Raw genomic sequence first — 110,647 nt, 5'->3', positions numbered from 1 at the left:
GATGGTAGTGTGGGGCTTCCCCATGTGAGAGTAGGTCATCGTCAAGCTCCTATCCCAAACCCCCGATCATCGAAAGATGGTCGGGGGTTTGTCTTTGCGTCGCAGAAACTGGTCGGTACTTTTCTAGGCAACACCAACCTGCATCGTTATGATGCCTGCCTCTTTGCGAGGCGAGACTCGAATGCAAGACGTGTTGCAACTGCTGCGGGATGGCGAATTCCATTCCGGTGAGGTTCTGGGGCAGCTGCTGGGTGTGAGTCGCAGTGCTGTGTGGAAGCGCCTGCAGCATCTGGAAGGCGACCTTGGGCTCAGCCTCTACCGGGTGCGTGGGCGTGGCTATCGCCTGGCTTCGGCTCTGTCGCTGCTGGATGCGGAGCGCATCGCTGTCGGCGGCGCCGAGCTGGGCTGGGCGACCTTGGTCTATGAGTCGCTGGATTCGACCAATGCCGAGGCGCTGCGGCGGCTGGCTACGGGGCATCCTGCGCCGCTCTTGGTGCTGGCCGAGCGGCAGGAGAGTGGTCGCGGGCGGCGCGGGCGGGCCTGGATCAGTCCCTATGCGGAGAATCTGTATTACAGCCTGGGGCTGCGCATCGAGGGGGGCGCCTATCCGCTTGAGGGGCTCAGTCTGACCGTCGGCCTGGCGGTGTTGAGCGCGCTGCGAGAGCTGGGGTGTGCCGAGGCGGGGTTGAAGTGGCCGAATGACGTGTTGGTAGGTGGGCGCAAGTTGGCTGGCATCTTGTTGGAGCTGGCTGGCGACCCTGCCGATGCGTGCCAGGTGGTCATTGGTATTGGCGTCAACGTTAATATGCTGCCGGGGCGGGTGGAGATCGATCAGCCCTGGACTTCGCTGCGTGAGCACGCGGGGCAATTGATCGACCGCACCGAGCTTCTGCTGCGGCTGAGTCGGTGTCTGCGGCGCTATCTGGATATCCATGCGCAAGAAGGCTTTGCCGGGCTGCGTGAGGAGTGGGAGGCGGCTCATCTCTGGCAGGGAGCTGCGGTGACCCTCGCAATGGGCCCGCAGCATATCGATGGGCGGGTGCTGGGAGTCGATCGGCAGGGCGCGCTGCGCCTGGAGGTGGCCGGTGAAGAGCGGTCATTCAGTGGTGGTGAGCTGAGCCTGAGGTTGCGTAATGATTCTTGAGCTGGACTGTGGCAACAGCTTTATCAAGTGGCGCTTGCTGGCTGTGGATGGCCAGGCGGGTGTCGCCGGCGGGGTGGTTGGTTCCAGCGAGCAGTTGCTGGATGCGGTACGTGGGGTGCCTGGCGCGCTGCCCGGACACTGCCGCCTGGTGAGTGTGCGTAGCGATGAGGAAACCGATGCCCTGGTGGCGTCGATTGAGCAGGCTTTTGCGCTCAAGGTCTGCTGTGCCCGGCCGGCGCAACAGCTTGCCGGGGTGCGCAATGGCTATGAAGATTACGCGCGCCTGGGGTTGGATCGCTGGTTGGCTCTGGTGGGGGCCTACCGGTTGTCTGGCGGCGCTTGTCTGGTACTGGATCTGGGCACGGCAGTCACTTCCGACTTTGTCGCTGCCGATGGCGAGCATCTGGGTGGCTATATCTGTCCGGGGGTTCCGCTGATGCGCAACCAGCTGAGGACGCACACCCGGCGCATTCGTTATGACGATGCGGCCGCCGAAGAGGCGGCGCGCAGCCTGCTGCCTGGGCGCTCCACGGCCGAGGCGGTGGAGCGAGGCTGTTCGTTGATGTTGCGGGGCTTTGTGTCGACCCAGCTCGAGTTGGCGAATGAGTGCCTGGGTGAGGATTTCACCGTCTATCTCACGGGGGGCGACGCGCCCCTGGTGCGTGAACTGCTGCCGCAGGCGCACCTGGTTGCCGATCTGGTTTTTGTCGGGCTTGCGGCGGCCTGTCCTTTGTCTTGAGGTCTGTTATGCGCTGGTTGTTCCTGCTCCTGCTGGTACTCAACCTTTTCTATTACGTCTGGCACCAACAGCAGGCACCTCTGCGGGTCAAGGAAGTCGAGCCGATGTCCCTCTATCGTGGCGCGCAGCAGGATATTCGCCTGCTCAGCGAGGCCGATAGGCAGCAGCGGCGTGAGCCGGCTGTTGCGCCGGCCGCGGCTGCTACTGAAACCTGCCTGTTTCTCGGCAGCTTCCAGCAGGAAGGGGCTGCGCGCGAGGTCGAGCAGCGGCTGATGTCCCTGGATATTCAGGGGGAGGTTCGCGGTATCGATGCGGCGGCGGGCCTGGATTACTGGGTCTATCTGGCGCCACTGGCCTCCCGGCAGGCGTCATTGCGTCAGCTCAAGGAGCTGCAGGCGCGGAAGATTGACAGTTACATCATCACCCAGGGCGATCTGGCCAATGGTATTTCGCTGGGTATTTTTCCGCGCAGTGACTCTGCGCAGAGCGTCATGCAGCGTCTTATCGATGCCGGATACGAGCCGTTGTTGCGCGAATTGCCCCGGGCGCAGCGCAGTTACTGGGTGCGCATAGCCCCGCAGAGTCGGCGTTTGGCTGACGATTACCTGCTGCAGCAACTGGCTTCTGACTTCAAAGACTTACAACATCAATTAATGCCGTGCGAAGACGTTGCAATGCCGCGTTAGTTTGCATAGAATGGCGCCCGCTTTGCAGGGTAGCCCTTGCAAGGTTGCTGTCAGAAATTGCTAACCTCAAGTTTTTATTGAGAAATTGCTTGACAGTAGGGTGGCATGAGTTGAGAATGCCGCCTCGTTTTGGAGGGGTTCCCGAGCGGCCAAAGGGATCAGACTGTAAATCTGACGTCATCGACTTCGAAGGTTCGAATCCTTCCCCCTCCACCAGATTTAGCGTGAGCCGCAAGCTCCGCGGGCATAGTTCAGTGGTAGAACCTCAGCCTTCCAAGCTGATGATGCGGGTTCGATTCCCGCTGCCCGCTCCAGGTTTGCAGTTTATGCAATGTGTTTCGCTCATGTAGCTCAGTTGGTAGAGCACACCCTTGGTAAGGGTGAGGTCAGCGGTTCAAATCCGCTCATGAGCTCCACTTTAACAAAGGCAGATATGCAGATATCTGCCTTTGTTTTAATGGCAGCGTGACTCGGTCAATTCATTGATGGGAGACGGTCAAAATGGCTAAAGAAAAGTTTGAACGGAATAAACCACACGTCAACGTAGGGACCATTGGTCACGTTGATCACGGTAAAACCACTCTGACCGCTGCTCTGACCCGCGTTTGCTCCGAAGTATTCGGTTCGGCTCGTGTCGACTTCGACAAGATCGACAGCGCTCCGGAAGAAAAAGCTCGCGGTATCACCATCAACACCGCTCACGTTGAATACGATTCGGCCGTTCGCCACTACGCGCACGTTGACTGCCCTGGTCACGCCGACTACGTAAAAAACATGATCACCGGTGCTGCCCAGATGGACGGCGCGATCCTGGTTTGCTCCGCTGCTGACGGCCCGATGCCGCAGACCCGCGAGCACATCCTGCTGTCCCGTCAGGTAGGCGTTCCTTACATCGTCGTGTTCCTGAACAAGGCCGACATGGTTGACGACGCCGAGCTGCTGGAACTGGTCGAGATGGAAGTTCGCGACCTGCTGTCCACCTACGACTTCCCGGGTGACGACACTCCGATCATCATCGGCTCCGCGCTGATGGCTCTGAACGGTCAGGACGACAACGAAATGGGCACCAGCGCCGTCAAGAAGCTGGTTGAAACCCTGGACGTGTACATCCCTGAGCCGGTTCGTGCGATCGACAAGCCGTTCCTGATGCCGATCGAAGACGTATTCTCGATCTCCGGCCGCGGTACTGTAGTTACCGGTCGTGTAGAGCGCGGTATCGTCAAGATCCAGGAAGAAATCGAGATCGTTGGTCTGCGTGACACCACCAAGACCACCTGCACCGGCGTTGAAATGTTCCGCAAGCTGCTCGACGAAGGTCGTGCTGGCGAGAACTGCGGCGTACTGCTGCGCGGCACCAAGCGTGACGACGTGGAGCGTGGTCAGGTTCTGGCCAAGCCGGGCACCATCAAGCCGCACACCAAGTTCGAAGCTGAAGTGTACGTGCTGTCCAAGGAAGAAGGTGGTCGTCACACCCCGTTCTTCAAGGGCTACCGTCCGCAGTTCTACTTCCGTACCACCGACGTAACCGGTTCGTGCGAACTGCCGGAAGGCGTTGAAATGGTAATGCCGGGCGACAACGTGAAAATGGTTGTTACCCTGATCAAGCCGATCGCCATGGAAGACGGCCTGCGTTTCGCGATTCGCGAAGGCGGTCGTACCGTTGGCGCGGGTGTTGTTGCCAAGATCGTCGAGTAATCGGTTGATCTAGCCTTGTCGGGCCGGCATAATGGTCGGCCTGACTTCGTTTTAGGCCAGTAGCTCAATTGGCAGAGCGGCGGTCTCCAAAACCGCAGGTTGGGGGTTCGATTCCCTCCTGGCCTGCCAGATTCCTGAAATAAGCGGATCTGGCATTTCTTCTACAGGGTTGTTCTCATGAATGCCAAAGCTGAAGCTAAAGACTCGCGCTTTGACTCGCTGAAGTGGCTGGTTGTTGTCGCTCTGGTGGTCGCTGGCGTGGTCGGCAATCAGTATTTCTCGGCTGAGCCGCTCCTGTATCGTGTGCTGGTTCTGCTGGCGCTGGCTGCTGTGGCTGGTTTTGCCGCGCTGCAGACTGCCAAAGGGCAGGCCTTCTTCGGTCTTGCCAAAGAGGCGCGTACCGAAATCCGTAAAGTTGTGTGGCCAAGCCGTCAGGAAACCACGCAGACCACTCTGATCGTGGTGGCTGTGGTCCTGGTCATGGCGCTGGTTCTGTGGGGTCTGGATTCCCTGCTGGGCTGGCTTGTTTCGTTGATTGTCGGTTAAGGGTGTCCCGTGGCTAAGCGTTGGTACGTTGTGCATGCTTACTCGGGTTACGAGAAGCATGTCATGCGCTCGTTGATTGAGCGCGTCAAGCTGGCTGGCATGGAAGATGAGTTCGGCGAAATTCTGGTCCCTACCGAAGAAGTGGTAGAGATGCGTAATGGCCAGAAGCGCAAGAGCGAGCGCAAGTTCTTCCCCGGCTATGTTCTGGTTCAGATGGAAATGAACGAGGCGACTTGGCACTTGATCAAGGATACGCCGCGCGTCATGGGTTTCATCGGTGGTACTGCCGACAAGCCGGCGCCGATCACCGAGAAAGAAGCCGATGCGATTCTGCGTCGTGTTGCCGATAGCGGCGACAAGCCGAAGCCGAAGACGCTGTTCGAGCCGGGTGAAACCGTGCGCGTCATCGATGGTCCGTTCGCGGACTTCAACGGTGTGGTTGAAGAGGTTAACTACGAAAAGAGCCGGATCCACGTGGCCGTGCTTATTTTCGGTCGTTCCACTCCGGTGGAGCTGGAGTTCAGTCAGGTCGAGAAGGCATAACTGGACAATGCATCCCGTACCCCGCAGTCATGGACTGCGGGGTTTTTTCGTCATTGGGATAAACGTGTACGTCATTGGGGAGCCGCAAGGCGCTTGAACCCAAAATTGGAGTAGCTCATGGCTAAGAAGATTACCGCTTATATCAAGCTGCAAGTGAAGGCCGCCCAGGCCAACCCGTCGCCGCCCGTAGGCCCGGCTCTGGGTCAGCACGGCGTGAACATCATGGAATTCTGCAAGGCGTTCAACGCCCGTACCCAGGGCATGGAACCTGGTCTGCCGACTCCAGTGATCATCACTGTGTACAGCGACCGCAGCTTCACCTTTGAAACCAAAAGCACCCCGGCTTCGGTCCTGCTGAAGAAGGCCGCCGGCCTGACCAGCGGTTCCGCTCGTCCGAACACCGTCAAAGTTGGCACCGTTACCCGTGCTCAGCTGGAAGAGATCGCCAAGACCAAGAAGGCCGATCTGACTGCCGCTGACCTGGATGCGGCCGTGCGTACCATCGCCGGCTCCGCGCGTAGCATGGGCCTCAACGTGGAGGGTGTGTAATGGCTAAGCTGACCAAGCGCCAGAAGGCAATCGCTGAGAAAATCGAAGCCGGCAAGCAATACGGTTTCGAAGACGCCGCCAAGCTGTTGGCCGAACTGTCTGCCGTCAAGTTCACCGAGTCGTTCGATATCGCCATCAACCTGGGTGTTGATCCGCGTAAATCCGACCAGGTCGTGCGTGGCGCTACCGTACTGCCGAACGGCACCGGTAAGACCGTTCGCGTCGCCGTGTTCACCCAAGGTCCGGGCGCTGAAGCTGCCCTGGCTGCCGGTGCTGACAAGGTCGGCATGGACGAACTGGCTGCCGAGATGAAAGCCGGCGACCTGAACTACGACGTGGTCATCGCTTCCCCGGACGCCATGCGCGTTGTCGGTCAGCTGGGCCAGATCCTCGGTCCGCGCGGCCTGATGCCGAACCCGAAGGTCGGTACTGTGACTCCGGACGTGGCCACTGCCGTTAAGAACGCCAAGGCCGGTCAAGTACGTTTCCGTACCGACAAGAACGGCATCATCCACACCTCTGTTGGCAAGGTCGGCTTCGAAGCCGCTCACCTGAAGCAGAACGTGGAAGCCCTGCTGTCGGACCTCAAGCGTCTGAAGCCGTCCACCTCGAAAGGCATCTATGTCAAGCGCGTGACCCTGAGCACCACCATGGGTCCGGGTCTGGTCATCGACCAGGCTTCGCTCGAGGCGTAAGTCATGGCATGGGCCGGCGGAGCGATCCGCCGGCTTGAAAAAATTGGGGTCCCTGCCTGGCGGGGGCTATCCAAGACCGTAGGCGGCGCAAGCCTTAAACCACAAGCCTACGCAGATGGTGCTCCCGATTCGCCTAGCGAATCAGACACCAAAACGTCGCCCGGCTTCGGCCAGGCGAACAGGTAATCCAGGAGTAAACCCGTGGCAATTAAACTCGAAGACAAAAAGGCCATCGTCGCTGAAGTCAACGAGGCTGCCAAAGCCGGTCTTTCCGCTGTCGTGGCTGATGCCCGTGGCGTGACTGTCGGCGCTATGACCGGACTCCGTAAAGAGGCCCGCGAAGCTGGCGTATATGTACGTGTCGTACGTAACACCCTGCTGCGCCGCGCCGTTGAAGGCACTCAATATGACGTGCTCAACGACGTGTTCAAAGGCCCGACCCTGATCGCGTTCTCCAACGAACACCCGGGCGCTGCTGCTCGTCTGTTCAAGGAATTCGCCAAGGGTCAGGACAAGTTCGAGATCAAGGCAGCTGCGTTCGAGGGCAAGTTCCTCGCAGCCAATCAGATCGACGTACTGGCAACTCTGCCGACCTACGACGAAGCCATTTCGCAGCTGATGAGCGTGATTCAAGGCGCTACCAGCAAGCTGGCTCGTACTCTGGCGGCCGTTCGCGACCAGAAAGAAGCTGCTGCCGCCTAAGGCGTCGCACCGTTTTTCTCAAGCAAATTTGTTTAATTTGATGGCCGCGAAGGCTGTCCCCCAATACAGGAATTAGAGTCATGGCTCTGTCGAACGAAGACATCATCGAAGCAATCGGCCAGAAAACCGTTCTGGAAGTTGTTGAACTGATCAAGGCAATGGAAGAGAAGTTCGGCGTTACCGCCGCTGCTGCCACCGTTGCTGCTGCTGGCCCGGCTGCTGCCGTTGCTGAAGAGCAGACCGAGTTCAACATCATGCTGGTTGAAGCCGGCGAGAAGAAAGTGAACGTCATCAAAGTCGTTCGCGAACTGACCGGTCTGGGTCTGAAAGAAGCCAAAGCAGTAGTTGACGGCGCTCCGGCTGCCGTTAAAGAAGGCGTGTCGAAAGACGAAGCCGAAGCTGCCAAGAAGGCTCTGGAAGAAGCTGGCGCCAAAGTCGAGCTCAAGTAAGCGACGACCTTGCGTCAACAGCCCAAGCATTGCGCTTAAGGCTGGCGGCTGGTGGCTTTTGCCACCGGCCTTTTTCCGTTATGGGCGATGTGCGCAGGCCTTCGCCCTAACGTGAAAACCCGCTCGAGGGCGGTGCAAACCTAGGGTTTGCAAGATTTTCTGGCTGTTGCCGTCGGGAGCAGCCAAACAAGCAGGTGACCAAGCTGGGGAACGCTGATGGCTTACTCATACACTGAGAAAAAACGTATCCGCAAGGACTTTAGCAAGTTGCCGGACGTGATGGATGTGCCGTATCTCCTGGCCATCCAGTTGGATTCGTACCGCGAATTCCTGCAGGCGGGAGCGAGCAAGGAGCAGTTCCGCGACGTTGGCCTGCATGCGGCCTTCAAGTCCGTATTCCCGATTATCAGCTACTCCGGCAATGCTGCTCTGGAGTATGTCGGCTATCGCCTGGGCGAGCCGGCATTCGACGTCAAAGAGTGCGTGCTGCGTGGCGTGACCTTCGCAGTACCGCTGCGGGTCAAGGTCCGTCTGATCATTTTCGACAAAGAATCGTCGAACAAAGCGATCAAGGACATCAAAGAGCAAGAAGTCTACATGGGGGAAATCCCCCTGATGACCGAGAACGGTACCTTCATCATCAACGGTACCGAGCGCGTCATCGTTTCCCAGCTGCACCGCTCGCCGGGTGTGTTCTTCGACCACGACCGTGGCAAGACCCACAGCTCGGGCAAGCTGCTGTACTCGGCGCGCATCATTCCTTACCGCGGCTCCTGGCTGGACTTCGAGTTCGACCCGAAGGACTGCGTGTTCGTGCGTATCGACCGTCGTCGCAAGCTTCCGGCTTCCGTGCTGCTGCGCGCGCTGGGCTACAGCACCGAGGAAGTGCTGAATGCCTTCTACGCCACCAACGTGTTCCACGTGCAGGGCGAGTCGCTCAACCTGGAACTGGTGCCGCAGCGTCTGCGTGGTGAAATCGCCGCGTTCGACATCAAGGACGAGAAGGGTAAGGTCATCGTTGAGCAGGGCCGCCGCATCACCGCGCGCCACATCAACCAGATCGACAAGGCCGGCATCAAAGAGCTGGAAGTTCCGCTCGACTACGTGCTGGGCCGCACCACCGCCAAGGCCATCGTGCATCCGTCGACCGGCGAGATCGTTGCCGAGTGCAACACCGAGCTGACCGTCGACCTGCTGGCCAAGATCGTCAAGGCCCAGGTTGTCCGCATCGAGACCCTGTACACCAACGACATCGACTGCGGTCCGTTCATCTCCGACACCCTGAAGATCGACTCCACCAGCAACCAGCTGGAAGCCCTGGTCGAGATCTACCGCATGATGCGTCCTGGCGAGCCGCCAACCAAAGACGCCGCCGAGACCCTGTTCAACAACCTGTTCTTCAGCGCCGAGCGTTACGACTTGTCCGCCGTCGGCCGCATGAAGTTCAACCGTCGTATCGGTCGCACCGAGATCGAAGGTTCCGGCGTGCTGAGCAAGGAAGACATCGTCGAGGTCCTCAAGACCCTGGTCGATATCCGTAACGGCAAAGGCATCGTCGACGACATCGACCACCTGGGTAACCGCCGCGTACGTTGCGTCGGCGAAATGGCCGAGAACCAGTTCCGTGTTGGCCTGGTGCGCGTCGAGCGTGCGGTCAAGGAACGCCTGTCGATGGCCGAAAGCGAAGGCCTGATGCCGCAGGACCTGATCAACGCCAAGCCGGTTGCGGCGGCGGTGAAGGAGTTCTTCGGTTCCAGCCAGCTCTCGCAGTTCATGGACCAGAACAACCCGCTCTCCGAGATCACCCACAAGCGCCGCGTCTCCGCACTCGGCCCGGGCGGTCTGACCCGTGAGCGTGCCGGCTTCGAAGTCCGCGACGTACACCCGACCCACTACGGCCGCGTGTGCCCGATCGAGACCCCTGAAGGTCCGAACATCGGTCTGATCAACTCCCTGGCTGCGTATGCGCGCACCAACCAGTACGGCTTCCTGGAAAGCCCGTACCGTGTGGTCAAGGCCGGCCTGGTCACCGACGAAATCGTCTTCCTGTCCGCCATCGAAGAGGCCGATCACGTGATCGCCCAGGCTTCGGCGACCATGAACGACAAGGGCATGCTGACCGACGAACTGGTGGCCGTGCGTCACCTGAACGAATTCACCGTCAAGGCGCCGGAAGACGTCACCCTGATGGACGTGTCGCCGAAGCAGGTAGTTTCCGTTGCGGCCTCGCTGATTCCGTTCCTCGAGCACGACGACGCCAACCGTGCGTTGATGGGTTCCAACATGCAGCGTCAGGCTGTACCGACCCTGCGCGCCGACAAGCCGCTGGTAGGTACCGGCATGGAGCGCAACGTTGCCCGTGACTCCGGCGTCTGCGTCGTGGCCCGTCGTGGCGGTGTGATCGACTCGGTCGATGCCAGCCGTATCGTGGTTCGCGTCAACGATGACGAAGTCGAAACTGGCGAAGCCGGTGTCGACATCTACAACCTGACCAAATACACCCGCTCCAACCAGAACACCTGCATCAACCAGCGTCCGCTGGTGAGCAAGGGTGACAAGGTTTCGCGCAGCGACATCCTGGCCGACGGCCCGTCCACCGACATGGGTGAACTGGCGTTGGGTCAGAACATGCGCGTGGCGTTCATGCCGTGGAACGGCTTCAACTTCGAAGACTCCATCTGCCTGTCCGAGCGCGTGGTCCAGGAAGACCGCTTCACCACGATCCACATCCAGGAACTGACCTGCGTGGCCCGTGACACCAAGCTCGGCCCAGAGGAAATCACCGCGGACATCCCGAACGTCGGTGAAGCTGCGCTGAACAAGCTGGACGAAGCCGGTATCGTCTACGTCGGTGCCGAAGTCATGGCTGGCGACATCCTGGTCGGCAAGGTCACCCCGAAAGGCGAGACCCAGCTGACTCCGGAAGAGAAGCTGCTGCGTGCGATCTTCGGTGAGAAGGCGTCCGACGTGAAGGACACCTCCCTGCGCGTGCCGACCGGCACCAAGGGTACCGTCATCGACGTGCAGGTCTTCACCCGTGACGGCGTGGAGCGCGACTCGCGCGCCCTGTCCATCGAGAAGATGCAGCTGGACGAGATCCGCAAGGACCTCAACGAGGAGTTCCGCATCGTCGAAGGTGCCACCTTCGAGCGTCTGCGTTCCGCCCTGGTGGGTGCCAAGGCCGAAGGCGGCGCCGGTCTGAAGAAAGGCGCGGTCATCGACGACGCCTTCCTCGACGGCCTCGAGCGCGGTCAGTGGTTCAAGCTGCGCATGGCCGAAGATGCTCTCAACGAGCAGCTGGAAAAGGCCCAGGCCTACATCAGCGACCGTCGTCAGATGCTCGACGACAAGTTCGAAGACAAGAAGCGCAAGCTGCAGCAGGGCGACGACCTGGCGCCGGGCGTACTGAAGATCGTCAAGGTCTATCTGGCCATCAAGCGCCGCATCCAGCCGGGCGACAAGATGGCCGGTCGTCACGGTAACAAGGGTGTGGTCTCGGTGATCATGCCGGTCGAAGACATGCCGCACGATGCCAATGGCACCCCGGTAGACATCGTCCTCAACCCGCTGGGCGTACCGTCGCGTATGAACGTCGGGCAGATCCTCGAAACCCACCTGGGCCTCGCGGCCAAGGGCCTGGGCGAGAAGATCAACCGCATGCTCGAAGAGCAGCGCAAGGTCGCCGAGCTGCGCAAGTTCCTCCACGAGATCTACAACGAGATCGGTGGTCGTCAGGAGAACCTGAACGAGCTGTCCGATACCGAGATCCTCGACCTGGCGAAGAACCTGCGTGGCGGTGTGCCGATGGCCACCCCGGTGTTCGACGGTGCCAAGGAGAAAGAGATCAAGGCCATGCTCAAGCTGGCCGATCTGCCGGAAAGCGGCCAGATGCGCCTGACCGACGGCCGTACCGGTAACCAGTTCGAGCGTCCGACCACCGTCGGCTACATGTACATGCTCAAACTGAACCACCTGGTCGACGACAAGATGCACGCTCGTTCCACCGGTTCCTACAGCCTGGTTACCCAGCAGCCGCTGGGTGGTAAGGCGCAGTTCGGTGGTCAGCGCTTCGGTGAGATGGAGGTCTGGGCACTGGAAGCCTACGGCGCCGCCTACACCCTGCAGGAAATGCTGACCGTGAAGTCGGACGACGTGAACGGCCGGACCAAGATGTACAAGAACATCGTGGACGGCGATCACCGCATGGAGGCCGGCATGCCCGAGTCCTTCAACGTGTTGATCAAAGAGATCCGCTCGCTCGGTATCGACATCGAACTGGAAACCGAATAACACGCACCGCCTATGCGGCGCCCGGCCGAGGCCGGGTTGCCGCTGGTCCGTGAGGAGGAAAGGCCTTGAAAGACTTGCTGAATCTGTTGAAAAACCAGGGTCAGGTGGAAGAGTTCGATGCGATCCGTATCGGTCTGGCTTCGCCTGAGATGATCCGTTCCTGGTCTTTCGGTGAAGTGAAAAAGCCGGAAACCATCAACTACCGTACCTTCAAGCCTGAGCGCGATGGTCTGTTCTGCGCCAAGATCTTTGGCCCGGTCAAGGACTACGAGTGCCTGTGCGGTAAGTACAAGCGCCTCAAGCATCGTGGCGTGATCTGTGAGAAGTGCGGCGTGGAAGTCGCCCTGGCCAAGGTCCGTCGTGAGCGCATGGCGCACATCGAACTGGCTTCGCCGGTTGCCCACATCTGGTTCCTGAAGTCCCTGCCGAGCCGTATCGGCCTGCTGCTGGACATGACCCTGCGTGACATCGAGCGCGTGCTCTATTTCGAGAGCTACGTGGTGATCGATCCGGGCATGACCACCCTGGAAAAGGGCCAGCTGCTGAACGACGAGCAGTACTTCGAAGCCCTCGAAGAGTTCGGTGACGACTTCGACGCGCGCATGGGCGCCGAAGCGGTTCGCGAGCTGCTCAACGCGATCGACCTGGATCACGAGATCGGCCGCCTGCGTGAAGAGATTCCGCAGACCAACTCGGAAACCAAGATCAAGAAGCTGTCCAAGCGCCTGAAGCTGATGGAAGCCTTCAAGGACTCCGGCAACCATCCGGAGTGGATGGTCCTGACCGTTCTGCCGGTACTGCCGCCAGACCTGCGTCCGCTGGTGCCGCTGGATGGCGGCCGCTTTGCGACCTCCGATCTGAACGATCTGTACCGCCGGGTGATCAACCGTAACAACCGTCTGAAGCGCCTGCTCGATCTGTCGGCGCCGGACATCATCGTGCGCAACGAAAAGCGCATGCTGCAGGAAGCGGTCGACGCCCTGCTCGACAACGGCCGTCGCGGTCGCGCCATCACCGGCTCGAACAAGCGTCCGCTGAAGTCGCTGGCCGACATGATCAAGGGTAAGCAAGGTCGCTTCCGTCAGAACCTGCTCGGTAAGCGCGTGGACTACTCCGGTCGTTCCGTAATTACCGTGGGCCCGACCCTGCGCCTGCACCAGTGCGGTCTGCCGAAGAAGATGGCGCTCGAGCTGTTCAAGCCGTTCATTTTCGGCAAGCTGGAAATGCGTGGCATGGCGACCACCATCAAGGCCGCCAAGAAGATGGTCGAGCGCGAGCTGCCCGAGGTCTGGGACGTTCTCGCCGAAGTCATCCGCGAACACCCCGTGCTGCTCAACCGCGCACCGACCCTGCACCGTCTGGGCATCCAGGCGTTCGAGCCGGTCCTGATCGAAGGTAAAGCGATCCAGCTGCACCCGCTGGTCTGCGCCGCGTACAACGCCGACTTCGACGGTGACCAGATGGCCGTCCACGTCCCGCTGACGCTGGAAGCCCAGCTGGAAGCGCGTGCGCTGATGATGTCGACCAACAACATCCTGTCGCCCGCCAACGGCGAGCCGATCATCGTGCCGTCGCAGGACGTGGTACTGGGTCTGTACTACATGACCCGCGAAGCGATCAACGCCAAGGGCGAGGGCCGTGTGTTCGCCGACCTGCAGGAAGTCGACCGCGTGTTCCGCGCCGGCGAAGCGTCCCTGCATGCCCGCGTCAAGGTGCGCATCAACGAGACCGTCAACCAGAAAGACGGCAGCGTGGTGAAGAACACCCGTATCGTCGACACCACTGTTGGCCGTGCGCTGCTGTTCCAGGTGGTCCCGGCCGGCCTGTCGTACGACGTGGTCAACCAGCCGATGAAGAAGAAGGCGATCTCCAAGCTGATCAACCTGTGCTACCGCACGGTCGGTCTGAAGGACACCGTGATCTTCGCCGACCAGCTGATGTACACCGGTTTCGCCTACTCGACCATCTCCGGTGTGTCGATCGGCGTGAACGACTTCGTCATCCCGGATGAGAAGGCGCGCATCATCGACGCCGCCACCGAGGAAGTGAAGGAAATCGAATCGCAGTACGCCTCCGGCCTGGTCACCCAGGGCGAGAAGTACAACAAGGTGATCGACCTCTGGTCCAAGGCCAACGACGAAGTGTCCAAGGCGATGATGGCCAACCTCTCGAAAGAGTCGGTTGTCGATCGTGAGGGCAAGACCGTCGAGCAGGAGTCCTTCAACTCCATGTACATGATGGCCGACTCCGGTGCTCGTGGTAGCGCCGCGCAGATTCGCCAGCTGGCCGGTATGCGTGGTCTGATGGCCAAGCCGGACGGCTCCATCATCGAAACGCCGATCACCGCGAACTTCCGTGAAGGCCTGAACGTACTGCAGTACTTCATCTCCACCCACGGTGCGCGTAAAGGTCTGGCGGATACCGCACTGAAGACCGCGAACTCCGGTTACCTGACCCGTCGCCTGGTCGACGTGGCGCAGGATCTGGTGGTGACCGAAGTCGATTGCGGCACCGAACACGGCCTGCTGATGACTCCGCACATCGAAGGCGGTGACGTGGTCGAGCCGCTGGGCGAGCGCGTTCTGGGTCGAGTGATCGCCAAGGACGTGTTCAAGCCCGGCACCGACGAAGTCATCGTGCCGGCCGGTACCCTGGTCGACGAGCAGTGGGTCGAGTTCATCGAGCGCGCCAGCATCGACGAAGTGATCGTGCGTTCGCCGATCAGCTGTGAAACCCGCTACGGCATCTGCGCCAAGTGCTACGGTCGCGATCTGGCCCGTGGTCACCAGGTCAACATCGGTGAAGCGGTCGGCGTCATCGCCGCCCAGTCCATCGGTGAGCCGGGTACCCAGCTGACCATGCGTACGTTCCACATCGGTGGTGCGGCCAGCCGGACTTCAGCAGCCGACAGCGTCCAGGTGAAGAACGGCGGTGCGATCCGTCTGCACAACCTGAAGCACGTCGAGCGCGTGGACGGCAACCTGGTCGCGGTATCGCGTTCCGGCGAGCTGGCCGTGGCCGACGAGTTCGGTCGCGAGCGCGAGCGCTACAAGCTGCCGTACGGTGCCGTAATTTCCGTGAAGGAAGGTGACAAGGTCGAAGCTGGCGCCATCGTCGCCAAGTGGGACCCGCACACCCACCCGATCGTGACCGAGATGAAGGGTGTGGTTACCTTCGTCGGCATGGAAGAAGGCATCACCATCAAGCGCCAGACCGACGAACTGACCGGTCTGACCAACATCGAAGTGCTGGACCCGAAAGATCGTCCGGCCGCCGGCAAGGACATCCGTCCGGCGATCAAGATGGTCGACACCAATGGCAAGGAGCTGCTGCTGCCGGGTACAGACGTACCGGCCCAGTATTTCCTGCCGGCCAATGCCCTGGTCGGCGTGGCCGACGGCGCGCAGATCGCGGTCGGTGACGTTATCGCCCGTATCCCGCAGGAAACTTCGAAGACCCGCGACATCACCGGTGGTCTGCCGCGCGTTGCCGACCTGTTCGAAGCGCGTCGTCCGAAAGAAGCCTCGATCCTGGCGGAAATCAGCGGCACCATCGCCTTCGGCAAGGAGACCAAGGGCAAGCGCCGTCTGGTCATCACCCCGACCGACGGCAGCGATCCGTACGAGGAGCTGATTCCGAAGTGGCGTCACCTGAACGTCTTCGAAGGCGAACAAGTGAACCGCGGTGAAGTAATCTCCGACGGTCCGAGCGATCCGCACGACATCCTGCGTCTGCTGGGCGTCAGCGCGCTGGCCAAGTACATCGTCAACGAGATCCAGGACGTTTACCGCCTGCAGGGCGTGAAGATCAACGACAAGCACATCGAGACCATCCTGCGTCAGATGTTGCGTAAGGTTGAGATCACCGAATCCGGCGACTCCAGCTTCATCAAGGGCGACCAGATGGAACTGACCCACGTCCTGGGCGAGAACGAGCGTTTGGCTGCAGATGACAAGTTCATCTCCAAGTTCGACCGCGTGCTGCTGGGTATCACCAAGGCGTCGCTGTCCACCGAATCGTTCATCTCGGCGGCCTCCTTCCAGGAGACCACTCGCGTACTGACCGAGGCGGCGGTGACCGGCAAGCGTGACTACCTGCGCGGCCTGAAAGAAAACGTGGTCGTGGGTCGTCTGATCCCGGCCGGTACCGGTCTGGCCTATCACAGCGAGCGCAAGCGCAAGCGTGAAGCGGCTCAGCCGGTGCGAGTGAGCGCCAGTGAAGTGGAAGCTGCACTGACCGAAGCGCTGAACTCCGGCAATTGAGAGTGATGTCCCGAGCGACCTGTCGCGCGGGGCATTGCCTTGACTGGGGGCGTCAGTCTCTTTAGACTCATGCACCCCTAAATTTGGCAGGGCGTTGTGCTCTGCCATTTTGCTTTTGTTGTAATAAATAGCGTCGAAAGACAACAGTGGAGCTAGTAGATGGCAACTATCAACCAGCTGGTACGTCAGCCGCGCAAGCGTATCGTCGAGAAATCCGACGTTCCTGCGCTGCAGAACTGCCCGCAACGTCGTGGCGTGTGCACCCGCGTGTACACCACCACGCCGAAAAAACCGAACTCTGCACTGCGTAAGGTATGCCGTGTTCGCCTGACCAACGGTTTTGAAGTCACCTCCTACATCGGTGGTGAAGGTCACAACCTGCAAGAGCACAGCGTCGTGCTGATCCGTGGCGGTCGTGTAAAAGACCTTCCGGGTGTGCGCTACCACACTGTTCGCGGTTCGCTGGATACCACCGGCGTTAAAGACCGTAAGCAGGGTCGCTCGAAGTACGGTACCAAGCGTCCGAAGTAATTCGGTTCGCCATTTTTCTTTTTATTGAGTCGATAAGAGTAAGGTCGGGCGTAACCGGATGGTTATGGTCCCGGGCTAACCTGAAGACCGTTTGAGGGCTTATCATGCCAAGACGTCGTGTAGCAGCTAAGCGTGAGATTCTGGACGATCCGAAATACGGATCGCAAATCCTCGCCAAATTCATGAACCACGTGATGGAAAGCGGCAAGAAGGCAGTGGCCGAGCGCATCGTTTACGGTGCCCTGGAAACTGTCAAAGCGCGCAAGAATAGCGATCCCCTGGAGATCTTCGAGAAAGCTCTCGACGCCATCGCTCCGCTGGTCGAAGTGAAGTCCCGCCGTGTCGGCGGTGCGACTTACCAGGTTCCGGTCGAAGTTCGTCCGTCCCGTCGTAATGCCCTGGCCATGCGTTGGCTGGTGGATTACGCGCGCAAGCGTGGCGAAAAATCCATGGCTCTGCGCCTTGCTGGCGAGCTGCTGGATGCTGCAGAAGGCAAAGGTGCTGCAGTGAAGAAGCGTGAAGACGTGCACCGTATGGCTGAAGCCAACAAAGCCTTCTCGCATTACCGCTTCTAATTTCGGCGCTTCTAAATTTGCGAGGGCTTTATGGCTCGTACTACCCCGATTAACCGCTACCGTAACATTGGTATCTGCGCGCACGTTGATGCGGGCAAGACCACCACTACCGAGCGGATCCTGTTCTACACAGGTCTCAGCCACAAGATGGGTGAGGTGCATGACGGCGCTGCCACTACCGACTGGATGGTTCAGGAGCAGGAGCGTGGTATTACCATTACCTCTGCTGCCGTAACCACCTTCTGGAAAGGTTCGCGTGGTCAGTATGACAACTACCGCGTAAACGTCATCGACACCCCCGGCCACGTTGACTTCACCATTGAAGTAGAGCGTTCTCTGCGTGTGCTCGACGGCGCTGTCGTGGTGTTCTGTGGTACTTCCGGCGTTGAGCCGCAGTCCGAAACCGTATGGCGCCAAGCCAACAAGTACGGTGTTCCGCGTGTTGTCTACGTGAACAAGATGGACCGTGCGGGCGCTGACTTCCTGCGTGTGGTCGGTCAGATCAAGAACCGCCTGGGTCATACCCCGGTTCCGGTTCAGCTGGCTATCGGCTCCGAAGAGAACTTCGAAGGTCAGATCGATCTGATCAAGATGAAGGCCATCTACTGGAACGATGACGACAAGGGTACTACCTACCGTGAGGAGGAGATCCCTGCTGCGCTTCAGGACCTGGCTGACGAGTGGCGTTCGAACATGGTTGAGGCTGCTGCCGAAGCCAGCGAAGAGCTGATGAACAAGTACCTCGAAGGCGGTGAGCTGACTGTCGAGGAAATCAAGGCCGGTCTGCGCTCGCGCACCCTGGCTGGTGAAATCGTTCCGGCTGTTTGTGGTTCCTCGTTCAAGAACAAGGGTGTTCCGCTGGTGCTCGATGCCGTCATCGACTACCTGCCGGCTCCGACCGAGATCCCTGCGATCAAGGGCATTCACCCGGACCTCATTGAGAAGCCGAAAGACGAGCTGCAGGATGCGGACTACGACGAGCGTCACGCAAGCGACGACGAGCCGTTCTCGGCTCTGGCGTTCAAGATCGCGACCGACCCGTTCGTCGGTACTCTGACCTTCGTGCGCGTCTACTCGGGCTTCCTGAGCTCGGGCGACTCCGTGGTCAACTCGGTCAAGGGCAAGAAAGAGCGCGTTGGTCGTATGGTGCAGATGCACGCCAACCAGCGTGACGAAATCAAGGAAGTGCGTGCAGGCGATATCGCTGCTCTGATCGGCATGAAGGACGTCACCACTGGCGACACCCTGTGCTCGATCGAGAAGCCGATCATCCTTGAGCGTATGGACTTCCCGGAGCCGGTAATTTCGGTGGCCGTAGAGCCGAAGACCAAGGCTGACCAGGAGAAGATGGGTGTTGCTCTGGGCAAGCTGGCTCAGGAAGACCCGTCGTTCCGCGTCAAGACTGACGAGGAAACCGGTCAGACCATCATCTCCGGTATGGGTGAGCTGCACCTGGACATCCTCGTTGACCGCATGAAGCGCGAGTTCAACGTTGAGGCCAACATCGGTAAGCCTCAGGTTTCCTACCGCGAGAAGATCACCAAGAACTGCGAAATCGAAGGCAAGTTCGTGCGTCAATCCGGTGGTCGTGGCCAGTTCGGTCACTGCTGGATTCGCTTCGCGCCGGCTGATGAAGGTCAGGAAGGTCTGGTTTTCGTCAACGAAGTCGTAGGTGGTGTGGTTCCGAAGGAATACATCCCGGCGATCCAGAAGGGTATCGAGGAGCAAATGAAGAACGGCGTTGTTGCCGGCTATCCGCTGATCGGCCTGAAGGCGACCGTGTTCGATGGTTCCTACCACGACGTCGACTCCAACGAGATGGCGTTCAAGGTGGCTGCCTCCATGGCGACCAAGCAACTGGCCCAGAAGGGTGGCGGTGTTGTGCTTGAGCCGATCATGAAGGTTGAAGTGGTAACCCCTGAGGACTACATGGGTGACGTGATGGGTGACCTGAACCGTCGTCGTGGTCTGATCCAGGGTATGGAAGACTCGGTGTCCGGTAAGGTTATCCGTGCTGAGGTTCCGCTGGGTGAGATGTTCGGTTATGCGACCGACGTCCGTTCCATGTCTCAGGGTCGCGCAAGCTACTCCATGGAATTCTCCAAATACTCCGAGGCTCCGTCGAACATCGTCGAAGCACTGGTTAAAAAACAAGGCTAATCAAGCCCTTTAGGCAAGAGGTTCACAGTCGTGGCTAAAGAAAAGTTTGAACGTAACAAACCGCACGTCAACGTAGGCACCATCGGTCACGTTGACCACGGTAAAACCACCCTGACCGCTGCTCTGACTCGCGTTTGCTCCGAAGTATTCGGTTCGGCTCGTGTCGACTTCGACAAGATCGACAGCGCTCCGGAAGAAAAAGCTCGCGGTATCACCATCAACACCGCTCACGTTGAATACGATTCGGCCGTTCGCCACTACGCGCACGTTGACTGCCCTGGTCACGCCGACTACGTAAAAAACATGATCACCGGTGCTGCCCAGATGGACGGCGCGATCCTGGTTTGCTCCGCTGCTGACGGCCCGATGCCGCAGACCCGCGAGCACATCCTGCTGTCCCGTCAGGTAGGCGTTCCTTACATCGTCGTGTTCCTGAACAAGGCCGACATGGTTGACGACGCCGAGCTGCTGGAACTGGTCGAGATGGAAGTTCGCGACCTGCTGTCCACCTACGACTTCCCGGGTGACGACACTCCGATCATCATCGGCTCCGCGCTGATGGCTCTGAACGGTCAGGACGACAACGAAATGGGCACCAGCGCCGTCAAGAAGCTGGTTGAAACCCTGGACGTGTACATCCCTGAGCCGGTTCGTGCGATCGACAAGCCGTTCCTGATGCCGATCGAAGACGTATTCTCGATCTCCGGCCGCGGTACTGTAGTTACCGGTCGTGTAGAGCGCGGTATCGTCAAGATCCAGGAAGAAATCGAGATCGTTGGTCTGCGTGACACCACCAAGACCACCTGCACCGGCGTTGAAATGTTCCGCAAGCTGCTCGACGAAGGTCGTGCTGGCGAGAACTGCGGCGTACTGCTGCGCGGCACCAAGCGTGACGACGTGGAGCGTGGTCAGGTTCTGGCCAAGCCGGGCACCATCAAGCCGCACACCAAGTTCGAAGCTGAAGTGTACGTGCTGTCCAAGGAAGAAGGTGGTCGTCACACCCCGTTCTTCAAGGGCTACCGTCCGCAGTTCTACTTCCGTACCACCGACGTAACCGGTTCGTGCGAACTGCCGGAAGGCGTTGAAATGGTAATGCCGGGCGACAACGTGAAAATGGTTGTTACCCTGATCAAGCCGATCGCCATGGAAGACGGCCTGCGTTTCGCGATTCGCGAAGGCGGCCGTACCGTTGGTGCCGGCGTGGTTGCCAAGATCGTCGAGTAATCGATTGTCGCGGTAAAGGAAAAGGCCCTTCGGGGCCTTTTCTGTTTTCTGTGCAAAAGTTGACACCCCCTGGGCGCATCCGTACAATCACGCCTCCTTTTAACGGGCGTAGTCCGTCCGTTGGGGATAGCAGAGATAGAGTCTGAGGTCAAAATGCAAAACCAACAAATCCGTATTCGGTTGAAGGCTTTTGACCATCGCCTGATCGATCAATCCACCCAGGAAATCGTGGAAACCGCGAAACGTACTGGTGCTCAGGTGCGTGGTCCTATTCCTCTGCCTACTCGCAAGGAGCGTTTCACCGTTCTGGTCTCTCCGCACGTCAACAAAGACGCGCGCGATCAGTACGAGATTCGCACTCATAAGCGTGTTCTGGACATCGTCCAGCCGACGGATAAAACCGTTGACGCGCTGATGAAGCTCGACCTTGCGGCTGGCGTGGAAGTGCAGATCAGCCTCGGCTAAAACCTTGGGGTTTTAGTCGTGTAACGCTCTGAAATGGGCGGCCATAGCGGGTGAAAGCCCCGTACACTCATGAGGTTTACAACATGACTATTGGTGTAGTCGGGCGTAAGTGCGGCATGACCCGCATTTTCACCGAAGAAGGTGTCTCCATTCCGGTTACGGTCATTGAGATCGAGCCGAATCGCGTCACCCAGTTCAAAACTGAAGAAAGCGATGGCTATCGCGCCGTGCAGGTTACCGTTGGTGAGCGTCGTGCTTCCCGCGTAACCAAGGCTCAGGCTGGCCACTTTGCCAAGGCAAATGTCGCAGCTGGTCGTGGTGTTTGGGAGTTCCGTCTTGCAGAAGGCGAGTACCAGGCTGGCGATCAGATTACTGCCGAGCTGTTCCAGGCTGGTCAACTGGTGGATGTCACCGGTGAATCCAAGGGTAAAGGCTTTGCCGGTACCATCAAGCGCTGGAACTTCCGCGGTCAAGACAATACCCACGGCAACTCCCTCTCGCACCGCGTCCCGGGTTCCATCGGCCAGTGCCAGACTCCTGGTCGTGTATTCAAGGGCAAAAAAATGTCCGGTCATTTGGGCGCTGAGCGCGTGACCGTGCAGTCCCTGGAAGTTGTGCGCGTCGACGCTGAACGCAATCTGCTGCTGGTCAAGGGTGCCGTTCCTGGCGCTACTGGCGGCAATCTGGTTGTGCGTCCGGCTGCCAAGGCTCGCGGTTAAGGGGAGATGCTGAGATGCAATTGAATGTAACTAACGCTCAGGCGATCGAAGTCTCCGACGCGACTTTCGGCAGCGAATACAACGAGACCCTGGTTCACCAGGCCGTTGTCGCCTACATGGCTGGTGGTCGTCAGGGCAGCAAGCAGCAGAAGACTCGTTCCGACGTGTCCGGTGGCGGCAAGCGTCCGTGGCGTCAGAAGGGCACTGGTCGTGCTCGTGCTGGTACCTCTCGTGGTCCGATCTGGCGTGGCGGTGGTGTGACCTTCGCTGCTCGTCCGCAGAACCACGACCAGAAGCTCAACAAGAAGATGTATCGCGCCGCTCTGCGCTCGATCCTCTCCGAGTTGGTGCGTGCTGATCGCCTGGTTGTCGTGGAAGACTTCGCTGTTGATGCACCGAAAACCAAGGTTCTCCTGAACAAGCTGAATGGCATGGGTCTGAACGACGTTCTGATCGTGTCCGACGCTGTTGATCAGAATCTGTACCTGGCTGCGCGCAACCTGCCGCACGTCGACGTACGTGACGTTCAAGGTTCCGATCCTGTCAGCCTGATCGCCTACGACAAGGTGCTGGTCACCGTGTCCGCCGTGAAGAAATTCGAGGAGCTGCTGGGATGAACCAGGAACGCGTATTCAAAGTGCTGGTTGGCCCGCATGTCTCCGAGAAAGCCACTGTGCTGGCGGACGGCAAGAGCCAATTCGTTTTCAAGGTTGCCACTGATGCAACCAAGCTGGAAATCAAGAAGGCCGTCGAAAGCCTGTTCAACGTCAAAGTGGCTGCTGTTAATACCGTGAACGTTCTCGGTAAAAGCAAGCGCACCGCTCGCGGCGTGGGCAAGCGTAACGACTGGAAGAAGGCGTACATCGCTCTTCAGCCGGGCCAGGACATCGATTTCGCCAGCAGTGCTGAGTAAGGTAGGGGTGCATCATGGCAATCGTTAAATGCAAACCGACTTCCGCTGGCCGCCGTTTCGTGGTCAAGGTGGTCAATCAGGAGCTGCACAAAGGCGCTCCTTATGCTCCGCTGCTCGAGAAGAAGTCGAAGACTGGCGGCCGTAACAACAACGGTCGTATTACCACTCGCCACATCGGCGGTGGTCACAAGCAGCACTATCGTCTGGTCGATTTCCGTCGCAACGACAAAGATGGCATCCCTGCCACTGTCGAGCGTATCGAATACGATCCGAACCGTACCGCACACATCGCTCTGCTGATGTATGCAGACGGCGAGCGTCGCTACATCATCGCGCCGAAAGGTGTGAGTGCTGGTGACCAGCTGATCGCTGGTGCCGCTGCTCCGATCAAGGCTGGCAACAGCATGTCGCTGCGCAGCATCCCGGTGGGTTCGACCGTTCACGGTATCGAGCTGAAGCCAGGTAAAGGCGCTCAGATCGCGCGTTCCGCTGGTGCCTCGGCTCAGCTGGTGGCTCGCGAAGGTGCTTACGTCACCCTGCGTCTGCGCTCCGGCGAGATGCGCAAAGTGCTGGCCGAATGCCGCGCGACCCTGGGCGAAGTCTCGAACTCCGAGCACAGCCTGCGTTCGCTGGGTAAAGCTGGTGCCAAGCGCTGGCGTGGTGTTCGCCCGACCGTTCGCGGCGTGGCGATGAACCCGGTAGACCACCCGCATGGTGGTGGTGAAGGTCGTACCTCTGGTGGCCGTCATCCGGTGTCTCCATGGGGCTTCCCGACTAAGGGCGCGAAGACTCGTGGTAACAAGCGCACCGATAAAATGATCGTCCGTCGTCGCAAGTAACTAGAGGGATACGACAGTGCCGCGTTCTCTGAAAAAAGGTCCTTTTATCGATCTTCACCTACTGAAGAAGATCGAAGTGGCGGTGGAAAAGAACGATCGCAAGCCGGTTAAAACCTGGTCGCGCCGTTCCATGATCCTGCCGCAGATGGTCGGTCTGACCATCGCTGTACATAACGGTCGTCAACATGTCCCGGTTCTCGTGAACGAAGACATGGTCGGCCACAAACTCGGCGAGTTCGCTGGTACCCGCACTTATCGTGGGCACGTGGCGGACAAGAAAGCCAAGCGTTAAGGGGTAAGGAAATGGAAGTAGCCGCTAAGTTGTCGGGCGCTCGCATCTCTGCCCAGAAAGCCCGCTTGGTCGCCGACCAGATCCGCGGGAAGAAGGTGGGCGAAGCGCTCAACCTCCTGGCTTTCAGCAGTAAGAAAGCCGCCGAGATCATGAAAAAAGTGCTGGAGTCGGCCGTAGCCAACGCCGAGCATAACGAAGGCGCTGACGTTGATGACCTGAAGGTCAGCACCGTCTTCGTCAACGAAGGGCGTTCGCTGAAGCGCATCATGCCGCGTGCCAAGGGCCGCGCTGATCGCATCGTCAAGCGGTCTTGCCATATCACTGTCAAGGTTGCGGACAAGTAACGGAGTCGATCAGATGGGTCAGAAAGTACATCCCACTGGCATTCGCCTGGGAATCGTCAAGGAGCACACCTCCGTTTGGTATGCAGACAAGCGTCAATACGCTGATTATCTGTTTGCCGACCTGAAGGTCCGTGAGTACCTCCAAGACAAACTAAAAAGCGCGTCCGTAAGCCGTATCGACATCGCTCGTCCGGCTCAGACTGCACGCATCACCATCCACACCGCTCGTCCCGGCATCGTGATCGGCAAGAAAGGTGAAGATGTTGAGAAGCTGCGTCAGGACCTGACCAAGCAAATGGGTGTGCCGGTGCACATCAACATCGAAGAGATCCGCAAGCCGGAGCTCGACGGTCTGTTGGTAGCGCAGAGCGTTGCTCAGCAGCTGGAGCGTCGTGTGATGTTCCGCCGCGCCATGAAACGTGCCGTACAAAACGCCATGCGTATTGGTGCCAAGGGCATCAAGATCCAGGTGAGCGGTCGTCTTGGCGGTGCAGAAATCGCCCGTACCGAGTGGTATCGCGAAGGTCGTGTGCCTCTGCACACCCTGCGTGCCGATATCGATTACGCCACTTACGAAGCGCACACCACTTACGGTGTGATCGGCGTGAAGGTTTGGATCTTCAAAGGTGAGGTCATCGGTGGCCTCAAAGAAGAGCTGAAACCTCAAGCGCCCGCTCCTCGTAAAAAAGCTGCCAAGTAAGGAGTACGCAAAATGCTGCAACCCAAGCGTACAAAATTCCGCAAGCAGATGACTGGCCACAACCGTGGTCTGGCTCAGCGCGGTAGCAAAGTCAGCTTCGGCGAATTCGCCCTGAAAGCTGTTGCACGTGGCCGTCTGACTGCTCGTCAGATCGAATCGGCTCGTCGTGCCCTGACTCGTCACGTTAAGCGTGGCGGTAAAATCTGGATCCGTGTGTTCCCGGACAAGCCTGTCACCAAAAAGCCCCTCGAAGTTCGTATGGGTAAAGGGAAGGGCGGCGTTGAGTACTGGGTGGCGCAGATCCAGCCGGGCAAAGTGCTGTACGAGATCGAAGGTGTTCCAGAAGAGCTGGCGCGTGAGGCTTTCGCCCTGGCTGCTGCAAAGCTGCCCCTCGCCACCTCCTTTGTTAAGCGGACGGTGATGTGATGAAAGCGAATGAACTTCGTGAAAAATCGGTTCAGCAGCTGAACGAGCAACTGCTCGGTCTGCTGCGCGACCAGTTCAATCTGCGCATGCAGAAGGCAACTGGTCAGTTGGGGCAGTCTCACCTGCTCTCGCAAGTGAAGCGCGACATTGCTCGCGTGAAGACTGTGCTCACCCAGCAGGCAGGTAAGTAATCATGGCTGAAGCTGAGAAAACCGTCCGCACGCTGACTGGCCGCGTCGTCAGCGACAAAATGGACAAGACCATTACCGTTCTGATCGAGCGTCGTGTTAAGCACCCGATCTACGGTAAATACGTGAAGCGTTCGACCAAACTGCACGCCCACGACGAAACCAACCAGTGCCACATCGGCGACAAGGTCACCATCCGTGAGACCCGTCCGCTGGCCAAGACCAAGTCTTGGGCGCTGGTCGAAGTCGTCGAACGTGCCGTGGAAGTCTAAGGACTAGGGGTCGGAGAAATTATATGATTCAGACTCAATCCATGCTCGAGGTCGCTGACAACAGCGGCGCTCGTCGCGTTATGTGCATCAAGGTCCTGGGTGGTTCGCACCGTCGTTACGCCGGTATTGGCGACATCATCAAGGTCACCGTCAAGGAAGCAATTCCGCGCGGTAAAGTGAAGAAAGGCCAGGTAATGACCGCTGTTGTGGTCCGTACCCGTCACGGCGTACGTCGTCCTGATGGCTCGATCATCCGCTTTGATGGCAACGCTGCTGTTCTGCTGAACAACAAGCAAGAGCCGATCGGCACCCGTATCTTCGGGCCAGTGACTCGTGAACTTCGCTCTGAGAAGTTCATGAAGATCGTCTCGCTCGCCCCCGAAGTGCTGTAAGGAGAAGCCGTCATGCAAAAGATTCGTCGTGACGACGAGATCATCGTGATCGCCGGCAAAGACAAAGGTAAGCGTGGCAAGGTGCTCAAGGTTCTCGCTGACGACCGTCTGGTCGTTGGTGGGATCAACCTGGTGAAGCGCCACACCAAGCCGAACCCGATGCTGGGCGCCCAAGGCGGTATCGTCGAGAAAGAGGCGCCTCTGCACGTCTCTAACGTCGCCATTTTCAACGGTGAAACCAACAAGGCTGACCGCGTTGGTTTCAAAGTCGAAGACGGCAAAAAGATTCGTGTCTTCAAGTCCACCCAAAAGCCGGTTGGCGCTTGAGAATCATAGGTAGAACACCATGGCACGACTGAAAGAGATTTACCGGAAAGAAATCGCGCCCAAGCTGAAGGAAGAGCTGAAGCTGGGCAACGTGATGGAAGTTCCGCGCGTTACCAAGATCACCCTGAACATGGGTCTGGGCGAAGCGATCGGCGACAAGAAAGTCATCGAGCACGCTGTTGCCGACATGGAAAAGATCACCGGTCAGAAAGCCGTCGTGACCTACGCCCGCAAGTCGATTGCAGGCTTCAAGGTTCGCGAGGGCTGGCCGATCGGCGTCAAGGTGACCCTGCGTCGCGATCGTATGTACGAATTCCTGGATCGCCTGCTCGCGATCTCCCTGCCGCGCGTGCGTGACTTCCGCGGCCTGAATGCCAAGTCCTTCGACGGCCGTGGCAACTACAGCATGGGTGTCAAAGAGCAGATCATTTTCCCGGAAATCGATTACGACAAGATCGATGCGCTGCGTGGTCTGGACATCACCCTGACCACCACTGCCCGTACGGACGACGAAGGCCGCGCTCTGCTGCGCGCTTTCAAGTTCCCGTTCCGCAACTGATTGGAGTTGGATCATGGCCAAAATGAGCATGAAAAACCGTGAGCTGAAGCGTCAGCAAACGGTAGCCAAGTACGCCAAAAAGCGTGCCGAGCTGAAAGCTGTTATCGCCAACCCGAACTCCACTCCGGAGCAGCGTTGGGAAGCCCAGGTCGCCCTGCAAAAGCAACCGCGTGACGCCAGCGCCAGCCGCCTGCGTAACCGTTGCCGCATCACCGGCCGTCCGCACGGCGTGTACCGCAAGTTCGGCCTCGGCCGTAACAAGCTGCGCGAAGCGGCGATGCGCGGTGATGTACCGGGTCTGGTCAAGGCCAGCTGGTAACAAAAGCGAAGCCGGCCTAGTGCCGGCTTTGTCTTTCTATGCATCAAGCCCCTTTCGGGGCTTGATTCATTTTTGATCGATCTCTATAATGTCCGGCTCTCCTGAGCCTGGCTTTTAGTCGTCGGTTCAGGATGGTTCCAGCCGTAAGGCTGTTCTTTTTGTTTAGGAGCATCTAGCCCATGAGTATGCAGGACCCGTTAGCGGACATGCTAACTCGTATCCGTAATGCCCAGATGGCTGAAAAGTCCGTCGTAAGCATGCCGTCTTCCAAGCTGAAGGTGGCTGTAGCCCAGGTTCTGAAGAACGAAGGTTATATTGCGGGTTATCAGATCAGCAGCGACGTAAAACCGCAGCTGTCCATCGAGCTGAAGTACTTCGAAGGCCGTCCGGTCATTGAAGAAGTAAAACGCGTCAGCCGCCCTGGTCTGCGCCAGTACAAGCCCGTCGACCAGCTGCCGAAAGTTCGCGGCGGTCTCGGTGTATCCATCGTCTCCACCAACAAGGGTGTGATGACGGATCGCGCTGCGCGCGCTGCCGGTGTCGGCGGCGAAGTGCTTTGCACTGTGTTCTAAGGGGGGATAAGCATGTCTCGCGTTGCTAAGAACCCCGTCAAGCTGCCGGCAGGTGTCGAGATTAATCTCGCTGGCCAGCGGCTTTCGGTTAAGGGCGCCAAGGGCACCCTGGAGCTGAATGTACATTCGTCCGTGGAAGTGATCCAGGAAGCTGGTGAGCTGCGTTTTGCTGCGCGTAATGGCGATCAGCAGAACCGTGCCATGGCCGGTACCACTCGTGCGTTGGTCAACAACATGGTCATTGGCGTAAGCCAGGGCTTTGAGCGCAAGCTGCAACTGGTTGGTGTGGGTTACAAAGCCCAGGCCAAAGGCCAGGTGCTGAACCTTGCTCTTGGCTTCTCGCACCCGGTGGACTACGAACTGCCGGAAGGCATTACCGCTGAGACCCCGAGCCAGACCGATATCCTGATCAAGGGCATCGACAAGCAGAAGGTTGGTCAGGTGGCTGCCGAGATTCGCGACTTCCGTCCGCCAGAGCCTTACAAAGGCAAGGGTGTGCGTTACGCCGACGAAGTCGTCCGTCGTAAAGAAGCTAAGAAGAAGTAGGGCATAGCAAATGAGCGTAAAGAAAGAAACTCGTCTGCGTCGCGCTCGCAAGGCACGCCTGAAAATGCGCGAGCTGGAAACCGTACGCCTCTGCGTGTACCGCTCTTCCCAGCACATCTACGCCCAGGTCATTTCGGCCGACGGCGCCAAGGTCCTGGCTACCGCCTCGACTCTGGACAAAGAACTGCGTGACGGCGCCACTGGCAACGTCGACGCGGCCAAAAAGGTTGGCCAGCTGGTTGCCGAGCGTGCGAAAGCCGCTGGCGTTACCCAGGTTGCGTTCGATCGTTCTGGCTTCAAGTACCACGGCCGTGTGAAAGCGCTGGCTGATGCTGCTCGTGAAGGCGGGCTGGAGTTCTAAGTTATGGCAAATCACGAGCAAAGACGCGATCGCGACAATCGCGACGACAGCCGCGACGAAGGCTACATCGAGAAGCTGGTGCAGGTTAACCGCGTTGCCAAGACCGTCAAAGGCGGCCGTATCTTCACTTTCACCGCGTTGACCGTGGTAGGTGATGGTAAGGGTCGTGTTGGCTTCGGTCGTGGCAAGTCCCGCGAAGTGCCTGCCGCCATCCAGAAAGCGATGGAAGCTGCACGCCGCAACATGATTCAGGTCGACCTGAACGGCACCACCCTGCAATACCCGATGAAGGCAGTTCATGGCGCGTCCCACGTGTTCATGCAGCCGGCTTCCGAAGGTACCGGCATCATCGCCGGCGGCGCCATGCGTGCCGTGCTGGAAGTGGCTGGCGTGCAGAACGTTCTGGCCAAGTGCTACGGCTCGACCAACCCAGTGAACGTGGTTCATGCCACCTTCAAGGGTCTGAAGGCCATGCAGTCCCCTCAGTCTATTGCTGCCAAGCGCGGCAAGAGCGTTGAGGAGATCCGCTGATCATGGCTACCGTAAAAGTTACGCTGATCAAGAGCATGACCGGTCGTATCCCTAACCACAAACTGTGCGTTAAGGGTCTGGGTCTGCGTCGCATCGGTCACACTGTAGAAGTCCAGGATACTCCCGAGAATCGCGGGATGATCAACAAGGCTTACTACATGCTGCGCGTCGAGGGTTAATCGATGAAACTCAATGATCTGAGTCCTGCGCCGGGTTCCCGTCGCGAGAAGCATCGTCCGGGTCGTGGTATCGGTAGTGGTTTGGGTAAGACCGGTGGCCGCGGCCACAAGGGTCAAACCTCCCGCTCCGGTGGCACTATTGCTCCGGGTTTCGAGGGTGGTCAACAGCCGTTGCACCGTCGTCTGCCGAAGTTCGGCTTCGTTTCCCTGAAAGCCATGGATCGTGCAGAAGTGCGCACTTCCGAGCTGGCCAAGGTGGAAGGCGATGTCGTTACCGTGCAGTCGCTCAAGGATGCCAACCTGATTAACCAAAACGTACGGCGTGTGAAAGTCATGCTGTCCGGCGAGGTTACTCGTGCGGTTACCCTGAAAGGTATCGCCGCCACCAAAGGTGCGCGTGCGGCTATCGAAGCAGCTGGCGGCAAGTTCGAGGACTAAATGGCTAAGCAAGGTGCTCTCTCAGCGCTCAGCAATGGCGGGTTGTCCGAGCTGTGGGCTCGGCTGCGTTTCCTGTTCCTGGCGATCATCGTCTATCGGATCGGCGCGCATATTCCGGTGCCCGGAATAAACCCTGACCGGCTGGCCGAGCTGTTTCGACAGAACGAGGGGACCATTCTTAGCCTGTTCAACATGTTTTCCGGCGGCGCGCTGGAGCGGATGAGCATCTTTGCGCTGGGGATCATGCCGTACATCTCGGCATCGATCATCATGCAGCTGATGACCGTCGTCAGCCCGCAGCTGGAGCAGTTGAAGAAGGAAGGGGAAGCTGGCCGTCGCAAGATCAGCCAGTACACCCGCTACGGCACCTTGATCCTGGCTGTTGTTCAGGCTATCGGCATGGCCGTTGGCCTGGCTAGCCAGGGTGTGGCGTTCTCGACTGATTTCGGCTTCCACTTCGTGGCGGTGACGACCTTCGTGGCCGGCGCTATGTTCATGATGTGGCTGGGCGAGCAAATCACCGAGCGCGGTGTCGGCAACGGTATCTCGATGCTGATTTTTGCTGGCATCGTGGCCGGTTTGCCGTCGGCAATCGGGCAGTCTTTCGAGTCTGCTCGGCAGGGCGATATCAATATCTTCGCCCTGATTGCCATCGGTCTGCTGGCGGTAGCGATCATCGGTTTCGTGGTGTTCATTGAGCGTGGCCAGCGTCGCATTGCGGTGCACTACGCCAAGCGTCAGCAGGGCCGCAAGGTCTTCGCTGCGCAGACCAGCCACCTGCCCCTGAAGGTGAACATGGCGGGCGTAATCCCGGCCATTTTTGCCAGCAGTATCCTGCTGTTCCCGGCCTCGCTGGGTTCTTGGTTCGGTCAGTCCGAAGGTCTGGGCTGGCTGCAGGATATTTCGCAGGCGATCGCTCCCGGTCAGCCGTTGAACATTCTGCTGTTTAGTGCAGGGATCGTTTTCTTCTGCTTCTTCTATACGGCGCTGATGTTCAACCCGAAAGACGTAGCGGAAAACCTGAAGAAGTCCGGTGCCTTTATTCCGGGTATCCGTCCGGGTGAGCAATCTGCGCGCTATATCGATGGCGTGCTGACCCGCTTGACCATGTTCGGTGCTCTGTACATGACGGCTGTTTGCCTGCTGCCCCAGTTCCTGGTGGTTGCGGCGAATGTACCGTTCTACCTTGGCGGGACCTCGTTGCTGATCGTGGTCGTGGTTGTGATGGACTTTATGTCTCAAGTGCAATCTCACCTCGTTTCGCACCAGTACGAATCCCTGATGAAGAAAGCCAACCTGAAGGGTTATGGCGGCGGCATGCTCCGCTGACATCGCACCGTAAGGTTCTAGGAGTTACTGATGAAAGTTCGTGCATCGGTCAAGAAGCTGTGCCGCAACTGCAAGATCATTCGCCGCGAAGGTGTTGTTCGCGTGATCTGCAGCGCGGAGCCGCGTCACAAGCAGCGCCAAGGCTGAGTGTGATTTACGCGTAATGAGCCCGGCAGCTAGTGCGCTGCCGGGTTGATTCTTTGTTATTACAGCGCTAATATCGCGCGCCCTATTTCTTGGCTTCCAGGGCGTGGGTAGCTGTCAATTGGAGTTCCACTGAATGGCCCGTATTGCAGGCGTCAACATTCCGGATAACAAGCACACTGTTATCTCGCTGACCTACATCTACGGTGTTGGTCGCACCACTGCACAGAAAATCTGTGCAACCACCGGCGTCAACCCGGCGGCAAAGATCAAAGATCTCTCTGACGAGCAGATCGAGCAGCTGCGTGGCGAAGTCGCCAAGTTCACCACCGAAGGTGACCTGCGCCGCGAAATCAACATGAAAATCAAGCGTCTGATGGACCTGGGTTGCTACCGCGGCCTGCGTCATCGCCGTGGCCTTCCGGTCCGCGGTCAGCGCACCAAGACCAACGCGCGTACCCGTAAGGGCCCGCGTAAGCCGATCCGCAAGTAATTGCGCCCGCGAATCGACAGGAAATAAGTCATGGCTAAGCCTGCTGCTCGTACTCGTAAGAAAGTCAAAAAGACAGTGGTTGATGGGATCGCCCACATCCACGCGTCTTTCAACAACACCATCGTGACCATTACCGACCGTCAAGGTAATGCCCTGTCTTGGGCGACCTCCGGTGGTTCCGGTTTCCGCGGCTCCCGTAAGTCCACGCCGTTCGCTGCCCAGGTGGCTGCCGAGCGTGCTGGTCAAGCAGCCTTGGAATACGGCCTGAAAAACCTCGACGTCAACGTCAAGGGCCCAGGTCCTGGTCGCGAATCCGCTGTGCGTGCTCTGAACGCCTGCGGCTACAAAATCGCCAGCATCACCGACGTGACGCCGATCCCGCATAACGGGTGCCGTCCGCCGAAGAAGCGTCGCGTGTAATAGGAGACAGTGAAGAATGGCTCGTTACATTGGTCCCAAATGCAAACTGTCTCGTCGTGAAGGCACCGATCTCTTCCTGAAGAGTGGTGCGCGCGCGCTTGAATCGAAATGCAACATCGAATCGGCTCCTGGCCAGCACGGCGCTCGCCGTGGTCGTCAGTCCGACTACGGTACCCAGCTGCGTGAAAAGCAGAAAGTTCGCCGCATCTACGGTGTTCTGGAGCGTCAGTTCAGCAGCTACTACAAACTGGCTGCTAGCCGTAAAGGCGCTACCGGCGAAAACCTCCTGCAACTGCTGGAGTGCCGTCTGGATAACGTGATTTACCGTATGGGCTTTGGTGCTACCCGTGCCGAGTCCCGTCAGCTGGTATCGCACAAGGCGATCACCGTGAACGGTTCGACCGTGAACGTCCCGTCCTACCAGGTTAAAGCTGGTGACGTCGTGGCAGTTCGCGAAAAGGCGAAGAACCAACTGCGCATCGTGCAAGCTCTCGAGCTGTGCGCACAACGCGGTCGCGTTGAGTGGGTGGAAGTGGATGCTGAGAAGAAGTCTGGCGTTTTCAAGAACGTCCCGGCTCGCAGCGACCTGTCTGCCGACATCAACGAAAGCCTGATTGTCGAGCTCTACTCCAAGTAAGGGCTAGAAAATAGGTGCATCCATGCAGATTTCGGTAAATGAGTTCCTGACCCCCCGCCACATCGATGTGCAGGTGGTCAGTCCGACCCGCGCCAAGATCACTCTCGAGCCTCTCGAGCGTGGCTTTGGCCACACCCTGGGCAACGCGCTGCGTCGCATCCTGTTGTCCTCCATGCCTGGCTGTGCAGTAGTCGAGGCCGAGATTGACGGTGTACTCCACGAGTACAGCGCCATCGAAGGTGTTCAGGAAGATGTCATCGAGATCCTCCTGAATCTCAAAGGCCTGGCTATCAAGCTGCACGGTCGTGACGAAGTCACCCTGACTCTGGCCAAGAAGGGCTCGGGTGTGGTCACTGCTGCCGATATTCAGCTGGATCACGATGTCGAGATCGTCAACGGCGATCACGTTATCGCCAACCTGGCGGACAACGGCGCTCTGAACATGAAGCTCACCGTACGTCGTGGCCGTGGCTACGAACCGGCTGATGCCCGTCAGAGCGATGAAGACGAGAGCCGTAGCATCGGCCGTCTGCAGCTGGACTCCTCGTTCAGCCCGGTCCGTCGCGTGGCCTACGTGGTTGAAAACGCCCGCGTCGAGCAGCGTACCAACCTGGATAAACTGGTCATTGACCTGGAAACCAACGGTACTCTGGATCCGGAAGAGGCTATCCGTCGTGCTGCGACCATCCTGCAACAGCAGCTGGCCGCGTTCGTCGACCTCAAAGGTGACAGCGAGCCGGTCGTGATTGAGCAGGAAGACGAGATCGATCCGATCCTGCTGCGTCCGGTTGACGACCTTGAACTGACCGTTCGTTCGGCCAACTGCCTCAAGGCGGAGAACATTTACTACATCGGCGACCTGATCCAGCGTACCGAAGTAGAACTGTTGAAAACTCCGAACCTGGGCAAGAAGTCGCTGACCGAGATTAAGGACGTTCTGGCCTCCCGTGGCCTGTCCCTCGGCATGCGTCTCGACAACTGGCCGCCGGCAAGCCTGAAAAAAGACGATAAGGCGACTGCCTGATCGTCACGATCACCGAACTTGAAGTTTGGTAAGGAATTTAACCATGCGTCATCGTAAAAGTGGCCGTCACCTCAGCCGCACCAGCGCCCACCGCAAGGCCATGTTCCAGAACATGGCGGTTTCGCTGTTCGAGCACGAGCTGATCAAAACTACTCTGCCGAAAGCCAAAGAACTGCGCCGCGTTGCCGAGCCGCTGATCACTCTGGCTAAAGAAGATAGCGTTGCCAACCGTCGTCTGGCCTTCGACCGTACTCGTTCGAAAGCCATCGTCGGCAAGCTGTTCAATGATCTGGGCAAGCGCTACGCCACTCGTCAGGGTGGTTACCTGCGTATCCTCAAGTGCGGTTTCCGCGCTGGCGACAATGCTCCGATGGCTTATGTTGAGCTGGTCGACCGTCCGGTCGGCGGCGCAGCAGTAGACGCCGAGTAAGACTTAACCGTCTGCGAAGAACCGGGCCCAGTGCCCGGTTTTTTGTGTCTGCAGAAAATGTGTCCGCCCGGGTTCTCCGTGGTTGAGGCCGTTCTGGTGCGCGTCTTCGGCAGCCGGTGGGTAAGGCTGCATAAAAAAGGCCGGGCATTGCCCGGCCTTTTGTTGCGCGGCTGATTTAGCCCCGATCGCGCTCCAGCAGCGGCTTGAGGAAGTGCCCGGTGTGCGACTGCGCCATCGCGGCGACTTCTTCCGGGGTGCCGGTGGCGATGATCATGCCGCCCTTGGAGCCGCCCTCGGGGCCGAGGTCGACCAGCCAGTCGGCGGTCTTGATCACGTCCAGGTTGTGCTCGATCACCACCACCGTGTTGCCGTGGTCGCGCAGGCGGTGCAACACATCGAGCAGTTGCTGGATATCGGCGAAGTGCAGGCCGGTGGTCGGCTCGTCGAGGATGTACAGGGTCTTGCCGGTGTCGCGCTTGCTCAGCTCGCGGCTCAACTTGACCCGCTGCGCCTCGCCGCCGGACAGGGTGGTCGCCGACTGGCCCAGCTTGATGTAGGACAGGCCGACATCCATCAGCGTCTGCAGCTTGCGCGCCAGCGCCGGCACCGCGTCGAAGAACTCGCGGGCCTCCTCGATGGTCATCTCCAGCACCTCGTGGATGCTCTTGCCCTTGTACTTGATCTCCAGGGTTTCGCGGTTGTAGCGCTTGCTCTTGCACACGTCGCACGGCACGTAGATGTCCGGCAGGAAGTGCATCTCCACCTTGATCAGGCCATCGCCCTGGCAGGCCTCGCAGCGCCCGCCCTTGACGTTGAAGCTGAAGCGCCCGGCGCCGTAGCCACGCGAGCGCGACTCCGGCACACCGGCGAACAGCTCGCGGATCGGGGTGAACAGGCCGGTGTAGGTCGCGGGATTCGAGCGCGGCGTGCGGCCGATCGGGCTCTGGTCGATGTCGACCACCTTGTCCAGGTGCTGCAGGCCGTCGATGCTGTCGTGGGCGGCGGCTTCCAGGGTGGTCGCGCCATTCAGCGCGGTGGCCGCCAGGGGGAACAGGGTGTTGTTGATCAGGGTCGACTTGCCCGAGCCGGACACGCCGGTGACGCAGGTGAGCAGGCCGATCGGGATTTCCAGGTCGACGTTGCGCAGGTTGTTGCCGCGCGCGCCCTTGATCTTCAGCGCCAGCTTCTTGTTGCGTGGAGTGCGGTTGGCCGGATAGCGGATCTTCTCGCGCCCGGACAGGTACTTGCCGGTCAACGAGTCGGGGTGGGCCATGACTTCGGCGGCCGTGCCCTCGGCGACGATGCGCCCGCCATGCACGCCAGCACCGGGGCCGATATCCACCACGTAGTCGGCCATGCGGATGGCGTCCTCGTCGTGCTCGACCACTATCACCGTGTTGCCGATGTCGCGCAGGTGGCGCAGGGTGCCGAGCAGGCGCTCGTTGTCGCGCTGGTGCAGGCCGATCGACGGCTCGTCGAGGATGTACATCACCCCGACCAGGCCGGCGCCGATCTGGCTGGCCAGGCGGATGCGCTGGGCCTCGCCGCCGGACAGGGTGTCGGCGCTGCGGTCCAGGGTCAGGTAGTCGAGGCCGACGTTGACCAGGAACTGCAGGCGCTCGCGGATTTCCTTGAGGATCTTGTCGGCGATCTCGCCGCGCCGGCCGGTCAGCGCCAGGCTGCCGAAGTACTCGGTGGCGTCGCCGATCGGCAGGCCGGTGACGGCCGGCAGGGTGCGCTCGCCGACCCACACATGCCGCGCCTCGCGGCGCAGGCGGGTGCCACGGCAGTCCGGGCAGGGCTGGGTGCTGAGGAACTTGGCCAGCTCCTCGCGCACGGTGGTCGACTCGGTCTCGCGGTAGCGGCGTTCCAGGTTCGGCACTATGCCTTCGAAGGGGTGCGCACGCTTGACGATGTCGCCGCGGTCGTTGAGGTAGCGGAACTCGACGTTGTCCTTGCCGCTGCCATGCAGGATGGCCTGGCGGTCTTCCTGGCTGAGTTCCTCGAACGGCACCTCCAGGCTGAAGCCATAGTGCGCGGCCAGCGAGCCGAGCATCTGGAAGTAGTAGACGTTGCGCCGGTCCCAGCCGCGGATCGCCCCCTCGGCCAGGGTCAGCTCGCCATTGACCAGGCGGCGGGTGTCGAAGAACTGCTTCACGCCCAGGCCGTCGCAGGTCGGGCAGGCGCCGGCCGGGTTGTTGAAGGAGAACAGCTTGGGTTCCAGTTCGCTGATCGAGTGGCCGCAGACCGGGCAGGCGAAGCGCGCGGAGAAGATGATTTCCTCGCCCAGCTCATCATCCATCGGCGCCACAAGGGCCAGGCCGTCGGCCAGCTTGAGCGCGGTCTCGAAGGATTCGGCCAGGCGCTGCTGCAGGTCCTCGCGGACCTTGAAGCGGTCGACCACCACGTCGATGGAGTGCTTCTTCTGCTTGTCCAGCTTGGGCAGCTCGTCCAGCTCATGCAGCTTGCCGTTGACCCGGGCGCGGACGAAGCCCTGGGCGCGCAGCTCCTCGAACACCGACAGGTGCTCGCCCTTGCGCTCGCGAATGACCGGGGCCAGCAGCATCAGCTTGCTGCCTTCGGGCAGGGCCAGGACCTGGTCGACCATCTGGCTGACGGTCTGCGCCTCCAGCGGCAGGTCGTGGTCCGGACAGCGCGGGATGCCGACGCGGGCGTAGAGCAGGCGCAGGTAGTCGTAGATCTCGGTGATGGTGCCGACGGTCGAGCGCGGGTTGTGCGAGGTGGACTTCTGCTCGATGGAGATCGCCGGCGACAGGCCTTCGATGGTGTCGACGTCGGGCTTTTCCATCATCGACAGGAACTGCCGGGCATAGGCCGACAGCGACTCGACGTAGCGGCGCTGACCCTCGGCGTAGAGCGTGTCGAAGGCCAGCGACGACTTGCCGGAACCGGACAGGCCAGTGATCACGATCAGCTTGTCGCGCGGCAGGGTCAGGTCGATGTTTTTCAGGTTATGGGTACGCGCCCCACGAATCAGAATCTTATCCACGAACAGCAGCCTCGTTTGGCGCCTGGAAACCGCCAAGTATACGGCTGCGCGCCAGTGAGCGGCAAAGCGTCACGCCTGTGCCGCGCGGGCTGCGGCTGATAGAATCGCCGCCTCGTTTTCATGGGGTTTATCGATGCACGATCCGCACAGCGAGCGCATGAGCGCCGGCGAGACCCGCGCGGCTAGCGGCCTGGCCCTGGTGTTCGCCTTCCGCATGCTGGGCATGTTCATGGTGTTGCCGGTGCTGGCCACCTACGGCATGGACCTGGCCGGCGCCACGCCGCTGCTGATCGGCCTGGCCATCGGTGCCTACGGCCTGACCCAGGCGGTGTTGCAGATTCCCTTCGGCATCCTCTCCGACCGCATCGGCCGCCTGCCGGTGATCTACGTCGGCCTGCTGATCTTCGCCGCCGGCGCGGCCCTGGCCGCCACCGCCGACTCCATCTGGGGGGTGATCGCCGGCCGCGTGCTGCAGGGCGCCGGGGCGATTTCCGCGGCGGTGATGGCGCTGCTCTCCGACCTCACCCGCGAACAGCACCGCACCAAGGCCATGGCCATGATCGGCATGAGCATCGGTCTGTCGTTCGCCGTGGCCATGGTCACCGGCCCGCTGCTGACCCGCGCCTTCGGCCTGTCCGGGCTGTTCTGGGTCACCGCGGGCATGGCCCTGCTCGGCATCCTGATCGTCGCCGGCATGGTCCCGCGGGCCTCCAGCACCCTGCAGCACCGCGAGTCCGGGGTGGCCAGGCAGGCGCTGTGGCCGACCCTGCGCAACCCCGATCTGCTGCGTCTGGACCTGGGCATCTTCGTTCTCCACGCCATCCTCATGGCCAGCTTCATCGCCCTGCCGCTGGCGCTGGTGGAGCAGGGCGGGCTGGCCAAGGAAGAACATTGGTGGGTCTACCTCAGCGCGCTGCTGATCGGCTTCTTCGCCATGGTGCCGTTCATCATCTACGCCGAGAAGAAGCGCCAGATGAAGCGCGTGCTGACCGGCGCGGTGCTGGTGTTGCTGCTCTGTGAACTGTTCTTCTGGCTGTGCGGCAACAGTCTGCGCCTGCTGGTCGTGGGGATCGTCCTGTTCTTCACCGCGTTCAACCTGCTCGAGGCGTCGCTGCCCTCGCTGATCAGCAAGGTCTCGCCGGCGGGCGGCAAGGGCACGGCGATGGGCGTGTACTCCACCAGCCAGTTCCTCGGCGCGGCACTGGGCGGTATCCTCGGCGGCTGGCTGTACCAGTTCGGCGGCCTCGGTGCCGTGTTCGTCGGATGTGCGCTGCTGGCTCTTTTCTGGGTTTTTATAGCTGCTACTATGCGCGAGCCGCCTTACGTGACCAGTCTGCGCCGGCCGTTGAGTAGCGCGGCCCTGGCCGATTCCGGACTGGTGGGGCGCCTGCTGGCCATACCCGGCGTCGCTGACGCCGTGGTTGTCGCCGAGGAAGCGGCCCTGTACATCAAAGTGGACACCCAACAATTGGATCGTGCGTTGCTCGAGCGGGAGCTCGAAGAGGCGCCGGTTACGCATTCAGCTTAGGAGAACGAAATGGCCCGTGGGGTAAACAAAGTCATTCTGATCGGTAACGTCGGCGGCGACCCGGAAACCCGTTATCTGCCCAATGGCAACGCGGTGACCAACATCACCCTGGCCACCACCGACAGCTGGAAGGACAAGCAGACCGGCCAGCAGCAGGAGCGCACCGAATGGCACCGCGTGGTGTTCTTCGGCAAGCTCGCCGAGATCGCCGGCGAGTACCTGCGCAAGGGCGGCCAGTGCTACATCGAAGGCCGCCTGCAGACCCGCGAGTGGGAGAAGGACGGCGTCAAGCGCTACACCACCGAGATCGTGGTCGACATGAACGGCACCCTGCAGCTGCTCGGCGGCCGTGGCGGCAACAGCGAAGGCGGCGGTGAGTACGCCCCGCGTCAGCAGCAGTCGCGCCCGGCGCCGCAACAGTCTGCCCCGCAGCAGCGCCCGGCGCCGCAGCCGGCCGCCCAGCAGCAGCCTGCAGCGGACTACGACAGCTTCGACGACGACATTCCGTTCTGAGTCGAATCGCGCCGTAGTGCCAACGAAAAGCCCGCTTGATTGCGGGCTTTTCGTTTCTGGGGTGCGACGCTGTGTCCCCCTGTGCCGCGCGCTCATCCCGTTAGAATGCGTCGACCTGGAAGGATGTCGACCCTGAACCCACTCAGCCGCAGTTTCCGCGATTGGCTGTACGCCTTTGCCCTGGTGGGCATGCTGCTGCGCGTGAGCATGCCGCTGTGGGCGATGCCGCTGATGAGTGCCGATGGCTTCATGCTGCTGTGTACCTCGCACGGCGTGCAGTGGCAGCTGAGCGAACAGGACGACGGCAGCTCCACCAGCCAGCAGCTGCCCTGCCTGCAGTGCGGCGCGCACCTGGCCGGCGTGCAGTCCTTCCCCTTCAGCCCACCGCCGCCCGTGGTGGCGCCGTCGCCGCAGCGCCCGCGCTTCGCCGAACTGCTGGCGCTCAGCCCGCCGTTCCTGGTCGCCCCGCCCAACCGCGCGCCGCCGCGCGTTTCCTGACTTCAGCCCATCTGCGCCCTCGTTGCGGGGGCGTCCTGCTGTCTTTGCATTCAGGAAACATCATGACTGTCCGTCGTTTCTCGCCGGCCGCTGCCGGCCGTTTTTCTCCGTTTGCCCTCGATCCGCAATGCCTGCGCTGGCAGCGGGCCTTCGCCCTGTGCAGTGGTCTGGCCCTGACGGCGCCGCTGCTGGCGGCCGAGCCACAGGCGCCGGCTGCGCCCCTGCCACTGGCCGAACTCGAACCCACGGTGATCACCGCCGTGCAGCAGAGTTCGCCGCTCACGGTGCAGGCCAATCCCAAGGATGCCCGTCAGCCGGTGCCGGCCAGCGATGCCACCGATTACCTGAAGACCATCCCCGGTTTCTCCGCGATCCGCAGCGGCGGCACCAATGGTGACCCGGTGCTGCGCGGCATGTTCGGCTCGCGGATCAACCTGCGCAGCAACGGCGGCCTGATGCTCGGCGCCTGTCCGGGGCGCATGGATGCGCCGAGTTCCTACATCTCCCCGGAAACCTACGACAAGTTGACCGTGATCAAGGGTCCGCAGTCCGTGCTCTGGGGCCCCGGTGCCTCGGCCGGCACGGTGCTGTTCGAGCGCGAGCCGGAGCGCTTCGGCGAGCTGGGCAGCCGCCTGCATGCCAGCCTGCTCGGCGGCTCCAACGGGCGCTTCGACCGGGTGCTGGATGGCGCCGTCGGCGGCGAACAGGGCTACCTGCGCTTCGTCGGCAACCAGGCGCAGGCCGACGACTATGCCGATGGCGACGGCAACACGGTGCCGTCGCGCTGGAGCAAGTGGAACGGCGACGTCGCCCTCGGCTGGACGCCGGATGCCGACACCCTGGTCGAACTCAGCGCCGGCAAGGGCGACGGCGAGGCGCGCTACGCCGGGCGCAGCATGGACGGCGCACAGTTCGCCCGCGAAAGCCTCGCCCTGCGCATCGAGAAGAGCAACCTGGGCGGCACCCTGAACAAGCTGGAGGCGCAGCTCTACTACAACTACGCCGACCACGTGATGGACAACTTCAGCCTGCGCCAGCCCGACCCGGGCAGCATGATGCCCATGCCGATGGCCTCCCAGGTCGACCGCCGCACCACCGGCGGGCGCCTGGCCGCCACCTGGCTGTGGAGCGAGATGGAGCTGGTCGCCGGGGTCGATGCCCTGCGCAGCGAGCACCGGGCCCGCGCCTCCAGCTACCGCATGGCGATGATGGGCCAGCCGGCGCGGTACACCGATGCCGACCAGTTCCCCTGGACCAAGGACTCGGTGATGCACGACTACGGCGCCTTCGGCGAGCTGACCTGGCATGCCGCCGAGCGCAGCCGGGTGGTCGTCGGTGCGCGCCTGGACCACGCCGATGCCACGGACTACCGACAGACCGTCACGCACATGAGCGTGGCGCGGGCCAACCCGACCGCCGGCGAGCGCCGCAGCGACACCCTGCCCAGCGGCTTCGCCCGCTACGAGTACGACCTGGCCGATTCGCCGACCACCCTCTACGCCGGCCTCGGCCATGTGCAACGCTTCCCCGACTACTGGGAGCTGTATTCGCCCAAGCGCGCGCCGGTCGGCGAGGTCAATGCCTTCGACGGCATTCAGCCGGAGAAGACCACCCAGCTCGACTTCGGCCTGCAGTACGCCGGCGCAGGCCTGCAGGCCTGGGCCTCCGGCTACGTCGGCCAGGTGCGCGACTACATCCTGTTCAGCTACAGCCGCAACCCGATGGGCAGTCTGGTGTCCCAGGCCGACAACATCGATGCGCGCATCCTCGGCGGCGAGCTGGGCCTGGCCTACGACCTCACCGACAACTGGAACACCGACGCCACCCTGGCCTACGCCTGGGGCAAGAACAGTTCCGATGGCCAGGCCCTGCCGCAGATGCCGCCGCTGGAGGCGCGCCTGGGCCTGAACTACCAGCGTGACGACTGGAGTGCCGGCGCCCTGTGGCGTGTGGTGGCGGCGCAGAACCGGGTGGCCGAGGGCAAGGGCAACGTGGTCGGTCAGGACTTCGGCACGAGCGCCGGCTTCGCCGTGTTCTCCCTCAACGGCGCCTACCGGCTCAGCGAGCACCTCAAGCTCAGCGCCGGCATCGACAACCTGTTCGACCAGGACTACGCCGAACACCTCAACCGCGCCGGCGATGCCGGTTTCGGCTACCCGGCCGAGCCCGTGGCGATCGACGAGCCGGGGCGGACCCTGTGGACCAAGCTGGACCTGAGCTTCTGAGTCGGGCCTGGCCCCGTCCGCTCGTTGGCGGGCGGGGCCGCGCCTATTGTTGACGCCCATCAAGGACAGGCGTGACTACCCCGCGCAACCTGTTCAGGCACCCGGCGCCGCCAGCCCCGGGATCCTGTTCACTGGCGGGGAGATCGCCATGCGCCATACCCAACGCTTCGCTGCTTTCGCCCTCGGCCTCGGCCTGGCCAGCCACCTAGGCCTTGCCCTGGCCGCGCCGAGCGGCCGCGTCTACACCGCCAACGAGCGTGGCGCCTCGCTCAGCCAGGTGCAGCTCGACAGCGGCGAGGTGCGCACCATCGCCCTGCCCATCGCGCCGCACAATGTGCAGGTGTCCGCCGACGGCAGCCTGCTGCTGGCCGTGGGCATGCCCGCCCATGGCGCACATCACGCCGACGAGAGTGCCGGCGGGCAACTGCTGGTGTTCGCCACCGCCGCCCTCGACCAGCCGGTGTTCAGCCTGCCGGCGGGCGAGCATCCGGCCCATGTGGTGACCGACGCGGCGGGGCGGCGCGCCTTCGTGACCGACTCGGCGGCCGATCGCCTGCGGGTGTTCGACCTGCAGCAGCGGGCCGAAATCGCCAGCGTCGCGACCGGCCGCTATCCCCATGGCCTGCGCCTCAGTCCGGACGGGCGCACGCTGTACGTGGCCAATATGCGCGGCGACAGCGTATCGGTGATCGACAGCGCCGCGCTCAAGGAAACCGCGCAGATCGCCGTGGCCGGCGCACCGGTGCAGGTCGGCTTCACCCCGGACGGCCGCCAGGCGTTCGTCTCGCTGAGCGCGACCAACCAGCTGGGCATCATCGATACCGCCAGTCAGCGTCTGGTCGGCCGCGTCGGCGTCGGCCGCACGCCGATCCAGGTGATGGCCGGCGCCGACGGCCGGCAGGTCTATGTGGCCAACCAGGGCAGCAGCGAGAAGCCCGACGACCGGGTCTCGATCGTCGACCTGCAGGCGCGCCAGACCATCGGCAGCGTGACCACCGGCCAGGGCGCCCACGGCGTGGCCATCAGCAGCGACGGCGCCTATGTCTTCGTCAGCAATATCGAGGCGGGCAGTGTGTCGGTGATCGACACGGCCAGCCGCACGGTCGTCGCCACGCACCGGGTCGGCGCCGGGCCCAACGGCATCAGCTACGCCCCCGCGCAGGCCGAGTAGGCCGGGAGCGGCTAAGGTTGTTAGGAGTCAACGGTCGTTGGCCGGATGCAGGTTGCAAACGAAACCTTAGGTGGCTGCTCAGGCATGGTCTGGTTCCGCACTCATCAATCGCTGCTGGTACGCCTGGCCCTCGCGCTATGGCTGCTGGCCTGCGGGCTGGCGGCGAGCCAGGGTTGCCTGAGCCTGCCGCGCCATGACCCGAGCGCCACGCATGGGACCTACGCCGCGGGCCATGCCGCTGGCCACGCCGCGCATGCCACCGGTTGCCTGCAGTTTTGCGCCGACAGTGCCTCGGCCCTGAGTCCGTCGCCCGGCCTGCCCGGGCTCGATCCTGCTGCCTATGGCACCTGGCTGCCGTTGTCACTCCTGCTGCTGAGCGCCGTCGCCCCGGCCCTGTTTGCCAGCCTCGTCCTGCTCCGCCCCGCGCCGCCAAGGCCGCCCGCCCGCCTGCGTTTCGTCCGCCTCAACGCTTAGCCGGCCCCGCGCTGGCGCTGCCAGCCTTCCACACCGCGCCAGATGCCCCGGCGGTTTCGCTGCCGGGCCTTGTCTCCACCGTTCAGGAGTTTCCGGCATGATCCATCCGCTCCCCTCGCCCTCATTCTGGAGGAGCAAGCCCGCCATCGCCCTGGGCATGCTGCTGGTCATCGCGCTGTTCTACCTGGCCCGCGAGCACTACGGCCATATCTCCCAGCTGCTGCCCTATGTGATCCTCCTGCTGTGCCCGCTGATGCATCTGTTCGGCCATCACCATGGCGGTCACCGGCAGCATCGCGATGGGGCGCAGCCACCCGGGGACGACGACAGGAGCTGACCCATGCCCAGCCATGACCCTCACTCGCCCGTACCGGCACCCGAGCTGCGCGACCCGGTGTGCGGCATGCAGGTCGCCGCCGACAGCCGCTTCCAGGTGCAGCATGCCGGGCAGACCTGGCGCTTCTGCAGCGAGCACTGCCGGCTCAGGTTCACTGCCGAGCCGCAGCGCTACCTGACGCCCGCCGCACCGCCTGCGGCGACAGCCGCCAGCGCGGCGGGCGAGGGGGAATACACCTGCCCGATGCACCCGGAGGTCCGCCAGCGCGGCCCCGGCACCTGCCCCAAGTGCGGCATGGCCCTGGAACCGGTGCTGCCCGAGCTGGCGGAAGAGGCGAGTCCCGAACTGCGCGACTTCACCCGGCGCTTCTGGTGGAGCCTGCCGCTGACCCTGGCCGTCACCCTGCTGGCCATGGGCGGGCATGCGCTGAACCTGCTGCACGGCAGCCTGCAGAACTGGGTCGAGCTGATCCTCGCCACGCCGATCGTGCTCTGGGCCGGCTGGCCGTTCTACGTGCGCGGGTTGCGCTCGGTGCGCCTGCGCAGCCCGAACATGTGGACGCTGATCGGCCTCGGCACCGCCGCCGCCTTCCTCTACAGCCTGGCCGCCACCCTGGTGCCCGGCCTGTTTCCCGAGACCTTCCGGCAGGACGGACGCATCGGCGTGTACTACGAGGCGGCGGCGGTGATCATCTCGCTGACCCTGCTCGGGCAGATGCTCGAACTCAAGGCACGCTCGCAGACCTCGGCGGCGATCAAGGCGCTGCTCGGCCTGGCGCCCAGGACGGCGCGGCGGATCAACGCCGACGGCAGCGAAGAAGACATCGCCCTGGGCCAGGTACACGGCGGCGACACTTTGCGCGTACGCCCCGGCGAGAAGGTGCCGGTCGACGGTCAGGTGCTGCAGGGCGAAAGCGCGGTGGACGAGTCCATGCTCACAGGCGAGCCGTTGCCGGTGCTGAAGCGGGCCGGCGATCCGCTGATCGGCGCCACGCTCAACACCCATGGCAGCCTGGTGATGCAGGCGCAGAAGGTCGGCGCGGCCACCGTGCTCGCGCAGATCGTGCAGATGGTGGTGCAGGCGCAGCGCTCCAGGGCGCCGATGCAGCGTCTGGCCGATGTGATCGCCGGTTACTTCGTGCTGGTGGTGATTGCCATCGCCGCCCTGACCTTCCTCGGCTGGGGCCTGTGGGGGCCGCAGCCGAGCTGGGTGTTCGGCCTGATCAACGCGGTGGCGGTGCTGATCATCGCCTGCCCCTGCGCCCTCGGCCTGGCCACGCCGATGTCGGTGATGGTCGCCACCGGCAAGGCCGCCGGCAGCGGCGTGCTGTTCCGCGACGCGGCGGCGATCGAGAACCTGCGCAAGATCGACACCCTGATCGTCGACAAGACCGGCACCCTCACCGCGGGCCATCCGGCCTTCCACAGCGTCGAGCCGGCGCCCGGCTTCGCCGCCGACGAGGTGCTGCGCCTGGCCGCCAGCCTCGACCAGGCCAGCGAGCACCCCCTGGGCCGGGCCATCGTCGAGCAGGCCCGCGCCGCCGGGCTGAGCCTGAGCGCGGCGGAGAACTTCGTCTCGCTCTCCGGCATCGGCAACCGCGGACGGATCTCCGGGCGCCAGCTGCACCTGGGCAACAGCCTGCTGATGGCCGAGGCCGGGGTCGCCACCACGGCGCTGCAGGGCCGCGCCGAACAGCTGCGCGGCGACGGCACCAGCATCATGTACCTGGCGGTGGATGGCGTGCTGGCCGGCCTGCTGGCGGTGGCCGACCCGATCAAGCCGACCTCGCAACTGGCGGTCGAGCGCCTGCAGGCCGCCGGGGTGCGGGTCATCATGGCCACCGGCGACGGCCTCACCACCGCCCGCGCGGTGGCGCGCCAGCTGGGCATCGAAGAGGTCCACGGCGAGGTCAAGCCGCAGGACAAGGAGCGCCTGGTGGCTAGCCTGCAGCAGGCCGGGCGCCGGGTGGCGATGGCCGGCGACGGGATCAACGACGCCCCCGCCCTGGCCCGCGCCGACGTCGGCATCGCCATGGGCACCGGCACCGATGTGGCGATGCACAGCGCCCAGGTCACCCTGGTCAAGGGCGACCTGCTGGGCATCCTGCGCGCCCGTCGCCTGTCGCTGGCGACGGTGCGCAACATGCACCAGAACCTGAGCTTCGCCTTCCTCTACAACGCTATGGGCATTCCCCTGGCCGCCGGCCTGCTCTACCCGCTGAGCGGGCATCTGCTGTCGCCCATGATCGCCGCCCTGGCCATGAGCCTGAGTTCCGCCTCGGTGGTGTTCAATGCGTTACGCCTGCGCCGGGTCTCGCTCGATTGAGGGCGAAGGCGCTTGACCTTGCCATCGTGGCAAGGTCGAGGATGGGCGCAAGGCCCGGCGAACTGCGCCGGAGCCGGCCACAGGCAACGCTCAAGGGGGAATGTGTGATGAAGACTATCGAACTGCAGGTCGAGGGCATGAGCTGCGGCGCCTGCGTCAAGCGGGTCAGCGCCGCGCTGGGTTCGCTCGCCGGCGTCGGCGAGGTACGGGTCGACCTGGCTTCCGGCAAGGTCGGGGTCGCGGCGCAAGTCGACAGCCGGGAACTGCTGGCCGCCCTGCAACAGGCCGGCTACCCGGCCCGCGTGCTCGGCCCTGCCAATCCGGCCGAGGCCCGCCAGACCGGTGGCTGTGGCGGCGCCAGCTGCTGCTGCCGGTGACGCCGGCGGCCGATCAGTTCAGCCGGTACCGGGCGAGTTCCTCGGGCGAGAGCACGTGCATGCGCTGCGGGTCGATGCTGTGCATCTGCGCGACCAGGCCGCTCGGGATGCTCATTTCCTGGAGGTAGGCCGCCGGGTTGTAGCGCACTCCGTTGGCGGCCGACTCGGCTCGGGCCGAATCGCCGCCCGGGTAATAGGGCCGGTGGATGCCGACATAGCCGCGCACGGTCCTGGCGCGGCCGGCCGCCAGTAGGTAGACGCAGCTGCCCTGGCAGACGCCGGTGGACGGCACCAGGGTGCTGAAGCCGGTCTCGTGCAGCAGGCGGCCCATGCGGATGGCCTCCTGCACGCCGCCGCCGATGCTGTCCAGCAGCACGACCTTCTGCGCGTATTGGCCCGGGTTGTCCTTGATGCCCTGCAGCAGCGCCTCGTAGTCGCCGGGGGCGATGTCTTCCGAGACCTTGGCCACCAGCATGCGGCCGATGCTCTTGTGCTGCACGGCTTGCACCTCCACCTTGGCCTGCGCGGTGGCTGTGCCCAGGGCGGCGGTGCAGAGGAGGGCGGCCCGGATTAAGCGGCTGTTCATGGTGCAGGTAGGTCCTCGGGAGCGGCGGGGGAGGCGCCGAAGATACCTGCAAGTGGCGCGGCCCGCACTAGGCGGATGGCTGGCCGGCATGCCGGCTCGCGCGTCTATGCCCGTTAGGCTGGGATCAGTAACATGGCTGCCACCTAGAACAACAAGAACCCGGCCTCCGCGCCGCGGTTCGCCCTCCGCGAGTAGCGTGCCGATGCTGATCAACTCCAAGCGGCGCCTGGTGGCCGTCATTGCGGTCTTGAGTACGCTGTCCTTGCTGGCCGGTACCGCGACCTTCCTGCACAGCCTGAACATGCTGCGCCAGGAGGTGGAAAATACCTTCCACAGCCGGGCCGCCCTGATCGGCACCTTCGTCACCCTGCACCGTGATCAGGTCGCGGTGATGCGCAACCTGCTGGTCGACAACTATCGGGCGCCCGCCGTCCGGGCCGACCTGCCACAGCGGCTGCGGGAGCGGCCCGAGTACCGGGTCTGGGAGCTGGAGGATACGCAGGGGCAGCTCGCCGGGCGCCTGAGCGGGAATGCCGCGCTGCCGCTGAGCGAGGCGCAACTGCTGGAGGTGCAGGCGGCGCTGACGCTGGATGCGCAGATGCGCCCGGCGCTCGAGTTCCACGAGGCCGTGGTCTGGCTGTACTACCTGTCGGCCAGCGGCTTCATCTACATGGCGCCGGACAGCCCGCTCGGCAATTTCCACTTCACCCCCGAGCTGTATCGGCGCGACTACTGGCGCGAGTCCGCTCCCGCGCTGAACCCGCAGCGGCGGATGATCCTCGATGGCCCCTACCAGGATGCCGCCGGCCAGGGCTGGATCTTCACCTTCGCCCAGCCGGTGTATGCCGGGGAGCGTTTCCTCGGTGTGGTCGCCCTGGATCTGCGTCTGGATACCCTGCAGCAGCTGGTGGTGCTGGGTGAGGCGGCCGGCGAAACCATGCTGGTCAGCGAGAACGCCCACCTGGTCGCCCGGCCCGGCGGCTTCGAGCCCGGCACGCACCTGCGCCCGCCCCTCGGCGACCGCCCAGTCGACTGGCATGCCGACGAGCAGGGCAACCACTGGCTCAGCGCGCCGGTGGTCGCCGACGAGTTGTGGGCGGTGCATCGGCTCGAGCCTCACACCCTGCTCTGGGCGGCCGTGCGCGAAAGCGCACCGACCTGGCTGCTGATCCTCATGCTCGGCTTGCTCTGCCTGTTCGCCTGGCGGCTAATGGGGGCGCTCGCCCAGATGACCCGCATGACCCATGTCGACCCGCTGACCCAGACCCTCAACCGCCGCGGCTTCTATGAAAAGGCCGGGGTGGCGCTGGCCCTGGCGGCGCGCAAGCGGCTGGTGCCCGCCGTGCTGCTGATGGATATCGACCACTTCAAGACGATCAACGACAGCTACGGGCATGCGGTCGGCGACAGCGTGCTCAAGCAGCTGGGCGGTCACCTGTGCAAGGCCTGCCGGCCCTTCGACCTGGTGTGCCGCTGGGGCGGCGAGGAGTTCGTCATCGTCCTGCTGCTCGATGCGCCGGCCCAGGCGCGCCAGTCTGCCGAGCGCATGCGCGAGGCGGCCCAGCGCACGCGGATCCAGCCGGGGGATCGGCCGGTGACCCTGAGCGGCGGCCTGGTCCTGCTCGGCGAGGGGGAAAGCCTGGATCAGGCCATCAAGCGCGCGGACCAGTGGCTCTACAGCGCCAAGGCCAACGGGCGCAATCACATCGAGCATGATCCGGGGCTGTGACGCCGCAGCCGTCCAGTTACCGGCCGTTCGACGGCTCCGCCTGCCGCGACAAGGGCACGCCTGCGCGACCCGGCCCCGCGCGCAGGCCCGGGTTTTGGCCGTTTCCCTGTTCCTGGCTGGCCGTTTGAGACCTCATACGCCGCGCGACGCTGTTTTAGTGTGAATGGCATCGAGATCAACAGGCGTTCGGAGGGGGCTATGCAGGCAGGGCAGAACTGGGGCCGAAGGTGGCGCGGCCTGGCCGCCATGCTGGGGCTGTGCGCGCTGCTGGGCGGTTGTGGCGAAGAGGCCGGCGCACCGGCGCCTACGGGCGCTGCGCAGGCCGTGCCGGCCGATGCGGCGCTGGCGCAGCTGTATGGCGCCAGTTGCCGGCAGTGCCATGCCAACCCGGCTGCCGGCGCGCCGCTGACCGGCGATGCCGTGGCCTGGACGCCGCGCCTGGCCAAGGGCCTGGATACCCTACTGGAGCACAGCATCAATGGCTTCCAGGGCATGCCGCCGATGGGGCTGTGCATGCAGTGCACGGAGCAGGAGTTCCGGGCGCTGATCGAGTTCATGGCGGCAGTGCCGACGGAGGGCCGCTGACATGGGCCAGCCGTTCTCCCGTCGCCAGCTGTTGCAGCGTGCCAGCCTGCTGGGCGCCTGCCTGGCGCTGCCGGCCCGCTCGCTGTGGGCCGAAACCGCGCCGGCGCCGCGCCTCATGCCCTGGCGCAACTGGTCCGGTGCGCAGAGCTGCCTGCCGCTGGAGCGGCTGGCGCCGAAGGATCTCGACGAGCTGGTGCAGGTCATCCGCCAGGCCCCGGGCAAGATCCGCCCGGTCGGCTCGGGGCATTCCTTCAGCGCGCTGGTGCCCACCGACGGTACCCTGCTCTCGCTCAGCCACTTCGCCGGCCTGTTGGCGCATGATCGACAGACTCTGCAGGCCGAGTTCGCCGGCGGCACGCCGATGGCGCAGATGGGCGCGCCGTTGCAGGCGGTTGGCCAGGCGCTGGTCAACATGGCCGACATCGACTACCAGACGCTGGCCGGGGCGATCGCCACCTCGACCCATGGCACCGGCATCGGTTTCGGCTCCTATTCCGCCCAGGTCTGCGGCCTGCAACTGGTCAGCGCCGCCGGCGAGGTGCTCGACTGCAGTCGCGCGCGCAACCCCGAGCTGTTCGACGCCGCGCGCGTGTCGCTCGGCGCGCTGGGCGTGGTGACCCGCGTGCGCCTGCAGAACCGCGCCGCCTACCGGCTGCGCGAGCGCCAGTGGCTCGCCAGGACCGAGGAGCTGCTGGAGGATGTCGACAACCTCAAGCGCGACAACCAGCACTGGGAAATGCTGGTGGTCACCCATTCCGACTACGCGCTGGCGGTGGCGCTGAACGAGACCGAGGACCCGAGCACGCCGCCGCTGCCGCCGGACGAGGAGGGCGGCAACGGCTTCATCGGGCTGATCGAGGGGCTGGACAAGCACCTCAGCGATTACCCCGACCTGCGCCGCAGCCTGCTGAACAACATGCGCCATCTGGCCAGCTTCGAGGACCGGGTGGGCGACGCCCATGACATCTTCGCCAATGTGCGCAACGTGCGCTTCAACGAGATGGAGTACTCGGTGCCGGCCGAGCACGGCCCGGCCTGCCTGCGCGAGATCCTCAAGCGCATCGACGACGGCAACCTGCGCACCTGGTTCCCCATCGAGTATCGCTACGTCAAGGCCGACGACATCCCCCTGAGCATGTTCGAGGGGCGCGACAGTTGCGCGATCTCGGTGCACCAGCACTATGCGATGGACCATCACAACTTCTTCGCCGCGATCGAGCCGATCTTCTGGAAGTACCAGGGCCGGCCGCACTGGGGCAAGTTGCACAGCCTGGGCGCCCGCCAGCTGGAGGCGCTGTACCCGCGCTGGAAGGCATTCACCGAGGTGCGCCAGGCGCTGGACCCGCACGGCCGCTTCGTCAACGCGCACCTGGCCGGCCTGTTCGGTCTCGGTTGAGGAGGAACGATGAAGCGACGCGCATTCGTACTGGCCGGTCTGGGCGCCGGCGGGCTGCTGGCCGCCGCCTGGCTGCGCCCGGGGGACCAGGGGCGGCCGCACGACGCCTACTTCCAGGCGCTGAACCGGGAGCTGAAGGCCCACGGGCCGATGCGCCCGGCGCTGGTGATCGACCTCGACCGGCTCGACCACAACATCGAGGTGGTGCGCCAGTTCCTCGCGCGCAGCGGCAAGCAGCTGCGCCTGGTGGAAAAGTCGCTGCCGGCCCCCGAGCTGTTGCGCTACATCGGCGAGCGCCTCGGCACCCGGCGGCTGATGTCCTTCCACCAGCCCTTTCTCAATCACGATGCGCGCCTGTTTCCCGAGGCCGACATCCTGCTCGGCAAGCCGCTGCCGGTGCGCTCGGCGCAGCTGTTCTACGCGCAGCACCGCGGCCCGTTCGACCCGGCCCGCCAGCTGCAGTGGCTGATCGACAGCCGCGAACGCCTGCAGCAGTACCTGGCGCTGGCCCAGGGGCTGGGCACGCGGCTGCGCATCAACATCGAGCTGGACGTCGGCCTGCATCGCGGCGGCGTGGGCGACACCCAGGCGCTGGCGCCGCTGCTGCAGCTGATCGCGGATAACCCGCGGCACCTGGAGTTCGCCGGGTTCATGGGCTACGACCCGTTCGTCGGCATGAACCTGCCGGAGCTGCTCGGCACCCAGGACGAACTGCTGGCCAAGGTGATGGCGCTGTACCAGCGCCAGGTGGACTTCACCCGCCAGCGCTTCCCCGGCCTGTGGCGCGAGGGGCTGACCCTGAACACCGCCGGCAGCCCCAGCTACCGCGCCCATGAGCGCGAGTCGCTGAGCAGTGAGGTGGCGATCGGCACCGGCTTGCTCAAGCCCAGCCATTACGACCTGCCGTCGCTGGCCGAGCATGAACCGGCGCTATTTATCGCCACGCCGGTGCTCAAACACACGGGGGCGCTGCGCATCCCGGCGCTGGATGAGCAGTCCCGGCTGTTCTCCTGGTGGGACGTCAACCAGCGCGAAACCTTCTTCATCTATGGCGGCAACTGGATGGCCGACCCGGTGTCGCCCGCCGGGCTGCAACTGAGTGGCCTGTATGGGCGCAGCTCGAACCAGGAACTGGTCAATGGCTCGCCGGCGGTGGGGCTGGCGGTGGACGACCAGGTGTTCCTGCGGCCGACCCAGAGCGAGTCGGTGCTGCTGCAGTTCGGCGACCTGCTGGCCGTGCGCGCGGGCCGGATCGTCGAGCGCTGGCCGGTGTACCAGGAGTCCTGAGTAGGCCGCGCCGTGCGCCCCGATTGGCGTGGCGCAGCGCTGCGCCCGGCGCGCCCACGGGGCAGGGCATCAGGGTTCCTGAACGATACGCTGCTTCGCCGTGCGCGGCGTCACCCCGGTCCAGCGCTTGAAGGCGCGGCGGAAGTTGCGCACGTCGCTGAAGCCGGTGGCGCAGGCCACGTCGATCAGCCGGTTGTCGCGCTGGCCGAGCAGTTGCAAGGCGCGAGTCCGCCGCAGCTCGTCGACTATGCCGTAGTAGCTCAGGCCCGCCTCGCCGATGCGCCGGCGCAGGGTGCGTTCGCTCAGGTTCAACTGGCTGGCCAGCTGGTTCAGCGAAGGCGGCGCGCCGAGGTTCTTGCGCACCTCGCGCTCGATGGTTTCGACCAGGTCGCTCAGTCCCTGGTCCTGGCGAATGGTGCCGTCCAGCAGCAGGCAGGTCTCGGCGACGACATAGTCGTCGCGGGTCGGCAGCGGCAACTCCAGCCACTCGATCGGGAACTGCATCAGGTTGTGCGCGCCGGAAAAGCGCAGCGGGCAGCGGAACAGCTCGGCATAGCGCTGCGCGTGGGGCGGGCTGGGGTGCTGCACCTCGATGCGGCTGGCGACCAGGTCCTGGCCGGTGAGGAAACGCACGATGGCCAGGCTGCTGGAAAACGCCTCCTCCAGGTAGAACGCCGCCACTTCCTGGTCGAAGAAGCGCGGCGTGGCGTAGATCAGCACCTGGTTGCCGGCGAATTCCATGCGGTAGTCGAGCAGGCTGCCGATGTGCCACTGGTAGCGCAGCGCCAGTTGCAGCGCCGTGCCCAGGTCCGGGCAGGCCAGCATGGCCAGCCCCACCAGGCCCCAGGACACCGGCGTCTGCCGGCTGCCGACCGTCAGGCCCAGGCCGCTGTCGCCGAGCAGTTGCTGGGCGCGGCGCACCAGCTGGTAGCTCTGGCGGAAGGACAGGCGGTAGTCCGGGCGTTTCAGATCCTCCGGGGCGAAGCCCAGGCCACGGCACAGCAGCGCCGGGTCATGGCCGCAGGCGACCACGTACTGCAGCAGGAAGCGGGAGATCTGCGGTGGCGCCGAGGCCTCCGAGTAGCGCGGATCGACTATGGGTTTCATTGCCTGTGCCCCCTGACTGCCCGAACGGTTGTCGTCGGGCAGTGTGCCGCAAATGCCGGGCGAGGAATGTGTTTGCAAATGTGACGGGCCTTCTGGGCCCTCTTTTTTGTCCGTTTTGGCCCCATGCCGGTTTTTTTGTTGCCGTTAATTTCAACCAGACTCAGGAGGGGCATATGTCATACAACAAAAGCAAGATGGCATTGGCAATTGGGCTGGGGCTGTGGGGGATGCAGCTGCAGGCTTTCGAGATCGATACGGGGCCCAATCTGACGACCTCGCTGGAGAGCGTCGCCGAGTTCACTTCGGTGTACCGCACCAGCGCGCCCGAACGCATCGAGAGCGGTGGGCAGAACGTCTTCATCAACAACAACGACGGCAGCGAGTACTACGACACCGGCTTCGTCTCCAACGAGTTCAAGCTGACCTCGGAGCTGCATGTGCGCACCGAGCAGGATGGCCTGTTCGTCCGAGGCACCGCCTGGTACGACACGCAGATCATGGATCACGATCCCAGCGGCGACGCTTTCGACACCCACAACACCGACAGCGACCAGCGCTATCCCTCCGACCTGGAGAACCGCGCCGGCCATCGGGCGCGCCTGCTCGATGCGTATATCTATACCAACCGCTACCTCGGCGAGATGCCGGCCAGCCTGCGCCTGGGCCGCCAGGTGATCAACTGGGGCGAGGGCATCTATTACGCCGACGGCATCAACGTGATCAACCCGGTGGACATCGGCCGGGTGGTGCTGCCCAACGCCAGTCTCAAGGATGCCCTGCTGCCGACCAACATGGTTTCGGCTCAGCTCGGCCTCAGCGACGCGTTCAACGTCGAGGCCTTCTATGGCCTGGAGTGGAAGGGCCACGAACTGATCCCCACCGGCGCCTTCCTCAACAACCAGGACTACTTCGGCAAGGGCAGCAACGGCGTGCTGGTCGACTTGCGGGGCGAGCTGGGCGGCCTGGCCGAGCTGGTGCCGGGGCTCAACGGCGAGAACGGCATAGTCGCCGGCGCCCGCTATGGCGAGGAGCACGATGCCCGCGACGACGGCCAGTTCGGCATCGCTCTGCGTTACCTGGTGGAGCAGTGGAACAACACCGAATTCAGCCTGTATTACCTCAACTACCACAGCAAGGTGCCGTTCCTGAGTATCCAGAAGGGCCAGTCGTTTGCCTGTTCGGCGGGCACGGGCGGGCGCTTCAGCGAGGTGTGCGGGCTGGCCCAGGCCTTCGATCCGGCCTCGGTGCCGCTGGTCGATGGCCTGGCCCTGCTCGACAGCACCTACTACGACTTCATCTATCCCGAGGACATTCGCCTGTTCGGCCTCAGCGTGTCCGGCACCGTCGGCGATACCAGCGTGGCCGGCGAGCTGGCCTACCGGCCCAATGCGCCACTGGAACCCTCGATGATCTATGAGCTGGAGGCCCTGGCCGGGGGCGCGCTGGGCGCCGGCGGGGCGAGCGGTGGCAGCATCGACCTGGGCGAGTTCGGCGACGGTTCGGCCAATGACCCGCGGCGCAGCATCGATCTGTACAAGCGCCACGAGCTGTACACCGGCTCGCTCTCGACCATCCACACCTTCGGTCCGCTGCTGGGCCTGGATGACCTGATCATGCTCGGCGAGGTGGCTTTCAACCATGTGCCGGGCAGCCTGCTCGACTCGGCCAACTACGCCTACCTGGACTCCTTCGCCTGGGGCTACACGGTGAACTTCTCCGGCCTGGTCCAGGACGTGCGCCCGAACTTCGACCTGCTGCCGGGGCTGACCTTCCGCCAGGACGTGTCCGGGACCTCGCCGTCGCTCAACGAGAACTTCATCCAGGGGCGCAAGTCGGCGACGCTCGAACTGGGCGCCAAGTACGGCCAGAAGCTGGCCGGCAAGCTCGGTTACACCTCGTTCTGGGGGGCGCGCAAGGATAACGCGCTGATCGACCGTGACCACGTCGCCCTCAACCTCTCCTACTCCTTCTGACGGCAGGAACCCCCATGACTAGACAAGCTTTGCGTGCCAGTGTCGTCCTGCTCTCCCTCGGTCTGCTGCTGGCGCAGGCAGCCCAGGCCAAGGTCAGTGCCGAGCAGGCGGCGCAGTTGCATGACCGCCTCACGCCGTTCGGCGCCGAGCGCCAGGGCGACGCCAGCGCGGGGATTCCCGAGTGGCAGGGCGGCCTGATCCAGGCCCCGGCCGGCTATGGCGGTCCCGGCAGTTTCCATGTCGATCCCTTCGCCGGCGAGCAGCCGCTGCGGGTGATCGATACGCAGAGCCTGCAGGCCGATGCGGCCAATCTCAGCGAGGGGGTCAAGGCGCTGTTCAAGGCCTACCCGCAGAGCTTCAAGGTGCCGGTCTACCCCAGCCACCGCAGCTTCGCCGCGCCCCAGGAGATTTATCAGAACACCTTGAAGAATGCCCAGCAGGCGAGCCTGGCCGCCGGTGGCAATGGCCTGGTCGGTGCCTACGCGGGGATTCCGTTCCCGATCCCGGCGGACGGCCGCGAGGCGATCTGGAACCACATCGCCCGCTGGCAGGGGCGTTACATCGATGAGGTCGCCGTCACCGCCCAGGTCACCGCCAGCGGCAGCTACTCGGTGCTGCGCGAGCGCATCCAGCTGCTCTCCAACTACTACCATCCGCAGAAGAATGCCGGCAGCCTGGACAACCAGCTCTACTCCTACGCCAGCGAACTGCTGCCGCCCTCGCGTGACGTCGGCCGCGCACTGCTGGTGCACGAGCCCATCGACCAGGTCGCCGAGCCGCGTTCGGCGTGGATCTACAACCCCGGTCAGCGCCGGGTACGGCGTGCGCCGACCCTGGCCTACGACACGCCGATCGACGGCATCTACGCCGACGACACCGACATGTACAACGGCGCCACCGACCGCTACGACTGGAAGCTGCTCGGCAAGCGCAGCCTGCTGGTGCCCTACCACAACTACGCCATGGAACAGCCGGGACGCCCGGCCGACGAGTTGATCAAGCCCGGCCACCTCAACCCCGAGCTGACCCGCTGGGAAATGCACCGCGTGTGGGTGGTCGAGGCGACCCTGCGTCCCGGTCAGCGCCACGTGCACGCCAAGCGCCGCTTCTACCTCGACGAGGACAGCTGGTACGCCCTGATGGTGGAAAACTACGACGCCCGCGGCGAGCTGTGGCACGTCAACCTGGCCTTCAGCAAGAACGCCTACGAGGTGCCCACCATCGCCCCGGTGAATCTGGTGTTCCACGACCTGATCGCCCGCAGCTACACGGTGCTCGGCCTGCGCAACAATGAGAAGGCGCCGCGTCAGTTCCTCCTGGCGGCGCCACCGGAGAGCTACTTCACGCCGGGCAGCCTGCGGCGCAAGGGCACGCAGTAGAGCCTTGTCGGCGCCTCGGCCCAGCATCCTGGCGCCACGTCTGTCGCGCAGCGCACGTCCCTCCGAACAGGCGCCCCGGCGCCTGTTCGCACTTTGCGGGTGACGGCCTCCGGTAAAACCCGCAAAATACGGCCAATCCGGCTGCCTGGCAGCCCGTTCCTTTCGCGACTGGAGTAACCCGCACCACCATGCGCATGCGCCTGATGCTGCTGGGCGGCGGCAATGCCCTGGGGCAGGCGCTGATCCGCCTGGGGGCCGAGGAAGATATCGGCTTTCTGGCCCCACGCCCGCCCGAGGGCGGCTGGGATGTGGCCAGCCTGACCCAACTGCTCGATGACACGCGCCCCGATGCGCTGATCAATCTCGCCTACTACTTCGACTGGTTCCAGGCCGAAACGGTCGACGAGGCGCGCTTCGCCCAGCAGGAACGGGCCCTGGAGCGCCTGGCCGAACTCTGCCAGCACCACAATATCGTCCTGCTGCAGCCGTCCAGCTACCGGGTGTTCGACGGCTCGCGCGCCACCGCCTACAGCGAGAAGGACGAGCCGGTGCCGCTCGGCCTGCGCGGCCAGGCGCTGCGGCGCATCGAGCAGTGCGTGCGGGCCACCTGCCCGCGGCATGTGCTGCTGCGTTTCGGCTGGCTGCTGGACGACAGCGCCGACGGCCTGCTCGGGCGTTTCCTGCGCCGGGCCGAGCTGGAGCAGGAGCTGTTCATGGCCGATGACCGGCGCGGCAATCCGACCCTGGTCGACGACGCCGCGCGGGTGATCATCGCCGTGCTCAAGCAGCTCGACTGTCAGATCCCGCTGTGGGGCACCTACCATTACGGCGGCCACGAGGCGACCACGCCGCTGGCCCTGGGCCAGGCGATCATCAGCGAGGCGCGCCCGCTGCATAAGCTGCACGTGCGCGAGGTCAGCCCGCAGGCGCACGCCGCGCGCCCGGATGCCGCCGACGAGCCGCAGCACGCGGTGCTGGCCTGCAAGAAGATCCTGCACACCTTCGGCATCAAGCCGCGCGCCTGGCGCTCGGGCCTGCCGGCCCTGCTTGACCGCTACTACCGACATCACTGAGGCCGCATGAGCGACTTACCCATCCTGATCACCGGCGGCGCCGGCTTCATCGGCTCGCACCTGGCCGATGCCCTGCTCGCCGCCGGCCACCGCGTGCGCGTGCTGGACAACCTGTCCACCGGCAAGCGCAGCAATCTGGCCCTGGACAACCCGCGCCTCGAACTGCTCGAGGGCGACGTGGCCGATGCCGCGCTGGTGCGCCAGGCGGTCGGCGGCTGCCAGGCGGTCGCCCACCTGGCGGCGGTGGCCTCGGTGCAGGCCTCGGTCGACGACCCGGTGAGTACCCACCAGAGCAACTTCATCGGTACCCTCAACCTCTGCGAAGCCATGCGCGAGGCCGGCGTGCGGCGGGTGGTGTTCGCCTCCAGCGCGGCGGTGTACGGCAACAATGGCGAGGGCGTGGCGGTGCGCGAGGACACGCCCAAGGCGCCGCTGACTCCCTATGCCGCGGACAAGCTGGCCAGCGAGCACTACCTGGATTTCTACCGGCGCCAGCATGGCCTGGAGCCGGCAATCTTCCGGTTCTTCAACATCTTCGGCCCGCGCCAGGACCCGTCCTCGCCCTATTCGGGGGTGATCAGCATCTTCACCGAGCGCGCCCTGGCGGGGTTGCCGATCAGCGTGTTCGGCGATGGCGAGCAGACCCGCGACTTCTTCTATGTTGCCGACCTGGTGCCGCTGCTGGTGCAGGCCCTGGGCATGCCGCAGGTGGCTGTCGGCGCGGTGAACGTCGGGCATAACCAGGCGGTCAGCCTGAATCAGCTGCTGGCGGCGATCCGGGCCGTGCTCGGCCAGTTGCCGGCGGTCAGCCATGGCGCCGCGCGCCCCGGCGATATCCGCCATTCGCGGGCAGACAACGGCCTGCTGCTGGAGCGCTTCGACTGCGCCCCGGCCACCCCGCTGCAGATCGGCCTGGCGCGCCTGCTGGGACGCTGAGCGGCCGGCCGGGCACAAAAAAAGCCGCGCATAGCGCGGCTTTTTGTTGGGCGGGGCTAAGCGCGGATTAGAACTTGTAGCCCAGGCCGACCATGTACACGAACGGATCGACGTCGACGTCCACTTCGACTTCGCTGCCGCCGAAGCTGGTGGTGCCGGTGGTGTCGATATCGATGTAGCGCACCTGGGCGTTGAGCAGCAGGTTGTCGTTGAGCATGTAGTCCATGCCCACCTGGTAGGCCAGGCCCCACGAGTCATCCATGTCCAGGCCGGAGAAACCTTTGTCTTCGGCTTCGCTAGTCAGCTCTGTATCGAAGAACCAGGTGTAGTTGATGCCCAGGCCGACATAGGGTTGGAAGGCGGATTTGCTGTCCAGCGGGTAGTACACGGCGCTCAGGGTCGGCGGCAGGTGCTTGAGCTCGCCGAGCTGGCCATTCAGGCCGGCGAACGGGCCAGGCATGCCTTTTACGCCCACATCATGATTGAACGGGGTGGCGGCCAGCAGCTCGATACCGATGTTGTTGGTGACCATGTAGGCGAAGTTCAGGCCCAGCTGGGTGTCGCTGTCCAGGGTGGCCTTGGTGCCGGCAACGTCGGTGTTCAGGGCACCGACCCAGATCTCGCTGCTGTCTTCATGAGGGTCGACGGTGGCTGCACCGGCGCGAACGATGATGTCACCCGCCTCGAAGGCCTGGGCCATCGGCGCCGCAACGGCGAGGGCGAGAAGGGATGCGGTCAGCAGGGACTTGCGCATGGTGTGCTCCAATCAGTTTTAGGAATGTGTTGGCTGAATGGATTGTCAGCCAAGCTGATGGAGGCACTTGTTGACCCAGCTCAATAGCCGGAAGCGTTGTAGGGCTTTCGGGGTGCGTCAATCTGGCACACCCCTCGCCATCACATTTCGTAGGGATAGATCTTCTCGGCCTGCATCTGGTAGCCGGCTTCGGCCAGCTCGCTGCTGATCTGCGCGACCTTGAGCGGGCCCTCGATCCAGAACGGCTGGTACAGGGCGTCCATCAGCACGCCCAGCTCGCTGGTGACGTGGATGATCTGGTTCGACGGCGGCGGCGGCACGTGGATGCAGGCGCCGAAGTAGGGTACGAAGAGGAATTCGGTGACCCGCCCCTCCTCGGTCACATCCAGCGGCACGATGTAGCCGGGCAGCTTGATCTGCTGGCCGTCGAACGCCTTGACCACCGGCGCCGCCGGCGACTGCTGGGTGGCGGCCGGGGCGCTTTCGGCGGCGAGCTGGTCGGCCAGCTGGCTCAGGTCATGCAGCGGGGCGCCCGGCTGCGCCTGCACCGGTGCGCCGGCCGGGACCAGTTCGCTCCAGGTCAGCTCGCGGGCGTCCGCCGCCCACAGGGGCGTGGCGCAGAACAGCAGCAGGGCGAGCAGGGCACGCAACATCCAACACCTCACAAACGAATCGACAGGCCATCGGCCAGGGATTGCCGATAGGCGCGCCAGGCCGGCACGCTGCCCATCAGCAGGGCGGCCGCCAGGATAGCGCCGAGCAGCGTCCACTCATAGCCGCTGGGGACGGCCAGGGGCAGGTACAGTCCATGGTGCGCCTGCACATAGCCCTGGCTGGCGGCGATGCCCAGGTAGAGCAGGATCAGGCCGAGCAGCACGCCGGCCAGGGCCAGGGCCAGGGCCTCCAGTACCAGCAGGCTGGCGATATGCCAGGGCCGTGCGCCTACCGAGCGGAGGATGGCCATCTCGCGGCGGCGCTCGTTCAGGCTGGTGAGGATAGCGGTGAGCATGCCGATCAGCCCGGTCAGCACGACGAACAGGGAAACCACGAACAGCGCCTTCTCGGCCACGCCCATCAGGCTCCACAGCTCCTGCAGGGCCACCCCGGGGAGGATCGCCAACAGCGGTTCGCTGCGGTATTCGTTGACCTCGCGCTGCACGGCGAAGGTGGCGATCTTGCTTTTCAGGCCGAGCAGCACGGCGGTGATCGCCTTGGGTTGCAGGCCCAGCGCGCGGGCCTGCTCGGCCGAGACCTTGCCGGCGCCGCGTGCCGGCATGCCGTTCTGCCAGTCGACATGCAGCGCCTCCATGCCCGCCAGGGAGATGTGCAGGGTGCGATCCACCGGGGTGCCGGTGCGGGCGAGGATGCCGGCCACGGTGAAGGGCTTGTCGTCGTGCTGGGTCAGGCTGATGGTGCTGACGCCGTGGGCCAGGACGATCCGCTCGCCCAGCCGGTAGCCCAGCGCCTCGGCCACTTCGGCGCCGAGCACCACCTCGAACAGATCGGCGAAGGGCTTGCCTTCGGCCAGCTGCAGGCTCTGCCCGCGGCCGTAGTGGTAATGGGCGAAGTAGCCGACATCGGTGCCCATCACCCGGTAGCCGCGGTGCGAGTCGCCCAGCGACAGCGGGATCGCCCACTTCACCTGCGGGTGTTTGGCCAGTGCCTCGAAGCTGTCCCAGCGGATGTTGTTGGTGGCGTTGCCGATGCGGAACACCGAGTACAGCAGCAGGTTCACCGAGCCCGAGCGGGCGCCGACGATCAGGTCGGTGCCGCTGATGGTGCTGGCGAAGCTGGCGCGGGCCTCGCTGCGCACCCGCTCGACGGCCAGCAGCAGGCACACCGACAGGGCGATGGCGAACACTGTGAGCAGGGCGGTGAAGCGGCGGTTGGCCAGGCTGGCCAGGGCGATGCGGATCAGGTGCATGTCAGGCCTCTTGCTGGCGCGCGGCGCGGTTCAGTTCGGCTAGCGACAGGCTGCGGTCGAACAGTGGCGCCAGGCTCTGGTCGTGGCTGACGAACAGCAGGCTGGCGCCGGCCGCGCGGCATTCGGCGAACAGCAGCTGGAGGAAGGCCTCGCGGGCATCGTGATCGAGCGCCGAGGTCGGTTCGTCGGCGATCACCAGTTCCGGCTGGCCGATCAGCGCGCGGGCGGCGGCGACGCGCTGCTGTTGGCCGATCGACAGCGAGTCGGCGCGGCGTTCGAGCAGCGCGGCGGGCAGCCCGAGGTGGCCGAGCAGGCGGGCGGCGGCCTGGTCGATGCTGCCGTGGCGCTGGATTGCGCGCTGGGCCCGGCTGCGCGAGAAGCGGCAGGGCAACTCGACGTTCTCACGCACCGAGAGAAACGGCAGCAGGTTGAACTGTTGGAAGATGTAGCCGGTGTGGTCGACGCGGAAACGGTCGCGGGCGCTGGACGACAGGCGTCCGAGGTCCGTGCCGAGCAGGCGCACCTGGCCGCGGCCGGGCTGCTGCACGCCGCCGAGCAGGCCGAGCAGGGTGGTCTTGCCGCTGCCGCTGGGGCCCTTGAGGAACAGGCTCTCGCCGCGTTGCAGGGTGAAGCTGGGGATATCCAGCAACTGCGCCTGGCCGGGCCAGGCGAAACCGAGGTCGGTGAGTTCGATCAGTGGGTCGGACATGGTCGGGCCAATGGCGGACGAGGGGCACAGCATAGGGAGTTTGCCCCTGCAGGTGTAGACGCTGCCGGCTGGTAATGCCGGCGGGCTGCTCACGATCTTTCCAGGCCGGCGCGGGCGAGGGCAGAGCCAGCCGCACGCCTGGGGTGGCCGGCTATTGCGTAGGGGGCGCCGTGCGCAGCAGAAACTTCGTGCATGGCCTGTGGTGCGCGCGGCGCACCCTGCAACAGGGGCGTGAGCGGCTGCTCAGAAGGCCAGGCGCGAATTGCCCGGACTGAGCTGCACGCCCTGCTGGCCGCTGGGGCCGATCAGCTGCACGTCGAGCTTCTCGGTGCCGGGGAAGCTGCCGAAGAAGCTGCCCAGCTCCAGGGTCTTCAGGGCGGCGGGCGCGGCGCAGGCGAATTGGTAGTGGGCGCTGATAGCGCTGTGCCCCGGCTCTTCGTCGTCGGTCGGCTCGGCGTGCTCGCCGAACAGGGCGCTGCGCAGTTCGTGCTCGCGCAGCGCGCACTGGGCCTCGATGGGCAGGGCGAACAGGGCCTGGGGTTGCTCCAGTTGCCGGCGCGCGGCGGCGACCTTGGCCTGGTCGTCTGCGCTGCTGGCGGCATGCTCGAAGCCGAGCAGATTCATCGCCGGGCTCTCCAGCTGGATTTCCAGGGTGTTGCCGTCCAGCGCCACATTCAGGGCGGCCAGGCCGTGCTCGTGCTTGTCCAGGCTGGCGTGTTCTTCGTGGCCATGCTCATGGCTTTGAGCGTTTGCAGCCACCAGCGGCAGCAGGGTGAGGGGCAGGGCGAGCAGAAGGTGGCGCATGGCGGCTCCGGGTAGTAAGAGGTTGTGGTTATGTTATAACAAGTTTTTGGCGCGATTGGCCAGCGGGTTTGGCGACACGGGGCGGGCGTGGCAGCATGCCGGCAGTTGAACGAGGAGTGGGGCATGCTGCGCATCAAGGGGCGGATCGGCGACTGGCCGGTGGATCTGGTGGTGGAAATGGATCGGGAGGACTGGGCGCAGCTGGCGGCGCTGCTGCCCCGCGACGGCGTGGCGCCGGTGCAGGCCGCGCCGGTGGTCGCCGCGCGGCCGCAGGACGGTCTGTGGCAAACCGCGCAGGACCTGTTGCAGCGCGCCGGCACGCTAGAGGGTCCGCAGCTGCTGGCCGAGCTGAGCGCCCTGGCCGGCGGTGCCGCGGCGGGCAAGCGCCTGCTGGTGCGTTTGCGCCATTGTCCACAGGTACAGGTAGAAAGCGGCGCCGAAGCGCCGCTGTATCGCTGGGTCGGCTGATCAGCCGGCCTGGTTGATCTGGATGCCCGGCGCGCCGCGCTGCAGCTGTTCGCGGATGGCCGGGGGAATGGCGGTCTTGGCGAAGGTCTGCGCATCGACCATCACGTAGGTGACTTCGCTGCGCGCCACCAGGCGCTGCTCGGCCTGCTGGACGATCTCCACCAGCAGGCTGTAGGAGGTGGTGCCCAGGCGCAGGGTCTGCACCTGCAGGGTGAGCACGTCATCGAAGCGCGCCGGCGAGCTCCAGTCGGTGGTCATGCGTACCACCTGGCTGTCCAGGCCACGGTCGAGCAGGTACTGATAACTGCCAAACAACGCGCGGTAGAACTCGGTGGCGGCCACGTCGATGTAGTCGCCGTAGCGCGCGTTGAACACCACCTGCTGGGCATCGCACTCGCCGTAGCGCACCCGCAGCCGCAGTTGGAAGGGGGGACTCATCTCGGCCTCCTCACTCTGTTCCAGTCGCAATAGACCGTAGGGTGCGCCGCGCGCACCGAAGCCTATGCGGTGCTCGTGGTGCGCATAGCGCACCCTGCGCAGGCGCGCCTCCGCGCAGGTTCTCAGTAGATCGCCTGGTACAGCTTGCGCCGGTAGAGGGTCACCAGCGGATGGTCGTTGCCGAGCAGGTCGAACACCTGCAGCAATGTCTTGTGGGCGATGCCCTCGGCGTAGCTGCGGTTGCGCACGAACAGCTTGAGCAGGCCGTCCAGTGCCGCCTCGTGCTGCTGGCGCGCCAGTTGCTGGATGGCCAGCTGGTAGGTCGCTTCGTCGTCGTTGCCGTCCTGGGCCAGGCGGCTCTTTAGCTCGGCGCTGTCCGGCAGGTCGGCGGCCTGGCGCAGGAAGGTCAGCTGCGCCTTGGCGCCGGCCAGGGCCTGCTTGTGTTCGTCGCCTTTGACCGCCGCCAGCACTGCCTCGGCTTCGCCCAGCTCGCCACGCTCGGCCAGGCAGCGGGCATAGAGGATCAGCGCCGCGGCGTTCTCGTTGTTCTCGGTGAGTACCTGCTTGAGCAGGCTCTCGGCCTCGCCGATGCGCCCTTCGGCGAACAGTGCCTGCGCCGTTTCCATGGGGTCGGCGGCTTCCGGCTCCGGCTCGGCGACATGCGGTTTGAGCATCTCGCGGATCGCCGATTCCGGCTGCGCGCCGGCGAAGCCGTCGACCGGCTGGCCGTTCTTGAACAGCACCACGGTGGGCAGGCTGCGGATGCCGAAGCGGGCGACGATGTCCTGCTCGATGTCGCAGTTGACCTTGGCCAGCAGCAGTTCGCCGCGGTACTCCTCGGTGATCTTCGCCAGCAGTGGCATCAGCGCCTTGCACGGCGCGCACCATTCGGCCCAGAAGTCCACCAGCACCGGCTTGTGGAAGGAGTTCTCGATCACCAGCTGTTCGAAGCTGGCGCTGCCTGCGATATCGAAGATGTAGGGGCTGTCGCTCATGGGGACTCTCGGAAAGGCGAAATGCTGGAACTATAAGTGCTGGAACTATAGATGTGGGCGCATGCGCCTGGATACAAGCGCCCGGCTAGTCGCGCCGGGCGTGGTACAGGCTGACGTGGCGGAATTCGGCCGGCTCGGCCAGGTCCGGCCAGGTGCAGGCTTCGAGCATGCCCAGGCGCCGGTACAGCGGGTGCTGGAAGTCCTTGACCCGCGAATCGGCGACCAGTGCCTCGCGGCCGCGGCTGAGGAAGTGGTCGAGCAACGGCAGGTTGGCGCGGTCGTAGAGCACGTCGGCGACGATGATCAGGTCGAAGCGGTCGGCCTCGGCGAAGAAGTCCGTCGAGTAGCTCAGCTCGACGCCGTTCAGCTCGGCATTGGCCCGGCAGGATTCGATGGCCAGCGGGTCGAGGTCGCAGGCCACCACTTCCAGGGCGCCGGCCTTGGCCGCGGCGATGGCTGCTACCCCCGAGCCGGCGCCGAAGTCCAGCACGCGCTTGCCGCGCACCCACTCGGGCCGCTCGGCCAGCCACCGCGCCAGGACCAGGCCGCTGGCCCAGCAGAAGCACCAGTAGGGCGGCTCCTCGAGGATCAGCCGGGTCTCTTCCGGGCTGAAGCAGCGGTCCATGTTCGCCGCATCGATCAGCCACAGCTTGAGGTCGGTGCCGGGCAGGGTCTGCGCCACCAGGCGCGCGTCGCCGAGCAGCTGGTGCAGGGCGGCCTGCAGGATTGGCGGGGCGCTCATGGCGCTCTGACCAGCGGCAGCTCGCCGAGGTTCTGGCTCTGCGCCTGGCCGATGCGCTGCGGCGGCAGGCGCAGGACCAGGCGCCCGGACTGGCTGATGCGGGCGCGCAGCTCGACCCGCGCGCCATTGGGGAAATACGCCGGGTTGAACGGCAGGCGGAACGGCAGCAGCTGGCCGTCGCCGCTCAGTTTCAGGCTGCCGAGCAGCTGTTGCGGGCGGTCGCGTTCGTCGATCACCAGCAGGGCCATTTCCACCTCGCTGCCCGCCGGCGGCGTGCGCAGGCTGCCGCGCAGCTCGCGCATGTGGCCGGGCAGCGGCGCCTCGACCACGGCGGCCGGTTTGGCCTCGGCAACGGCTGTGGTGGCGGGCGGCGGCACGGGTTGTTCCGGCGCGCTGGCACAGGCCGCGAGCAGCAGGGTGGCGCAGAGAACGAGCAGGGGACGTATCGACATGGCAAGTCCGCAGGAATGGGGCTGAACGGGCGCCTGTATACCGCAAAGGCGCTGGCTTGTCTTGGCAAAGGGATGCGCTACCATGAGCCACTTTTTCACAGGCGCCGCCCCGGCGCCCGTTGCACCAGGCGCCAGGCGGCCATTGTGCCGTGGGAGCGGTTTCCGCCGCGAGTTTCGCGGATCAATCCGCTCCTGCAACAGCCGCGCGGTCGGGCAACGGGTAGTCGCGGCGGTGCCGTTGCCCAGGGCCGTTTCCCGCCATGCATTGTCCCTTCTGCGCCGCCAACGACACCAAGGTCATCGATTCGCGTCTGGTCGCCGAGGGCGAGCAGGTGCGCCGCCGCCGCGAGTGCCTGGCCTGCGGCGAACGTTTCACCACCTTCGAGACCGCCGAGCTGGTGATGCCGCGCCTGATCAAGCAGGACGGCAGCCGCCAGCCGTTCGACGAGGACAAGCTGCGTGCCGGCATGCAGCGCGCGCTGGAGAAGCGCCCGGTCAGCGTCGAGCGTCTGGAAGAGGCGATCGCCCACATCAAACAGAAGCTGCGCGCCACCGGCGAGCGCGAGATCAAGTCGCTGGTGCTCGGCGAGCTGGTGATGACCGAGCTGCAGAAGCTCGATGAAGTGGCCTATATCCGCTTCGCCTCGGTGTACCGGCGCTTCCAGGATCTCAACGAGTTCCGCGAGGAAATCGACCGCCTGGCCCGTGAGCCGGCCAAGCCATGAGCATGGTTGCCAACGACCAGCAGTTCATGGCCCGCGCGCTGGAACTGGCGCGCAAGGGCCTGTACTCCACCCATCCCAACCCCCGGGTCGGCTGCGTCATCGTCCGTGACGGGCAGATCGTCGGCGAAGGCTGGCACGCCCGCGCCGGCGAGCCGCATGCCGAAGTGCATGCCCTGCGCCAGGCCGGCGCGCGGGCGCAGGGCGCCACCGCCTACGTCACCCTGGAACCCTGCAGTCACCACGGGCGCACGCCACCCTGCGCCGATGCGCTGGTCGCGGCCGGTGTCGCCCGCGTGGTGGCAGCCATGCAGGACCCCAATCCGCAGGTATCCGGCAAGGGCCTGTTGCGCCTGATGCACGCCGGCATCGCGGTGCAGGGTGGGGTGCTGGAAGCCGAGGCGCGGGTGCTCAACGCCGGCTTCATCAAGCGCATGGAGCAGGGCCTGCCGTTCGTGCGGGTCAAGCTGGCGATGAGCCTGGACGGGCGCACGGCCATGGCCAGCGGCGAGAGCCAGTGGATCACCGGCCCCGAGGCGCGTTCGGCGGTGCAGCGCCTGCGCGCGCGGGCCAGCGCCATCCTCACCGGCGCCGACACCGTGCTCACCGACCAGGCGCGCCTCACCGTGCGCCCCGATGAGCTGGGCCTGGGGGCCGAGCAGGCGGCCCTGGCGGTCAGCCGGCCGCCGTTGCGCGTGCTGGTCGACGGGCGCCTGCGCGTGCCGCTGTCCGCGCCCTTCTATCAGGCCGGGCCGGCGCTGGTGGCTACCTGCGCGGCGGCCGCCGCCCGTGATCGCTTCCTCGAGGACGGCCACGAACTGCTCGCCGTGCCCGGCAGCAATGGCCATGTCGACCTGCGCAAGCTGCTCATGGAGCTGGCCAGCCGCGGCGCCAACGAGGTGCTGGTCGAGGCCGGACCGCGCCTGGCCGGGGCCTTTGCCCGCGCCGGGCTGGTCGACGAGTACCAGCTGTTCGTCGCCCCCAAGTTCCTCGGTTCCAGCGCGCGGCCGCTGCTGGACTGGCCGCTGGCGCGGATGGCCGAGGCGCAGGAGCTGGAGATCCGCGAGATCCGCGCGGTAGGCAGCGACTGGCGGATCATTGCGGTGCCGAAGAAGGCGTAGGTGGGGTTGAGGCGCGCAGCGCCGAAGCCCAACGGACACAGATGAGGTGGCGTAGGTGCTGAGCCATTCGTTGTTGGGCTTCGCTGCGCTCAACCACAACCAACTAGCCCCCGTTGTCAGCTGCCATGCGCCGCCGCGGCAAATATGGTAAAACGTCCCGCGCAGCCCCTGGTGGCTGCAACGTTCTCAGGGCGGGGTGTAATTCCCCACCGGCGGTAATGACATGCCAAGTGTCTAGCCCGCGAGCGCTTGCCTACCCTGACCCGGGCGGCAAGGTCAGCAGACCCGGTGTGATTCCGGGGCCGACGGTCATAGTCCGGATAAAGAGAGAGCGGGATTCCCTTCCGGGGCGCCGTGCGTCTGCGCCCGCGAAAATCCCTATCGATCCCATCGCCCTGTTTGTTTTCCGAACAGGAGTGCGTAGTGATGTCTTATGCTTTTCGTTCTGCCCGCCGGCTCGTGCACGGCGGCGGTGCGCTGCCAGTAGGGGAGGCCTGATGTTTACCGGAATCATCGAAGCGATCGGCACCATTCGGGCGCTGAGCCCCAAGGGCGGCGACGTGCGTGTGTATGTCGAGACCGGCAAGCTGGACCTGGCCGATGTGAAGCTGGGCGACAGCATCGCGGTCAACGGCGTGTGCCTGACCGCCGTGGAGCTGCCCGGCAACGGCTTCTGGGCCGACGTCAGCCGCGAGACCCTGGCGCGCAGCGCCTTTATCGACTTGAAAGCGGGGAGTAGGGTCAACCTGGAGAAGGCCCTGACGCCGACCACCCGCCTCGGCGGCCACCTGGTCAGCGGCCATGTCGATGGCGTCGGCGAAGTCGTGGCCCGCGAGGAGAATGCCCGCGCCATCCAGTTCCGCATTCGCGCGCCGCGCGAGCTGGCCAAGTACATCTCCCTGAAAGGCTCGATCACCGTCGACGGCACCAGCCTGACGGTGAACGCGGTGAATGGCGCCGAGTTCGAGCTGACCATAGTGCCGCATACCCTGGTCGAGACCATCATGGCCGACTACCGCCCCGGGCGGCAGGTCAACCTCGAGGTCGACCTGCTGGCGCGCTACCTGGAGCGCCTGCTGCTCGGCGACAAGGCCGCCGAGCCCAGCGCTTCCGGCATCAGTGAAAGTTTTCTGGCCGAACACGGCTACCTGAATAAGTAAGGACTGGCCACCATGGCTCTGAATACCGCAGAAGAACTGATCGAAGACATCCGCGCCGGCAAGATGGTCATTCTCATGGATGACGAGGACCGCGAGAACGAAGGCGACATCATCATCGCCTCCGAATGCGTCACCGCCGAGCACATCAACTTCATGGCCCGTTTCGCCCGTGGCCTGATCTGCATGCCGATGAGCCGCGAGCGCTGCGAGCTGCTCAAGCTGCCGCTGATGGCGCCGCGCAACGGCTCCGGCTTCGGCACCAAGTTCACCGTGTCCATCGAGGCCGCCGAGGGCGTGACCACCGGCATCTCCGCCGCCGACCGCGCGCGTACCGTGCAGGCCGCCGTGGCCAAGCATGCGGTGGCCGACGACATCGTCAGCCCCGGCCACATCTTCCCGCTGATGGCCCAGCCCGGTGGCGTGCTGGCCCGTGCCGGGCACACCGAGGCTGCCTGTGACCTGGCGCGCATGGCCGGTTTCGAGCCGAGCGGGGTGATCTGCGAGATCATGAACGACGACGGCACCATGGCCCGCCGTCCGGAGCTGGAAGTGTTCGCCGCCGAGCACAACCTGAAGATCGGCACCATCGCCGACCTGATCCACTACCGGCTGATCCACGAGCGCACCGTGCAGCGCGTCAGCGAGCAGAAGATCGACAGCGAGCTGGGCCAGTTCAACCTGGTCAGCTACCGCGATGCCCTGGACGACAGCGTGCACATGGCCCTGACCCTGGGCAGCATCTGTGCCGAGACGCCGACCCTGGTGCGCGTGCACAACGCCGATCCGCTGCGCGACCTGTTCCTGGTCAAGCAGGCCGGGCGCTGGAGCCTGCGCGCGGCCATGGCTGAAGTAGCCAAGGCCGGCAGTGGCGTGGTGCTGCTGCTGGGCAACCCGATCAACGGTCCGGAACTGCTGGCCCAGCTCGAGCGTAGCCAGGGTGCGGAAAGCAAGTCGGTCAGCCCGACCACCTACAGCACCGTAGGGGCCGGCTCGCAGATCCTGCGTGACCTCGGCGTGCGCAAGATGCGCCTGCTCAGCTCGCCGATGAAGTTCAACGCGATATCCGGTTTCGACCTGGAAGTAGTAGAATACCTGCCCGCTGAATGACCGTCCGGGCCGAGCGCAGTCTGCGCCGGCCCGTTTCGTCGTTCTACATTGATACCCACGGGACGCCACCGGCGCCCCGGCTCTTTATACAGACTGAGACTCGCCCATGACCCTGAAGACCATCGAAGGTACCTTCATCGCCCCCAAAGGCCGCTATGCCCTGGTGGTTGGCCGCTTCAACAGCTTCGTCGTCGAAAGCCTGGTCAGTGGCGCGGTCGACGCCCTGGTGCGCCACGGCGTGAGCGAAAGCGACATCACCATCATCCGCGCCCCGGGCGCCTTCGAAATCCCGCTGGTCACCCAGAAAGTCGCCCAGCGTGGCGAGTACGCCGCGATCATCGCCCTCGGCGCGGTTATCCGTGGTGGCACCCCGCACTTCGAATACGTCGCCGGCGAATGCACCAAGGGCCTGGCCCAGGTCTCCATGGAATACGGCGTGCCGGTGGCCTTCGGCGTGCTGACCGTCGACTCCATCGAGCAAGCCATCGAGCGTTCCGGCACCAAGGCCGGCAACAAGGGCGCCGAAGCGGCCCTGTCCGCTCTGGAAATGGTCAGTCTGCTGGCGCAGCTGGAGGCCAAGTGAGCCTTAACCACGACGACAGCCAGGACGCTCCGCAGCCCAAGGCCAAGGGCAAGATCGCTACCCGTCGGGTCGCCCGCAGCCTTGGCATGCAGGCCCTGTATCAGTGGCACATGGCCGGTCAGTCGCTGAACGAGATCGAAGCGCAGTTCCGCGTCGACAACGACTTCAGCGGCGTCGACGGCGCCTACTTCCACGAGATCCTCACGGGCGTGGCCACCCAGAAGACCGAGATCGACGAGGCCATCGCGCCTTGCCTGGATCGTCCGCTGGAAGAGCTGGACCCGGTCGAGCTGGCCATCCTGCGCCTGTCCACCTGGGAGCTGCGCAACCGGGTCGACGTGCCCTACCGCGTGGTGATCAACGAAGGCATCGAGCTGGCCAAGGTGTTCGGTGCCACCGACGGGCACAAGTTCGTCAACGGCGTACTGGACAAGCTGGCGCCCACCCTGCGTGCCGCCGAGGTCAGCGCCCACAAGCGCTGAGTCCTTGGGCGAATTCGAGCTGATCCGCCGCTTCTTCGCCGCCGCGCCTTGTGCGCAGGCGGCCGAAGGAGTCGCCTTGGGCATCGGCGACGACTGTGCCCTGCTGCAACTGCCGGCCGGCGAACAACTGGCGGTGTCCACCGACACCCTGGTGGTCGGCGTGCATTTCCCCGCATCCGCCGATCCCTTCCTGCTCGGCCAGCGCGCGCTGGCGGTGGCGGCCAGCGACCTGGCAGCCATGGGCGCCACTCCTCTGGGCTTCACTCTGGCGATCACCCTGCCGCAGGCCGACGAGGCCTGGCTGCAGGGTTTTGCCCAGGGCCTGTCGCAGATGGCGCATGGCTGCGGCCTGGCCCTGGTCGGCGGCGATACCACCCGTGGCCCGCTGAGCCTGACCGTCACGGTGTTCGGCCGGGTGCCGGCCGGTCAGGCGCTGACCCGTGGCGGTGCCCGCCCCGGCGACCTGCTGTGTGTCGGGGGCGAGCTGGGCGATGGCGCTGGTGCGCTGCCGCTGGTGCTGGGGCAATGCCAGGCGGCGGGCGCGGCGGCGGAGCATCTGCTGCAGCGCTACTGGGCACCGCAGCCGCAGCTGGGCCTCGGCCTGCTGCTGCGCGGCAGGGCCACGGCAGCGCTGGATGTGTCCGATGGCCTGCTGGCCGACTGCGGGCATATCGCCAGGGCTTCGGCCGTGGCGCTGCACATCGAACTGGCGCGGGTGCCGCTGTCGCCGGCTCTGCAGGCCATCGCAGGGGGGGCGGCGCGTGATTGTGCGCTGGCCGGTGGCGACGACTATGTGCTGGCCTTTACCCTGCCGCCCGAGCATCTGGCTGCCGTGCAGGCGGCCTGGCCGGCGACCGTGGTGATCGGTCGTGCCCTGGCCGGTGCGGGGGTGACACTGCTGGATGACAGCGGTGGCGTGATCCAACCGCCACGGGCGGGCTATCAACATTTCGGGAGTTCGGGTGACTGATTCGGTACGCGTGGCGCCGCAGGTATGGCGCAATCCCTGGCATTTTCTGGCCTTCGGTTTCGGCTCCGGGCTGATGCCCAAGGCGCCGGGCACCTGGGGCTCGCTGGTGGCCATCCCGTTCATCCCGCTGTGGCAGATGCTGCCGGACTGTGGTTACTGGCTGCTGCTGGGGGTGACCATGCTGTTCGGCTTCTGGCTGTGCGGCCGGGTCGCCACGGACATGAAGGTGCACGACCACGAAGGTATCGTCTGGGACGAGATGGTCGGCATGTGGATCACCCTGTGGCTGGTGCCCGCGGGCTGGCACTGGATCCTGCTAGGCTTCCTGGTATTCCGCTTCTTCGACATTCTCAAGCCCTGGCCGATCAGCTGGATCGATCGCCACGTGCATGGCGGTGTCGGCATCATGCTCGACGATGTGCTGGCCGGGGTGTTCGCCTGGCTGACCATGCAGTTGATCGTCTGGGGTGTGGCGTAGGCAGGAGACTGGCATGCGCGTGTGGCTGCTGGCTTGGCTGATGATTGTCCTGGGGCTGCCGACCGTGCAGGCCGCAGAGGATCGGCCCAAGGAAATCCTGCTGGTCAGCGAGCACTGGCCGGGTCACACCAATGCCGATGGCAGCGGCCTGGCCTGGGAGATCATGCGCCAGGTATTCGAGCCGGCGGGGGTGAAGATGAACCTGCGCATCGAACCCTATACCCGTGCGCTCGGCCTGGTGCAGCGCGGCGAGGCGGATGCCTGGCTGGGCTCCTACCGCGACGAGGTCAAGGACCGGACGTTCTACCCGCGCCACCCCTACGATGCCGACCGCATTGTCGCCCTGGGCCTGAGCAGCCGGCCGCCGGCCAGGCTGGCTGAACTGGGGCGCTACCGTCTGGCCTGGATGCGTGGCTACGGCTACCAGCAGTACCTGCCGGGTGTCGGCCGCTACCAGGAAGTGCAGCGCAGTGGCGATATCCTCGCCATGCTCGAGCGCGGGCATGCCGACTTCTATATCGATGCCAGCACCGAGGTGGCCGCTATCCTCGAGGGGCATACCGGAACGGAACGCTTCCGCATCACCGCACTGACCCGCTTGCCGCTGTATCCCGGCTTTGCCGATACTGAGCGCGGTCGCGCCCTGGCCGCCCTCTACGACCGGCGCATGGCCGTGCTGGTGAACAATGGCAGCCTGCGTCCGCTGTTTCGCCGCTGGCGGCAGCCTTACCCTTTCGATCAGGACATGGAGAGACCCGATGCGTCACCTTGAAGTGCTGGCTGCCGGCCTGCTGCTGGCCATCAGCCCGCTGTTGCAGGCGCAAACCCAGGTGCAGGTGGTGGGGCTGTTCCCCAATGCCGCGGTGCTGCTGGTGGATGGCCAGCGCAAGCTGGTCAAGGTCGGGCAGACCGGCCCCGGCGGCGTGCAGGTGGTCAGCGCCGACAGCAAGGGCGCGCGCCTGCGCGTGGATGGCGTGGAGCGCAGCTACGCCCTGTCGCGCGAGTACAACCAGGGCGGCAGCACCGCCCCGCAGGTGGAAAAGGTCAGCATCAGCAAGGGCGTGGGCAACCACTTCTGGGTGGCCGGCTCGGCCAATGGCCATCCGGTGCAGTTCCTCGTCGACACCGGGGCCACCACCGTGGCCATGAACGAAGGCCAGGCGCGCCGCCTGGGCATCGACTACCGGGTGGTGGGCCGGCCGATGGTGGCCAGTACCGCCGGCGGCAATGTCAGAGGCTGGCGGATCAAGCTGGACCTGGTCAAGGTCGGTGGCCTGGAAGTGCTCGGCGTCGAGGCCGTGGTGCTGGAAGGCGACTCGCCCACCGAAGTGCTGCTGGGCATGAGCTTCCTCAGTCGGGTGCGCTGGCGCGAGGAAAACGGCGTGCTGCAGCTGGAGTCGAAGATCTGAGCCGGCCAGGCTCGACCCATCGAACCGCCCGATCCTTATCCCGCACAATTCACGCTGCCTGCCCGGCGGGTGCTGCTGGTACAATGCCGGCCTTTCCGCCGATCACTCAACAGGAGCACCCGGTGTCCGTTGTCTTCGTCGCCGCCTCCCAGCTGCCCACGCCTTTTGCGCTGTTCACCATGCACGGTTTCCTCGATGAGGAGACCGGCAAGGAGCACGTCGCCCTGACCCTCGGCCAGGTGGACGATGGTGCTCCCGTGCTGGGCCGCCTGCACTCCGAGTGCCTGACCGGCGATGCCCTGTTCAGCCAGCGTTGCGACTGCGGTGCGCAGCTCGAAGCCGCCTTGCGCGCCATCGCCAAAGAGGGGCGTGGCGTGCTGCTGTACCTGCGCCAGGAAGGCCGCGGCATCGGCCTGCTGAACAAGATCCGCGCCTACGAGCTGCAGGATGGCGGCGCCGACACGGTCGAGGCCAACGAGCGCCTGGGCTTCGCCGCCGACCAGCGCGACTATTCGATCTGCCAGCCGATGCTCGATCACCTGGGCATCAAGGCCATCCGCCTGATGACCAACAACCCGCGCAAGGTCAAGGCCCTGGAAGGCTTCGGCGTGCGCGTGGCCGAGCGCCACCCGCTGGAAATCGGCCTCAACGTGCACAACCGCAAGTACCTGACGACCAAGGCCGGCAAGCTCGGCCACATGCTCGGCTTGCAGCACCAGGAAGAAGCCGAGTGACCCGCACCGAGGTGCGTCGCCGGCTGGCCCTCGAATGGTGGCGCCAGCTCGGCCTGACCCTGGCGCCGCTGTTCGTCCTCGGCTTCCTGTTCCGCGGCCAGTCGCCGGTGCTGGCGATGCTGGAGCTGCCGCTGTTCATTGCCGGCATGGCCTCGATGTTTGTCACCCTGCCGGTGTTTGCCGCCTACAAGCGCGCCCTGCTCGCCACCGGCGAGGTGCTGGGGCGGGCCGAGGAACCGGGCGCCTGGATCGAGCTGGCGCGCCGCCGGCGCCTGGGCCTGCTCGCCGCCGGCCTGCCGGCCTGGATCGCCGCCCTGGCGCTGTTCCCCGGCCTGCATGCGGTGGCGCTGTTCCTCCTCGCCCTGAGCAGCGTGATGCTCCTCTGCCTGTACCGCATTCCACGCCAGCTGGCCTGATGCGCCTGCTGCTCGGCGCCTGCCTGCTGGCCGCGAGCCTGTCGCCGCTGGCCGCCGAGCGGGTGGTCAGCCTGGCTCCCTCGCTCTCGGAAATGATGCTCGATCTGGGCGCCGGCGATCTGCTGGTCGGCGTGCTGGATGGCGGCGAGCGTCCGCCGCAACTGGCCGCCGTACCGTCGGTGGGCCGCCTCGGCCAGCTGGAGCTGGAAACCCTGCTGCAGCTCAAGCCCGACCTGATCCTGCTGTGGCCCGACAGCCTGGGGCAGAGCCAGCGCGAGCAGCTGCAGGGTTTCGGCATTCCCCTGTATGTCGCGCAACCGCACGACCTGGCGCAGCTGGCCGAACAGTTCGCCGCGCTCGGCGCGCGGGTTGGCCGCGAGTCGCGCGGGCGCGAACTGGCCAGTGCATTCCGCGCCGGCATCCAGCGCCTGCGCACGACCTACCGGCGCGAGCCGCCGCTGCCGGTGTTCTACCAGGTCTGGCACCAGCCGCTATACACCATAGGTGGCCGGCAGATCATCGGCGATGCCCTGCGCGTGTGCGGCGGCGAGAACCTGTTCGCCGACCTCGACTTGCCCGCCCCGCAGGTCAGTATCGAGGCGGTTCTGCAGCGCCGGCCGGCGGTGATCCTCGCCGGCAGCGCGGCCGAGCTGGAGCCCTGGCGGCCCTGGACGCAGCTGCCCGCGGTGCGCCAGCAGCAGCTCTGGGTGGTGCCGGACAAGGGCCTGGAGCGGCCCAGTTTCCAGATGCTGGCGGCGACCGAGAAGCTCTGCGAGCTATTGGCCAAGGCACGCTAGCCCCGGCCCCGGCGAAGCGTGGTTGCGCAATAGGCGCGGCGGGCTTCGCTCAACCCCGACCTACAGCTGCGGCGTCCAGACGAAGCCGAGCAGCGCGCTGCGGCCTTCCTGGCTGTAGCTGTAACGCTCGCCCTCGTGTTCGTACAGGGCGCGGCTGTAATCCTTGTCCAGCAGATTATCCAGCTTGGCTTCCAGCTTCAGCTCGGGCGTGGCCTGCCAGCTGCTGCGCAGGGCCAGCAGGCCGTAGCCGGCCAGTTGGTACTGGTTGCCCGGGTCGTCGTAGCTGCTGCTCACGGCCTGCCAGCTGGCGCCGACGGCGACAGCGCCGAAGCGGCGGTCCAGGTCCAGGCTCAGGGTGCGTCGCGCGCGGCGGTTGAGGGTATGGCCGCTGTCGCGGTCGCGCGGATCGACGAAGGCCACGCCCAGCTGGCCCTGCCAGCCGAACAGCTCCTGCTGCAGCGCGGCCTCGAAGCCGTGGATGCGCGCCTTGGCGATGTTCTGCGGGATGAAGTTCTGGTCGCTGGCGATGGCGTCCTCGATGTCGGTGCGGTAGACCGAGGCCTCCAGGCGCGTGGTGTCGGCCAGTTGGCTGCGCCACTGCAGCTCGACGCTCTTGGAGTGCTCCGGCTTGAGCTCCGGGTTGCTGTAGTCCGGGTAGTACAGGTCGTTGAAGGTCGGCGCGCGGAAGCCCTCGCTGTAGGAGGCGATCAGGTCGTTGCGCTCGTCGAGCGGCAGGGTCAGGGCGCCACTCCAGGTGTTCTCGCTGCCGAACTGCTCATTCTTGTCGTGGCGCAGGCCCAGTTCGGTGGAGAAGTGCTCGCCGTCGTAGCGGTGCTGGATGAAGGCGGCCTGGTTCCAGCGCTGCTGTTCGGCGAAGGCGGTGTTGCTGTTGAGCTGGTCTTCGTACCAATCGGCGCCGAGCAGCAGGCTGTGGCTGTCGTTCAGGCTCAGGGTGTTGAGCCAGTTGACCGAGTCGCGGTAGGTGTTGAACACGCCACGCTCATCGCTGAGCTTGTCCAGGCTCTCTTCGCGGTTCTCGCTGTGGCCGACTTCCAGGCGGCTGTTCCAGGCATCGTTGAGCTGGGCGTCGAGGTAGCTGGAGACGCTGCTGACGGTGAAGTCGCTGTACGGGTCCTGCTCGACCGACTCGAAGGTGCTCATGTCGAAGCGGCCAAAGGGGTTGTCGAACTCGGTGCGGCCGCGCTGGTCGAGGACGTTGACCCCGGCCTCCAGGCGCTCGCTGAAGCTGTGGCTGAGGCTCAGGCTGAAGGCCTTGTTGCGGTAGGCGTCGTGATCCTGGTCGGCCGCGTAGGAAGTGCCGGTGCGGTCGAAGCCGTTGGTTTCGTCGAGGCTGCCGGCCAGGCTGAAGCGCGTGGCCTGATCGCCGCCGGAAATGCCGGCGCTGCGCTGCCAGGTGCCGCGGCTGCCGTAGCCCACGCGCACGAACGGCTTGAGCCCCTCGCCGCTGCTGCGGCGGGTGAAGATCTGCACCACGCCGCCGATGGCGTCGGCGCCGTACATGGCCGAGCGCGGCCCGCGCAGCACTTCGATGCGCTCGATCTGCTCGATGTTGAGGTGCTGCAGGTTGCTGTCGCCGGAACTGGCCGAGCCGATGCGCATGCCGTCCACCAGGACCAGGCTCTGCGCCGACTTGGTGCCGCGGATATACAGGCTGGCCAGGCTGCCGCTGCCGTTCTGCGTCACCTGCACGCCGGGTACCCGGGCGAGCAGGTCGACCACCGAGGCGGGTTGCAGGCGCTCGATATCGGCGCGGGTGAACACCGTGCTGGCGGCGCTGCTGGCGCTGCGCTGCTGCACGTCGCGGTTGGCACTGATCAGGGTTTCCGACAGCTTCAGCGCGGCTTCCTGGTCTTCGCTGGCGAAGGCCGTGGAGGCCGTGGAGGCGGGCAGCAGGGCGATGGCCAGGGCCAGGCGAGACAGTTTCATCGATCGATCCTCAAACAGTCGGCAGACTTTCGAGGAGGGCAGGGACAAGCGTCACCACAAGCCGACGCTTGACGGTGCTGCCCTCCGCAACACCAGTCGAATCCGTCCAGGCCGGTCTCCGGGCTTGCCACTGAAAGCGAACTTTCCCTGCCGATCGCCTTCCCGGGGAAACTCCCAGTGGCGCGTCGATCGACATGGCAGCGCGAGGCTGCGGTGGCTTACCGTTGCGGGGGCAGCGCCGGAATGGCTCGTGAGGAGCGCACCGGCTTCCCGTTTAACGCCGGTCGATCACGACGGGCGCACCTTGGCGGAAGTAAAGCGACGCGCACCTTAGTGCGCGGCTAAATGAATTACAAGCGAGTTTGGCTCGGTTCTGGATGAGCGGCATTCATGTGGGCAGTTGCGCCAGGCGCTGGCGTACGGCCGCCTCGATGCCGGCCTGGTCCAGGCCGCATTCGGCCAGCATCTGCGCCGGCTTGGCGTGCTCCACGTAGCTGTCCGGCAGGCCCAGGTGCAGCATCGGGCGCAGCAGGTTCTCGGCGGCGAGGAACTCGCTGACCGCCGAACCGGCGCCGCCCATGATGGCGTTCTCCTCGATGGTCACCAACAGCTCGTGGCTGGCCGCCAGTTCGCGCACCAGGGCCTCGTCCAGGGGTTTGACGAAACGCATGTCGACCACGGTGGCATCCAGGGTCTCGCCGACCTTTAGGGCCTCGGCCAGTTGCACGCCGAACACCAGCAGGGCGGTTCGGCGGCCGTTGCCGTTCTGCCCTTGGCGACGGACCAGGCCCTTGCCGATTACCAGCGGCTCCAGCACCGGGTCGATCGGCGCGTTCGGCCCGCTGCCGCGCGGGTAGCGCACCGCCGCCGGGCCATCGAACAGGTGGCCGGTGGTGAGCATGCGGCGCAGTTCGTTCTCGTCGCTGGGGGTCATCACCAGCATGCCGGGGATGCAGCGCAGGTAGGAGATGTCGAAGCTGCCGGCGTGGGTCGGGCCGTCCTCGCCGACCAGGCCGGCACGGTCGATGGCGAACAGCACGTCGAGGTGCTGCACGGCCACGTCGTGGATCAGCTGGTCGTAGGCGCGCTGGAGGAAGGTCGAGTAGATCGCCACCACCGGCTTGACGCCGTCGCAGGCCATGCCGGCGGCCAGGGTCACCGCGTGCTGCTCGGCGATGGCGACGTCGAAGTAGCGCTCGGGGAAGCGTTCGCTGAAGGCCACCAGGTCGGAGCCTTCCTTCATCGCCGGGGTGATGCCGACCAGACGCGGGTCCTGTTCGGCCATGTCGCACAGCCACTGGCCGAACACGCTGGAGTACTTCGGCCCGGAGGCCTTCTTCGGTTCGGCCGGCGCGTTGATCGGCTCCAGCTTGGTGATCGCGTGGTAGCCGATCGGGTCGGCCTCGGCCGGGGCGAAGCCCTTGCCCTTCTTGGTCACCACATGGAGGAACTGCGGGCCCTCCAGGTCGCGCATGTTGCGCAGGGTGGCGAGCAGGGTCGGCAGGTCGTGGCCGTCGATGGGGCCGACGTAGTTCCAGCCCAGCTCCTCGAACAGGGTGCCGGGCACCAGCATGCCCTTGGCGTGCTCCTCGACCTTGCGCGCGATCTCCCAGGCGCCGGGCAGGCGCGAGAGGATCTTCTTGCTGCCCTCGCGCATGCTCGAATAGGTGCGGCTGGAGATGATCTTGGCCAGGTAGTTGGACAGGCCGCCGACGTTCTTCGAGATCGACATGTCGTTGTCGTTGAGCACCACCAGCATGTTGGCCTTCACATCGGACGCATGATTGAGCGCCTCGAAGGCCATGCCGGCGGTCAGCGCGCCGTCGCCGATCACCGCCACCGCCTTGCGCTTGCTGCCCTGCAGCTTGGCCGCGATGGCCATGCCCAGCGCCGCGCTGATGCTGGTGCTGGAGTGGCCGACGCCGAAGGTGTCGTACTCGCTCTCGCTGCGCCGCGGGAAGGCGGCCAGGCCGTCCTTCTGGCGCAGGCTGCCCATGCGCTCGCGGCGGCCGGTGAGGATCTTGTGCGGGTAGGCCTGGTGGCCGACGTCCCACACCAGGCGGTCGTCCGGGGTGTCGAAGATGTAGTGCAGGGCGATGGTCAGCTCGATCACGCCGAGGCCGGCACCGAAGTGCCCGCCGGTCTGGCCGACGCTGTACAGCAGGTACTGGCGCAGTTCGTTGGCCAGGGTTTCCAGCTCGGTTTCCGCCAGGCGCCGCAAGCCGACCGGCGTGTCGGCGCGGTCAAGCAACGGCGTGGAGGGGCGCTCGCGGGGGATCTCGTGGAAAGTCGTCGGCATCAGGCGGATCGTTATAGGCGTACAAAAGATGCGGCAGTTTAACTGAAAAGGACACGGCAAGCCGCACGCCGCATGTCATTAGCATGCAACCTGCGGCTTGCCGGTTTTTCGCCTTACCAGGTATCGACGAAGGGCCGCTTCTTGCCGTTGCGCGGCGCCGGGCGCGGCGCGGCATTCAGGCCGCGCCGCAGCCAGGTGCGGGTCTCCGCCGGGTCGATCACCGCGTCGATCTCCAGGTAGCTGGCCATATTAAGGCCCTTGCCCTGCTCGTAGGCCTTGGCCACCAGCTTGTCGAACAGCGCCTGCTGCGCCGCAGGGTCCGTCTGGGCCGCCAGTTCCTTGGCGAAGCCCAGGCGTACCGCGCCTTCCAGGCCCATGGCGCCGAATTCGCCGCTGGGCCAGGCGATGGTGAACAGCGGCGAGTGGAAGCTGCCGGCGGCCATGGCCTGGGCGCCGAGGCCGTAGCCCTTGCGCAGCACCACGGTGAAGAACGGCACGCTGAGGCTGGCGGCGGCGACGAACATGCGCGACACGTGGCGCACCGTGGCCTGTTTCTCCGCCTCCGGGCCGACCATAAAGCCAGGGGTGTCGCACAGCGACAGCAGGGGGATGTCGAAGGCATCGCACAGCTGCATGAAGCGCGCGGCCTTGTCGCCGGCCAGCGCGTCGATGGCGCCGCCCAGGTGCGCGGGGTTGTTGGCGATCAGGCCGAACGGCTGGCCTTCGATGCGCACCAGGGCGGTGATCAGCCCCGGGGCGAACTGGCGGCGCAGTTCCAGCACCGAGTCGCGGTCGGCCAGCAGCTCGATCACCCGGCGGATGTCGTAGACGCGCAGGCGGTTTTCCGGGATCACCTGGCGCAGCTCGCGCTGATCGGCGCACTCCCAGTCGGCCAGTGGCCCCTGGAAGTAGGACAGGTACTGCCTGGCCACCGCGACGGCTTCGGCTTCGTCCGCCACCCGCACGTCGATCACCCCGTTGGGGCCCTGCATCGATACCGGGCCGACCTCTTCGGGCCTGAAGCTGCCCAGGCCGCCACCTTCGATCATCGCCGGGCCGGCCATGCCGATGCTGGCGTTTTCCGTGGCGATGATCACGTCGCAGCAGCCGAGCAGGGCGGCGTTGCCGGCGAAGCAGCGCCCGGAGACCACGCCGACCAGCGGCACCAGGCCCGAGAGCCTGGCCATGCCGACGAAGGTGTGGCAGTCCAGTCCGGCCACGCCGACGAAGTCGGTATCGCCGGGCCGGCCGCCGCCGCCCTCGGCGAACAGCACCAGCGGCAGGCGCCACTGTTCGGCCAGCTGCAGCATGCGGTCGGTCTTCTTGTGGTTGATCACGCCCTGGGTGCCGGCGAAGACCGTGTAGTCGTAGGCGATGGTCATGCAGCGCGCCGTTTCGCTGCCGAACTGGGTGGCGTTGACCGTGCCGATGCCGGCGACAAGGCCGTCGGCCGGGCTCAGCTCCAGCAGCTCCTCGGCCGAACGGCGACGGCGTTGCGCGGCCAGGGCCAGCGCGCCGTATTCGATGAAACTGCCGTCATCCAGCAGATCGGCGAGGTTCTCGCGCACCGTGCGCTGGCCGGTCTTGCGCCGCTTGGCCACGGCCTGGGGGCGGTGTTCGTCGGTCAGGCGCGCGTGGCGTTCCAGCACCTCGGCCAGATCGGCGCGGATATGTGCCAGGTCCAGGCTCTGTTCGTTGTGGCCGTGCTCGACGGCCACCTCGGCCGGTTCGAGGAACAGCAGCGCCTGGCCCTCGGCCAGGGCCGCGCCGGGTTGGGCGGCCAGTGCGCGGACGATGCCGCTGTGGCTGGCGCGCACCTCGAACTCCATCTTCATCGCCTCCAGCACGGCGATGGTCTGACCGGCGGCCACCGCATCGCCCTCGGCCACTTCCAGGCACACCAGCACGCCGGTGCTCGGCGTGTTCAGCGGCTGGGTGCCGGGCGGGGCGTCGACCGGGCGCGGGCCGGTCGCGGCCTGTGCCTGGCTGGCGGCGAAATGGTGATGGGCGTGGGCCTCGGGCTGGGCGGCGAGCAGCTCGCCCAGGCGGCTCTCGACGAAACGGGTGCTGACCCGGTTGCCCTGCACTTCGGGCAGGCGCAGCAGGTTCTGCAGCAGGTGCAGGTTGCTCGCCACGCCGTCCAGGCGGAACTCGCACAGCGCGCGGTAGGCGCGGCGCAGGGCGGCGGGGTAGTCCGGGCCCTGGGCGATCAGCTTGGCCAGCAGCGAGTCGTAGCTGGGGCTGACCGGGTAGCCGGCGTAGCCGTAGCCGTCCACGCGCAGACCGGGGCCGCTGGGCGGCTCGTAGGCAGCGAGGGTGCCGACCGCCGGGCGCGTGCTGCCGTCGGCGTGCAGGGTTTCCAGGTTGATCCGCAGCTGCACGGCGCAGCCCTGCACGGCCGGTGGCTGGCGCAGGCCCAACTGGTCGAGGGAAGCGCCGGCAATCAGTCGGATCTGGGTATGCAGCAGGTCGACGCCGGTCACCTGTTCGGTCACGGTGTGCTCCACCTGCACCCGCGGGTTGGCTTCCATGAAGTAGAAACGCCCCGGTTGCTCGGCATCGAGGAGGAATTCGAAGGTGCCGATGCCGCGGTAGTTCACCGCGCCGGCCAGATGCAGGGCGCAGTCGATGATCGCCGCGCGTACCTCGCCGTCGAGGTCGGGGCTGGGGGCGATTTCCACCAGCTTCTGGTTGCGCCGCTGCAGGCTGCAGTCGCGCTCCCACAGGTGGCTGACCGCGCTGCCGTCGCCGAGCACCTGCACCTCGATATGCCGCGCCTGGCGCACCAGCTGCTCGACATACAGGGCGCCGTTGCCGAACGCCGCCTGCGCCTCGGACTGGCAGCGCGCATAGGCCTCGGCCAGCTCGGCCGGCTCGAACACCGCGCGCATGCCACGCCCGCCGCCGCCGGCCAGGGCCTTGAGCATCACCGCGCCATGTTCGGCGCAAAAGGCCTGGGCCTGCTCCAGGCTCACCGCCTGGTTGATCCCGCTGACCAGCGGCACGCCGCAGCGTTCGGCCAGGGCGCGGGCGGCGGCCTTGTCGCCGAACAGTTCCAGTACGCTCGGATCGGGGCCGATAAAGGCGATACCGGCGGCCTGGCAGCGCCTGGCGAACTCGGCGTTCTCGGCGAGAAAACCGTAGCCGGGATGGATGGCGTCGCAGCCCTGGGCGCGGGCCACCTCGATCAGCTGCTCCATGTCCAGATAGGCCGGCACGCCACGACCACGCAGCGGCACGGCCAGGTCGGCCTTGCGCGTATGCAGGCTGGCGCCGTCGTCCTCGGCGAACACCGCCACCGAGCGGATCTGCAGGTCGGCGCAGGCACGGGCGATGCGGATGGCGATCTCGCCACGGTTGGCGATCAGCAGGCTGGCAAACATCATGGGCGGGTCCGTAGGGTGCGCCGTGCGCACCGATTGGTGGGTGGGGAGGAAGGTGCGCATGGCGCACCCTACAGCAGTGCTTCCAGTTCGTTCTTCTTCACCTTGCCGGTGGCGGTCATCGGAAGCGCCGCGACCACGCGGATGTCCGGCACCTTGTAGACGGCCATGGCCTCCTTGCACCAGGCTGCAAGGCTGGCTGCATTGTCCGTGCTGCCGGGCTTGAGCACGACGAAGGCCACCGGCTGCTGGCCGCGCTGGTCGTCGGGGCGGCCGATCACCGCGCTGGCTAGCAGGGCCGGGTGCTGGCCGAGCAGAGCCTCCAGTTCGCTGGGGAACACGCTCATGCCGTTGACCTTGAGCATTTCCTTGCGCCGGCCGAGGTAGCGGATGAAACCCTGTTCGGTGATCTGCCCCAGGTCGCCGGTGTGCAGCCAGCCGTCGCGCAATACTGCGGCGGATTCTTCCGGGCGTTGCCAGTAGCCGTGCATCAGCGCCGGGCTGCGCAGGCACAGCTCGCCCTCGCTACCCAGCGGCAGCAGCTCGCCAGTGGCGAAGTCGCAGACCTTGAACTGGGTGCCGGGCACCGGCAGGCCGACGAAGGTCGGCGCGCTGGTGAGGTCGAAGTCGTCGTTTTGCAGGCCCCAGGTGAAGGTGTCGCAGGTGTGGGTTTCGGTCATGCCGAAGCTGAACTCGAACAGGCGGCAGCCGGTCAGCGCCTGCCAGCGTGCGCGGTAGTCGCGGGTCAGCTTCTTGATGAAGGAGATGCTGCCGGTGCGCTGCAAGGAGCGCAGGTCGTAGTCGGCCAGCTGCGGGTGGTCGAGTACCTCGGCGGCGCTGTCGACCAGCAGGCCGCAGTGGCTGACCCGGTACTGCTGCACGGCGGCCATGAAGGCCAGGGCATCCCAGCGCGCCAGCAGCACCAGGCGGCAACCGCTGAACACCGGGAACAGCAGGCCGGCGTTTTCCCCGGCGATCCAGAATTCCGGGAGGAAGTTGAGCAGCACGCTGTCCGGCTGCAGCTGCAGGGCCGTGGGCACGAAGCTGGCGCAGGTGTAGAGCATGTCGCGGTGGCTGTGCACGCAGCCCTTGGGCAGGCCGGTGGTGCCGCCGGTGTAGTTCAGCGCGGCGATGTCATCCAGCTGCGGGCGGTGCGCCGGCACCGCCGCCGTGCAGGTGGCCAGGGCCGGGTAGAAGTCGAGGAAGTCGTCGCCACTGATTTTCGGCGCCAGCAGCAGGTCGGCCACCGGGATGCTCGGCGCCGCCGGGCGCAACTCCGACAGGCTGGTGGCCAGCACATGGCGCAGCGCGCAGTCCTCGCGCACCGCGCGCACCACCGGCAGCAGCTGGTCGAAGCAGAGGACCACCCGGGCGCCGCTGTCCTTGAGCTGGTAGCCCAGTTCCAGGGCCTTGCTCAGCGGGCTGACCGGCGCATACACGGCACCGCACTTGAGCAGGCCGTAGAAGGCGATGTGCAGCTGCGGGCAGTTGGGCATGAACAGGGCAACGCGGTCGCCCGGCTGTACGCCGAGGTCGGCCAGCAGCGCGGCGCAGCGATCGGACAACCGATCCAGCTCGGCCCAGCTCAGGCTGTGGCCGTAGAAGTCCAGGGCAATGGCTTGCGGCTGCTGGCGCGCCCAGGCGCGCAGGTATTCGCTCAGTGGCTGTTCGCCGTGCGGGTAGTGCGGGGTGCGCGGCACGCCGGGTGGCCAGGCGGCGGCCTGCAGGTCGGCGAGCTGGGCAAGGTAGTGCTGTTCGTCCATGGCGGTGGCTCCGCTTGTTCTTGTCTGGCGGGCATCTTAGGCGGCCGGCCGGGACGGCAGAACTGATGCTTATGCATCGATATCCATGAGCGCTATGCATGATTGGCCGGATGGCTTGCCCTGCTAGGCTGCCGGTTCGCCAGGCAGAGATGGATAACCATGAATCAGCAGCATGAATGGTCGGTGTTGAGCCGCCTCGACCTGAACCTGTTCCGCGTCTTCGAGGTGGTCTACCACGAGCGCAACCTGACCCGCGCGGCGGCGCTGCTGCACCTCAGCCAGTCGGCGGTCAGCCATGCCCTGCAGCGCCTGCGCGAGCAGCTCGACGACCCGCTGTTCGTCCGCGATGGCCGCGGCGTGGCGCCGACGCCGCTGGCCCAGCAACTGGCGCCGGGCATCCAGGAGGCGTTGAGCGGCCTGCGCCGCAGCGTCAGCCGCGGGCAGACCTTCGATCCGCGGCACGATCGGCGCAGCTTCACCCTGAACATGCCCGAACAGATGGAGCCGATCCTGCTGCCGGCGATCCTCGCCCATCTGCGCCAGTGTGCACCGCAGGTGGAGCTGCGCAGCAGCAGCGTGCACTGGGCGGAGCTCAAGCGCGAACTGGTGGCCGGGCGGGTCGACCTGGCCATCGAGATCGCCCGGCCCACCGATGCCGAGCTGCGCCAGCGCCTGCTGCTGCGCGACCCGCTGTGCGTGGTGGCCAGCCCGGCGTTTGACGGCGAGCTGAGCCTGGAACGCTACCTGGCGGCCGAGCATGTGGCGGTGACTTCGCGGCGCCGCGGCATCTGCGTGGAAGACCTGGCCCTGGGCCACCTGGGCCTGGTGCGCCAGGTGCGCCAGCGCTGCCAGCACTACCTGTCGGCGGCGTTGCTGGTGGCACAGAGCGACTGGCTGCTGACCATGCCACGGCAATATGCCCAGCTGATCAACGCCGGCCTGGCCAACCGCCTGCTGGACATGCCGCTGGAGCTGCCGGCGGTGAGCCTCAACCTGTACTGGCCGCGGCAGACGGAGAACGAGGCGGGTGGTCAGTGGCTGCGCGAGCAGTTACTGGGCCTGGCGCGGCAGCGCTTCTGAGAGCCCGTCTACAATCTCTTGATCGTCGGCCATGCTGCGTTGAAATCGGGCTCGGACTGCTCATTTACACCTCGTAAACTCCGCGTCCTCGCCCAATTTCGCCTTGCCTGGCTCTAGCTCAAAAGATCGTAAACGGGCTCTGAGAGGTGGGGTAGATCCGCACCGGGCAACCCCGCCCGGTGCATCCCGCCGGGCTCAGTACTTGCGCGCGACGATGTAGCGGGCCAGTTCGCGCAGCGGCTCGGCGCTGTTGCCGAACGGGCGCAGGGCGTGCAGGGCCTGGTCGCGCAGTTCCAGGGCGTAGGCCTTGGCCGCGTCGAGGCCGAGCAGGGCCGGGTAGGTCGGTTTGTGATTGGCCTGGTCCTTGCCCTGGGTCTTGCCCAGGGTGGCGGTGTCGCTTTCCACGTCGAGGATGTCGTCCTGCACCTGGAACGCCAGGCCGATGGCGCGGGCGTACTGCTGCAACGCGCGCAGGGCTGCGTCGTCGGCCTGGCCGCTGGCCAGGGCGCCGAGTTGCACGCTGGCCTCGATCAGCGCCCCGGTCTTGTGCCGGTGCATGACTTCCAGGGCCGCCTGGTCGAGCTGCTGGCCCACCGAGCCGAGGTCGATGGCCTGGCCGCCGACCATCCCGGCCGGCCCGGCGGCGCGCGCCAGACCGAGGACCATGGCCAGGCGCAGGCTGGCGTCCGCTGGATTGTGCCGCGGGTCGGCCAGGGCCTCGAAGGCCAGGCTCTGCAGGCCGTCGCCGGCGAGAATCGCGCAGGCTTCGTCGAAGGCCTTGTGGGTGGTCGGCTGGCCGCGGCGCAGGTCGTCGTCGTCCATGGCCGGCAGGTCGTCGTGTACCAGCGAGTAGGCGTGGATCAGCTCCACCGCGCAGGCGGCACCATCGGCGCGGTCGAGATCACCATTCAAGGCTTCGCAGGCGGCATACACCAGCAATGGGCGCACCCGCTTGCCGCCGCCCGCCACGCTGTAGCGCATGGCCTGGTAGAGCCGTGCCAGTTCACTGCGCGGCGCCTCGAACAGGCTTTCCAGGGCGGCGTCGACGCGCGCCTGGCAGCGCTGCTGGTAGGCCGCGATCATGCCTGGTCGTCCGCGTCGAAGGGGGCTTCCTCCAGCTCGCCGTCGCGTTCCAGGAGGATCTGCACCTTCTGTTCGGCCTGGGCCAGGGCGGCCTGGCAGTCGCGGGTCAGGCCGATGCCCTGCTCGAAGGCGGTCAGCGAGTCTTCCAGCGACAGTTCGCCACCTTCCAGGCGTTCGACCAGTTGCTGCAGCTGTGCGAGGGAGTGTTCGAAATCGACGGCGGCTTTCTTGCGGGCCATGGGGCTGTCTCGTGGGCTCGTATCTCGGCGCGACACTAGCAGAGCCGCGCGGCATGGGTCATGCGGTGGCTCAGAAACGCAGCACTTCGCTGTTGCTGCGGGCCGGGCCGACCATGGGGATCTTCGGCGGCTGGGCCGGCTTGTTGCGCGGCACGGCGGGTTGCGCCGGCTTGGCTTCGGCAACCGGCTGGTTGCGCAGCGGTTCGATGGCGGCGGCCAGTTGTTCGACCAGCTGCCGCAGCAGCAGGCTCTGCGCCTTCACCTGATCGGCCGGGCTGCCGTCGTGGGCCTGTTCCAGACGCAGCAGGCGACTGTCGCGCAGCAGACCGCTGCGGTCGAGCAGGCGCCACTGGGCTTCCAGCACGGCCGGGTGCAGCGGGCCGGAGTCCAGGCGGCTGATGCTCAGCAGCACCTGCACGTCGGGGTTGAAGCCGGGGTTGGCCGGGGCCAGCACCAGGCGCTGGCTGTCCAGCCTGGCGGCCAGCTGGCGCAGCAGCACCTGGTCGATATCGGCGGCCAGGCTGCCGGCCCAGCGCGCGTCGTCGGCGGGCACCAGGCTGCCGTCGACCTGGCGCTGGAGGAAGGCTTCGCGCTGCAGGTAGTCGGCGATCGACACCGGGCCGAGCAGCACGGCCAGGCCCTGGTTCTGCCGGGGCACGGCGGGGCTGCCGGCATCCAGCTGGTACAGCGGGATCGGTTGGTGCGCCGTACAGCCGGCCAGGCCGAGCAGGCCGGTCAGCAGGAGAACAACGGGGAGGCGCAACACGGTCATCATTTCACCCTGGGGGCCGCGGGTGGCGGCCGGCAGTCATACGCGAACGGGCAGGGGTTGGCCTGCGGCCGCGTATCATCCGTCAAAGCGCCGCCGGACTCCAGCCTGCCCTGCTCAGCGGAGCCCTGCGGCGGGCGTCGGCGGCAGTGCGCGGATGGCGGCGGCCAGCTGCCGGCCGAGGCGTTCGACCAGCTGGCTCTGGGCCGCCACCTGGGCCTCCAGGCTGCCGTCGTGGGCCTGCTGCAGGTGCAGCAGGTCGCTGGCGCGCTGCTCGCCCCGGGCGTCCAGCAGGCGCCAGCGGGCTTCCAGCACCGCCGGCTGCTGCGGTCCGGAGTCGAGGCGGCTGATATGCAGGATGACCTGCGCCTGGGCCGGGAAACCGATGCGGTCCGGATAGAGCGCCAGGCGGCTGCTGTGCAGGTCGCCGGCCAGGGTGGCGAGCAGCAGCTGGCCGATGTCGTCCTGCAGGCTGCCGGCCCAGCGGCCCTCGCTGCTGACGTCGAGGCGCTGGGCGCTGTGGCGCTGCATCAGGTTTTCCCGCTGCAGGTAGTCGGCCAGTTGCAGCGGGCCGAGCAGCACGGCCGGGCCGTCGGCATCCTGCACGCTGGGCGGCGTGCCGTTGGCGAGCTGGTAGAACTGCTGGGGCGGCGCGCTGCTGCAGGCCGCGAGCAGCAGGAAGGCGAAAGGCAGCAGGCGTTGGCTCATGGCTGGGGCTTCCCGAAGATCAGCGATTGCGGTTGCTGTTCCAGTGTCTCGGCGGTGCGTTGCAGGGCCTTGCTGGCGCGGCTGAGCTGCTGCAGGGTGTTGCCCAGCTCGTATTGCAGGGTCGATTGCGGGCCGATGCTGTGCCGGCCGTCGACCAGCAGGCCGTTGGCCTGTTCCAGGGTCTGCCGGGTGCTGGCGGCGGCCTGGCGGATCTCCACCAGGGTGGCATTGAGTTCGCCGCTGCTGCGCTGCGCCGAGTCGAGCAGGCCGGGCAGCTGCTGCTCCAGGCGCCGGCTCAGGCGGTCGAGATTGGCCAGGGTGGCGGCCAGGCTGTCCAGGCCCTGGTGCAGGTCGTCGGAACTGCTCAGCTTCTCGATCGCCTGCAGGGTGCGGTTGGCCGACTCGATCAGCTCGCGCAGCGGCACTTCGCGCAGGCTGCTGGCCAGTTCCTGCAGCACATTGGCGGCCTGGTCGATGCGCGAGGGCACGCTGGGGATGCTCGGCAGGTCGACTTCGCTGGGGCTGAACACGTAGCCGGCCTGGTCGGGGAACATGTCCAGCGCGACGATGGCCTTGCCGGTCAGCAGGCTGGGAGTCTGCAGCTGGGCGCGCAGGCCGCGCTTGATCAGCTGCTTGACCACCCGGTCGAAGCTGCGCTGGCTGGCGGCCTTCTGCGGGTCGACGCGAAGGATCACCGGCATCACCACGTCCTTGATCTGGCTGTCGTAGGACAGGCGGATCTCGCGCACGCTGCCGATCTTCACCCCGCGGTAGGTGACGTCGGCGCCGACATCCAGGCCGTCGAGGGCGCCGGTGAAGTACACCACGTACTCGGTGGGCTTGCTGAACCAGCTTTCCCGCGACAGCAGCAGGGCGCCGGCCACCAGCAGGACCAGGCCGCCGAGCAGGAAGCTGCCGATCAGGAAGGGTTTGCGTGTTTCGCTCATGCGTCCTCCGCCTTGAGGAATGTGCCGTTGCGTCCGAGGAAGCGCTGTACCGCCTGCGGGCCGTTGGCCAGCAGGTCGCTCGGGGCGCCGAGGGCGATCTGGGTGCCGGCCTGGCCGTCGAGGAACAGGCAGGTGTCGGCCACCGCGAAGATGCTCGGCAGCTCGTGGGTGACCAGCACGATACTGGAGCCGAGGCTGTCGCGCAGCTGCAGGATCAGTTCATCGAGGGCCTTGGAGCTGATCGGGTCGAGGCCGGCCGAGGGTTCGTCGAAGAACAAGACCTGCGGGTCGAGGGCCAGGGCGCGGGCCAGCGCCGCGCGCTTGCGCATGCCGCCGGACAGCTCGGCCGGGTACAGCTCGTCGCAGCCGCCGAGGCCGACCAGGCTGAGCTTGAGCGCGGCCAGCTCGTCCAGCTCGGCACGGCCGAGGTTGGGCCGGTAGGTTTCCAGCGGCAGGCAGATGTTCTCGCGCAGGGTCATCGAGCCCCACAGCGCGCTGTTCTGGTAGAGCACGCCGAAGTGCTGCAGCAGCTCGGCACGGCGCTGCTCGTCCTGCGCCCAGAAGTCCTCGCCGTGGAACAGCACGCGCCCGCCCAGCGGCGCCTGCAGGCCGATCAGGTGGCGCAGCAGGGTGCTCTTGCCGCAGCCGCTGCCGCCCATGATGACGAACACTTCGCCGCGCTGGATGCTGAAATTCAGGTCGTGCTGGATCACCCGCGTGCCATAGCCGGCATCCAGGTGTTCCACGATCAGCACGGGTTCGCTCATTTCAGATCCCCAGCTGCGTGCAGATCAGGGTGATCAGCGCATCGCTGACCACCAGGGCGACGATGATGCTGACCACCGCGCGGGTGGTGGCCTGGCCCACGGCCTGGGCGTTGCGGCCGCTGGCCAGGCCATAGTGGCAGCCGATCAGGCCGATCAGCATGGCGAACACCAGGCTCTTGAAGATGCCGAGCAGGAAGTCGGTGAGGCTGAGCATCTCCAGGCTCTGGTTGAGGTACTGGGTGGCGGAGATGTCGAACAGCCCGGCGCCGATGACAAAGCCGCCGAGGATGCCGAGGGCATCGGCGAACACGCAGAGCAGCGGCATGGCCACCAGCAGCGCCAGCAGGCGCGGCAGCACCAGGAAGTCCAGCGGCGGGAAGCCGAAGGTCTTCAGCGCGTCGATCTCCTCGTTGGCCTGCATGCTGCCCAGCTCGGCGGCGTAGGCCGCGCCGGTGCGCCCGGCCATGATCACCGCGGTCATCAGCGCGCCCATTTCGCGGGTCATGCCGATGGCCACCATGTTGGCGATGTACAGCTGGGCGCCGAAGGCTTCCAGCTGGGCCGCGCCGACGAAGGCGAGGATCAGCCCGACCAGGCTGGCGATCAACGCGACTATCGGCAGGGCGCCGGGGCCGCAGGCCTGCAGGGCCAGCCAGAAGTCGCCGGCGCGCAGGCGCGAGCGGCCCTGCAGCAGGCGCAGCAGGGCCAGGCAGATTTCGCCGAGGAAGGTGCAGCTGTTGGCCAGGGTCGCCAGTTGGCCGAGAAAGCCCTGGCCCAGGCGGGTCAGGGGGTTGCCGCTGGCACCGGCCTTGGCGGTGGCCTGGATCGGGTGGGCGCTGCCCATCTGCAGCAGGCGCTCCACGTCTTCCGGCAGTTCCAGCCAGTGCAGCGTCAGCTGACGCTCCTCGGCCAGGCGCTGCAGCCGCCGCAGCAGGGCCAGCAGGCTGCTGTCCCAGGCGCTGACGGCGACCCGCACCGGCAGCTCGGCGCCTATGGCCGAATAGGCATCGAGCACCGCCGGCAGGTCCGGCTTGCGCTGGTCGAGGGTCCACTGGCCGCTGACGCACAAGTGCGTGCGGCCCTGCGGGTCCTCCTGCCAGCGTAGCTCGGCTGTGGTGGCGTCCATGTCTTCCTCCTGGAGCCGGTGCACAATTCGTAGGGTGCGCCGTGCGCACCGCATACCCCGTACGGGCCTCCGGTGCGCATGGCGCACCCTACGCAGAACAGAGGCCCGAGGTTGCAGCGTTTGGCGGAGATCGTAAACAGCTTCTTAGCCGTTCGGCACCTCGACCAGCAGCGCGTCGACCCGCTGGAAGCCGCGCGGCAGCTTGTTGCCGCGCCGGCCGCGTTCGCCCTTGTAGTGCTCCAGATCGTCCGGCTTGAGCGACAGGGTACGCTTGCCGGCCTGCAATACCAGGGTGGCGCCGCTGGGCAGCACGGCCAGGTCGGTGAGGTATTCCTCGCGGCTGGCCACGCGTTCACCGGGGATGCCGATGATCTTGTTGCCCTTGCCTTTGCCCAGTTGCGGCAGGTCGGCGACCTTGAACAGCAGCAGGCGTCCCTCGGTCGTGACGGCCGCCAGCCAGTCTTCCTCGCGGTTGGCCAGCGGCTTGGGCGGCACCACCAGGGCGCCGGTGGGCAGGGTCAGCAGGGTCTTGCCGGCTTTGTTCTTGGCCTGCAGGTCTTCACCTTTGACCACGAAGCCGTAGCCGGCGTCCGAGGCGATCACGTAGAGGGCGTTGTCATCCGGCAGCAGCACGCACTCGAAGGTCGCCCCCGGCGGCGGTTGCAGGCGGCCGGTTAGCGGTTCGCCCTGGCCACGCGCGGAGGGCAGCGAGTGCGCCGGCAGCGAGTAGCTGCGCCCGGTGTTGTCGATAAACACGGCGAACTGGTTGGAGCGCCCCGGCGCGGCGGTCTTGAAACCATCGCCGGCCTTGTACGACAGGCCGGTGGCGTCGATGTCGTGGCCCTTGGCGCAGCGCACCCAGCCTTTTTCCGAGAGCACCACGGTGACCGGCTCGGTCGGCAGCAGCTCGGTTTCGCTCAGCGCCTTGGCTTCGGCGCGGGCGACGATCGGCGAGCGACGGTCGTCGCCGTATTTCTCGGCGTCGTCGAGGATTTCCTGGCGCACCAGTTTCTTCAGCTTGGTTTCGCTGCCGAGCAGGGCCAGCAGCTTGGCGCGCTCTTTGGCCAGCTCGTCCTGCTCGCCACGGATCTTCATCTCTTCCAGGCGCGCCAGCTGACGCAGGCGGGTGTCGAGGATGTAGTCGGCCTGGATCTCGGTCAGACCGAAGCGCTCCATCAGCACCGGCTTGGGCTGATCCTCGGTGCGGATGATGTGGATCACTTCATCCAGGTTGAGGAACGCGGTGAGCAAACCTTCCAACAGGTGCAGGCGCTTCTCGACCTTGTCCAGGCGGAACTGCAGGCGGCGGCGCACGGTGCCGACGCGGTACACCAGCCATTCGGTCAGCAGGGTGCGCAGGTCCTTGACCGACGGCTTGCCATCGAGGCCGATGACGTTGGTGTTGACCCGGTAGCTGGACTCCAGCTCGGTGGTGGCGAACAGGTGCTGCATCAGCTCGTCGGCGTCCACGCGGTTGGAGCGCGGGATGATGACGATGCGGCATGGGTGTTCGTGGTCCGACTCGTCGCGCAGGTCGGCGACCATCGGCAGCTTCTTGGCCTGCATCTGCGCGGCGATCTGCTCCAGCACCTTGGCCCCGGAGACCTGGTGCGGCAGGGCGGTGACCACGATGTCGCCGTCCTCGACGCGGTACACGGCGCGCATGCGCACCGAGCCACGGCCGGTTTCGTAGATCTTCAGCAGGTCGCTGCGCGGGGTTATGACTTCCGCCTCGGTGGGGAAGTCTGGGCCGAGGATGTGTTCGCACAGCTGTTCGACCGTGGCATTCGGCTCATCGAGCAGGCGTACGCAGGCGCTGGCGACTTCGCGCAGGTTGTGCGGCGGCACGTCGGTGGCCATGCCCACGGCGATGCCGGTGGTGCCATTCAACAAGAGGTTGGGCAGGCGTGCCGGCAGGGTCGCCGGCTCGTCGAGGGTGCCGTCGAAGTTCGGCACCCAGTCCACGGTACCCTGGCCCAGTTCGGACAGCAGCACCTCCGAGTAACGCGACAGGCGCGCCTCGGTGTAACGCATGGCGGCGAAGGACTTGGGATCGTCCGGCGCACCCCAGTTGCCCTGGCCGTCGACCAGGGTGTAGCGGTAGCTGAACGGCTGAGCCATCAGCACCATGGCCTCGTAGCAGGCGCTGTCGCCGTGCGGGTGGAACTTGCCGAGCACGTCACCGACGGTACGCGCCGACTTCTTGTGCTTGGAGTCGGCATCCAGGCCCAGCTCGCTCATGGCGTAGACGATGCGCCGCTGCACGGGCTTGAGGCCGTCGCCGATATGCGGCAGGGCACGGTCCATGATCACGTACATGGAGTAGTTGAGATAAGCCTGCTCGGTGAAGTCGGCAAGGGAGCGGCGCTCCACGCCGTCCAGGCTCAGGTCGAGGGAATCGCTCATGCGTGCCTCATTGGCAAAGGGGTCATTACGAAAATAGTCACTGCGAAACAGGTCATTTCAAGGGAGTCGCTTGGCGCAGCACCAGGGTGCCGTCGCGCTGGGTGAATTCGAGTTGCTTGAGGGCGCTCATGCCGAGCAGTACCTCGTCGCCGTCCATGCCGGGGGTGATCAGCGCCGCCACGTCGTACAGGCGGATGTCGCCCAGTTGCAGGGTGGCCAAGCGGGTGCGCTGGCCGGTCACCGTGCCGTTGGCGGTACGGATCTGTACCGGCGCGCCGGGCTCCAGGCGCAGCCGGGCGGCCAGTTCGGCGGGAACCGCCACGGCACTGGCGCCGGTATCCAGGAGGAAGGTCACGGCGTCGCCGTTGATCTGCCCGCCCAGCAGGTAGTGGCCGCCGCGGCCGCTGGCCAGGCGCACTTCGATGTAGCCCTCGCCGTGCACCGATTGCGGCTGCTGGTTGGGGTTGTCGCGGCGCTCTTCCCACTGGCCGAAGAAGTGCGTGGCCAGCAGCAGGCCGGCGCCCCAGGCCAGTACCAGCATGACCCGGCCGGCGCGCTGGCCGGCGGCCTGGGGGGCGCTCATGGTGCGTTCCAGCCTTCGGCGGGAGCCTTGAAGTGCCACAGCAGCGGCCGGCTTTCGCCGTCGGCGCGGGCCTTGCCGCCGTTGTCCAGGCCGATCCAGGCGCCGTCCTGGTCCAGCCACAGGGCTTCGGCCACCCCGTAGGGGCTGGCGTAGCGGCGCGGTTCGCTCAGCGCGGCGGCGGCGAACGACCAGCATTTCTCGCTGGCGCCGCTGCTCGGGTTGCGCCGGCAGATGCGGTGGCCGGCACGCTCCAGGCTGAACAGGCGGTCGTTGAAGTAGTGCAGATCGGCGAAGTCCAGGGGCACCTGCTTGTCGCTGTCCGGCTGGGCCAGCGAGGCCTGCAGCCCGCCCTCGCTAAGCAGCACGCAGCCGCCGGTGCAGTGCCAGCCGCCATTGTGCTTGTGCAGCACCAGCAGGCCGCGGCGTTCGCGTTCGGCAGCCAGCCACAGGCGTTCGCCCTTGGCGTCGATGGCGATGCCTTCGAGCAGCGCGTTGAAGCCGAGCAGCATGCCGCTGGCGCGGGCCTGGCGCACCAGGCCGGCGGGCAGCTTGAGCCAGTCGGCGTTGCCGCTCGGGCCGAGCTGCAGCACCGCGGCCTGGGTTTCGCTGAGCAGGTAGCGGTTGCCGGCGCCGTCGCAGCCGATGCCCTCGAAGTCCAGGCTGCCGCCGCGCAACTGGTTGATCACCCAGCCGCGCATGCGCAGCCCCCAGGGCAGGCCGCTGGCTGGCGCCGCGGGGGCGCTGAAGCGTTCGGCGACCGCCTGCCAGCTATCGACCCGGGCCTGCAGGCGGTACAGGCGGTCGTCGGCACGGTCGGAGACCGCCAGCCATTCGTCGCCGCAACGGGCCAGGCCGGACAGGTTGCTGCCGTCCAGGCCCTCCACCGGGTGCTCGGCGAGCAGTTGCAGCTCGACCGGCGCGGGTGCCGCGTACAGCGCACCGCTCAGCAGCAGGCCGGCGAGGCTGGCGCTCAATCTCACGCCAGGACCTCGGCCAGGTTGCCCTTGGCTTCCAGCCAGCTCTTGCGGTCGCCGGCGCGTTTCTTCGCCAGCAGCATGTCCATGATCTCCAGCGTGCCCTCGAAGTCTTCCAGGGTCAGCTGCACCAGGCGCCGGGTGTTGGGGTCCATGGTGGTCTCGCGCAGCTGCGGCGGGTTCATCTCGCCGAGGCCCTTGAAACGGGTGACCTGCGGCTTGCCGCGGCGTTTCTCGGCGACCAGGCGATCGAGGATGCCGTCGCGCTCGCCTTCGTCGAGGGCGTAGAAGATCTCCTTGCCCAGGTCGATGCGGTACAGCGGCGGCATGGCGACGTAGACGTGGCCGGCATCCACCAGCGGGCGGAAGTGACGGACGAACAGGGCGCAGATCAGCGTGGCGATGTGCAGGCCGTCGGAGTCGGCGTCGGCGAGGATGCACACCTTGCCGTAGCGCAGCTCGCCGAGGTCGGTAGAGCCCGGGTCGACGCCGATGGCCACGGCGATGTTGTGCACTTCCTGGCTGGCCAGCACTTCGCCGCCGTCGACTTCCCAGGTGTTGAGGATCTTGCCGCGCAGCGGCAGGATCGCCTGGAATTCCTTGTCGCGCGCCTGCTTGGCCGAACCGCCGGCGGAGTCGCCCTCGACCAGGAACAGCTCGGAACGCATCGGGTCCTGGCCTGCGCAGTCGGCCAGCTTGCCGGGCAGTGCCGGGCCCTGGGTGATCTTCTTGCGCTCGACCTTCTTGCCGGCCTTGAGCCGGCGCCCGGCGTTGCTGATGGCCAGCTCGGCCAGGCCCAGGCCCAGCTCGGGGTTGGCGTTGAGCCACAGGCTGAAGGCGTCCTTGACCACCCCGGAGACGAACGCGGCGGCCTCTCGGGACGACAGGCGTTCCTTGGTCTGCCCGGAGAACTGCGGTTCCTGCATCTTCATCGAGAGGACGAAGGCGATGCGCTCCCAGATGTCTTCCGGGGCCAGCTTGACCCCGCGCGGCAGCAGGTTGCGGAACTCGCAGAACTCGCGCATGGCATCCAGCAGGCCCTGGCGCAGACCGTTGACGTGGGTGCCGCCCTGGGCGGTGGGAATCAGGTTGACGTAGCTTTCCTGCACGCTCTCGCCGCCCTCGGGCAGCCACAGCAGGGCCCAGTCCACCGCTTCCTTGTTGCCGGCCAGGCTGCCGACGAACGGCTCGTCGGGCAGGCGCAGGTGTTCGCTGACCGAGTCGGCCAGGTAGGAGCGCAGGCCGTCCTCGTAGTGCCATTCGACTTTCTCGCCGCTGGCCTTGTCCTCGAAGCTGACCGCCAGTCCCGGGCACAGCACGGCCTTGGCCTTGAGCACGTGCTTGAGGCGGCTGACCGAGAACTTGGGCGAGTCGAAGTACTTGGCGTCCGGCCAGAAGTGCACGCTGGTGCCGGTGTTGCGCTTGCCCACCGTGCCGACCACGGCCAGGTCGCTGGCCTTGTAGCCGTCGGCGAAGCTCATCTGGTACTCGTTGCCGTCACGCTTGACGGTGACTATCACCTGGGTCGACAGCGCGTTGACCACCGAGATGCCCACGCCATGCAGGCCGCCGGAGAACTGGTAGTTCTTGTTGGAGAACTTGCCGCCGGCGTGCAGCTTGGTGAGGATCAGCTCGACGCCCGGCACGCCTTCTTCCGGGTGGATGTCCACCGGCATGCCGCGGCCGTCGTCGAGCACTTCCAGGGAGTTGTCGGCGTGGAGGATCACCTGGATCGATTTGGCGTGGCCGGCCAGGGCCTCGTCGACGCTGTTGTCGATGACTTCCTGGGCCAGGTGGTTGGGCCGCGAGGTGTCGGTATACATGCCCGGGCGCTTGCGCACCGGGTCGAGGCCGGAGAGGACTTCGATGGCATCGGCGTTGTAGGAATTCTGCTGGGCCATGGGGTCTCTTAGTTGGTCAGTTGATCAGGGTGCTGGCGGGCTGCGGCGACGCGGCCCGGCGGACTCAAAGGGCGGAAAAGTCGAAATCTTGCCAGATTGCGCGGTCGAAGCCAGCCAGTTCGAGGATTTCCGGCAGGCGGCCGGCAAAGCCCTGGTAGCTGTGGTCGCCGCCCTCCTGGATATCCAGGGTGCAGCCGGCGTAGAAGGCTTCGGCCTGGCGGTAGTCGAGGGTCTCGTCGGCCGTCTGCAGCCACACGCGGTAGCGCTGGCCATCCTGCGGCGCCGGCACTTCCAGCTCGGCCAGGGCCTGCACGTGGTCGTGGGTCAGCAGCCAGGTTTCCCCACTGTAGTGGTTGGTCTGCGGGGTCTCGCGACCGTCGAACAGCCGGTGCGGGCGCACCGCCGGGTTGATCAGCAGGGCGTTCAGGCCGTGCTGTTCGGCCAGATGGGTGGCGTAGTAGCCGCCCAGCGAGCTGCCCACCAGCAGCGGCCGGCCCAGCTCGGCGATGGCCGCCTGCAGCTGGGCGATGGCCTGGCGCGGGTGGTGGTGCAGCGCCGGTACGCGCAGGTGCCGGGCGATGCCGCAGTGTTCGGCGAGCCGCAGCAGCTGGCTGGCCTTGGTCGAGGTCGGCGCGCTGTTGAGGCCGTGGATATAGAGGATGCTGGTCATAGGGAGGGGAGGCTACTAGCTCGCCAGCCCAGGCTGCAAGCTGATCGGCGCGCGACCGCCGGGTCAGGCGCCTGGCGCCGTGGTCAATAGCCTTTGACGCTGTAGTCGATTTCGAAATCGATGCCGGTAACCCGCGACACGCCGGTTTCCAGCAGGCCGTCGGCATGCAGGCGCAGCCAGCGGTAGCCGGGGGCGCTGCGGTCGACCTGGAACTCCTCGCTGCCGGGGGCGAACTGCACGCAGGTGGAGGGCGAGGCGAGCAGGCGCACCTGTTCGCGCTGCTGGTCGAATTCCTGGTGGACATGCCCCCAGAGCATGGCCCTGACCTGGGGGAAGCGCTCGATCACGGCGAACAACTCGTCCGGGTTGCGCAGGCCGATCGGCTCCATCCAGCTGCAGCCGATGGATACCGGGTGGTGGTGGAAGCACACCAGGTGGTGGCGCTCGGGGGCTTCGCTGAGCGAGCGCTGCAGCAGTTCGAGCTGCTCCGCGGCGAGGAAGCCGGGCACCGCGCCGGGAATCGAGGAGTCGAGCAGGGTGATGCGCCAGTTGCCGAGGTCGATGATCGGTTCGAGCAGGTCGCTGCCGGCGCAGGCTTCGCGCATGGCCGGCACTTCGTCATGGTTGCCGGCGAACCAGCGCGCCTGCCGGGCCACCGGGTCGGTCAGCTGGCGGAAGCGCTGGTAGGAGCCGAGCGTGCCGTCCTGGGAAAGGTCGCCGCTGGCCAGCATCAGGTCGATGCGCGGCTGTTCCTGCTGCACCCGCTCGATCACCCGCTGCAGGCTGTCGCAGGTATCCATGCCCAGCAGCTTGCCGCCTTCTTCGGCAAACAGATGACTGTCGGACAGCTGAACGATCAGCACCGGTTGGTCATGCGTCGGGGCGGCGGGGTGCGGCAAGGGGCGACTCCTGAGCGGGTTCTCAGGATTATGGTGGCTGAAAGCGGATTCGGTAAACCCGCTAAACGTGAACCTGTCACATTTGCCGCGTACTGCCGGGGATTAGTGCGGCCAAGTCCGGCGAAAAAGTAGGGTTATTGCGCGCAAGCCGAATCAGCGCACGCTGGCCAGCTCATGGCCGCAGGCCAGGCAGTGGCTGAGCCATTCGCCGAGGAACAGGTTGAGCTGGGTCTTCTCGTCCGGCTGGTGCATGGCGGCGTTCGGGTAGCTGTAGATGCTGCGAAAGCGCCGGGCATTTTCCGCGCTGACCACCTCGGCCATGCGCGCATCGTGGTAGACGCGCACCTCCAGCCGGGGCACCGGCAGCCAGGGCAGGCTGTGTTCCTGGCTGACGCTCAGGGTGGTGGTGTAGGGGCAGGCCTCCAGCACCTGCAGCACCAGCACGCCGAGCAGCAGGTCGCCCTGGCTCAGGGCCACGCGGCGTTCGCCCTGGCCGTCACGCATGTCCGGCAGCAGGCGCAGCAGGCGGGCATAGTTGGCTTCGCAAGCGGCCTGCAGTTCGACCAGGTCGACCCGGTAACGCTCGCGCAGCAGGTTCATGACCACAGCCCCCTTACTTGCGTGCGGTTCAGCGCCAGCCACTGCAGGGCGATGATGCTTGCGGCGTTGTTGATGCGCCCGTCCCCGACCGCCTGCAGGGCATCTTCCAGTGGCCAGACATGCACGCGGATGTCCTCGCCTTCCTCGGCCAGGCCATGCACGCCACCGGCGCCCTGGCTGTCGCAACGGCCGACATACAGGTGCACGCGTTCGTCGGAGCCGCCCGGGGAGGGGAAGTAGGTGGTGATCGGCCACAGCGCACCGAGGGTCAGGTCGGCCTCCTCGACGGCCTCGCGGCGCGCCACTTGCTCCGGCTCCTCGTCCTTGTCGATCAGCCCGGCGACCAGTTCCAGCAGCCAGGGGTTACCGTTCTTGTCCATGGCGCCGACGCGGAACTGCTCGATCAGCACCACGCAGTCGCGCTGCGGGTCGTAGGGCAGCACGCAGACCGCATCGTGGCGCACGAACAGTTCGCGATTGAGTTCCGGGCCCATGCCGCCGGCGAACAGGCGATGGCGCAGCTGCAGGCGGTCGAGCTTGTAGAACCCCTGGAAGCAGGTCTCGCGCTGAATGATCTCGACGGCATCGGGGCCTGGTTTGAACAGTTCGGACATGCAGGTGCACTCGTGGGTGATCGGTGTTTGCGCCATCCTAGCGCGCCGTCGCGCCCGGCGCAGCCTCCTTGGAGGATTGGGTGCAGACAGGGAAAATGGAACTTGTCAGACTTCAGGCCAGCGGCGCGTCGCCCCCGGCAACCGCCCGAATGCCACCCGCATTGCCAGCCAAGGAAACCGCATGCGTCTTTGCCAACTGATCTGTATCGCCTTGCTCCCCCTGACCTTAGGTGCCTGCCAGAGTCTGTTCAAGGCCGGCGGTCAGGAGCCCTTGACGAGCACCCAGCAACGCTGGGAACACCGGGCACCGGGTTGCGCCGGCAGCGACTGCCCGCTGGTGAACATCGACCTGCGCCTGCTCGACGACCTGCCCGAGCTGAACGCCCTGATCGAGCGCGAACTGCTCGGGCTGACCATCGAGCTGCCGGGCGACCCGCTGCCGGCGTCGCTGGCCAGCTACGAACGCGACTTCCTGGCCACGGCCAAGCCGGGCTGGAGCAGCTACCTGCAGGCCAAGATACTGGAGCAGCATGACCGTCTGGTGATCATCGAGCTGTCCAGCTACCGCTTCACCGGCGGCGCCCACGGCATCCCCGGGCGCGCCTACCTGAACTACGACCGCCAGCTCAAGCGTGTGCTGAGCCTGCAGGACATGCTGCTGCCGGGCGAGGAACAGGCCTTCTGGCAGGCCGCCGAGCTGGCGCACCAGGCCTGGCTGAAGGCCAACGGCCTGGACCAAGACCCCGACTACCAGGCCAGCTGGCCGTTCGAGCGCACCGACAACATTGCCCTGACCTTCGGCGCGGTGATGCTCAAGTACGAGGTGGCGCGCATCGCCCCCTACAGCAGCGGCCACCCGGAGCTGCGCATTCCCTATCCGCGCCTCAACGGCATTCTCAAGCCCTTCTATTTCCCCGGCCGCGGCTAAGAGCCTATTCACGATCTGCTGCGCGTCGGCTCTACTGCGTTAAAAACAGGCTCGGAATGCTCATTTACAGCTCGTAAACTCCGCTTCCTCGCCTGTTTTTGCCTTGTATAGCTCTAGCTCGCGAGATCGTGAACAGGCTCTAAGGGCCTGCTGACGGACGTGTAGGGTGCGCCGTGCGCACCGCAAGCCACGCGCAGATCCCGGTGCGCATGGCGCACCCCTATCCTGTGCGCCGCTCAGCTGCGGCGCAGCTTGCCCAGCAGCAGTTGCAGCACCCCGGCCAGCAACAGGGCCGGCAGGGTGGCGCCGACGGCCGGGTAGACATTGACCAGCAGGTGGAAGGTGGCCACCCCGCAGGCCCAGGCCAGCAGGCTGTCCCAGCGCAGGGCGGAGTGCGTGCGCGGCAGCTGGCGGCGACGCAGGACGAAGTGGTCGACCAGCACCACGCCGAACAGCGGGGCGAACACCGAGCCGATCAGCAGCAGGAAGCTCTCGTACTCGCTGAGCGGGGCGAACCAGGCGATCAGGGTGCACAACGCGCCGATGGCCAGGGCCAGGTGCTCGACCTTGACCGGCAGCAGGGTGGCGCTGGACACCGCCGCCGAGTGGATATCGGCGAAGGCCTTCTCCGACTCGTCGAGCAGGATCAGCAGCAGTGGAATACCCATGCCGGCACCGGCCAGGGCCAACAGCAGGCTGTTGGCCTCCTCAGCGCTGGCGAAGGCCAGGGTGTAGGCCACGCCCAGGCCCATCAGCCACACGCAGCCGAGCAGGAAACCCAGGACGGCGCCGGCGAACACGCCGCCGGCGCGCTTGCCGAAGCGCGAGTAGTCGGCGATCAGCGGCAGCCAGGACAACGGCATGGCGATGGCCAGGTCGAAACCCAGGGCGAAGCTCATCGAACCGTCGCCAGGGCGTGCCCACAGGGCGGCCAGGTCGGCCTTGCTCAGCAGGTTCCAGGTCAGCCAGGCGCAGGCGCCGAGCAGCAGCCAGATCCCCCACTTGCGCAGCACGCGGCGGACGAAGGCCAACGGGCCTGCCACCGCCAGCAGGGTGGCGAGGGCGCCGAACACCAGGGTCCACAGGGTAGCGTTGCTCCAGGCGCTGCCTTCGCCGAAGGCCTTGCCGGCCAGCAGGCTGGCGGCATCGCGCATGACGATGATCTCGAAGGCGCCCCAGCCGACCAGCTGCAGCAGGTTGAGCAGCGCCGGCAGCACCGCGCCCTGGCGCCCCAGGCTGAGCCTGAGCGCGGCCATCGAGGCCAGGCCGGTGTCGCTGCCGATCACCCCGACCGCGCCGAGCAGCAGGGCGCCGACCGCCACGCCGAGGGCAATCGCCAGCAGCGCGCCGGCCAAACCCAGGCCCGGAGCGAGCAGGGCGCCGGCCTGCAGCACCATCAGGCCCATCCCTAAGGAGAACCACAGGGCGAGCAGGTCGCGGGCGCCGAACACGCGCGCGGTCAGCGGTACGGCGAGGTTGGGGGAGTAACTGGGGTTGTTCACGGGCAAGGCCTCAGAAAAAGAATAAAGCCCCGCACCGGGATGCAGGGCTGGAATCAGGGGATGGCGGCCCACGCGTGGCGTGGGCGCGACATCCGGGGCAGGGCTCAGACCTGCTTGTAGATCACCGAGCCTTCGCCCTTGAAGCGTTCGGCCTGTTCCTTGAAGCCGGCTTCCACCGCCAGGCTCTCGTCGGACAGGCCATTCTCCTTGGCGTAGTCGCGCACTTCCTGGGTGATCTTCATCGAGCAGAACTTCGGCCCGCACATGGAGCAGAAGTGCGCCACCTTGGCCGAGTCCTTGGGCAGGGTCTCGTCGTGGTAGCTGCGCGCGGTGTCCGGGTCCAGGCCGAGGTTGAACTGGTCCTCCCAGCGGAACTCGAAGCGCGCCTTGGACAGGGCGTTGTCGCGGATCTGCGCGCCCGGATGACCCTTGGCCAGGTCGGCGGCATGGGCGGCGATCTTGTAGGTGATGATGCCGGTCTTCACGTCGTCCTTGTTCGGCAGGCCCAGGTGCTCCTTGGGCGTGACGTAGCAGAGCATGGCGCAGCCGAACCAGCCGATCATCGCCGCGCCGATACCCGAAGTAATGTGGTCATACCCCGGAGCGATATCGGTGGTCAGCGGGCCGAGGGTGTAGAAGGGCGCCTCGTCGCAGCACTCCAGCTGCTTGTCCATGTTCTCCTTGATCAGCTGCATCGGCACATGGCCGGGGCCTTCGATCATGGTCTGCACGTCGTGCTTCCAGGCGATCTTGGTCAGCTCGCCGAGGGTCTCCAGCTCGCCGAACTGGGCGGCGTCGTTGGCGTCGGCGATGGAGCCCGGACGCAGGCCGTCGCCCAGCGAGAAGCTGACGTCGTAGGCCTTCATGATTTCGCAGATTTCCTCGAAGTTGGTATAGAGGAAGTTCTCCTTGTGGTGCGCCAGGCACCACTTGGCCATGATCGAGCCGCCACGGCTGACAATGCCGGTCACTCGTTTCGCTGTGAGCGGCACATAGCGCAGCAGCACGCCGGCGTGGATGGTGAAATAGTCCACGCCCTGTTCGGCCTGCTCGATCAATGTGTCGCGGAACAGCTCCCAGGTCAGGTCCTCGGCGATGCCGTTGACCTTTTCCAGGGCCTGGTAGACCGGCACGGTGCCGATCGGCACCGGCGAGTTGCGGATGATCCACTCGCGGGTCTCGTGGATATGTTTTCCCGTCGAGAGATCCATGACGGTGTCCGAACCCCAGCGGATGCCCCAGGTCAGCTTGGCCACTTCTTCCTCGATGGAAGAACCCAGCGCCGAGTTGCCGATATTGCCGTTGATCTTCACCAGGAAGTTGCGGCCGATGATCATCGGCTCCAGCTCCACGTGGTTGATGTTCGCCGGGATGATGGCGCGGCCACGGGCGATTTCCTCGCGCACGAACTCGGCGGTGATTTCCTTGGGAATGCTGGCGCCGAAGCTCTGGCCGCCGTGCTGTTCCTTGAGCAGCCCGGCCTCGCGGGCCTCGGCCAGCTTCATGTTCTCGCGGATGGCCACAAACTCCATCTCGGGGGTGATGATGCCCTGGCGGGCGTAGTGCATCTGGCTGACGTTCTTGCCGGGCTTGGCCTTGCGCGGGTTGCGCACGTGGGCGAAGCGCATGGCGGTCAGCTCGGCGTCGTTCAGGCGGCGCTGGCCGAACTCGGAGGACAGGCCCGGCAGCTTCTCGGTGTCGCCACGGTCGTCGATCCAGGCGCTGCGCACATCGGCCAGGCCCTGGCGCACGTCGATGGTCACATTCGGGTCGGTGTAGGGGCCGGAGGTGTCGTAGACGGTAACCGGCGCGTTGATCTCGCCACCGAAGGCGGTCGGCGTGACGTCCAGGCTGATCTCGCGCATCGGCACGCGGATATCCGGGCGCGAACCCTGCACATAGACTTTCTGCGAACGCGGGAAGGGCTGGATCGACTGCTGGTCGACCTGGGCGCTTTCGCTCAGGTTCTTTTGTTGTTCGGCACGCATCGGCTGACTCCTGGCTGGTGTCGGAGCGAACCTGGGGTGCGGAAGGGCGGCGCGGGCGCACCGGGAGCGGTGCCGAGAGGGGCTCGCCGTGGCGAGTACATCTTGTTCCCTACGCAGGCCTTAACCTGATCAGGTTCAACGGGATCCGGAACTTTCCGATCTCAGCCCATGCTTCTGGGCACCCCGACAAGAACAGCCGGCAGTCTAATCAAGCGGCCGGCAGAACACCAATGCGCTTGGTCGCCTGAATGACCTGATCAGTGTGGAAATAAAGATAAACTGAACCGGCTGGTAGAGTATTGTTGCAAGCCGGCAACAAAGCTTATTGCAAACTAGGCTACCGTCGTGCCTGCTGTGCCTTGACCACCGCAGGCCGCACCCTTAGCCTTGCCCGATTACCACGTATCTAGGACTGATCATGCTACGCAGACTCTCTCTGGCGCTCGCAGTAGCTTCCGCCGCATCTGGACTGGCCTGGGCCGCAGACGCCCCGACGGGCAACAAAACCGGCCTGGTAACCGTGTACAACGAAGCGGTGAAGAACAACGCCGACCTGGCCGCCGCCCGCGCCAACTATGCCGCCATCAGCGAAGTGGTGCCGCAAGCCCGCGCCGGCCTGCTGCCGAATATTTCCGGCGGCGCCGACCTGACCGATACCGATACCGAGGTCGACCGCACCATCGGCGACCTGGACACCTCGCGCAGCGGCCTGTCCTACCAGGCCAACCTGGCCCAGCCGCTGTTCCGTGCCGATCGCTGGTTCCAGCTCAAGGCGGCCAAGGCCACCGACCAGCAGTACGCCCTGCAGCTGTCGGCCACCGAGCAGAACCTGATCCTGCAAAGCGCCGAGACCTACTTCGCCGTGCTGCGCGCCCAGGACACCCTGGCCTCGACCAAGGCCGAAGAAGCGGCCTTCAAGCGCCAGCTGGACCAGGCCAACGAGCGTTTCGACGTCGGCCTGTCGGACAAGACCGACGTGCTCGAAGCCCAGGCCGGTTACGACACCTCCCGCGCCAACCGCATCATCGCCGAGCGCAATGTGGAGGACGCCTTCCAGGCCCTGGTCACCCTGACCAACCACGAGTACGCGGCGATCGAGGGTATCCAGCACACCCTGCCGATCCTGGCGCCGGTGCCGAACGACGCCAAGGCCTGGGTCGACACCGCCGCCCAGCAGAACCTCAACCTGCAGTCCAGCAACTATGCGGTGGACGCGGCCGAGGAAACCCTGCGCCAGCGCAAGTCCGGCCATGCGCCGACCCTCGACGCCGTGGCCCAGTACCAGAAGGGCGACAACGACTCGCTGGGTTTCACCAACAGCGATCCGCTCTCCCCCTATAACGGCGATGCCGAGCAGACCACCATCGGCCTGCAGCTGAACATCCCGATCTACAGCGGCGGTCTGACCAGCTCGCAGGTGCGCGAGGCCTACCAGCGCCTGAGCCAGAGCGAGCAGGAACGCGAGAGCCTGCGCCGGCAGATCGTCGAGAACACCCGTAACCTGCACCGCGCGGTGAACACCGACGTGGAAACCGTGCAGGCGCGCAAGCAGTCGATCATCTCCAACCAGAGCGCCCTGGAAGCCACCGAAATCGGCTACCAGGTCGGTACCCGCAACATCGTCGACGTGCTCGATGCCCAGCGTCAGCTGTACAGCTCGGTGCGCAACTACAACGATGCGCGCTACGACTACATCCTCAACAACCTGCGTCTGAAGCAGGCCGCCGGCACCCTGGCACCGTCCGACCTGGAGGCGCTGTCCGGCTTCCTCAAGCCGGACTACAACCCGGACCGCGACTTCCTGCCGCCGGACCTGGCCAAGGCCGCCGAAGCCCAGCTGCGCGGCAAGTCGGACTACTGAGTCGACGCCCAACGAAAAACCCGGCAACTGCCGGGTTTTTTTATGCGAGATAGAAACCTATGGTGCTGCGAAGGGTGGATCGCGCTTTATCGATCCGCCGTGCTGGCCCGGTGGTGGATGAAAACAGCGTCATCCACCCTACGGGCTGGTCTGGCCCTCTAGCCAGGCCAGGGCGCCGAGCCCGGCCGCGCGGCCGCTGGCGAAGCAGGCGGTGAGCAGGTAGCCGCCGGTCGGCGCTTCCCAGTCGAGCATCTCGCCGGCACAGAACACGCCGGGCAGGCGGTGCAGCATCAGGTGCTGATCCAGTTCGGCGAAGGGCACGCCGCCGGCGCTGCTGATCGCCTCGTCCAGCGGTCGTGGGCGCAGCAGGGTCAGCGGCAGGGCCTTGATCGCCGCAGCCAGCCGTTCGGGCGCGGCGAACTGCTCGGCGCTGGCCAGCTCGCGCAGCAGCGCGGCCTTGACCCCGTCCAGGCCCAGCTGGCCGTGCAGGTGCTTGGCCATGGAGCGCGAACCGCGCGGCTTGTGCAGTGCGGCCAGGACCTTGTCCAGCGGCCGGTCCGGCAGCAGGTCGAGGTGCAGGGTGGCGCTGCCGCTCTGGGTAATCCGCTCGCGGATCTCGGCGGACAGGGCATACACCAGGCTGCCCTCGACGCCGGTGCTGGTGAGCACGAATTCGCCGCGGCGCGGCGCGGCGCCGTCCAGGGCCAGGGTCACGTTCTTCAGCGGCGCACCGGCGAACTTGTCGCGCAGCAGGGCGCTCCAGGCGCTCACCTCGAAGCCGCAGTTGGCTGGCAGCAGCGGCGCGATGCTCACCCCGCGCGCTTCCAGCAGCGGCACCCAGGCGCCATCCGAACCCAGGCGCGCCCAGCTGCCGCCACCCAGGGCCAGCACGCAGGCGTCGGCGCGGAGCGCCTGTTCGCCCGCGCTGGTCTGCAGGCGCAGGCTGCCATCGGCGTTCCAGCCCAGCCAGCGGCTGCGCGTGTGCAGGCGCACGCCGGCCTCGCGCAGGCGCTTGAGCCAGGCGCGCAGCAGCGGCGCGGCCTTCATGTCGCGGGGGAACACCCGCCCGGAGGTGCCGACGAAGGTGTCGATGCCGAGATCATGAATCCAGGCGCGCAGGCTGTCGGCATCGAAGTCGGCGAGCAGGCCGGCGATTTCTTCTTGGCGCTCGCGGTAGCGGCCGAGGAACGCCGCTTTCGGCTCGGCGTGGGTGATGTTCATCCCGCCGACCCCGGCCAGGAGGAACTTGCGCCCCAGCGAGGGCATGGCGTCGTACAGCTCGACCCGTACGCCGGCATTGGCCAGCACTTCGGCGGCCATCAGCCCGGCGGGGCCGCCACCGATGACGACGACAGAAGGCGAATGCGAAGGGCTGGGCTGGTTCATCGGCGGAGATCGGCTGGCAAAGAGGCGGCCATTCTAACCGAGCACGTGGTCCAGTACGCGCCGCGCGCTGTGGTGCAGGATGCCGTGGCGCCTCGCCAGGGCGGCGCGGTCCCTGTCGTAACCGCCGCCGATCAGGCCGACCACTGGAATCTCGCGCTCCAGGCAATGGCGCAGCACCGCCTCGTCGCGGGCGGCGATGCCGGCGTCGGTGAGCTGCAGGTAGCCGAGGGCGTCGTCCTGGTGCACGTCGACGCCGGCGTCGTACAGCACGATGTCCGGCTGGTACAGGGCCAGCAGGTAGCCGAGGCTGTCGTTGACCACCTTGAGGTAGGCGGCGTCGCCCATGCCGATCGGCAGACCGATGTCCCAGTCGCTGCGGGCCTTGCGCGCGGGGAAGTTCTTCTCGCAGTGCAGCGACACGGTGACGGCGTCGGGCACGTTTTCCAGGATGCGCGCGGTGCCGTCGCCCTGGTGCACGTCGCAGTCGAAGATCAGCACGCGCCCGGCCTGGCCGCTTTCCAGCAGGTAGCGGGCGACTATCGCCAGGTCGTTGAAGATGCAGAAGCCCGAGGCGTGGTCGAAGTGGGCGTGGTGGGTGCCGCCGGCCAGATGGCAGGCGATGCCGTGCTGCAGCGCCAGTTCGGCGGCCAGCAGCGAGCCGCCCACCGCGCGCACGGTGCGCCGGGCCAGCGCTGGACTCCAGGGCAGGCCAAGGCGGCGCTGCTCCTGCGCGGTCAGCTCGCCAGCGAGAAAGCGCTCGATATAGGCCGGGCAGTGGGCCAGGGCCAGCACCTCGGGCGTGCAGATCTCTGGGCGCTGCAGCGCGGCGTCGGCCGTCAGGCCGCTGTCCACCAGGTGATCGCGCAGCAGGCGGAACTTCTCCATGGGGAAGCGGTGGCCGGCCGGGAAGGGCGGGCTGTAGTCGTCGTGGTAGACCAGCGGCAGGTGCATCGGACGGCTCTCGTGATCACGCGGCAGGCAGTATGCTGTGGGCCTGACCACCGGCTCAAGGAGCCGTCGCCCGATGGATGCCGAACAGGCCGTACGCGCCTACCACCAGCTCAGCAAGCACCGCCCGGACGGCTACGCGCCGGGGCCCGGGCAACTGGACTGGGCGACCCAGCCGGCACCGTTCCGTCGCTACGCCGGTGCTCGCCTGATCGAGTTGTGGCAGCGCCCGCAGGAGGAGTCGCCGGGCTACGACGCGGTGTTCGCCGCGCCGCTCGGCGTGCCGGCGGCGCTGGATCGCGCCAGCGTCTCGCAGCTGCTGTACGACAGCCTGGCCCTGTCGGCCTGGAAGGAGGCCGGCGGCAGCCGCTGGGCGCTGCGGGTCAATCCGTCGTCCGGCAACCTGCACCCGACCGAGGCCTACCTGTTGCTGCCGCCCGGCGTGGTGGACGAGGCCGGCGTGCTGGCCCATTACACGGCAGATCGGCATGCCCTGGAGGTGCGCACCGAGCTGCCGGCCGCGCTGGCCGCGCAGCTGGCCGAGGCCCTGCCGGCCGGCGGCTTGCTGCTCGGCCTGGCCAGCATCCCCTGGCGCGAGGCGTGGAAGTACGGCGAGCGCGCCTACCGCTACTGCCAGCACGACCTCGGCCACGCCCTGGCGTGCATCAGCATCGCCGCCGCCATCCACGGTTGGCAGGTACGCCTGCTGCGCGCAGTGGCGGAGAGTCGCCTGGATGGCCTGCTCGGCCTGGATCGCCCCGGTTTCCACGAAGCCGAGCACGCCGACTGTCTGCTGTGGGTCGGTCCGCCGCAGCCCGGTGAGTTCAAGCTGCCGAGCGGCCTGCTCAATGGC

The 110,647-nt window shown here is 65.5% G+C and carries 114 protein-coding genes, 4 tRNA genes and 3 riboswitches (1 of these 121 cut by a window edge); of the genes, 83 read left to right on the top strand and 35 right to left on the bottom strand.

The window, feature by feature from the left end; all coding sequences use genetic code 11:
• Positions 1-181 precede the first annotated feature (181 nt).
• From birA to rplQ, 48 genes are all read left to right on the top strand, one after another.
• Complete coding sequence (gene birA / locus F3I62_RS07655) at positions 182-1,144, top strand: bifunctional biotin--[acetyl-CoA-carboxylase] ligase/biotin operon repressor BirA (RefSeq protein ID WP_160489014.1); 963 nt, start codon at positions 182-184, stop codon at positions 1,142-1,144.
• Positions 1,134-1,883, top strand: a complete 750-nt coding sequence (locus F3I62_RS07650) for a pantothenate kinase (RefSeq protein WP_160489013.1) — start codon at positions 1,134-1,136, stop codon at positions 1,881-1,883. Before birA ends, F3I62_RS07650 begins: the two co-directional genes overlap by 11 nt.
• 8 nt (positions 1,884-1,891) lie before the next feature.
• Positions 1,892-2,569, top strand: coding sequence for an SPOR domain-containing protein (locus tag F3I62_RS07645; RefSeq protein WP_160489012.1), 678 nt, complete (start codon positions 1,892-1,894; stop codon positions 2,567-2,569).
• A gap of 131 nt (positions 2,570-2,700) precedes the next feature.
• Positions 2,701-2,785 (top strand) — tRNA-Tyr (locus F3I62_RS07640).
• 24 nt (positions 2,786-2,809) lie between these two features.
• A tRNA-Gly gene (locus F3I62_RS07635) sits at positions 2,810-2,883 on the top strand.
• Between the two features lie 26 nt (positions 2,884-2,909).
• A tRNA-Thr gene (locus F3I62_RS07630) sits at positions 2,910-2,985 on the top strand.
• 85 nt (positions 2,986-3,070) lie between these two features.
• A complete protein-coding gene (gene tuf / locus F3I62_RS07625; RefSeq protein WP_160489006.1) occupies positions 3,071-4,264 on the top strand; it encodes an elongation factor Tu in 1,194 nt (397 codons plus the stop codon).
• Positions 4,265-4,317: 53 nt separating this feature from the next.
• A tRNA-Trp gene (locus F3I62_RS07620) sits at positions 4,318-4,393 on the top strand.
• Between the two features lie 48 nt (positions 4,394-4,441).
• Positions 4,442-4,810, top strand: a complete 369-nt coding sequence (gene secE, locus F3I62_RS07615) for a preprotein translocase subunit SecE (protein ID WP_160489011.1) — start codon at positions 4,442-4,444, stop codon at positions 4,808-4,810.
• Between the two features lie 9 nt (positions 4,811-4,819).
• Positions 4,820-5,353, top strand: coding sequence for a transcription termination/antitermination protein NusG (nusG, locus tag F3I62_RS07610; protein ID WP_160082964.1), 534 nt, complete (start codon positions 4,820-4,822; stop codon positions 5,351-5,353).
• 117 nt (positions 5,354-5,470) lie between these two features.
• Complete coding sequence (gene rplK, locus F3I62_RS07605) at positions 5,471-5,902, top strand: 50S ribosomal protein L11 (protein WP_119892002.1); 432 nt, start codon at positions 5,471-5,473, stop codon at positions 5,900-5,902.
• On the top strand, positions 5,902-6,597 hold the full coding sequence (gene rplA, locus F3I62_RS07600) for a 50S ribosomal protein L1 (protein WP_160082960.1): 696 nt from the start codon (positions 5,902-5,904) through the stop codon (positions 6,595-6,597). The genes rplK and rplA overlap by 1 nt, the downstream gene beginning before the upstream one ends.
• 201 nt (positions 6,598-6,798) lie before the next feature.
• On the top strand, positions 6,799-7,299 hold the full coding sequence (rplJ, locus tag F3I62_RS07595; RefSeq protein ID WP_160082958.1) for a 50S ribosomal protein L10: 501 nt from the start codon (positions 6,799-6,801) through the stop codon (positions 7,297-7,299).
• Between the two features lie 80 nt (positions 7,300-7,379).
• On the top strand, positions 7,380-7,748 hold the full coding sequence (gene rplL / locus F3I62_RS07590; RefSeq protein WP_160489010.1) for a 50S ribosomal protein L7/L12: 369 nt from the start codon (positions 7,380-7,382) through the stop codon (positions 7,746-7,748).
• Between the two features lie 216 nt (positions 7,749-7,964).
• Positions 7,965-12,038, top strand: coding sequence for a DNA-directed RNA polymerase subunit beta (gene rpoB / locus F3I62_RS07585; protein WP_160489009.1), 4,074 nt, complete (start codon positions 7,965-7,967; stop codon positions 12,036-12,038).
• 65 nt (positions 12,039-12,103) lie between these two features.
• Positions 12,104-16,300, top strand: coding sequence for a DNA-directed RNA polymerase subunit beta' (gene rpoC / locus F3I62_RS07580; RefSeq protein ID WP_160489008.1), 4,197 nt, complete (start codon positions 12,104-12,106; stop codon positions 16,298-16,300).
• Between the two features lie 159 nt (positions 16,301-16,459).
• Complete coding sequence (gene rpsL / locus F3I62_RS07575; protein WP_021217014.1) at positions 16,460-16,831, top strand: 30S ribosomal protein S12; 372 nt, start codon at positions 16,460-16,462, stop codon at positions 16,829-16,831.
• A gap of 104 nt (positions 16,832-16,935) precedes the next feature.
• Positions 16,936-17,406, top strand: a complete 471-nt coding sequence (rpsG, locus tag F3I62_RS07570; protein ID WP_040261491.1) for a 30S ribosomal protein S7 — start codon at positions 16,936-16,938, stop codon at positions 17,404-17,406.
• A gap of 30 nt (positions 17,407-17,436) precedes the next feature.
• Complete coding sequence (gene fusA / locus F3I62_RS07565; RefSeq protein WP_160489007.1) at positions 17,437-19,566, top strand: elongation factor G; 2,130 nt, start codon at positions 17,437-17,439, stop codon at positions 19,564-19,566.
• A gap of 30 nt (positions 19,567-19,596) precedes the next feature.
• On the top strand, positions 19,597-20,790 hold the full coding sequence (tuf, locus tag F3I62_RS07560) for an elongation factor Tu (protein WP_160489006.1): 1,194 nt from the start codon (positions 19,597-19,599) through the stop codon (positions 20,788-20,790).
• 153 nt (positions 20,791-20,943) lie between these two features.
• Positions 20,944-21,255 (top strand): 30S ribosomal protein S10, encoded by a 312-nt coding sequence (gene rpsJ, locus F3I62_RS07555; RefSeq protein WP_003186070.1) that lies wholly within the window; start codon positions 20,944-20,946, stop codon positions 21,253-21,255.
• An 83-nt stretch (positions 21,256-21,338) separates the two neighbouring features.
• Positions 21,339-21,974, top strand: a complete 636-nt coding sequence (gene rplC / locus F3I62_RS07550; protein WP_160489005.1) for a 50S ribosomal protein L3 — start codon at positions 21,339-21,341, stop codon at positions 21,972-21,974.
• A gap of 14 nt (positions 21,975-21,988) precedes the next feature.
• Positions 21,989-22,591 (top strand): 50S ribosomal protein L4, encoded by a 603-nt coding sequence (gene rplD / locus F3I62_RS07545; RefSeq protein WP_160082944.1) that lies wholly within the window; start codon positions 21,989-21,991, stop codon positions 22,589-22,591.
• On the top strand, positions 22,588-22,887 hold the full coding sequence (gene rplW, locus F3I62_RS07540) for a 50S ribosomal protein L23 (protein ID WP_160082942.1): 300 nt from the start codon (positions 22,588-22,590) through the stop codon (positions 22,885-22,887). Before rplD ends, rplW begins: the two co-directional genes overlap by 4 nt.
• 14 nt (positions 22,888-22,901) lie before the next feature.
• On the top strand, positions 22,902-23,726 hold the full coding sequence (rplB, locus tag F3I62_RS07535) for a 50S ribosomal protein L2 (RefSeq protein ID WP_160082940.1): 825 nt from the start codon (positions 22,902-22,904) through the stop codon (positions 23,724-23,726).
• A gap of 16 nt (positions 23,727-23,742) precedes the next feature.
• Positions 23,743-24,018 carry a 30S ribosomal protein S19 gene (rpsS, locus tag F3I62_RS07530; RefSeq protein ID WP_010486981.1) on the top strand — a complete coding sequence of 92 codons (276 nt, stop codon included), beginning with the start codon at positions 23,743-23,745 and terminating at the stop codon, positions 24,016-24,018.
• Positions 24,019-24,029: 11 nt separating this feature from the next.
• Positions 24,030-24,362 (top strand): 50S ribosomal protein L22, encoded by a 333-nt coding sequence (gene rplV, locus F3I62_RS07525; protein ID WP_003103908.1) that lies wholly within the window; start codon positions 24,030-24,032, stop codon positions 24,360-24,362.
• Between the two features lie 13 nt (positions 24,363-24,375).
• Positions 24,376-25,062: a 30S ribosomal protein S3 gene (rpsC, locus tag F3I62_RS07520; protein WP_160082938.1), complete on the top strand. Its 687-nt coding sequence runs from the start codon at positions 24,376-24,378 to the stop codon at positions 25,060-25,062.
• A gap of 12 nt (positions 25,063-25,074) precedes the next feature.
• Entirely contained in the window at positions 25,075-25,488 is a 414-nt protein-coding gene (rplP, locus tag F3I62_RS07515) for a 50S ribosomal protein L16 (protein ID WP_160082936.1), read from the top strand.
• Positions 25,488-25,679, top strand: coding sequence for a 50S ribosomal protein L29 (gene rpmC, locus F3I62_RS07510; protein WP_160082934.1), 192 nt, complete (start codon positions 25,488-25,490; stop codon positions 25,677-25,679). The genes rplP and rpmC overlap by 1 nt, the downstream gene beginning before the upstream one ends.
• 2 nt (positions 25,680-25,681) lie before the next feature.
• Positions 25,682-25,948, top strand: coding sequence for a 30S ribosomal protein S17 (rpsQ, locus tag F3I62_RS07505; protein ID WP_160082932.1), 267 nt, complete (start codon positions 25,682-25,684; stop codon positions 25,946-25,948).
• 23 nt (positions 25,949-25,971) lie between these two features.
• Entirely contained in the window at positions 25,972-26,340 is a 369-nt protein-coding gene (rplN, locus tag F3I62_RS07500; protein WP_160082930.1) for a 50S ribosomal protein L14, read from the top strand.
• Between the two features lie 12 nt (positions 26,341-26,352).
• The gene (rplX, locus tag F3I62_RS07495) at positions 26,353-26,667 is read left to right on the top strand and encodes a 50S ribosomal protein L24 (protein ID WP_160082928.1); all 315 of its coding nucleotides are present in this window, start codon (positions 26,353-26,355) and stop codon (positions 26,665-26,667) included.
• A gap of 19 nt (positions 26,668-26,686) precedes the next feature.
• A complete protein-coding gene (rplE, locus tag F3I62_RS07490) occupies positions 26,687-27,226 on the top strand; it encodes a 50S ribosomal protein L5 (RefSeq protein ID WP_160082926.1) in 540 nt (179 codons plus the stop codon).
• Positions 27,227-27,239: 13 nt separating this feature from the next.
• Positions 27,240-27,545: a 30S ribosomal protein S14 gene (gene rpsN / locus F3I62_RS07485; RefSeq protein ID WP_160082924.1), complete on the top strand. Its 306-nt coding sequence runs from the start codon at positions 27,240-27,242 to the stop codon at positions 27,543-27,545.
• Between the two features lie 179 nt (positions 27,546-27,724).
• Positions 27,725-28,117, top strand: a complete 393-nt coding sequence (rpsH, locus tag F3I62_RS07480) for a 30S ribosomal protein S8 (RefSeq protein ID WP_160489004.1) — start codon at positions 27,725-27,727, stop codon at positions 28,115-28,117.
• Between the two features lie 12 nt (positions 28,118-28,129).
• Positions 28,130-28,663 (top strand): 50S ribosomal protein L6, encoded by a 534-nt coding sequence (rplF, locus tag F3I62_RS07475; protein WP_160489003.1) that lies wholly within the window; start codon positions 28,130-28,132, stop codon positions 28,661-28,663.
• A 10-nt stretch (positions 28,664-28,673) separates the two neighbouring features.
• On the top strand, positions 28,674-29,024 hold the full coding sequence (gene rplR, locus F3I62_RS07470; protein WP_021219603.1) for a 50S ribosomal protein L18: 351 nt from the start codon (positions 28,674-28,676) through the stop codon (positions 29,022-29,024).
• Positions 29,025-29,027: 3 nt separating this feature from the next.
• A complete protein-coding gene (gene rpsE, locus F3I62_RS07465) occupies positions 29,028-29,555 on the top strand; it encodes a 30S ribosomal protein S5 (RefSeq protein ID WP_160489002.1) in 528 nt (175 codons plus the stop codon).
• Between the two features lie 2 nt (positions 29,556-29,557).
• Complete coding sequence (gene rpmD / locus F3I62_RS07460) at positions 29,558-29,734, top strand: 50S ribosomal protein L30 (protein ID WP_003176408.1); 177 nt, start codon at positions 29,558-29,560, stop codon at positions 29,732-29,734.
• Positions 29,735-29,737: 3 nt separating this feature from the next.
• Positions 29,738-30,172 carry a 50S ribosomal protein L15 gene (rplO, locus tag F3I62_RS07455; protein ID WP_160082916.1) on the top strand — a complete coding sequence of 145 codons (435 nt, stop codon included), beginning with the start codon at positions 29,738-29,740 and terminating at the stop codon, positions 30,170-30,172.
• A complete protein-coding gene (secY, locus tag F3I62_RS07450; RefSeq protein WP_160489001.1) occupies positions 30,173-31,501 on the top strand; it encodes a preprotein translocase subunit SecY in 1,329 nt (442 codons plus the stop codon).
• Positions 31,502-31,531: 30 nt separating this feature from the next.
• Entirely contained in the window at positions 31,532-31,648 is a 117-nt protein-coding gene (rpmJ, locus tag F3I62_RS07445) for a 50S ribosomal protein L36 (protein WP_002555468.1), read from the top strand.
• Between the two features lie 133 nt (positions 31,649-31,781).
• A complete protein-coding gene (rpsM, locus tag F3I62_RS07440) occupies positions 31,782-32,138 on the top strand; it encodes a 30S ribosomal protein S13 (protein WP_004883692.1) in 357 nt (118 codons plus the stop codon).
• Positions 32,139-32,168: 30 nt separating this feature from the next.
• Positions 32,169-32,558 carry a 30S ribosomal protein S11 gene (gene rpsK, locus F3I62_RS07435; RefSeq protein WP_021702690.1) on the top strand — a complete coding sequence of 130 codons (390 nt, stop codon included), beginning with the start codon at positions 32,169-32,171 and terminating at the stop codon, positions 32,556-32,558.
• Between the two features lie 16 nt (positions 32,559-32,574).
• Positions 32,575-33,195, top strand: a complete 621-nt coding sequence (gene rpsD / locus F3I62_RS07430) for a 30S ribosomal protein S4 (protein WP_160082912.1) — start codon at positions 32,575-32,577, stop codon at positions 33,193-33,195.
• A 22-nt stretch (positions 33,196-33,217) separates the two neighbouring features.
• Complete coding sequence (gene rpoA / locus F3I62_RS07425; RefSeq protein ID WP_160489000.1) at positions 33,218-34,219, top strand: DNA-directed RNA polymerase subunit alpha; 1,002 nt, start codon at positions 33,218-33,220, stop codon at positions 34,217-34,219.
• A gap of 43 nt (positions 34,220-34,262) precedes the next feature.
• Positions 34,263-34,649: a 50S ribosomal protein L17 gene (gene rplQ / locus F3I62_RS07420; protein ID WP_160082900.1), complete on the top strand. Its 387-nt coding sequence runs from the start codon at positions 34,263-34,265 to the stop codon at positions 34,647-34,649.
• Between the two features lie 175 nt (positions 34,650-34,824).
• Here the strand turns inward: rplQ and uvrA are convergent, their stop codons facing one another.
• Positions 34,825-37,659 carry an excinuclease ABC subunit UvrA gene (gene uvrA / locus F3I62_RS07415; RefSeq protein WP_160488999.1) on the bottom strand — a complete coding sequence of 945 codons (2,835 nt, stop codon included), beginning with the start codon at positions 37,657-37,659 and terminating at the stop codon, positions 34,825-34,827.
• 133 nt (positions 37,660-37,792) lie between these two features.
• Here uvrA and F3I62_RS07410 point away from each other — a divergent pair, with 133 nt between their 5' ends.
• From F3I62_RS07410 to F3I62_RS07370, 9 genes are all read left to right on the top strand, one after another.
• Complete coding sequence (locus tag F3I62_RS07410) at positions 37,793-39,187, top strand: MFS transporter (RefSeq protein WP_160488998.1); 1,395 nt, start codon at positions 37,793-37,795, stop codon at positions 39,185-39,187.
• A gap of 9 nt (positions 39,188-39,196) precedes the next feature.
• Positions 39,197-39,700 (top strand): single-stranded DNA-binding protein, encoded by a 504-nt coding sequence (locus tag F3I62_RS07405; protein ID WP_160082894.1) that lies wholly within the window; start codon positions 39,197-39,199, stop codon positions 39,698-39,700.
• Positions 39,701-39,823: 123 nt separating this feature from the next.
• Positions 39,824-40,198, top strand: a complete 375-nt coding sequence (locus F3I62_RS07400; RefSeq protein WP_160488997.1) for a hypothetical protein — start codon at positions 39,824-39,826, stop codon at positions 40,196-40,198.
• A 62-nt stretch (positions 40,199-40,260) separates the two neighbouring features.
• Positions 40,261-42,423, top strand: coding sequence for a TonB-dependent copper receptor (locus tag F3I62_RS07395; RefSeq protein WP_160488996.1), 2,163 nt, complete (start codon positions 40,261-40,263; stop codon positions 42,421-42,423).
• Positions 42,424-42,571: 148 nt separating this feature from the next.
• Positions 42,572-43,594, top strand: coding sequence for a cytochrome D1 domain-containing protein (locus F3I62_RS07390; RefSeq protein WP_160488995.1), 1,023 nt, complete (start codon positions 42,572-42,574; stop codon positions 43,592-43,594).
• An 84-nt stretch (positions 43,595-43,678) separates the two neighbouring features.
• Complete coding sequence (locus F3I62_RS07385; protein ID WP_160488994.1) at positions 43,679-44,068, top strand: hypothetical protein; 390 nt, start codon at positions 43,679-43,681, stop codon at positions 44,066-44,068.
• A gap of 97 nt (positions 44,069-44,165) precedes the next feature.
• The gene (locus F3I62_RS07380; protein ID WP_160488993.1) at positions 44,166-44,405 is read left to right on the top strand and encodes a DUF2933 domain-containing protein; all 240 of its coding nucleotides are present in this window, start codon (positions 44,166-44,168) and stop codon (positions 44,403-44,405) included.
• A gap of 3 nt (positions 44,406-44,408) precedes the next feature.
• Positions 44,409-46,730, top strand: a complete 2,322-nt coding sequence (locus F3I62_RS07375) for a heavy metal translocating P-type ATPase (protein ID WP_160488992.1) — start codon at positions 44,409-44,411, stop codon at positions 46,728-46,730.
• Between the two features lie 107 nt (positions 46,731-46,837).
• Positions 46,838-47,107: a heavy-metal-associated domain-containing protein gene (locus F3I62_RS07370; protein ID WP_160488991.1), complete on the top strand. Its 270-nt coding sequence runs from the start codon at positions 46,838-46,840 to the stop codon at positions 47,105-47,107.
• Between the two features lie 13 nt (positions 47,108-47,120).
• Here F3I62_RS07370 and F3I62_RS07365 read toward each other — a convergent pair whose 3' ends face one another.
• Positions 47,121-47,693, bottom strand: coding sequence for a hypothetical protein (locus F3I62_RS07365; protein WP_160488990.1), 573 nt, complete (start codon positions 47,691-47,693; stop codon positions 47,121-47,123).
• 202 nt (positions 47,694-47,895) lie between these two features.
• Between F3I62_RS07365 and F3I62_RS07360 the strand changes: the two genes are divergently transcribed.
• From F3I62_RS07360 to F3I62_RS07345, 4 genes are all read left to right on the top strand, one after another.
• Positions 47,896-49,422: a diguanylate cyclase gene (locus tag F3I62_RS07360; protein WP_160488989.1), complete on the top strand. Its 1,527-nt coding sequence runs from the start codon at positions 47,896-47,898 to the stop codon at positions 49,420-49,422.
• A gap of 198 nt (positions 49,423-49,620) precedes the next feature.
• Positions 49,621-50,007 (top strand): cytochrome c5 family protein, encoded by a 387-nt coding sequence (locus tag F3I62_RS07355; protein ID WP_160488988.1) that lies wholly within the window; start codon positions 49,621-49,623, stop codon positions 50,005-50,007.
• A gap of 115 nt (positions 50,008-50,122) precedes the next feature.
• A complete protein-coding gene (locus F3I62_RS07350; RefSeq protein WP_256667691.1) occupies positions 50,123-51,403 on the top strand; it encodes a D-arabinono-1,4-lactone oxidase in 1,281 nt (426 codons plus the stop codon).
• Positions 51,404-51,475: 72 nt separating this feature from the next.
• Positions 51,476-52,690, top strand: coding sequence for a DSD1 family PLP-dependent enzyme (locus F3I62_RS07345; protein ID WP_160489054.1), 1,215 nt, complete (start codon positions 51,476-51,478; stop codon positions 52,688-52,690).
• Positions 52,691-52,759: 69 nt separating this feature from the next.
• Here F3I62_RS07345 and F3I62_RS07340 read toward each other — a convergent pair whose 3' ends face one another.
• Positions 52,760-53,797 carry an AraC family transcriptional regulator gene (locus F3I62_RS07340; protein ID WP_160488986.1) on the bottom strand — a complete coding sequence of 346 codons (1,038 nt, stop codon included), beginning with the start codon at positions 53,795-53,797 and terminating at the stop codon, positions 52,760-52,762.
• A gap of 173 nt (positions 53,798-53,970) precedes the next feature.
• Here F3I62_RS07340 and F3I62_RS07335 point away from each other — a divergent pair, with 173 nt between their 5' ends.
• The 4 genes from F3I62_RS07335 (at position 53,971) to F3I62_RS07320 (ending at position 59,158) form a co-directional block, all read left to right on the top strand.
• A complete protein-coding gene (locus tag F3I62_RS07335; RefSeq protein WP_160488985.1) occupies positions 53,971-55,770 on the top strand; it encodes a DUF1302 domain-containing protein in 1,800 nt (599 codons plus the stop codon).
• Between the two features lie 14 nt (positions 55,771-55,784).
• On the top strand, positions 55,785-57,149 hold the full coding sequence (locus tag F3I62_RS07330; RefSeq protein WP_160488984.1) for a DUF1329 domain-containing protein: 1,365 nt from the start codon (positions 55,785-55,787) through the stop codon (positions 57,147-57,149).
• A 188-nt stretch (positions 57,150-57,337) separates the two neighbouring features.
• On the top strand, positions 57,338-58,222 hold the full coding sequence (locus F3I62_RS07325; protein WP_160488983.1) for a sugar nucleotide-binding protein: 885 nt from the start codon (positions 57,338-57,340) through the stop codon (positions 58,220-58,222).
• Positions 58,223-58,228: 6 nt separating this feature from the next.
• The gene (locus tag F3I62_RS07320; protein ID WP_160488982.1) at positions 58,229-59,158 is read left to right on the top strand and encodes an NAD-dependent epimerase/dehydratase family protein; all 930 of its coding nucleotides are present in this window, start codon (positions 58,229-58,231) and stop codon (positions 59,156-59,158) included.
• Between the two features lie 67 nt (positions 59,159-59,225).
• Here F3I62_RS07320 and F3I62_RS07315 read toward each other — a convergent pair whose 3' ends face one another.
• From F3I62_RS07315 to F3I62_RS07295, 5 genes are all read right to left on the bottom strand, one after another.
• Positions 59,226-59,912, bottom strand: coding sequence for an OmpW family protein (locus tag F3I62_RS07315; protein WP_160488981.1), 687 nt, complete (start codon positions 59,910-59,912; stop codon positions 59,226-59,228).
• 140 nt (positions 59,913-60,052) lie between these two features.
• Entirely contained in the window at positions 60,053-60,565 is a 513-nt protein-coding gene (locus F3I62_RS07310) for a DUF3299 domain-containing protein (protein WP_160488980.1), read from the bottom strand.
• Between the two features lie 8 nt (positions 60,566-60,573).
• A complete protein-coding gene (locus tag F3I62_RS07305; protein ID WP_160488979.1) occupies positions 60,574-61,836 on the bottom strand; it encodes an ABC transporter permease in 1,263 nt (420 codons plus the stop codon).
• Between the two features lies 1 nt (position 61,837).
• Positions 61,838-62,545 carry an ABC transporter ATP-binding protein gene (locus tag F3I62_RS07300; RefSeq protein ID WP_160488978.1) on the bottom strand — a complete coding sequence of 236 codons (708 nt, stop codon included), beginning with the start codon at positions 62,543-62,545 and terminating at the stop codon, positions 61,838-61,840.
• A 243-nt stretch (positions 62,546-62,788) separates the two neighbouring features.
• Complete coding sequence (locus F3I62_RS07295) at positions 62,789-63,349, bottom strand: DUF2796 domain-containing protein (protein ID WP_160488977.1); 561 nt, start codon at positions 63,347-63,349, stop codon at positions 62,789-62,791.
• Between the two features lie 123 nt (positions 63,350-63,472).
• Between F3I62_RS07295 and F3I62_RS07290 the strand changes: the two genes are divergently transcribed.
• On the top strand, positions 63,473-63,817 hold the full coding sequence (locus tag F3I62_RS07290) for a hypothetical protein (RefSeq protein ID WP_160488976.1): 345 nt from the start codon (positions 63,473-63,475) through the stop codon (positions 63,815-63,817).
• Here F3I62_RS07290 and F3I62_RS07285 read toward each other — a convergent pair whose 3' ends face one another.
• The 4 genes from F3I62_RS07285 to F3I62_RS07270 all read right to left on the bottom strand — a co-directional run bounded on the left by F3I62_RS07285 (position 63,818) and on the right by F3I62_RS07270 (position 66,444).
• Positions 63,818-64,255 carry a thioesterase family protein gene (locus tag F3I62_RS07285; protein WP_160488975.1) on the bottom strand — a complete coding sequence of 146 codons (438 nt, stop codon included), beginning with the start codon at positions 64,253-64,255 and terminating at the stop codon, positions 63,818-63,820.
• 122 nt (positions 64,256-64,377) lie between these two features.
• A complete protein-coding gene (trxA, locus tag F3I62_RS07280) occupies positions 64,378-65,250 on the bottom strand; it encodes a thioredoxin (RefSeq protein WP_160488974.1) in 873 nt (290 codons plus the stop codon).
• 85 nt (positions 65,251-65,335) lie between these two features.
• Positions 65,336-65,992 (bottom strand): methyltransferase, encoded by a 657-nt coding sequence (locus F3I62_RS07275; RefSeq protein ID WP_160488973.1) that lies wholly within the window; start codon positions 65,990-65,992, stop codon positions 65,336-65,338.
• A complete protein-coding gene (locus tag F3I62_RS07270) occupies positions 65,989-66,444 on the bottom strand; it encodes a YbaY family lipoprotein (protein WP_160488972.1) in 456 nt (151 codons plus the stop codon). Before F3I62_RS07270 ends, F3I62_RS07275 begins: the two co-directional genes overlap by 4 nt.
• Positions 66,445-66,704: 260 nt before the next feature.
• On the opposite strand from F3I62_RS07270, the gene nrdR reads away from it, so the two are divergent.
• The 13 genes from nrdR (at position 66,705) to F3I62_RS07205 (ending at position 76,423) form a co-directional block, all read left to right on the top strand.
• Entirely contained in the window at positions 66,705-67,169 is a 465-nt protein-coding gene (gene nrdR / locus F3I62_RS07265) for a transcriptional regulator NrdR (RefSeq protein ID WP_160488971.1), read from the top strand.
• A gap of 2 nt (positions 67,170-67,171) precedes the next feature.
• Positions 67,172-68,287, top strand: a complete 1,116-nt coding sequence (ribD, locus tag F3I62_RS07260; RefSeq protein WP_160489053.1) for a bifunctional diaminohydroxyphosphoribosylaminopyrimidine deaminase/5-amino-6-(5-phosphoribosylamino)uracil reductase RibD — start codon at positions 67,172-67,174, stop codon at positions 68,285-68,287.
• A gap of 178 nt (positions 68,288-68,465) precedes the next feature.
• Positions 68,466-68,624: riboswitch (FMN riboswitch) on the top strand.
• Positions 68,625-68,784: 160 nt separating this feature from the next.
• Entirely contained in the window at positions 68,785-69,447 is a 663-nt protein-coding gene (locus tag F3I62_RS07255; RefSeq protein ID WP_160488970.1) for a riboflavin synthase, read from the top strand.
• 12 nt (positions 69,448-69,459) lie between these two features.
• Complete coding sequence (ribBA, locus tag F3I62_RS07250; RefSeq protein ID WP_160488969.1) at positions 69,460-70,554, top strand: bifunctional 3,4-dihydroxy-2-butanone-4-phosphate synthase/GTP cyclohydrolase II; 1,095 nt, start codon at positions 69,460-69,462, stop codon at positions 70,552-70,554.
• Between the two features lie 106 nt (positions 70,555-70,660).
• Entirely contained in the window at positions 70,661-71,137 is a 477-nt protein-coding gene (ribE, locus tag F3I62_RS07245; RefSeq protein WP_160078295.1) for a 6,7-dimethyl-8-ribityllumazine synthase, read from the top strand.
• A complete protein-coding gene (gene nusB, locus F3I62_RS07240; RefSeq protein WP_160488968.1) occupies positions 71,134-71,619 on the top strand; it encodes a transcription antitermination factor NusB in 486 nt (161 codons plus the stop codon). The genes ribE and nusB overlap by 4 nt, the downstream gene beginning before the upstream one ends.
• 4 nt (positions 71,620-71,623) lie before the next feature.
• Complete coding sequence (gene thiL, locus F3I62_RS07235; protein ID WP_160488967.1) at positions 71,624-72,589, top strand: thiamine-phosphate kinase; 966 nt, start codon at positions 71,624-71,626, stop codon at positions 72,587-72,589.
• On the top strand, positions 72,582-73,067 hold the full coding sequence (locus F3I62_RS07230) for a phosphatidylglycerophosphatase A (protein WP_160488966.1): 486 nt from the start codon (positions 72,582-72,584) through the stop codon (positions 73,065-73,067). The genes thiL and F3I62_RS07230 overlap by 8 nt, the downstream gene beginning before the upstream one ends.
• A 13-nt stretch (positions 73,068-73,080) precedes the next feature.
• Positions 73,081-73,839: an ABC transporter substrate-binding protein gene (locus tag F3I62_RS07225; protein ID WP_160488965.1), complete on the top strand. Its 759-nt coding sequence runs from the start codon at positions 73,081-73,083 to the stop codon at positions 73,837-73,839.
• The gene (locus F3I62_RS07220) at positions 73,826-74,476 is read left to right on the top strand and encodes a TIGR02281 family clan AA aspartic protease (protein ID WP_160488964.1); all 651 of its coding nucleotides are present in this window, start codon (positions 73,826-73,828) and stop codon (positions 74,474-74,476) included. The genes F3I62_RS07225 and F3I62_RS07220 overlap by 14 nt, the downstream gene beginning before the upstream one ends.
• A gap of 122 nt (positions 74,477-74,598) precedes the next feature.
• Positions 74,599-75,210, top strand: a complete 612-nt coding sequence (gene ribA / locus F3I62_RS07215) for a GTP cyclohydrolase II (protein ID WP_160488963.1) — start codon at positions 74,599-74,601, stop codon at positions 75,208-75,210.
• Entirely contained in the window at positions 75,207-75,626 is a 420-nt protein-coding gene (locus tag F3I62_RS07210) for a zinc metallopeptidase (protein ID WP_160488962.1), read from the top strand. Before ribA ends, F3I62_RS07210 begins: the two co-directional genes overlap by 4 nt.
• Positions 75,626-76,423, top strand: coding sequence for a cobalamin-binding protein (locus F3I62_RS07205; protein WP_160488961.1), 798 nt, complete (start codon positions 75,626-75,628; stop codon positions 76,421-76,423). The genes F3I62_RS07210 and F3I62_RS07205 overlap by 1 nt, the downstream gene beginning before the upstream one ends.
• A 60-nt stretch (positions 76,424-76,483) precedes the next feature.
• On the opposite strand, the gene F3I62_RS07200 is transcribed toward F3I62_RS07205, so the two are convergent.
• The 4 genes from F3I62_RS07200 to F3I62_RS07185 all read right to left on the bottom strand — a co-directional run bounded on the left by F3I62_RS07200 (position 76,484) and on the right by F3I62_RS07185 (position 85,815).
• Positions 76,484-78,370 (bottom strand): TonB-dependent receptor domain-containing protein, encoded by a 1,887-nt coding sequence (locus F3I62_RS07200; protein WP_160488960.1) that lies wholly within the window; start codon positions 78,368-78,370, stop codon positions 76,484-76,486.
• Positions 78,371-78,461: 91 nt separating this feature from the next.
• Positions 78,462-78,692: riboswitch (cobalamin riboswitch) on the bottom strand.
• A gap of 66 nt (positions 78,693-78,758) precedes the next feature.
• The gene (dxs, locus tag F3I62_RS07195) at positions 78,759-80,669 is read right to left on the bottom strand and encodes a 1-deoxy-D-xylulose-5-phosphate synthase (RefSeq protein ID WP_160488959.1); all 1,911 of its coding nucleotides are present in this window, start codon (positions 80,667-80,669) and stop codon (positions 78,759-78,761) included.
• 113 nt (positions 80,670-80,782) lie between these two features.
• The gene (locus F3I62_RS07190; RefSeq protein WP_160488958.1) at positions 80,783-84,055 is read right to left on the bottom strand and encodes a carboxyl transferase domain-containing protein; all 3,273 of its coding nucleotides are present in this window, start codon (positions 84,053-84,055) and stop codon (positions 80,783-80,785) included.
• A gap of 68 nt (positions 84,056-84,123) precedes the next feature.
• On the bottom strand, positions 84,124-85,815 hold the full coding sequence (locus F3I62_RS07185) for an AMP-binding protein (RefSeq protein WP_160488957.1): 1,692 nt from the start codon (positions 85,813-85,815) through the stop codon (positions 84,124-84,126).
• 159 nt (positions 85,816-85,974) lie between these two features.
• Here F3I62_RS07185 and F3I62_RS07180 point away from each other — a divergent pair, with 159 nt between their 5' ends.
• Entirely contained in the window at positions 85,975-86,895 is a 921-nt protein-coding gene (locus F3I62_RS07180; protein WP_160488956.1) for a LysR family transcriptional regulator, read from the top strand.
• Positions 86,896-87,090: 195 nt separating this feature from the next.
• Here the strand turns inward: F3I62_RS07180 and F3I62_RS07175 are convergent, their stop codons facing one another.
• The 15 genes from F3I62_RS07175 to F3I62_RS07105 all read right to left on the bottom strand — a co-directional run bounded on the left by F3I62_RS07175 (position 87,091) and on the right by F3I62_RS07105 (position 101,181).
• Positions 87,091-87,978 (bottom strand): polyprenyl synthetase family protein, encoded by an 888-nt coding sequence (locus tag F3I62_RS07175; protein WP_160488955.1) that lies wholly within the window; start codon positions 87,976-87,978, stop codon positions 87,091-87,093.
• On the bottom strand, positions 87,975-88,217 hold the full coding sequence (locus F3I62_RS07170) for an exodeoxyribonuclease VII small subunit (RefSeq protein ID WP_160488954.1): 243 nt from the start codon (positions 88,215-88,217) through the stop codon (positions 87,975-87,977). Before F3I62_RS07170 ends, F3I62_RS07175 begins: the two co-directional genes overlap by 4 nt.
• Positions 88,218-88,287: 70 nt before the next feature.
• A complete protein-coding gene (locus F3I62_RS07165; RefSeq protein ID WP_178122496.1) occupies positions 88,288-88,989 on the bottom strand; it encodes a membrane integrity-associated transporter subunit PqiC in 702 nt (233 codons plus the stop codon).
• A 114-nt stretch (positions 88,990-89,103) separates the two neighbouring features.
• Positions 89,104-89,694, bottom strand: coding sequence for a membrane integrity-associated transporter subunit PqiC (locus F3I62_RS07160; protein ID WP_160488952.1), 591 nt, complete (start codon positions 89,692-89,694; stop codon positions 89,104-89,106).
• Complete coding sequence (locus F3I62_RS07155) at positions 89,691-90,641, bottom strand: MlaD family protein (protein WP_160488951.1); 951 nt, start codon at positions 90,639-90,641, stop codon at positions 89,691-89,693. Before F3I62_RS07155 ends, F3I62_RS07160 begins: the two co-directional genes overlap by 4 nt.
• Positions 90,638-91,408, bottom strand: coding sequence for an ABC transporter ATP-binding protein (locus F3I62_RS07150; protein ID WP_160488950.1), 771 nt, complete (start codon positions 91,406-91,408; stop codon positions 90,638-90,640). Before F3I62_RS07150 ends, F3I62_RS07155 begins: the two co-directional genes overlap by 4 nt.
• A gap of 1 nt (position 91,409) precedes the next feature.
• Entirely contained in the window at positions 91,410-92,534 is a 1,125-nt protein-coding gene (locus F3I62_RS07145) for an ABC transporter permease (RefSeq protein ID WP_218572749.1), read from the bottom strand.
• A 144-nt stretch (positions 92,535-92,678) separates the two neighbouring features.
• A complete protein-coding gene (gene parC / locus F3I62_RS07140) occupies positions 92,679-94,940 on the bottom strand; it encodes a DNA topoisomerase IV subunit A (RefSeq protein ID WP_160488948.1) in 2,262 nt (753 codons plus the stop codon).
• 52 nt (positions 94,941-94,992) lie between these two features.
• Positions 94,993-95,523, bottom strand: a complete 531-nt coding sequence (locus tag F3I62_RS07135; RefSeq protein WP_256667672.1) for a TIGR02281 family clan AA aspartic protease — start codon at positions 95,521-95,523, stop codon at positions 94,993-94,995.
• The gene (locus F3I62_RS07130) at positions 95,520-96,497 is read right to left on the bottom strand and encodes an esterase-like activity of phytase family protein (RefSeq protein WP_256667671.1); all 978 of its coding nucleotides are present in this window, start codon (positions 96,495-96,497) and stop codon (positions 95,520-95,522) included. The genes F3I62_RS07135 and F3I62_RS07130 overlap by 4 nt, the downstream gene beginning before the upstream one ends.
• Before the next feature lie 2 nt (positions 96,498-96,499).
• Positions 96,500-98,398: a DNA topoisomerase IV subunit B gene (parE, locus tag F3I62_RS07125; protein ID WP_160488947.1), complete on the bottom strand. Its 1,899-nt coding sequence runs from the start codon at positions 98,396-98,398 to the stop codon at positions 96,500-96,502.
• A 64-nt stretch (positions 98,399-98,462) separates the two neighbouring features.
• Positions 98,463-99,068, bottom strand: coding sequence for a YqiA/YcfP family alpha/beta fold hydrolase (locus tag F3I62_RS07120; protein ID WP_160488946.1), 606 nt, complete (start codon positions 99,066-99,068; stop codon positions 98,463-98,465).
• 83 nt (positions 99,069-99,151) lie between these two features.
• Complete coding sequence (cpdA, locus tag F3I62_RS07115) at positions 99,152-99,967, bottom strand: 3',5'-cyclic-AMP phosphodiesterase (protein ID WP_218572748.1); 816 nt, start codon at positions 99,965-99,967, stop codon at positions 99,152-99,154.
• Positions 99,968-100,120: 153 nt separating this feature from the next.
• Positions 100,121-100,573, bottom strand: coding sequence for a DUF1249 domain-containing protein (locus tag F3I62_RS07110; RefSeq protein WP_160488945.1), 453 nt, complete (start codon positions 100,571-100,573; stop codon positions 100,121-100,123).
• Positions 100,564-101,181 (bottom strand): NUDIX domain-containing protein, encoded by a 618-nt coding sequence (locus F3I62_RS07105; RefSeq protein ID WP_160488944.1) that lies wholly within the window; start codon positions 101,179-101,181, stop codon positions 100,564-100,566. Before F3I62_RS07105 ends, F3I62_RS07110 begins: the two co-directional genes overlap by 10 nt.
• Before the next feature lie 181 nt (positions 101,182-101,362).
• Between F3I62_RS07105 and F3I62_RS07100 the strand changes: the two genes are divergently transcribed.
• Positions 101,363-102,109: an RsiV family protein gene (locus tag F3I62_RS07100; RefSeq protein ID WP_160488943.1), complete on the top strand. Its 747-nt coding sequence runs from the start codon at positions 101,363-101,365 to the stop codon at positions 102,107-102,109.
• Between the two features lie 236 nt (positions 102,110-102,345).
• Here F3I62_RS07100 and cytX read toward each other — a convergent pair whose 3' ends face one another.
• Together cytX and thiC are read right to left on the bottom strand one after the other, a co-directional pair.
• Positions 102,346-103,611: a putative hydroxymethylpyrimidine transporter CytX gene (gene cytX, locus F3I62_RS07095; protein ID WP_160488942.1), complete on the bottom strand. Its 1,266-nt coding sequence runs from the start codon at positions 103,609-103,611 to the stop codon at positions 102,346-102,348.
• 104 nt (positions 103,612-103,715) lie between these two features.
• A complete protein-coding gene (gene thiC / locus F3I62_RS07090; RefSeq protein ID WP_160488941.1) occupies positions 103,716-105,599 on the bottom strand; it encodes a phosphomethylpyrimidine synthase ThiC in 1,884 nt (627 codons plus the stop codon).
• 89 nt (positions 105,600-105,688) lie between these two features.
• Positions 105,689-105,795: riboswitch (TPP riboswitch) on the bottom strand.
• A gap of 222 nt (positions 105,796-106,017) precedes the next feature.
• On the opposite strand from thiC, the gene F3I62_RS07085 reads away from it, so the two are divergent.
• A complete protein-coding gene (locus F3I62_RS07085) occupies positions 106,018-107,460 on the top strand; it encodes a TolC family outer membrane protein (RefSeq protein ID WP_160488940.1) in 1,443 nt (480 codons plus the stop codon).
• Positions 107,461-107,598: 138 nt separating this feature from the next.
• Here F3I62_RS07085 and F3I62_RS07080 read toward each other — a convergent pair whose 3' ends face one another.
• Positions 107,599-108,846, bottom strand: coding sequence for a TIGR03862 family flavoprotein (locus tag F3I62_RS07080; RefSeq protein ID WP_160488939.1), 1,248 nt, complete (start codon positions 108,844-108,846; stop codon positions 107,599-107,601).
• Positions 108,847-108,879: 33 nt separating this feature from the next.
• Positions 108,880-109,797, bottom strand: coding sequence for a histone deacetylase (locus F3I62_RS07075; RefSeq protein WP_160488938.1), 918 nt, complete (start codon positions 109,795-109,797; stop codon positions 108,880-108,882).
• 73 nt (positions 109,798-109,870) lie between these two features.
• On the opposite strand from F3I62_RS07075, the gene F3I62_RS07070 reads away from it, so the two are divergent.
• Positions 109,871-110,647, top strand: the start of a protein-coding gene (locus F3I62_RS07070) for a SagB/ThcOx family dehydrogenase (protein WP_160488937.1). It continues 837 nt past the right edge of the window; only the first 777 of its 1,614 coding nucleotides appear in the window; the start codon lies at positions 109,871-109,873; its stop codon lies beyond the right edge, outside the window.

It is taken from the genome of Pseudomonas sp. R-28-1W-6 (genome assembly GCF_009799925.1).
Taxonomy (GTDB): domain Bacteria; phylum Pseudomonadota; class Gammaproteobacteria; order Pseudomonadales; family Pseudomonadaceae; genus Aquipseudomonas.
This window is presented reverse-complemented; position numbering and strand designations above follow the sequence as displayed.

Excerpts from the sequence above, each read along its gene's own strand:
- birA (WP_160489014.1), top strand. The coding sequence starts at position 182 with ATGCAAGACGTGTTGCAACTGCTGCGGGATGGCGAATTCCATTCCGGT.
- F3I62_RS07650 (WP_160489013.1), top strand. The coding sequence starts at position 1,134 with ATGATTCTTGAGCTGGACTGTGGCAACAGCTTTATCAAGTGGCGCTTG.
- F3I62_RS07645 (WP_160489012.1), top strand. The coding sequence starts at position 1,892 with ATGCGCTGGTTGTTCCTGCTCCTGCTGGTACTCAACCTTTTCTATTAC.
- tuf (WP_160489006.1), top strand. The coding sequence starts at position 3,071 with ATGGCTAAAGAAAAGTTTGAACGGAATAAACCACACGTCAACGTAGGG.
- secE (WP_160489011.1), top strand. The coding sequence starts at position 4,442 with ATGAATGCCAAAGCTGAAGCTAAAGACTCGCGCTTTGACTCGCTGAAG.
- rplK (WP_119892002.1), top strand. The coding sequence starts at position 5,471 with ATGGCTAAGAAGATTACCGCTTATATCAAGCTGCAAGTGAAGGCCGCC.
- rplA (WP_160082960.1), top strand. The coding sequence starts at position 5,902 with ATGGCTAAGCTGACCAAGCGCCAGAAGGCAATCGCTGAGAAAATCGAA.
- rplL (WP_160489010.1), top strand. The coding sequence starts at position 7,380 with ATGGCTCTGTCGAACGAAGACATCATCGAAGCAATCGGCCAGAAAACC.
- rpoB (WP_160489009.1), top strand. The coding sequence starts at position 7,965 with ATGGCTTACTCATACACTGAGAAAAAACGTATCCGCAAGGACTTTAGC.
- rpsL (WP_021217014.1), top strand. The coding sequence starts at position 16,460 with ATGGCAACTATCAACCAGCTGGTACGTCAGCCGCGCAAGCGTATCGTC.
- rpsG (WP_040261491.1), top strand. The coding sequence starts at position 16,936 with ATGCCAAGACGTCGTGTAGCAGCTAAGCGTGAGATTCTGGACGATCCG.
- fusA (WP_160489007.1), top strand. The coding sequence starts at position 17,437 with ATGGCTCGTACTACCCCGATTAACCGCTACCGTAACATTGGTATCTGC.
- rpsJ (WP_003186070.1), top strand. The coding sequence starts at position 20,944 with ATGCAAAACCAACAAATCCGTATTCGGTTGAAGGCTTTTGACCATCGC.
- rplC (WP_160489005.1), top strand. The coding sequence starts at position 21,339 with ATGACTATTGGTGTAGTCGGGCGTAAGTGCGGCATGACCCGCATTTTC.
- rplD (WP_160082944.1), top strand. The coding sequence starts at position 21,989 with ATGCAATTGAATGTAACTAACGCTCAGGCGATCGAAGTCTCCGACGCG.
- rplW (WP_160082942.1), top strand. The coding sequence starts at position 22,588 with ATGAACCAGGAACGCGTATTCAAAGTGCTGGTTGGCCCGCATGTCTCC.
- rplB (WP_160082940.1), top strand. The coding sequence starts at position 22,902 with ATGGCAATCGTTAAATGCAAACCGACTTCCGCTGGCCGCCGTTTCGTG.
- rplV (WP_003103908.1), top strand. The coding sequence starts at position 24,030 with ATGGAAGTAGCCGCTAAGTTGTCGGGCGCTCGCATCTCTGCCCAGAAA.
- rpsC (WP_160082938.1), top strand. The coding sequence starts at position 24,376 with ATGGGTCAGAAAGTACATCCCACTGGCATTCGCCTGGGAATCGTCAAG.
- rplP (WP_160082936.1), top strand. The coding sequence starts at position 25,075 with ATGCTGCAACCCAAGCGTACAAAATTCCGCAAGCAGATGACTGGCCAC.
- rpmC (WP_160082934.1), top strand. The coding sequence starts at position 25,488 with ATGAAAGCGAATGAACTTCGTGAAAAATCGGTTCAGCAGCTGAACGAG.
- rpsQ (WP_160082932.1), top strand. The coding sequence starts at position 25,682 with ATGGCTGAAGCTGAGAAAACCGTCCGCACGCTGACTGGCCGCGTCGTC.
- rplN (WP_160082930.1), top strand. The coding sequence starts at position 25,972 with ATGATTCAGACTCAATCCATGCTCGAGGTCGCTGACAACAGCGGCGCT.
- rplX (WP_160082928.1), top strand. The coding sequence starts at position 26,353 with ATGCAAAAGATTCGTCGTGACGACGAGATCATCGTGATCGCCGGCAAA.
- rplE (WP_160082926.1), top strand. The coding sequence starts at position 26,687 with ATGGCACGACTGAAAGAGATTTACCGGAAAGAAATCGCGCCCAAGCTG.
- rpsN (WP_160082924.1), top strand. The coding sequence starts at position 27,240 with ATGGCCAAAATGAGCATGAAAAACCGTGAGCTGAAGCGTCAGCAAACG.
- rpsH (WP_160489004.1), top strand. The coding sequence starts at position 27,725 with ATGAGTATGCAGGACCCGTTAGCGGACATGCTAACTCGTATCCGTAAT.
- rplF (WP_160489003.1), top strand. The coding sequence starts at position 28,130 with ATGTCTCGCGTTGCTAAGAACCCCGTCAAGCTGCCGGCAGGTGTCGAG.
- rplR (WP_021219603.1), top strand. The coding sequence starts at position 28,674 with ATGAGCGTAAAGAAAGAAACTCGTCTGCGTCGCGCTCGCAAGGCACGC.
- rpsE (WP_160489002.1), top strand. The coding sequence starts at position 29,028 with ATGGCAAATCACGAGCAAAGACGCGATCGCGACAATCGCGACGACAGC.
- rpmD (WP_003176408.1), top strand. The coding sequence starts at position 29,558 with ATGGCTACCGTAAAAGTTACGCTGATCAAGAGCATGACCGGTCGTATC.
- rplO (WP_160082916.1), top strand. The coding sequence starts at position 29,738 with ATGAAACTCAATGATCTGAGTCCTGCGCCGGGTTCCCGTCGCGAGAAG.
- secY (WP_160489001.1), top strand. The coding sequence starts at position 30,173 with ATGGCTAAGCAAGGTGCTCTCTCAGCGCTCAGCAATGGCGGGTTGTCC.
- rpmJ (WP_002555468.1), top strand. The coding sequence starts at position 31,532 with ATGAAAGTTCGTGCATCGGTCAAGAAGCTGTGCCGCAACTGCAAGATC.
- rpsM (WP_004883692.1), top strand. The coding sequence starts at position 31,782 with ATGGCCCGTATTGCAGGCGTCAACATTCCGGATAACAAGCACACTGTT.
- rpsK (WP_021702690.1), top strand. The coding sequence starts at position 32,169 with ATGGCTAAGCCTGCTGCTCGTACTCGTAAGAAAGTCAAAAAGACAGTG.
- rpsD (WP_160082912.1), top strand. The coding sequence starts at position 32,575 with ATGGCTCGTTACATTGGTCCCAAATGCAAACTGTCTCGTCGTGAAGGC.
- rpoA (WP_160489000.1), top strand. The coding sequence starts at position 33,218 with ATGCAGATTTCGGTAAATGAGTTCCTGACCCCCCGCCACATCGATGTG.
- rplQ (WP_160082900.1), top strand. The coding sequence starts at position 34,263 with ATGCGTCATCGTAAAAGTGGCCGTCACCTCAGCCGCACCAGCGCCCAC.
- F3I62_RS07410 (WP_160488998.1), top strand. The coding sequence starts at position 37,793 with ATGCACGATCCGCACAGCGAGCGCATGAGCGCCGGCGAGACCCGCGCG.
- F3I62_RS07405 (WP_160082894.1), top strand. The coding sequence starts at position 39,197 with ATGGCCCGTGGGGTAAACAAAGTCATTCTGATCGGTAACGTCGGCGGC.
- F3I62_RS07400 (WP_160488997.1), top strand. The coding sequence starts at position 39,824 with ATGTCGACCCTGAACCCACTCAGCCGCAGTTTCCGCGATTGGCTGTAC.
- F3I62_RS07395 (WP_160488996.1), top strand. The coding sequence starts at position 40,261 with ATGACTGTCCGTCGTTTCTCGCCGGCCGCTGCCGGCCGTTTTTCTCCG.
- F3I62_RS07390 (WP_160488995.1), top strand. The coding sequence starts at position 42,572 with ATGCGCCATACCCAACGCTTCGCTGCTTTCGCCCTCGGCCTCGGCCTG.
- F3I62_RS07385 (WP_160488994.1), top strand. The coding sequence starts at position 43,679 with ATGGTCTGGTTCCGCACTCATCAATCGCTGCTGGTACGCCTGGCCCTC.
- F3I62_RS07380 (WP_160488993.1), top strand. The coding sequence starts at position 44,166 with ATGATCCATCCGCTCCCCTCGCCCTCATTCTGGAGGAGCAAGCCCGCC.
- F3I62_RS07375 (WP_160488992.1), top strand. The coding sequence starts at position 44,409 with ATGCCCAGCCATGACCCTCACTCGCCCGTACCGGCACCCGAGCTGCGC.
- F3I62_RS07370 (WP_160488991.1), top strand. The coding sequence starts at position 46,838 with ATGAAGACTATCGAACTGCAGGTCGAGGGCATGAGCTGCGGCGCCTGC.
- F3I62_RS07365 (WP_160488990.1), bottom strand. The coding sequence starts at position 47,693 with ATGAACAGCCGCTTAATCCGGGCCGCCCTCCTCTGCACCGCCGCCCTG.
- F3I62_RS07360 (WP_160488989.1), top strand. The coding sequence starts at position 47,896 with ATGCTGATCAACTCCAAGCGGCGCCTGGTGGCCGTCATTGCGGTCTTG.
- F3I62_RS07355 (WP_160488988.1), top strand. The coding sequence starts at position 49,621 with ATGCAGGCAGGGCAGAACTGGGGCCGAAGGTGGCGCGGCCTGGCCGCC.
- F3I62_RS07350 (WP_256667691.1), top strand. The coding sequence starts at position 50,123 with ATGCCCTGGCGCAACTGGTCCGGTGCGCAGAGCTGCCTGCCGCTGGAG.
- F3I62_RS07340 (WP_160488986.1), bottom strand. The coding sequence starts at position 53,797 with ATGAAACCCATAGTCGATCCGCGCTACTCGGAGGCCTCGGCGCCACCG.
- F3I62_RS07335 (WP_160488985.1), top strand. The coding sequence starts at position 53,971 with ATGTCATACAACAAAAGCAAGATGGCATTGGCAATTGGGCTGGGGCTG.
- F3I62_RS07330 (WP_160488984.1), top strand. The coding sequence starts at position 55,785 with ATGACTAGACAAGCTTTGCGTGCCAGTGTCGTCCTGCTCTCCCTCGGT.
- F3I62_RS07325 (WP_160488983.1), top strand. The coding sequence starts at position 57,338 with ATGCGCATGCGCCTGATGCTGCTGGGCGGCGGCAATGCCCTGGGGCAG.
- F3I62_RS07320 (WP_160488982.1), top strand. The coding sequence starts at position 58,229 with ATGAGCGACTTACCCATCCTGATCACCGGCGGCGCCGGCTTCATCGGC.
- F3I62_RS07315 (WP_160488981.1), bottom strand. The coding sequence starts at position 59,912 with ATGCGCAAGTCCCTGCTGACCGCATCCCTTCTCGCCCTCGCCGTTGCG.
- F3I62_RS07310 (WP_160488980.1), bottom strand. The coding sequence starts at position 60,565 with ATGTTGCGTGCCCTGCTCGCCCTGCTGCTGTTCTGCGCCACGCCCCTG.
- F3I62_RS07305 (WP_160488979.1), bottom strand. The coding sequence starts at position 61,836 with ATGCACCTGATCCGCATCGCCCTGGCCAGCCTGGCCAACCGCCGCTTC.
- F3I62_RS07300 (WP_160488978.1), bottom strand. The coding sequence starts at position 62,545 with ATGTCCGACCCACTGATCGAACTCACCGACCTCGGTTTCGCCTGGCCC.
- F3I62_RS07295 (WP_160488977.1), bottom strand. The coding sequence starts at position 63,349 with ATGCGCCACCTTCTGCTCGCCCTGCCCCTCACCCTGCTGCCGCTGGTG.
- F3I62_RS07290 (WP_160488976.1), top strand. The coding sequence starts at position 63,473 with ATGCTGCGCATCAAGGGGCGGATCGGCGACTGGCCGGTGGATCTGGTG.
- F3I62_RS07285 (WP_160488975.1), bottom strand. The coding sequence starts at position 64,255 with ATGAGTCCCCCCTTCCAACTGCGGCTGCGGGTGCGCTACGGCGAGTGC.
- trxA (WP_160488974.1), bottom strand. The coding sequence starts at position 65,250 with ATGAGCGACAGCCCCTACATCTTCGATATCGCAGGCAGCGCCAGCTTC.
- F3I62_RS07275 (WP_160488973.1), bottom strand. The coding sequence starts at position 65,992 with ATGAGCGCCCCGCCAATCCTGCAGGCCGCCCTGCACCAGCTGCTCGGC.
- F3I62_RS07270 (WP_160488972.1), bottom strand. The coding sequence starts at position 66,444 with ATGTCGATACGTCCCCTGCTCGTTCTCTGCGCCACCCTGCTGCTCGCG.
- nrdR (WP_160488971.1), top strand. The coding sequence starts at position 66,705 with ATGCATTGTCCCTTCTGCGCCGCCAACGACACCAAGGTCATCGATTCG.
- ribD (WP_160489053.1), top strand. The coding sequence starts at position 67,172 with ATGGTTGCCAACGACCAGCAGTTCATGGCCCGCGCGCTGGAACTGGCG.
- F3I62_RS07255 (WP_160488970.1), top strand. The coding sequence starts at position 68,785 with ATGTTTACCGGAATCATCGAAGCGATCGGCACCATTCGGGCGCTGAGC.
- ribBA (WP_160488969.1), top strand. The coding sequence starts at position 69,460 with ATGGCTCTGAATACCGCAGAAGAACTGATCGAAGACATCCGCGCCGGC.
- ribE (WP_160078295.1), top strand. The coding sequence starts at position 70,661 with ATGACCCTGAAGACCATCGAAGGTACCTTCATCGCCCCCAAAGGCCGC.
- F3I62_RS07225 (WP_160488965.1), top strand. The coding sequence starts at position 73,081 with ATGCGCGTGTGGCTGCTGGCTTGGCTGATGATTGTCCTGGGGCTGCCG.
- F3I62_RS07220 (WP_160488964.1), top strand. The coding sequence starts at position 73,826 with ATGCGTCACCTTGAAGTGCTGGCTGCCGGCCTGCTGCTGGCCATCAGC.
- F3I62_RS07205 (WP_160488961.1), top strand. The coding sequence starts at position 75,626 with ATGCGCCTGCTGCTCGGCGCCTGCCTGCTGGCCGCGAGCCTGTCGCCG.
- F3I62_RS07200 (WP_160488960.1), bottom strand. The coding sequence starts at position 78,370 with ATGAAACTGTCTCGCCTGGCCCTGGCCATCGCCCTGCTGCCCGCCTCC.
- dxs (WP_160488959.1), bottom strand. The coding sequence starts at position 80,669 with ATGCCGACGACTTTCCACGAGATCCCCCGCGAGCGCCCCTCCACGCCG.
- F3I62_RS07190 (WP_160488958.1), bottom strand. The coding sequence starts at position 84,055 with ATGATGTTTGCCAGCCTGCTGATCGCCAACCGTGGCGAGATCGCCATC.
- F3I62_RS07185 (WP_160488957.1), bottom strand. The coding sequence starts at position 85,815 with ATGGACGAACAGCACTACCTTGCCCAGCTCGCCGACCTGCAGGCCGCC.
- F3I62_RS07180 (WP_160488956.1), top strand. The coding sequence starts at position 85,975 with ATGAATCAGCAGCATGAATGGTCGGTGTTGAGCCGCCTCGACCTGAAC.
- F3I62_RS07175 (WP_160488955.1), bottom strand. The coding sequence starts at position 87,978 with ATGATCGCGGCCTACCAGCAGCGCTGCCAGGCGCGCGTCGACGCCGCC.
- F3I62_RS07170 (WP_160488954.1), bottom strand. The coding sequence starts at position 88,217 with ATGGCCCGCAAGAAAGCCGCCGTCGATTTCGAACACTCCCTCGCACAG.
- F3I62_RS07165 (WP_178122496.1), bottom strand. The coding sequence starts at position 88,989 with ATGACCGTGTTGCGCCTCCCCGTTGTTCTCCTGCTGACCGGCCTGCTC.
- F3I62_RS07160 (WP_160488952.1), bottom strand. The coding sequence starts at position 89,694 with ATGAGCCAACGCCTGCTGCCTTTCGCCTTCCTGCTGCTCGCGGCCTGC.
- F3I62_RS07155 (WP_160488951.1), bottom strand. The coding sequence starts at position 90,641 with ATGAGCGAAACACGCAAACCCTTCCTGATCGGCAGCTTCCTGCTCGGC.
- F3I62_RS07150 (WP_160488950.1), bottom strand. The coding sequence starts at position 91,408 with ATGAGCGAACCCGTGCTGATCGTGGAACACCTGGATGCCGGCTATGGC.
- F3I62_RS07145 (WP_218572749.1), bottom strand. The coding sequence starts at position 92,534 with ATGGACGCCACCACAGCCGAGCTACGCTGGCAGGAGGACCCGCAGGGC.
- parC (WP_160488948.1), bottom strand. The coding sequence starts at position 94,940 with ATGAGCGATTCCCTCGACCTGAGCCTGGACGGCGTGGAGCGCCGCTCC.
- F3I62_RS07135 (WP_256667672.1), bottom strand. The coding sequence starts at position 95,523 with ATGAGCGCCCCCCAGGCCGCCGGCCAGCGCGCCGGCCGGGTCATGCTG.
- parE (WP_160488947.1), bottom strand. The coding sequence starts at position 98,398 with ATGGCCCAGCAGAATTCCTACAACGCCGATGCCATCGAAGTCCTCTCC.
- F3I62_RS07120 (WP_160488946.1), bottom strand. The coding sequence starts at position 99,068 with ATGACCAGCATCCTCTATATCCACGGCCTCAACAGCGCGCCGACCTCG.
- F3I62_RS07105 (WP_160488944.1), bottom strand. The coding sequence starts at position 101,181 with ATGTCCGAACTGTTCAAACCAGGCCCCGATGCCGTCGAGATCATTCAG.
- F3I62_RS07100 (WP_160488943.1), top strand. The coding sequence starts at position 101,363 with ATGCGTCTTTGCCAACTGATCTGTATCGCCTTGCTCCCCCTGACCTTA.
- thiC (WP_160488941.1), bottom strand. The coding sequence starts at position 105,599 with ATGCGTGCCGAACAACAAAAGAACCTGAGCGAAAGCGCCCAGGTCGAC.
- F3I62_RS07085 (WP_160488940.1), top strand. The coding sequence starts at position 106,018 with ATGCTACGCAGACTCTCTCTGGCGCTCGCAGTAGCTTCCGCCGCATCT.
- F3I62_RS07080 (WP_160488939.1), bottom strand. The coding sequence starts at position 108,846 with ATGAACCAGCCCAGCCCTTCGCATTCGCCTTCTGTCGTCGTCATCGGT.
- F3I62_RS07075 (WP_160488938.1), bottom strand. The coding sequence starts at position 109,797 with ATGCACCTGCCGCTGGTCTACCACGACGACTACAGCCCGCCCTTCCCG.